101 protein-coding genes, 1 tRNA gene and 4 pseudogenes (1 of these 106 running past the window's edge) are annotated in these 115343 nt (G+C 43.0%); 52 read left to right on the plus strand and 54 right to left on the minus strand.

Going from position 1 to position 115343, the window contains the following annotated elements:
* Positions 1 to 88 precede the first annotated feature (88 nt).
* The gene (locus BJP37_RS35880) at positions 89 to 313 is read right to left on the minus strand and encodes a hypothetical protein (protein WP_143727506.1); all 225 of its coding nucleotides are present in this window, start codon (positions 311 to 313) and stop codon (positions 89 to 91) included.
* Between the two features lie 317 nt (positions 314 to 630).
* On the opposite strand from BJP37_RS35880, the gene BJP37_RS07660 reads away from it, so the two are divergent.
* Entirely contained in the window at positions 631 to 1989 is a 1359-nt protein-coding gene (locus BJP37_RS07660; RefSeq protein WP_075897733.1) for an aromatic ring-hydroxylating dioxygenase subunit alpha, read from the plus strand.
* Between the two features lie 90 nt (positions 1990 to 2079).
* On the opposite strand, the gene BJP37_RS07665 is transcribed toward BJP37_RS07660, so the two are convergent.
* From BJP37_RS07665 to BJP37_RS42285, 4 genes are all read right to left on the minus strand, one after another.
* A complete protein-coding gene (locus BJP37_RS07665) occupies positions 2080 to 2364 on the minus strand; it encodes a hypothetical protein (RefSeq protein ID WP_075897735.1) in 285 nt (94 codons plus the stop codon).
* Positions 2365 to 2540: 176 nt separating this feature from the next.
* A complete protein-coding gene (locus BJP37_RS07670) occupies positions 2541 to 3986 on the minus strand; it encodes an FAD-dependent oxidoreductase (protein ID WP_075897737.1) in 1446 nt (481 codons plus the stop codon).
* A gap of 148 nt (positions 3987 to 4134) precedes the next feature.
* Positions 4135 to 4413, minus strand: a complete 279-nt coding sequence (locus BJP37_RS42280; protein WP_229415235.1) for a glutathione S-transferase C-terminal domain-containing protein — start codon at positions 4411 to 4413, stop codon at positions 4135 to 4137.
* A 168-nt stretch (positions 4414 to 4581) separates the two neighbouring features.
* On the minus strand, positions 4582 to 4752 hold the full coding sequence (locus BJP37_RS42285) for a glutathione S-transferase family protein (protein ID WP_229415236.1): 171 nt from the start codon (positions 4750 to 4752) through the stop codon (positions 4582 to 4584).
* 94 nt (positions 4753 to 4846) lie between these two features.
* On the opposite strand from BJP37_RS42285, the gene BJP37_RS07680 reads away from it, so the two are divergent.
* The 3 genes from BJP37_RS07680 to BJP37_RS07690 all read left to right on the plus strand — a co-directional run bounded on the left by BJP37_RS07680 (position 4847) and on the right by BJP37_RS07690 (position 7390).
* On the plus strand, positions 4847 to 6004 hold the full coding sequence (locus tag BJP37_RS07680) for an XdhC family protein (RefSeq protein WP_075897739.1): 1158 nt from the start codon (positions 4847 to 4849) through the stop codon (positions 6002 to 6004).
* A 40-nt stretch (positions 6005 to 6044) separates the two neighbouring features.
* Positions 6045 to 6698: a nucleotidyltransferase family protein gene (locus BJP37_RS07685; protein ID WP_075905863.1), complete on the plus strand. Its 654-nt coding sequence runs from the start codon at positions 6045 to 6047 to the stop codon at positions 6696 to 6698.
* 185 nt (positions 6699 to 6883) lie between these two features.
* A complete protein-coding gene (locus BJP37_RS07690; protein WP_075897741.1) occupies positions 6884 to 7390 on the plus strand; it encodes a hypothetical protein in 507 nt (168 codons plus the stop codon).
* A 97-nt stretch (positions 7391 to 7487) separates the two neighbouring features.
* Here the strand turns inward: BJP37_RS07690 and BJP37_RS07695 are convergent, their stop codons facing one another.
* From BJP37_RS07695 to BJP37_RS07705, 3 genes are all read right to left on the minus strand, one after another.
* On the minus strand, positions 7488 to 7856 hold the full coding sequence (locus tag BJP37_RS07695; RefSeq protein WP_070391866.1) for a translation initiation factor: 369 nt from the start codon (positions 7854 to 7856) through the stop codon (positions 7488 to 7490).
* A gap of 143 nt (positions 7857 to 7999) precedes the next feature.
* Positions 8000 to 9745 (minus strand): esterase/lipase family protein, encoded by a 1746-nt coding sequence (locus tag BJP37_RS07700; protein ID WP_075897743.1) that lies wholly within the window; start codon positions 9743 to 9745, stop codon positions 8000 to 8002.
* A gap of 563 nt (positions 9746 to 10308) precedes the next feature.
* The gene (locus BJP37_RS07705; protein WP_214607747.1) at positions 10309 to 10485 is read right to left on the minus strand and encodes a hypothetical protein; all 177 of its coding nucleotides are present in this window, start codon (positions 10483 to 10485) and stop codon (positions 10309 to 10311) included.
* A 120-nt stretch (positions 10486 to 10605) separates the two neighbouring features.
* Here BJP37_RS07705 and BJP37_RS07710 point away from each other — a divergent pair.
* The 3 genes and pseudogenes from BJP37_RS07710 to BJP37_RS07720 form a co-directional block, all read left to right on the plus strand.
* Positions 10606 to 10734: pseudogene (locus BJP37_RS07710) on the plus strand (element excision factor XisH family protein); the annotation flags it as partial.
* Positions 10735 to 10794: 60 nt separating this feature from the next.
* Positions 10795 to 11136, plus strand: coding sequence for a XisI protein (locus BJP37_RS07715; protein WP_075897749.1), 342 nt, complete (start codon positions 10795 to 10797; stop codon positions 11134 to 11136).
* Between the two features lie 459 nt (positions 11137 to 11595).
* On the plus strand, positions 11596 to 13008 hold the full coding sequence (locus tag BJP37_RS07720; protein ID WP_075897751.1) for a reverse transcriptase family protein: 1413 nt from the start codon (positions 11596 to 11598) through the stop codon (positions 13006 to 13008).
* Positions 13009 to 13477: 469 nt separating this feature from the next.
* Here BJP37_RS07720 and BJP37_RS07730 read toward each other — a convergent pair whose 3' ends face one another.
* From BJP37_RS07730 to BJP37_RS07740, 3 genes are all read right to left on the minus strand, one after another.
* Entirely contained in the window at positions 13478 to 14194 is a 717-nt protein-coding gene (locus tag BJP37_RS07730) for a hypothetical protein (RefSeq protein WP_075897755.1), read from the minus strand.
* A gap of 405 nt (positions 14195 to 14599) precedes the next feature.
* Entirely contained in the window at positions 14600 to 15280 is a 681-nt protein-coding gene (locus tag BJP37_RS07735) for an actin-binding WH2 domain-containing protein (RefSeq protein ID WP_075897757.1), read from the minus strand.
* A gap of 328 nt (positions 15281 to 15608) precedes the next feature.
* Positions 15609 to 16472: a methyltransferase domain-containing protein gene (locus tag BJP37_RS07740; RefSeq protein ID WP_075897759.1), complete on the minus strand. Its 864-nt coding sequence runs from the start codon at positions 16470 to 16472 to the stop codon at positions 15609 to 15611.
* Positions 16473 to 16652: 180 nt separating this feature from the next.
* Here BJP37_RS07740 and BJP37_RS07745 point away from each other — a divergent pair, with 180 nt between their 5' ends.
* Both BJP37_RS07745 and BJP37_RS07750 read left to right on the plus strand, forming a co-directional pair.
* Positions 16653 to 17990 carry a TrkH family potassium uptake protein gene (locus BJP37_RS07745; protein WP_075897760.1) on the plus strand — a complete coding sequence of 446 codons (1338 nt, stop codon included), beginning with the start codon at positions 16653 to 16655 and terminating at the stop codon, positions 17988 to 17990.
* A gap of 116 nt (positions 17991 to 18106) precedes the next feature.
* Complete coding sequence (locus tag BJP37_RS07750; RefSeq protein WP_075897762.1) at positions 18107 to 18802, plus strand: potassium channel family protein; 696 nt, start codon at positions 18107 to 18109, stop codon at positions 18800 to 18802.
* Here the strand turns inward: BJP37_RS07750 and BJP37_RS07755 are convergent.
* Complete coding sequence (locus BJP37_RS07755) at positions 18799 to 20190, minus strand: tetratricopeptide repeat protein (RefSeq protein ID WP_075897764.1); 1392 nt, start codon at positions 20188 to 20190, stop codon at positions 18799 to 18801. The genes BJP37_RS07750 and BJP37_RS07755 overlap by 4 nt on opposite strands.
* Before the next feature lie 99 nt (positions 20191 to 20289).
* Between BJP37_RS07755 and BJP37_RS07760 the strand changes: the two genes are divergently transcribed.
* On the plus strand, positions 20290 to 21642 hold the full coding sequence (locus BJP37_RS07760) for a TldD/PmbA family protein (protein ID WP_075897766.1): 1353 nt from the start codon (positions 20290 to 20292) through the stop codon (positions 21640 to 21642).
* Positions 21643 to 21769: 127 nt separating this feature from the next.
* On the opposite strand, the gene BJP37_RS07765 is transcribed toward BJP37_RS07760, so the two are convergent.
* A complete protein-coding gene (locus tag BJP37_RS07765; RefSeq protein WP_075897768.1) occupies positions 21770 to 23767 on the minus strand; it encodes an ATP-binding protein in 1998 nt (665 codons plus the stop codon).
* Positions 23768 to 23772: 5 nt separating this feature from the next.
* Positions 23773 to 24711: a phosphate/phosphite/phosphonate ABC transporter substrate-binding protein gene (locus tag BJP37_RS07770; RefSeq protein ID WP_075897770.1), complete on the minus strand. Its 939-nt coding sequence runs from the start codon at positions 24709 to 24711 to the stop codon at positions 23773 to 23775.
* A gap of 1437 nt (positions 24712 to 26148) precedes the next feature.
* Here BJP37_RS07770 and BJP37_RS07775 point away from each other — a divergent pair.
* Positions 26149 to 27909, plus strand: a complete 1761-nt coding sequence (locus tag BJP37_RS07775) for a choice-of-anchor I family protein (RefSeq protein WP_075905865.1) — start codon at positions 26149 to 26151, stop codon at positions 27907 to 27909.
* Between the two features lie 497 nt (positions 27910 to 28406).
* On the opposite strand, the gene BJP37_RS07780 is transcribed toward BJP37_RS07775, so the two are convergent.
* Both BJP37_RS07780 and BJP37_RS07785 read right to left on the minus strand, forming a co-directional pair.
* Complete coding sequence (locus tag BJP37_RS07780; RefSeq protein ID WP_075897772.1) at positions 28407 to 29855, minus strand: hypothetical protein; 1449 nt, start codon at positions 29853 to 29855, stop codon at positions 28407 to 28409.
* A gap of 247 nt (positions 29856 to 30102) precedes the next feature.
* On the minus strand, positions 30103 to 30543 hold the full coding sequence (locus tag BJP37_RS07785) for a secondary thiamine-phosphate synthase enzyme YjbQ (RefSeq protein WP_075897774.1): 441 nt from the start codon (positions 30541 to 30543) through the stop codon (positions 30103 to 30105).
* A 61-nt stretch (positions 30544 to 30604) separates the two neighbouring features.
* On the opposite strand from BJP37_RS07785, the gene BJP37_RS07790 reads away from it, so the two are divergent.
* On the plus strand, positions 30605 to 30847 hold the full coding sequence (locus BJP37_RS07790; protein WP_071103904.1) for a DUF8620 family protein: 243 nt from the start codon (positions 30605 to 30607) through the stop codon (positions 30845 to 30847).
* Between the two features lie 103 nt (positions 30848 to 30950).
* Here BJP37_RS07790 and BJP37_RS35885 read toward each other — a convergent pair whose 3' ends face one another.
* Complete coding sequence (locus tag BJP37_RS35885; protein WP_143727507.1) at positions 30951 to 31139, minus strand: hypothetical protein; 189 nt, start codon at positions 31137 to 31139, stop codon at positions 30951 to 30953.
* 53 nt (positions 31140 to 31192) lie between these two features.
* Between BJP37_RS35885 and BJP37_RS07795 the strand changes: the two genes are divergently transcribed.
* Positions 31193 to 32026 carry a cyclase family protein gene (locus BJP37_RS07795; RefSeq protein ID WP_075897776.1) on the plus strand — a complete coding sequence of 278 codons (834 nt, stop codon included), beginning with the start codon at positions 31193 to 31195 and terminating at the stop codon, positions 32024 to 32026.
* Positions 32027 to 32122: 96 nt separating this feature from the next.
* On the opposite strand, the gene BJP37_RS43380 is transcribed toward BJP37_RS07795, so the two are convergent.
* A complete protein-coding gene (locus tag BJP37_RS43380) occupies positions 32123 to 32257 on the minus strand; it encodes a hypothetical protein (protein WP_269086968.1) in 135 nt (44 codons plus the stop codon).
* 150 nt (positions 32258 to 32407) lie between these two features.
* Here BJP37_RS43380 and BJP37_RS07800 point away from each other — a divergent pair, with 150 nt between their 5' ends.
* Both BJP37_RS07800 and BJP37_RS07805 read left to right on the plus strand, forming a co-directional pair.
* Positions 32408 to 33478, plus strand: coding sequence for a ParA family protein (locus tag BJP37_RS07800; RefSeq protein WP_075897778.1), 1071 nt, complete (start codon positions 32408 to 32410; stop codon positions 33476 to 33478).
* 432 nt (positions 33479 to 33910) lie between these two features.
* Positions 33911 to 34303, plus strand: a complete 393-nt coding sequence (locus BJP37_RS07805) for a hypothetical protein (RefSeq protein ID WP_075897780.1) — start codon at positions 33911 to 33913, stop codon at positions 34301 to 34303.
* 211 nt (positions 34304 to 34514) lie between these two features.
* Here BJP37_RS07805 and BJP37_RS07810 read toward each other — a convergent pair whose 3' ends face one another.
* From BJP37_RS07810 to BJP37_RS07825, 4 genes are all read right to left on the minus strand, one after another.
* Entirely contained in the window at positions 34515 to 38285 is a 3771-nt protein-coding gene (locus BJP37_RS07810; protein WP_075897782.1) for a hydantoinase B/oxoprolinase family protein, read from the minus strand.
* A 367-nt stretch (positions 38286 to 38652) separates the two neighbouring features.
* A complete protein-coding gene (locus tag BJP37_RS07815) occupies positions 38653 to 38973 on the minus strand; it encodes a hypothetical protein (RefSeq protein WP_075897784.1) in 321 nt (106 codons plus the stop codon).
* A gap of 77 nt (positions 38974 to 39050) precedes the next feature.
* Positions 39051 to 39473, minus strand: coding sequence for a helix-turn-helix domain-containing protein (locus tag BJP37_RS07820; protein WP_075897786.1), 423 nt, complete (start codon positions 39471 to 39473; stop codon positions 39051 to 39053).
* A complete protein-coding gene (locus BJP37_RS07825; RefSeq protein ID WP_075897788.1) occupies positions 39463 to 39861 on the minus strand; it encodes a type II toxin-antitoxin system HigB family toxin in 399 nt (132 codons plus the stop codon). The genes BJP37_RS07820 and BJP37_RS07825 overlap by 11 nt, the downstream gene beginning before the upstream one ends.
* Positions 39862 to 40402: 541 nt before the next feature.
* Between BJP37_RS07825 and BJP37_RS07830 the strand changes: the two are divergent.
* From BJP37_RS07830 to BJP37_RS07850, 6 genes and pseudogenes are all read left to right on the plus strand, one after another.
* Positions 40403 to 40573, plus strand: a pseudogene (locus tag BJP37_RS07830) (DUF433 domain-containing protein); the annotation flags it as partial.
* 100 nt (positions 40574 to 40673) lie between these two features.
* Positions 40674 to 41111, plus strand: coding sequence for a hypothetical protein (locus tag BJP37_RS35890; protein WP_143727508.1), 438 nt, complete (start codon positions 40674 to 40676; stop codon positions 41109 to 41111).
* A complete protein-coding gene (locus tag BJP37_RS42290; protein WP_229415237.1) occupies positions 41029 to 41886 on the plus strand; it encodes a transposase in 858 nt (285 codons plus the stop codon). Before BJP37_RS35890 ends, BJP37_RS42290 begins: the two co-directional genes overlap by 83 nt.
* An 18-nt stretch (positions 41887 to 41904) precedes the next feature.
* Positions 41905 to 42075, plus strand: a pseudogene (locus BJP37_RS07840) (DUF433 domain-containing protein); the annotation flags it as partial.
* Positions 42076 to 42514: 439 nt separating this feature from the next.
* Positions 42515 to 43312: an alpha/beta hydrolase gene (locus BJP37_RS07845; protein ID WP_075897791.1), complete on the plus strand. Its 798-nt coding sequence runs from the start codon at positions 42515 to 42517 to the stop codon at positions 43310 to 43312.
* A gap of 320 nt (positions 43313 to 43632) precedes the next feature.
* Positions 43633 to 45183, plus strand: a complete 1551-nt coding sequence (locus tag BJP37_RS07850; RefSeq protein ID WP_075897793.1) for a transporter substrate-binding domain-containing protein — start codon at positions 43633 to 43635, stop codon at positions 45181 to 45183.
* A 25-nt stretch (positions 45184 to 45208) separates the two neighbouring features.
* Here BJP37_RS07850 and BJP37_RS07855 read toward each other — a convergent pair whose 3' ends face one another.
* From BJP37_RS07855 to BJP37_RS38760, 3 genes are all read right to left on the minus strand, one after another.
* The gene (locus tag BJP37_RS07855; protein WP_081431106.1) at positions 45209 to 46075 is read right to left on the minus strand and encodes an SAM-dependent methyltransferase; all 867 of its coding nucleotides are present in this window, start codon (positions 46073 to 46075) and stop codon (positions 45209 to 45211) included.
* A 29-nt stretch (positions 46076 to 46104) separates the two neighbouring features.
* Positions 46105 to 46812 carry a pentapeptide repeat-containing protein gene (locus BJP37_RS43385; RefSeq protein ID WP_158069480.1) on the minus strand — a complete coding sequence of 236 codons (708 nt, stop codon included), beginning with the start codon at positions 46810 to 46812 and terminating at the stop codon, positions 46105 to 46107.
* A 169-nt stretch (positions 46813 to 46981) separates the two neighbouring features.
* Positions 46982 to 47125 (minus strand): hypothetical protein, encoded by a 144-nt coding sequence (locus BJP37_RS38760; RefSeq protein WP_158069481.1) that lies wholly within the window; start codon positions 47123 to 47125, stop codon positions 46982 to 46984.
* Between the two features lie 51 nt (positions 47126 to 47176).
* On the opposite strand from BJP37_RS38760, the gene BJP37_RS07865 reads away from it, so the two are divergent.
* From BJP37_RS07865 to BJP37_RS07875, 3 genes are all read left to right on the plus strand, one after another.
* A complete protein-coding gene (locus BJP37_RS07865; protein ID WP_075897797.1) occupies positions 47177 to 47776 on the plus strand; it encodes a thermonuclease family protein in 600 nt (199 codons plus the stop codon).
* Positions 47777 to 48363: 587 nt separating this feature from the next.
* A complete protein-coding gene (gene msrA, locus BJP37_RS07870) occupies positions 48364 to 49011 on the plus strand; it encodes a peptide-methionine (S)-S-oxide reductase MsrA (protein WP_075897799.1) in 648 nt (215 codons plus the stop codon).
* A gap of 163 nt (positions 49012 to 49174) precedes the next feature.
* Positions 49175 to 50851, plus strand: coding sequence for a tetratricopeptide repeat protein (locus tag BJP37_RS07875; RefSeq protein ID WP_143727509.1), 1677 nt, complete (start codon positions 49175 to 49177; stop codon positions 50849 to 50851).
* A 32-nt stretch (positions 50852 to 50883) separates the two neighbouring features.
* On the opposite strand, the gene BJP37_RS07880 is transcribed toward BJP37_RS07875, so the two are convergent.
* A complete protein-coding gene (locus tag BJP37_RS07880; RefSeq protein ID WP_075897801.1) occupies positions 50884 to 51375 on the minus strand; it encodes an acyl-CoA thioesterase in 492 nt (163 codons plus the stop codon).
* A 51-nt stretch (positions 51376 to 51426) separates the two neighbouring features.
* Between BJP37_RS07880 and BJP37_RS44530 the strand changes: the two genes are divergently transcribed.
* The 3 genes from BJP37_RS44530 to BJP37_RS07900 all read left to right on the plus strand — a co-directional run bounded on the left by BJP37_RS44530 (position 51427) and on the right by BJP37_RS07900 (position 53376).
* The gene (locus tag BJP37_RS44530) at positions 51427 to 51603 is read left to right on the plus strand and encodes a ferredoxin-thioredoxin reductase variable chain (RefSeq protein WP_143727964.1); all 177 of its coding nucleotides are present in this window, start codon (positions 51427 to 51429) and stop codon (positions 51601 to 51603) included.
* Between the two features lie 390 nt (positions 51604 to 51993).
* The gene (locus BJP37_RS07890; RefSeq protein WP_075897803.1) at positions 51994 to 52446 is read left to right on the plus strand and encodes a hypothetical protein; all 453 of its coding nucleotides are present in this window, start codon (positions 51994 to 51996) and stop codon (positions 52444 to 52446) included.
* Between the two features lie 462 nt (positions 52447 to 52908).
* Positions 52909 to 53376 (plus strand): FxLYD domain-containing protein, encoded by a 468-nt coding sequence (locus tag BJP37_RS07900; protein ID WP_143727510.1) that lies wholly within the window; start codon positions 52909 to 52911, stop codon positions 53374 to 53376.
* 322 nt (positions 53377 to 53698) lie between these two features.
* Here the strand turns inward: BJP37_RS07900 and BJP37_RS07905 are convergent, their stop codons facing one another.
* Positions 53699 to 55021 carry an FG-GAP-like repeat-containing protein gene (locus BJP37_RS07905; protein ID WP_075897807.1) on the minus strand — a complete coding sequence of 441 codons (1323 nt, stop codon included), beginning with the start codon at positions 55019 to 55021 and terminating at the stop codon, positions 53699 to 53701.
* Between the two features lie 1309 nt (positions 55022 to 56330).
* Positions 56331 to 57671 (minus strand): FG-GAP repeat domain-containing protein, encoded by a 1341-nt coding sequence (locus BJP37_RS07910; protein ID WP_075897809.1) that lies wholly within the window; start codon positions 57669 to 57671, stop codon positions 56331 to 56333.
* Between the two features lie 832 nt (positions 57672 to 58503).
* Between BJP37_RS07910 and BJP37_RS35905 the strand changes: the two genes are divergently transcribed.
* Positions 58504 to 58773 (plus strand): hypothetical protein, encoded by a 270-nt coding sequence (locus tag BJP37_RS35905; RefSeq protein WP_143727511.1) that lies wholly within the window; start codon positions 58504 to 58506, stop codon positions 58771 to 58773.
* Positions 58774 to 59000: 227 nt separating this feature from the next.
* On the opposite strand, the gene BJP37_RS07915 is transcribed toward BJP37_RS35905, so the two are convergent.
* Together BJP37_RS07915 and lysS are read right to left on the minus strand one after the other, a co-directional pair.
* On the minus strand, positions 59001 to 60635 hold the full coding sequence (locus tag BJP37_RS07915; RefSeq protein ID WP_075897811.1) for an alpha-D-glucose phosphate-specific phosphoglucomutase: 1635 nt from the start codon (positions 60633 to 60635) through the stop codon (positions 59001 to 59003).
* A gap of 333 nt (positions 60636 to 60968) precedes the next feature.
* Positions 60969 to 62687: a lysine--tRNA ligase gene (gene lysS, locus BJP37_RS07920; protein WP_198953980.1), complete on the minus strand. Its 1719-nt coding sequence runs from the start codon at positions 62685 to 62687 to the stop codon at positions 60969 to 60971.
* 516 nt (positions 62688 to 63203) lie between these two features.
* Between lysS and BJP37_RS07925 the strand changes: the two genes are divergently transcribed.
* The 8 genes from BJP37_RS07925 to atpD all read left to right on the plus strand — a co-directional run bounded on the left by BJP37_RS07925 (position 63204) and on the right by atpD (position 70356).
* Positions 63204 to 64526, plus strand: coding sequence for a four-carbon acid sugar kinase family protein (locus BJP37_RS07925; RefSeq protein ID WP_075897813.1), 1323 nt, complete (start codon positions 63204 to 63206; stop codon positions 64524 to 64526).
* A 190-nt stretch (positions 64527 to 64716) separates the two neighbouring features.
* On the plus strand, positions 64717 to 65511 hold the full coding sequence (minC, locus tag BJP37_RS07930; RefSeq protein WP_070396550.1) for a septum site-determining protein MinC: 795 nt from the start codon (positions 64717 to 64719) through the stop codon (positions 65509 to 65511).
* Positions 65508 to 66302, plus strand: coding sequence for a septum site-determining protein MinD (gene minD, locus BJP37_RS07935; protein WP_075897815.1), 795 nt, complete (start codon positions 65508 to 65510; stop codon positions 66300 to 66302). The genes minC and minD overlap by 4 nt, the downstream gene beginning before the upstream one ends.
* Before the next feature lie 75 nt (positions 66303 to 66377).
* Entirely contained in the window at positions 66378 to 66710 is a 333-nt protein-coding gene (gene minE / locus BJP37_RS07940; RefSeq protein ID WP_075897817.1) for a cell division topological specificity factor MinE, read from the plus strand.
* A 69-nt stretch (positions 66711 to 66779) separates the two neighbouring features.
* Entirely contained in the window at positions 66780 to 67385 is a 606-nt protein-coding gene (locus BJP37_RS07945) for an IS607 family transposase (RefSeq protein WP_075897819.1), read from the plus strand.
* Positions 67345 to 68022, plus strand: a complete 678-nt coding sequence (locus tag BJP37_RS42305) for a hypothetical protein (protein WP_229415239.1) — start codon at positions 67345 to 67347, stop codon at positions 68020 to 68022. Before BJP37_RS07945 ends, BJP37_RS42305 begins: the two co-directional genes overlap by 41 nt.
* Positions 67988 to 68638 carry an RNA-guided endonuclease InsQ/TnpB family protein gene (locus BJP37_RS40855; RefSeq protein ID WP_229415240.1) on the plus strand — a complete coding sequence of 217 codons (651 nt, stop codon included), beginning with the start codon at positions 67988 to 67990 and terminating at the stop codon, positions 68636 to 68638. Before BJP37_RS42305 ends, BJP37_RS40855 begins: the two co-directional genes overlap by 35 nt.
* 269 nt (positions 68639 to 68907) lie before the next feature.
* Positions 68908 to 70356, plus strand: coding sequence for a F0F1 ATP synthase subunit beta (gene atpD, locus BJP37_RS07955; RefSeq protein WP_075897821.1), 1449 nt, complete (start codon positions 68908 to 68910; stop codon positions 70354 to 70356).
* On the opposite strand, the gene BJP37_RS43390 is transcribed toward atpD, so the two are convergent.
* Positions 70345 to 70476 carry a hypothetical protein gene (locus BJP37_RS43390; RefSeq protein WP_269086969.1) on the minus strand — a complete coding sequence of 44 codons (132 nt, stop codon included), beginning with the start codon at positions 70474 to 70476 and terminating at the stop codon, positions 70345 to 70347. The two genes, atpD and BJP37_RS43390, sit on opposite strands and share 12 nt — an antisense overlap.
* Before the next feature lie 274 nt (positions 70477 to 70750).
* Here BJP37_RS43390 and atpC point away from each other — a divergent pair, with 274 nt between their 5' ends.
* Positions 70751 to 71161 carry an ATP synthase F1 subunit epsilon gene (gene atpC, locus BJP37_RS07960; protein ID WP_075897823.1) on the plus strand — a complete coding sequence of 137 codons (411 nt, stop codon included), beginning with the start codon at positions 70751 to 70753 and terminating at the stop codon, positions 71159 to 71161.
* 269 nt (positions 71162 to 71430) lie between these two features.
* On the opposite strand, the gene BJP37_RS07965 is transcribed toward atpC, so the two are convergent.
* Complete coding sequence (locus BJP37_RS07965; RefSeq protein ID WP_075897825.1) at positions 71431 to 71730, minus strand: 30S ribosomal protein PSRP-3; 300 nt, start codon at positions 71728 to 71730, stop codon at positions 71431 to 71433.
* Positions 71731 to 71904: 174 nt separating this feature from the next.
* On the opposite strand from BJP37_RS07965, the gene BJP37_RS07970 reads away from it, so the two are divergent.
* On the plus strand, positions 71905 to 72723 hold the full coding sequence (locus tag BJP37_RS07970) for a TIGR01548 family HAD-type hydrolase (protein ID WP_075897827.1): 819 nt from the start codon (positions 71905 to 71907) through the stop codon (positions 72721 to 72723).
* Positions 72724 to 72897: 174 nt separating this feature from the next.
* Here BJP37_RS07970 and BJP37_RS07980 read toward each other — a convergent pair whose 3' ends face one another.
* The 3 genes from BJP37_RS07980 to BJP37_RS07990 form a co-directional block, all read right to left on the minus strand.
* Positions 72898 to 73725, minus strand: coding sequence for a carbohydrate ABC transporter permease (locus BJP37_RS07980; RefSeq protein WP_075897831.1), 828 nt, complete (start codon positions 73723 to 73725; stop codon positions 72898 to 72900).
* A gap of 14 nt (positions 73726 to 73739) precedes the next feature.
* Complete coding sequence (locus tag BJP37_RS07985; RefSeq protein ID WP_438941526.1) at positions 73740 to 74579, minus strand: carbohydrate ABC transporter permease; 840 nt, start codon at positions 74577 to 74579, stop codon at positions 73740 to 73742.
* A 120-nt stretch (positions 74580 to 74699) separates the two neighbouring features.
* A complete protein-coding gene (locus BJP37_RS07990) occupies positions 74700 to 75956 on the minus strand; it encodes an ABC transporter substrate-binding protein (protein WP_075897832.1) in 1257 nt (418 codons plus the stop codon).
* Positions 75957 to 77248: 1292 nt separating this feature from the next.
* On the opposite strand from BJP37_RS07990, the gene BJP37_RS07995 reads away from it, so the two are divergent.
* Positions 77249 to 78691 carry an MFS transporter gene (locus BJP37_RS07995; protein ID WP_075897834.1) on the plus strand — a complete coding sequence of 481 codons (1443 nt, stop codon included), beginning with the start codon at positions 77249 to 77251 and terminating at the stop codon, positions 78689 to 78691.
* Positions 78692 to 78844: 153 nt separating this feature from the next.
* On the opposite strand, the gene BJP37_RS08000 is transcribed toward BJP37_RS07995, so the two are convergent.
* Both BJP37_RS08000 and ruvB read right to left on the minus strand, forming a co-directional pair.
* Positions 78845 to 79666 (minus strand): tetratricopeptide repeat protein, encoded by an 822-nt coding sequence (locus BJP37_RS08000; protein ID WP_075897836.1) that lies wholly within the window; start codon positions 79664 to 79666, stop codon positions 78845 to 78847.
* A 78-nt stretch (positions 79667 to 79744) separates the two neighbouring features.
* Positions 79745 to 80836 (minus strand): Holliday junction branch migration DNA helicase RuvB, encoded by a 1092-nt coding sequence (gene ruvB, locus BJP37_RS08005; RefSeq protein ID WP_075897838.1) that lies wholly within the window; start codon positions 80834 to 80836, stop codon positions 79745 to 79747.
* Positions 80837 to 80877: 41 nt separating this feature from the next.
* Between ruvB and hisF the strand changes: the two genes are divergently transcribed.
* From hisF to BJP37_RS08020, 3 genes are all read left to right on the plus strand, one after another.
* Positions 80878 to 81648 carry an imidazole glycerol phosphate synthase subunit HisF gene (gene hisF / locus BJP37_RS08010; RefSeq protein WP_075897840.1) on the plus strand — a complete coding sequence of 257 codons (771 nt, stop codon included), beginning with the start codon at positions 80878 to 80880 and terminating at the stop codon, positions 81646 to 81648.
* Between the two features lie 126 nt (positions 81649 to 81774).
* Entirely contained in the window at positions 81775 to 81987 is a 213-nt protein-coding gene (locus BJP37_RS08015; protein ID WP_075897842.1) for a hypothetical protein, read from the plus strand.
* Between the two features lie 76 nt (positions 81988 to 82063).
* A tRNA-Ala gene (locus BJP37_RS08020) sits at positions 82064 to 82136 on the plus strand.
* A 246-nt stretch (positions 82137 to 82382) separates the two neighbouring features.
* Here the strand turns inward: BJP37_RS08020 and BJP37_RS08025 are convergent.
* Both BJP37_RS08025 and BJP37_RS08030 read right to left on the minus strand, forming a co-directional pair.
* Positions 82383 to 82577: a hypothetical protein gene (locus tag BJP37_RS08025; protein WP_075897844.1), complete on the minus strand. Its 195-nt coding sequence runs from the start codon at positions 82575 to 82577 to the stop codon at positions 82383 to 82385.
* 351 nt (positions 82578 to 82928) lie between these two features.
* Positions 82929 to 83729, minus strand: coding sequence for an MOSC domain-containing protein (locus BJP37_RS08030; protein WP_075897846.1), 801 nt, complete (start codon positions 83727 to 83729; stop codon positions 82929 to 82931).
* A gap of 668 nt (positions 83730 to 84397) precedes the next feature.
* Here BJP37_RS08030 and BJP37_RS35910 point away from each other — a divergent pair.
* On the plus strand, positions 84398 to 84931 hold the full coding sequence (locus tag BJP37_RS35910) for a pentapeptide repeat-containing protein (RefSeq protein ID WP_158069482.1): 534 nt from the start codon (positions 84398 to 84400) through the stop codon (positions 84929 to 84931).
* A 78-nt stretch (positions 84932 to 85009) separates the two neighbouring features.
* Positions 85010 to 85330, plus strand: a pseudogene (locus BJP37_RS44535) (pentapeptide repeat-containing protein); the annotation flags it as partial.
* A gap of 308 nt (positions 85331 to 85638) precedes the next feature.
* Here the strand turns inward: BJP37_RS44535 and BJP37_RS08040 are convergent.
* From BJP37_RS08040 to BJP37_RS08065, 6 genes are all read right to left on the minus strand, one after another.
* On the minus strand, positions 85639 to 86028 hold the full coding sequence (locus BJP37_RS08040) for a hypothetical protein (RefSeq protein WP_075897848.1): 390 nt from the start codon (positions 86026 to 86028) through the stop codon (positions 85639 to 85641).
* A 31-nt stretch (positions 86029 to 86059) separates the two neighbouring features.
* A complete protein-coding gene (locus BJP37_RS08045; RefSeq protein ID WP_143727513.1) occupies positions 86060 to 86722 on the minus strand; it encodes a hypothetical protein in 663 nt (220 codons plus the stop codon).
* 530 nt (positions 86723 to 87252) lie between these two features.
* Positions 87253 to 91350 carry a two-partner secretion domain-containing protein gene (locus tag BJP37_RS08050; RefSeq protein ID WP_075897852.1) on the minus strand — a complete coding sequence of 1366 codons (4098 nt, stop codon included), beginning with the start codon at positions 91348 to 91350 and terminating at the stop codon, positions 87253 to 87255.
* 580 nt (positions 91351 to 91930) lie between these two features.
* Positions 91931 to 92131: a hypothetical protein gene (locus BJP37_RS08055; RefSeq protein WP_143727514.1), complete on the minus strand. Its 201-nt coding sequence runs from the start codon at positions 92129 to 92131 to the stop codon at positions 91931 to 91933.
* Positions 92132 to 93761: 1630 nt separating this feature from the next.
* Complete coding sequence (locus tag BJP37_RS38765) at positions 93762 to 93923, minus strand: hypothetical protein (RefSeq protein WP_158069483.1); 162 nt, start codon at positions 93921 to 93923, stop codon at positions 93762 to 93764.
* Between the two features lie 328 nt (positions 93924 to 94251).
* Entirely contained in the window at positions 94252 to 98523 is a 4272-nt protein-coding gene (locus BJP37_RS08065; protein WP_075897858.1) for a tetratricopeptide repeat protein, read from the minus strand.
* Positions 98524 to 98831: 308 nt separating this feature from the next.
* On the opposite strand from BJP37_RS08065, the gene BJP37_RS08070 reads away from it, so the two are divergent.
* Positions 98832 to 99284 carry a MerR family transcriptional regulator gene (locus tag BJP37_RS08070; RefSeq protein WP_075897860.1) on the plus strand — a complete coding sequence of 151 codons (453 nt, stop codon included), beginning with the start codon at positions 98832 to 98834 and terminating at the stop codon, positions 99282 to 99284.
* 149 nt (positions 99285 to 99433) lie between these two features.
* On the plus strand, positions 99434 to 100324 hold the full coding sequence (locus BJP37_RS08075) for an Rpn family recombination-promoting nuclease/putative transposase (protein WP_075897862.1): 891 nt from the start codon (positions 99434 to 99436) through the stop codon (positions 100322 to 100324).
* Between the two features lie 132 nt (positions 100325 to 100456).
* Here the strand turns inward: BJP37_RS08075 and BJP37_RS08080 are convergent, their stop codons facing one another.
* Positions 100457 to 100672, minus strand: coding sequence for a hypothetical protein (locus BJP37_RS08080; protein WP_143727515.1), 216 nt, complete (start codon positions 100670 to 100672; stop codon positions 100457 to 100459).
* Positions 100673 to 101004: 332 nt separating this feature from the next.
* Here BJP37_RS08080 and BJP37_RS08085 point away from each other — a divergent pair, with 332 nt between their 5' ends.
* Positions 101005 to 102501, plus strand: a complete 1497-nt coding sequence (locus tag BJP37_RS08085; RefSeq protein WP_075897866.1) for an FAD-dependent oxidoreductase — start codon at positions 101005 to 101007, stop codon at positions 102499 to 102501.
* 81 nt (positions 102502 to 102582) lie between these two features.
* Here BJP37_RS08085 and larE read toward each other — a convergent pair whose 3' ends face one another.
* Positions 102583 to 103413 carry an ATP-dependent sacrificial sulfur transferase LarE gene (larE, locus tag BJP37_RS08090; protein ID WP_075897868.1) on the minus strand — a complete coding sequence of 277 codons (831 nt, stop codon included), beginning with the start codon at positions 103411 to 103413 and terminating at the stop codon, positions 102583 to 102585.
* A gap of 240 nt (positions 103414 to 103653) precedes the next feature.
* Positions 103654 to 104427, minus strand: a complete 774-nt coding sequence (locus BJP37_RS08095; RefSeq protein WP_075897870.1) for an ABC transporter permease — start codon at positions 104425 to 104427, stop codon at positions 103654 to 103656.
* Positions 104428 to 104875: 448 nt separating this feature from the next.
* Between BJP37_RS08095 and BJP37_RS38770 the strand changes: the two genes are divergently transcribed.
* The gene (locus tag BJP37_RS38770; protein ID WP_158069484.1) at positions 104876 to 105052 is read left to right on the plus strand and encodes a hypothetical protein; all 177 of its coding nucleotides are present in this window, start codon (positions 104876 to 104878) and stop codon (positions 105050 to 105052) included.
* Here the strand turns inward: BJP37_RS38770 and BJP37_RS08100 are convergent.
* Positions 105027 to 105797, minus strand: coding sequence for a CPBP family intramembrane glutamic endopeptidase (locus BJP37_RS08100; protein ID WP_075897872.1), 771 nt, complete (start codon positions 105795 to 105797; stop codon positions 105027 to 105029). The two genes, BJP37_RS38770 and BJP37_RS08100, sit on opposite strands and share 26 nt — an antisense overlap.
* Before the next feature lie 105 nt (positions 105798 to 105902).
* The gene (gene clpS, locus BJP37_RS08105; RefSeq protein ID WP_070391454.1) at positions 105903 to 106184 is read right to left on the minus strand and encodes an ATP-dependent Clp protease adapter ClpS; all 282 of its coding nucleotides are present in this window, start codon (positions 106182 to 106184) and stop codon (positions 105903 to 105905) included.
* A 124-nt stretch (positions 106185 to 106308) separates the two neighbouring features.
* On the opposite strand from clpS, the gene BJP37_RS08110 reads away from it, so the two are divergent.
* Both BJP37_RS08110 and BJP37_RS08115 read left to right on the plus strand, forming a co-directional pair.
* Entirely contained in the window at positions 106309 to 107211 is a 903-nt protein-coding gene (locus BJP37_RS08110; RefSeq protein ID WP_081431108.1) for an alpha/beta fold hydrolase, read from the plus strand.
* Between the two features lie 768 nt (positions 107212 to 107979).
* Entirely contained in the window at positions 107980 to 108909 is a 930-nt protein-coding gene (locus BJP37_RS08115; RefSeq protein WP_075897874.1) for an NF038130 family PEP-CTERM protein, read from the plus strand.
* Between the two features lie 249 nt (positions 108910 to 109158).
* Here BJP37_RS08115 and BJP37_RS08120 read toward each other — a convergent pair whose 3' ends face one another.
* Together BJP37_RS08120 and BJP37_RS43395 are read right to left on the minus strand one after the other, a co-directional pair.
* A complete protein-coding gene (locus BJP37_RS08120) occupies positions 109159 to 110469 on the minus strand; it encodes a dihydrolipoamide acetyltransferase family protein (RefSeq protein ID WP_075897876.1) in 1311 nt (436 codons plus the stop codon).
* A 285-nt stretch (positions 110470 to 110754) separates the two neighbouring features.
* Positions 110755 to 110880 carry a hypothetical protein gene (locus BJP37_RS43395; RefSeq protein ID WP_269086970.1) on the minus strand — a complete coding sequence of 42 codons (126 nt, stop codon included), beginning with the start codon at positions 110878 to 110880 and terminating at the stop codon, positions 110755 to 110757.
* Between the two features lie 332 nt (positions 110881 to 111212).
* Between BJP37_RS43395 and BJP37_RS08125 the strand changes: the two genes are divergently transcribed.
* Positions 111213 to 111956, plus strand: a complete 744-nt coding sequence (locus BJP37_RS08125; RefSeq protein ID WP_075897878.1) for a PEP-CTERM sorting domain-containing protein — start codon at positions 111213 to 111215, stop codon at positions 111954 to 111956.
* A gap of 385 nt (positions 111957 to 112341) precedes the next feature.
* A complete protein-coding gene (locus BJP37_RS08130) occupies positions 112342 to 112824 on the plus strand; it encodes a hypothetical protein (RefSeq protein WP_075897880.1) in 483 nt (160 codons plus the stop codon).
* A gap of 149 nt (positions 112825 to 112973) precedes the next feature.
* Here the strand turns inward: BJP37_RS08130 and BJP37_RS08135 are convergent, their stop codons facing one another.
* A complete protein-coding gene (locus BJP37_RS08135; RefSeq protein ID WP_075897882.1) occupies positions 112974 to 113423 on the minus strand; it encodes a YlqD family protein in 450 nt (149 codons plus the stop codon).
* Between the two features lie 146 nt (positions 113424 to 113569).
* Positions 113570 to 115343 carry the 3' portion of an AMP-dependent synthetase/ligase gene (locus BJP37_RS08140; protein ID WP_075897884.1) on the minus strand. 206 nt of this gene lie beyond the right edge of the window, so only the last 1774 of its 1980 coding nucleotides appear in the window; the start codon falls outside the window, past its right edge; its stop codon occupies positions 113570 to 113572.

Genomic DNA, 115343 nt, shown 5'->3' on the forward strand with positions numbered 1-115343 from the left:
CTAATCACCTGGGTAGACAAGATACAAACAAAATTTAAATTGTAACGCTATCGCGTTATTAATTTATTGGTCGCGATTCATATCACCGCTAAATCTTGCGATTATAGCGGTGATATGAATCGCGACATTTTAGATAGAAAGAAAGGGGTTGATGAAAAATGCGATGGGCGAGCATTGAGCCCCTACGCGATTGGCCGTAGGCCACGGTAAGCGATCGCATCAGGGAGTTGACTTGGTGATAGCTCTCGCTATCCCATCCTGTAGGTGCGAGTATAGCGATCGCATAAGCGCGGAAGCTGAGGCCTTTGGCCACGCTTTGCGAACGCGTGACTCGCGTAGCGTGGCCAAAGGCCAATCGCTTTCTTTCTTAACTTAGAGGAGGTTAACTCAGAGTAGAGGGAGATACAGCCCCGATAGAATCAAGAGAGGGATTGCTAACTTCACCGATGATACCCGCGCAGCTGATTTGATTACCCAGGAATGCGTGATTGTCTAAAAATAGGGTGGGCAATATCTAGCAAGCCTTAGTACTAGGATTGACATAAAGGTTTAGTATTGCTGGCCTCAGTGCTAACAAAGCTCCAGATTCGCCATCTAAGATGGTCAGTTGTTTCATAGAGGAAGTTATCTATGAGAGTTGATACCAAAACACCAGAAGCAGTACAAAAAACTGCCACTGCTCCTATAGCTGAAACACAGCAAGAGTTCAACTGGCAGCAGAGCTGGTATCCTGTCACCTTTGTCCAAGACCTGCCCACAGACCGTCCTTACAGCTTCTCCCTGTATGACGAGCCTTTGGTATTGTTCAGAAACCAAGATGGTAAGCTAGCCTGTTTAACAAACCGCTGCCCTCACCGCGCCGCTAAACTCTCGGACGGACAAATCATTGATGGTAAAATCGAGTGCTTATATCACGGCTGGCAATTTGGTCAAGATGGTCAATGTTTGCACATTCCCCAGTTACCAGAAGATGCCAAGATTCCAGCCAAAGCCTGTGTGCAATCCTTTACGGTTGTGGAACGGCAAGGTATTGTCTGGGTATGGATGGGGAAACCTGAAGCTGCTGATCTCGAGGGCATCCCAACTGTAGCGGATTTGGAAAATCCTACAGTTGCCAGCTCAGACTATATGATAGACCTCCCCTACGACCAAACCTATTTTATAGAAAATGCCCTCGATCCCTCTCACCTCTTCATCAGCCACGAGGGCACCCTCAGTAGTCGAAAATACGCTCAACCCTTAGAAATGGAAGTCCTGGAAAGTTCTACTTTTGGGATTCGAGGCAGGTACCGAAAAACCAGGCAAAAGAATAGCCCATGGGTAAACCTTGATTTCGTTGCTCCCAATTTAGTGACCTACAAAAGCTCAAGTGGGGAAAAATCAGTTCGTATCGGTGGAGCAGCACTTTATTCCCTTCCTCTAGGTAAAGGCAAATGCCGTATTATTATTAGGAATTATAATAATTATTCTACCTGGAAACTGAAGCTACAGCCTCGTTGGATGGAACACTGGTACCGAGACAAATTCTTAGAAGAAGATTTACCACTTGTGGTGGGACAGCAGGCAGAAGTGGAACGGTTGGGAACAAGCCTAAACTCTCTGTATTTGCCACTCAAAACATCAGATCTGTTGTTGATTGAGTATCGCAAGTGGCTCGATAAGTTCGGAACATCTTTACCTTTTTATCAAGGCTATTCTACCAGGAAGCTACCCCAGAAAAAACTGGAAGATAATCAGCAACCACCTCCCCTAGACCGATTAAGGCGACATACTCAAATCTGTGGTTCCTGCAATCGAGCCTATCAGGTAACCAACCGGTTAAAAACGACTTTTGTGGCAGTAGCGATCGCATTGGCGGCTTTGGCAATAGTGACGGATGGTTCTGGCACTGAACTAGTTGCTATTTTAGGGTCTGGCTCAGCCATTGTTATTGCAACAGTTGCCCATCAAGTTAAAACCCATTTCGAGCGTTCTTACACTCGTCATTAACCCTAATTTGACCTCAAGGTCATGTAAGCATTCAGGCATCAGCTAAAGGCCTACGGTCACGCTACTTGAGGTGCCGTCAGCTTATTTTATTCAAAAGCTGTTCGGTGTAGCTTGCGCTATGGCCATAAACTGTTGCCGTAGCGTGGCCACAGGCTTTTGGCTGATAGCTGATAGCACCTCAAGTAGCCTGTGCCACGCTACGGGAAAAGCTTTTGAATAAGCGATGCAGCGCCGACCTGCGGGGGTTTCCCCCGGAGACAAAACCTTAGATAGGGTCGCCTTTATAGTTAGCAGGTTATGCAGATGCATGGTTAAATATTTTTTAATAGCGATGCAGCGCTGCCAAAGGGGGTTTCCCCCACTCGCGCTTTGCATCAAGACAAGGCGACCCTATCTTACGGTAAATTCAAACCACTCGCGCTTTGCATCAAGACAGGTATGAGAGCTATGAAGCTTATACAGTCTACTTTTTAGCTATCATGTCGCCCCCCCAGCTCCAATTTACTTCTTTTTGATTAACTGCCGTTTGCACCAATTCAGAAAAAATTATTCTAATTCATAAGTTTCAACAGTAAAGTCAATATTGCCAATCCTCCCAATATGGATAACACTTGAGTAGTCCTGTTACTTTTAGCAAGAATCTCCGAGTAAGATAATTCATGATTTTGAATCATTATGAAGGAATGGGTATTAAATAAAAAAGGAAATAAACGATTCAATAATAAGCGCATAAAAAAGTTAATACTCCATATTTTTTTCCGTAAAGGGTCTTGATTATATTGCCAAGGATAACTAATTTGTCCTAAACGAATTAAGGCTTTAATATCGGATTGGCGTAGGTTTTGATAGCGATAAAGTGCTTCAGAAAGATTATCTTTAGTTTCGGCTAATATTTCCTGGAAAACATAGATATCTTCTAAAGCAGAATTAACGCCTTGTCCAATGTCAGGAGGAAAACAATGAACTGCATCTCCTAATAAAATTACGGCTGTTCCTTGACTCTCTTCAGGGTTTCTCCAGATTTGATACAATCCTGAACAATATTGAGGAATCGGAAATTTACCCCCCTCACTGGATGTGAATCTGGCTATTTCTTCAGGGTCAATAATTTTTTCCAGGGGAATCTGAGGAAATGCTTGTTTCAGGAATTGTTCAACGTCTACTGGGGTTTCTAGTTGCCAGATTTGATGATCAGGGTAGGTAATAATATTTGCAGTTCTGGGTTGATTCGGATTTTTCAAGGGTAATAAACCCAGATTAATTGCTTTTTTACGCTCTTTAAAAGTAGACCGAATGGCATAAGCCATTGTAGATTGTGCTACATCTCCTTCTTGTTCTGATAGAGGAAATTGAGGAGGTAAGGTGAGAACTTTATATTTTAAACCGGAACTAGGAGAAGAAAACTTTTGCATTTCAAAGGAATTTGATTGACCTTTTTCCCATTCATGCAGAGTTTGACGCACAATAGAATTTAAACCATCACAACCCACTAACAGAGTAGGAGTCAGTGTCAATGGTTTATTGTCCCTAGATTGGGTAATAATTTCTAAATGCTCTAAATGTTGTTTAATCTCTATACATTCAGTTTTAAATAAAACCTTAATTTCATCTTGCCAATGGTGTTGAATTTCTTGGTAAAGTAACTCTATAAAAGATGCTCTGGGCAGCCAGTAGGCAGTTTTGCGTTTAGAATCAGCAATGGGTAGTTTCGTTGTTTTCCGTGTGCCGTCTTTTTGAATGAGAGTAAAGTAAAAGTCAGTACTAGGGACACTCACATTAGCTAGTTTGGGAGTTAGTTTTAATAAATCGGTTAATTTTTGCCCCCTGCCATCAATTTGATAACTAAAGGATTTATCCGGTTCGTAATAGTCGGCTGAGGGTCTTTTTTCAATAACCGTAATATTTTTCCAGCCTCTTTGGGCTAACATTAAAGCTGCCCCTAATCCTGCAGGCCCCCCTCCGATAATCACAACATTTTTTTTGTAGTAGTGATTCATTTTAATCTCAATTAACGCTGACGATGGCTTGTAATTAAAAACCCAATCCTGAAATTATTCACTACTCATCTGTGAATGCTCCTGCATTTGCTGATCAGAAGCCTCTAAATTTCAGTTTTTTATTGTCCGTTTGTCTGGTGTTTCATACTTAATTTAACGGCATAGGAACAGTTGACTTGACCGACTCACGCTCGTGTAATTTATCGAACCAATTTCCTATGTTAGGATATTGCAAAACCCAATCTTCATTTAAGCGAAGGCTGTAGTAACCCAAGGAACATAACGCTGCTACATCTGCTGCTGTCCATGTGTCATTGCTTAATAAATATTGAGATTGGGCTAATTGTTCCTCAAAAATTGGTAAAAGGCGATTAATTGACGTTTCTATTTTTGCCCGGTAGGGAGTCGGGGCGAGATTATTGGTCAAATTTAGTATCCATAAGTTGATGATATTATCACCTAAGTTATCTGCTAATTCTTCCCATTTACGACACTCAAGCCGTTCTCGAATATGACTTGGGGAAAAACGAGGTTGTGGATAAGTTTCGTCTAAATACTCTGCAATTAATGTAGAATCCCAAATAACTGTACCATCTTATTCTACAAACACCGGTACTTTACCAATGGGAGAAACTTTAATAAATTCCGAAGGTTTATTCTTAAGATTAACTTCTTTGAGTTCGCAGTCTATTTTTTTTTCAGCTAACAAGATCCGAATTTTCCTATAAAAGTTTGATTGCTGGTGATAATACAATATTCTCGCCATAAAATATCTCCACAAAAGCCACAAAATTTTTTACTTTACATCATTGAACCCAAATTGTTAAGCTTGGCTATAACAGGAGTGTCTAGCAGCCAAGATGAAAGAGCTAAATTCTATTCTAGCAGCATTCGGAGATAGTCAACACAACGATCAACAAGTATTTCTTGCTACTGTTGTCAATTCTCAAGGCTCTACCTATCGCCAACCTGGTGCGCGGATGCTGATCACATCAACTGGTAAAATGGTAGGAACCATTAGCGGTGGTTGTTTGGAAAATGATGTATTTGAGCATACTCGCGTCTCAATGCCAGACGGAAAACCCATAGTCGTAACTTATGATACCACTGCTGATGAAGACATTATCTGGGGATTTGGCCTGGGTTGTAACGGTGTGGTAAACGTCTTGATTGAGCCTCTAAATCAAGATAATCCCCTTAATCCCTTAGCTTTTATTAATCAATGTTTCCAAAACCAGCAACCAGGTATTATTGCCACTGTTATTGCTGTAGAAGGTAAGGTTAATGTTCAGGTTGGGGCGCGTTTAATCCTGCAATCAAATAATACTGTCAATACTGATATTAAAGACGAATATTTGACTGCTGCTTTGCTCAAAGATGCTCAAGCTGCTCTGGAAAATCAACATTCAAGTTTCCATCAATACCAATTAGCAGTCGGTAAAGTAGATATTTTTATCGAGTTTATTAAACCCCCGCCACACCTAATAATTTTTGGTGCAGGTCGTGATAGTCTACCTGTAGCAGAGTTTGCTAAAGCCTTAGGTTGGCGAGTCACTATTGTTGATTGTCGAGGGAGTGAGGTAACTCAAGAGCGTTTTGTCATGGCTGATCAGGTGATTCTCACCCGCAGGGACATTCTAAACAAGCAAATATCTATTGATGATGACACTATTGCTGTGGTCATGACTCATAACTACCTCGATGATTTAGAAATTTTGAAAGTGCTAATCCCTGCTGAGATCAGCTATTTGGGTTGTTTGGGCTCCAAGCAACGCACTGCCAGGTTACTGCAAGATTTACGTGCAGCAGGAGTAGCATGTACACCCATACAGCTAGAAAAGTTATATACTCCTGTTGGTATTGATATTGGTGCAGATTCACCAGAAGCGATCGCATTATCCATCATTGCTGAGATTCAAGCCGTGTTAGCAAACCGTGGTGGTGGCTTTTTAAAACACCGCATGGAACCAATTCACGAACGAACTCAAGTCAAGGAAATCCCAATTGATAAACTATAAAATTTGTGGAAGTTTGACTCTTGATTCTTTGAATTATGAAATGAAAATAACCCATTCACAGCTAAAACCAACTGAATCAAATATTGCTATTATTATCCTAGCAGCAGGTGCATCAACCCGCATGGGTAAACCTAAACAACTCTTACCCTATCAGGGATGCAGCTTACTTCGCCATACCATAGAGAAGGCAATGGCTTCAGTCTGCAAGCCTGTAGTGGTGGTTTTAGGAGCAAATGCCCAACAGATATATTCTGAAGTTAACCAACCTTCTGTAACGGTAGTTGAAAACCCAGATTGGAATTTGGGAATGGGTTCCTCAATTCGTAGCGGAATTCTATCCCTTGCAACTTGTTCTGAAACCATAGACGCAGCAGTAATTACTGTTTGTGACCAGCCGTTTATTTCTCCTGAAATTATTAATCATCTAGTTGCAGCCTATCATGCTACGGGAAAACCCATCGTTGCTTGCCAATATGCAGATACATTAGGTGTACCTGTTTTGTTTAAACATAGATTTTTCTCTGAACTAGCAACCTTAGATGAGACCGTGGGTGCAAAAAAAATAATTAACAAATACTACAACGAAGTATTTAGTATTTCTTTTCCATTAGGTGTAATTGACATTGATACACCAAGAGATTACCAGAAGTTAGAGAAAAACCAAGAGGGGCAAGAGCTCCGGAGTTTTATTTGACAAAAAAACAAGACCTCCTAGGTTTACATCTCAAATACAAACCCTATAGTAGAGTGCGTTAATAACGCACCTTACTGGTATAGTTATGGCGTAAGTCCTGTTAGTTACAAGCCCGATCCCCTTGTGGATGAGGCTGTTGACTGTTCAATATAAAAAGAGTATAAAACTCATAGCTAAAGGCAAAAATGGAGCAAATACACTCAGAAATTGACGCAATTCGCCAGAGCATTGCCGCACTACGTGCTGAACGTGATACCCTAACCCGCCAGGAAATCATCCTAGAAGACCAGTCCCCAGAAGCGATCGCTCAAGCCTACCGTCGTCAAGCCAGTGAAAACGCCCAACGATCGGTAGAGATACTAGGAATCGATAATGCGATCGCAGCCTTAGAAGCCCAGTTGCAACAAAAACAGCAGCAGTTACAGCCAGCACTTACTATCAGTCAACCCCTAACCCTAGAAGACCAAATAGAACAAGCCACACAACAAGCTTATGACCACGCTGAACGGATTAATGAACTGGCAGCGGAACTAGCAGAAGAACTCAAAGCCCTAAAAGCGATCGCTCATGACCTGAGTCCCATTTATTGGAAGTTGTATCATCGACCCTTTGTTACTGGATTCAGAAGTACCTCAGTTCCCTATCTTCGTTCCGATCACGATGTTTTAAGGATTACCAAACTAGTCATTTAAATCTAGTCATTAAAATTAGTAATTCAAACGGATAACCTAAGATTATTTTATCCGTTTATCCCTGTTTAAACATCCAGGTTTATTTTATCTTTTACCATTAACCACCGCTAACTTTCGCTTTGTATCCCAGTTTAATCATAATTTGCACTAGTTTATCAGTATGATTACCTTGAATTTCAATAGTATTATCTTTAACTGTACCACCACTACCACATTGGCCTTTGAGCTGTTTAAGTAACTTGGTTAAGGTTTCTGGTGATGATTGAAATCCACTAATTACTGTAACGGTTTTTCCTTTACGTCCTTTCCGTGATGCCTGTACCCGCAAATCTTGCTGATTTGGCGGAAGTTCCTGAATCCCTCGTTCAACTGCAGCGTCATTGCTAGTGCCAAATTCCTGGTAGGCAATTCGATTGCCAGAGGTTTTGGAGTCAGAAGCATTACGTTTTGATTTTGATGAAGCCATTGGTTTAATCTAGTATTAATCTATTTAAAAGTCCGGTTAATCACTTACCAAATAGTGGCTCGATTTTTGGGTCAGGGTAATGGGTAATCGGTAATCATCAACTACCAATTACCCATTACCCATTACTAATGACCCATTACCCATTATCCTATCCCGGAAAGGAACGGTTCTGGATGTCCCTGTTCAGGAATACAATCGATTTCGATCTGGAATGTCCCTTCAAATCCAGTGTCTTGCACTTTAAATTCCCAGGCACCATCCACTTCTTTCATCTTATCAGCGGGATTGGCGGTAAAATCTGGCTGAGCAAATTTTTCATCGGTATGGAGGTAGAGTTCTATGGGTGTCTTGGCAATCAGAACCCGGATATAGTATTGTTTGCGGAATATGACATTGTCAGAGAAACCAAGACCTAACAAATCCCGTTCACCGACGTAAAAGTCCAGCCGTAAGACCATGTCTTTCTCTTGTGCTGGGATGCTCTCATCCTCTAGAATTGATATGGTATTCAGGTAGCCTTCCCAGATCAGATTTTTGCCATCTGCCCAAGGAAATGCTGGGTTTTCGTCGGTCAAATCCTCTTTAATAAACGGACCATAGCAGTTTTCCGCAGCCTCACTCTGGTGGAACAGTTCAAAATCCACCAGACGGGGTTTAATGGATACTCCCAGAAAGAACTCACTTTTGCCAAACCAATCCTTACCCCGAGTGATTTGGCCGTTGACAAAACGTAAACGCGATCGCACATTCCCAAACAAAAAGCGCGTTGCTACTTCAAATGCTTCCCGGGAAGTAATCACGGAGTCGAAACCACCGTGGGATTTGTGGATAAAGGTACGGGGTGCCCCAGGAATTTGGGCAGAGAATTGCTTAACTAAGCCATCACTACGGTTATAGTTAGAACCAAACTCATATCTCGGGGAGAAAACGCGGTTGAGAAAGGAGGCTTGTCGAAAATTGTAAGACTTATAGTTGGTGCCAACAATAGTTAAAAGTCGTTCTAAGGGAAAGTGTTTCTCAAAATTTTGGAACGAATAGGGGTTGTTGAGCTTACTTTGATTTTTGAGATTAAAGCGCTCTAATTCTTCTTGAGCACCTAGTTCTCCCCCAAACCCCAGCCAATCTTCTAAAATTTGGAAGGTAATGCCTTGGTGAGGAGTGCCCAAAGTGATAATTTTATTGATGTAGTCTTCAGCCTTAAGACCAAGGCTGGGATAGGTGACTTGAACTGCTTCACGAGCGATTAATCCACCCATAGAATGGGCGATGATGTTAACCTTAGGTTTAACACCTGCTTGATTTGCGGTTAGTTCACGAATTAAGTAGATCAGACGCACCAATGCATTACCATAGGTGTCAAATTTACGCTCTTTTAGATCATAGTAGCGAAATACCCAAATGGAGCGCCAAGGATCTTTGATAGACTCCAAAAAGTATTCTGACATCTCTGGGTTTATGACTACTTTATCCCCTGAAAAATATCTTTTTTGTTCAGTTTTGTCTGGATAGTTTAGAGTATAGGTTTCTTCTTTTAGGCGCTTAAATTTCTCGAAAATACCATTATCCTTTAACCACTGGAGTGATGATGGCAGGGGTTTGCCATCCTGGAGCATTTTCTGCAAAGAGTTTAGTTTCCGAGGCAGGGCTGGTTCATCTTCAATCTCCCGACTACTAAAGGTCACGACGTTAGTGGCATCCTGGTATTGCCAGTCTGACTTGAGAAAACTCAGGATTAATCCTTCATAAATCTCATTTGTTCCCTTTTTGTGTTCATAGACGGTGCCTTGGTTAAAGCCCTGATAGGTTAAGCGCTGTTCCTCTTGAATATTGAGACCGCCAAACCCACGAATTAGGATAATTGGTAAAGGAGTACGGGTAGGTACAGACATTGTCATCTCCTATGACATCTGAAATGTTAATTCATCGATCTTAGCTGCTGATTTATCTATAGACCATCAGTGTTTTTCGTCAATTAAAAATTAATAATTTAAAATCACCTCAGTTCGACATAACCAACTATCCTCCGATTCAGGAGCTTCCAGTCAGGAGCTTCGAGTCAGACTAATTAATTTTTAAGTAAGTTTGAGGATAAATTGGTTTATGTATCCACTGCTTAGCCTTTCAATCAACAGGTAGGACAAAGTCAATTATTTACTGATGGACATTAAAATAGAGTAAAAAAAATATCATAAACTACTTGTGATAATAGTTGTGATTACATTAGCATCGGTCAAGAATAAATTTTTACACTAGTTGTTCTAGCTATGAAACAACTGAAAAAAATCTTGATTGTGCTCTGTATACTTTGCCTGTCTGTGTTTTATGGTGATTATGCCTATGCCCACGCTCGCCATCCCAGGTTGTCAAGACGCATATAGCGCTACCCGCAAGGCAAGAGGAATCCCCCCTAACCACCCTTAGTAAGCAGGGCGGGCATGCATGCTAAAGTTGACTACAAAAACTTAGGTGCGCTTTCCGCATTAAGAATTAAATTCGCCACGAGTGGCACCTGATGTTGTTTGCGGCAGGCCATGGCTGGGTCAGGGTCGTAATTAGAGGTGAAACGCACCCGATAAATAAGTTTACTGCCATTGGCTTTGGCAGATTTTCGGTCAATGAACCAACCCAAAACCACTCGCGCTTTACATCAAGAGAATGAATACTATCCAATTTAAATGCGCAACAGCTAATAACAATGCCGTAGATGATAGAATTAAATAAATGAAAATAAGGATGAAAAACATCCAAAATGGCAAAAGACGTTTTCCATCAACAGGTTAAAAATGCTTTGATCAAAGACGGATGGAATATCACTCACGATCCTCTCACGATTCGGATTGGCGAGGCAGTCAAATTACAAATTGATTTAGCGACAGAAATCGAGACGTTACCAAGTCAAGTTGATGATTTATGATCCGAAATTGGAGGAGATTAAGCAATGGATAAAATAGAGCAATATCGGCAATTTATAAAGCATATTTTAACTGAACACTCCCAAATAGCAACCCCTACTGATAGGGATACGGTCAAAGCCGAGCTAATATTTGATAGGGAACACGACCATTATCAATTGGCTTATGTGGGTTGGCAAGGAGATAAGCGGGTATTTGGTCCTGTGATGCACTTTGATATTATTGATGGCAAAATCTGGATTCAATATAATGGGACTGAAGACTCGGTTGCTGAGAGGTTGGTGGAAATGGGTGTGCCCACTTCTGATATCGTTTTAGGTTTTCATTCCGCTTTTAAGCGCCAATTTACCCGTTATGCAGTTGGTTAAAACTTTGATACCCTATATACCGGTTTGCGACTTTATTACGTGCAAGGGCTGCTCCTGGTTGACTGACAAAAGTTTACAGACAGCGACTGAAAATCTGGCAACATTAGTCAAAACTGACTCTGCTGTGATGTATACAAAGGGCTGGCCCTTACTGCTTTGTTTACCAGCTTGGAACAGTCTTGTCCAGCCAGCTAAAATTGGAAATACGAAGTTTACACTCAGCCATAACTGCCTGTACCGGTGCCACCAAAGGGAATTTCCCCCATCAGCGACTTCATCAAGACAATGGTAAAAAATGTATAGCGGTTTCTAGCCTAATGAGGTACACAGGATTTTTTATCTCTTGCCTCTTGCCTCTTGCCTCTTTTTTGTTCCGGTGATCCGCTGTTCCCTATTCCCTGGGCATAGCGCTATAACAAACAACCTTTAACCAACCTTAAAAACTAAAAAATAGTTCCCATGTCAGACCAACCCCGTACCCGTCAGGAACTCTACGATCGCATCCGCGAAATAGGTAAAGAAGAATTCGTCCTCGAAGAAATGATTCGCTACGGATTTTGGCCAGCAGAAGGTGAGATGCCAGAAGATCCAGCGGATGAAATTCGACGGCGGGGAGAACTCCAGCGAGAACTAGCCCAACTGCGCCAAGAAAGTCAGAAACTACAAAATGAACAAGCAGTCCGTAAGCGGTTGTTAAAAGAACGGTTAGCCCAGTCTAGGCTTAAGCGTCAGGAAACCAAAGAAAGACGGGAACAACAACGGCTCGAACGTGCCCAAGCGTGGGCTATACGCCAGCAAAAGGAAATACTCTATCTCGGTGAGCAAGTATCCCCAGGTCTAAACCATACCGAAAGCGATCGCATACGATTACAAACCTATAAATTACCCCTGCTTAGCACAGCCCAAGACATTGCTCAAGCCATGGGGATTGCCCTAGGACAGCTACGCTTTCTCGCATTTAATCGCAAAACCGCCACCATATCTCACTACATTCGTTTCAAGATTCCCAAAAAAACCGGTGGAGAGCGATTAATTTCCGCACCCAAACCAAAACTAAAACAAGCACAACACTGGATTCTCAGCAACATACTAGAAAAACTAGAACTAGACAATGCCGCTCACGGCTTTCGACGCGATCGCTCCATAGTAACCAACGCCCAGCCTCATGTTGGTGCTGATGTCATTATCAACATTGACCTAAAAAATTTCTTCCCATCCATTTCCTACCCACGAGTCAAAGGACTTTTCCGGTCATTCGGTTATTCAGAAGCAGCAGCAACAGTATTTGGATTACTATGTACAGAAGCCGACATTGAAGAAGTCGAACTAGATAGCAAAACCTACTACGTAGCCACAAGCGATCGCCACCTCCCCCAAGGGTCCCCCGCTTCACCAGCCATTACCAACATATTGTGCCGTCGTTTAGACCACCGACTAACCACAGTAGCCACAGACTTAGGCTTTATTTACACCCGCTATGCCGATGACCTTACCTTCTCCGCCTCTGGTGAGAGCCTCCGCTTTATCGGTAAACTCCTAAAACGCACCAGCTCCGTAGTAGCTCACGAAGGGTTTACTATAAATCAACAAAAGACCCGAATCCTACGCAAATCCCAACAGCAAGAAGTAACAGGAATTGTAGTCAACCACCATCTCAATATTTCCAGAAAACAATTAAAACGCTTCCGTGCTACCCTCTATCAAATCGAAAAAGACGGTCCAGACAGCAAACACTGGGGAAACTCCAGTAATGTAATCGCAGCCATTCAAGGCTACGCCAACTTCATCGCCATGGTAAATCCCGAAAAAGCAGCCCCGTTTCAAGCACAAATCCAACGCATCAAAGACAAATGGTTATCTAATCAGCATTAGGTCTCAGCTTACTTATTTTTGAATTAAGAATTAAGAATTAAGAATTAAGAATTAAGAATTAAGAATTGGGAATTAAGAATTAAGAATTGGGAATTAAGAATTAAGAATTAAGAATTAAGAATTGGGAATTGGGAATTGGGAATTGGGAATTAAGAATTAAGAATTAAGAATTAAGAATTAAGAATTGGGAATTTAGAATTATGCCTTCTACATTCTACATTCTACATTCTACATTCTACATTCTACATTCTACATTCTACATTCTACCTTCTACCTTCTACATTCTACATTCTACATTCTACATTCTACCTTCTACCTTCTACCTTCTACCTTCTACATTCTACCTTCTACATTCTACATTCTACATTCTACATTCTACATTCTTAATTCTGCATTCTGCATTCTTCATTCTGCATTCTTCATTCTTCATTCTGACAGACAACCTTAAACCCAAAAAACCTTAAAATAACTACCGCTTACCTCGTAAATTTATCACCTCCTTATGTACACTCATACCAATCTGAAGAGACTGATTAAGTAAGCGACCATATTCACCAGTTTCGTCACTCAGCTCAAAAGCCATCAAAGTAGCCAAATTATCATCAAGATTGCTTAAAACTACCTGACGGCTGTCAATTAAATTATTATGACTTCTGATTAAATTTTCCACTTGTAAAGCATTCACTAAACTTTGTTTAGTAATAGCTAGAGATTCAATAACTTTTCTCCGGCTTTCAGAGTGCTTGAACTCAGTAATTGAGCCCTCAATTGCCTCTATTCGTTCAGCTAAATCAATCGCTTTAATCACACCATTATAGTTATCAACCTGATCCATTAACCTAACCAAAGACTTAATTCGCTTTCCTTGTTTATAAAGATATACATTACCAATCACTATCCCTGAAACAAACAATCCCACCAGTATAGTAAATAGCCCAGTTATCCCAGCCTGGTCTTCAGGCAAATTGCCTGAATTTTTCATAAAAATCAGGATTGGAGGCAAAAATAAAATTAAACTCAGACCCAATATAAATATCTCAGTTAACAGAATCGATAACATATTCTTAGGCTTCTTAAATATAAACCCCCGACAAAAATCAATAGCCACCAGCTTAGCAAAATTCAGATCTACCAGGTTTCTGATATCCTCTGACGTAATCTCTAAATTACCTAAATTTGATGACATATCATCTCGCTCCTGTTAACCATTTTATGATATCTTGTACCAATCCCAATCATCCACCAATAGTTAAAACCACACTGCGAATAAATCAAGTATTATTAACAGCATCTCACCCAAACAATCCCATCCGTTATCGATATACAGCGTTTTTAATAACTATGAGGTGCGCTTTCCGCATCTAATTATTAAATTCGCCACGAGTCGCACCTGAGATACACATAATTTTTCCCTGTTCCCTATTCCCTATTCCCTATTCCCTATTCCCTGCTCCCTATTCCCTGCTCCCTGCTCCCTAAAAGCCATAAATTTGTACCTGACCGACTTGAAAACTGCTGTAATAAATAGCGCTGCGCGCAGCGCTATACCTGCCACAAGTGTGGCTTCAAAATAGCAAATCAATAGTAAGCCTTAACCCCAACCCAGCATTCTACCAATTAACTGCAACACATGCATATAAAAATTACTCTCTAGCTCGCGAAATAGGGCAAAAGGTTCCCCAGGAGCTCCGAAGAATGGTCTGAGGGTCCATCCCAATTGGCTACCAACAAATCCATAGAGCACTAACCAAGCTTTAAGAATCCTAGTGCGATATTTGTTTTCTTCAGCTTCTTGCTCAGTGATCAATCCCATGCATTGGTAAAACACATTGACACCAATTAACCCAGTGATGCCAAATATTACTATATTTAAGAGCTGAAAAAATGTATAATCATCAATCGAGAGACGGAAAAAGAGAGTGATAGGAGCAAAGCCAAATAGCATCACACTAATCACAGATGTCGCCGCCAAAAGCAAAGCTAGGTACTGCCCAAAACTACGTTTAGAGCCTGAGCTAATCTCAAAAAAATATAAAGTCGGTAAACAAATCAACAGCGTTAAAAGGTATAGCGCCGGTAATTTGATAGCTGAAGAGATAATCTGGAGGGGGCCACTAAACGAGCCGATAATTGCACCATAAATCCCAAAAAATGCCGAGCTAGCAATCAATAAAGAGATAATCTTGATATCAATCCTAATCCCTTGGTCAACCTCCTTCAGGAATCTTTGGCGATCGCGCAAAAACTCCATAAGCACAGTAAAGTGGTTCATGACCTACTCCTAATTAAAATTTAAAGCTACAAGATACAGCCACCTAACACGTTCAGCCACCTAGGATAAAATCTAGTAATATAGCACTAATTTTTACTAGCATTAGTGCTTACCACAATAATCGATGGATTTACCATTGCCCATGCCAAATTGCCATTGGCAACTAACTCACTGTTATATATATAATTACTTCACGGGATTTGACCTCCTTTCCGTAAAATAAACTGCTAATTAACATGGGATGACCCCATAGGAATCATCAGATTTGGGTCATATACAACTGATTTTGATAACTCAAGGTATCAGCAAATGATTTCCGTTACAATCCTCACTTGCTGCCATACAACAACCCATAACGAATCAACCCCCGGCGATACCCTCGACTCATTAACCCCATCGACAGTGCCGCTTGCACAATTTTCCAATTACTTTTAAGCAACCCTAAAATCGCTTTCGGCTCAAAAGCAGAATCAATCACAATATCCCAAAACGGTTCAACCGCATCTGACCAATCCGCCGTCCGAAGAGTTTGGAAATTCAAATTGCCAGCAATTTCCTCATACTCCTGCAAAGAAATCACATAAGGCAAACAATAAACCCGATAAATCTCAGCCAAATGCTGCTGTTCATCTGTTGTCAATTGTCCCGTCGCCAAGGTGATCGGACGATGACACCAAGTTGCCATTAAAAACTTTCCCCCAGGTTTGAGCACCCGATAACATTCCTGAAGAAACTGTTGCTTATCCGGCATATGTTCTCCACTCTCCATCGACCAGACAAAATCAAAGGTTTCATCAGCAAAAGGCATATCCAAAGCATTAGCAACCTGAAACTGAACCCGTGTCGCCAACCCAGCCTCTTGTGCTCGTTGAGTTCCTCGTGATGCTTGAACTGGACTTAAGGTAATGCCAGTAACATTTGCTTCAAACTGTTGCGCTAAATAAAGTGAACTGCCACCAATACCACAACCGACATCCAGGATAGTACTAGCTTGCTCCACTTGAGACCAACAGAGCAATTCATCAATCAAGTCAATTTGTGCCTGATATCGGTTTTTCTTCTCAGTACCCGCCCAGCCATAATAGCCATGGTGCATATGTTCACCCCAAACTGCTTCCCACAAGCCAGAAGAGGCATCATAAAATTCCTGAATCTGTTTTTCAAGACTCAATTTTTCAAGACTTAATGTCATATCATGTCCAGTAGCATCGTTCCGTATCACCAACTATAGCGGTTCTCACTTCCATAAACCATACCCAATTGAATGGGGGCACACCGTGATCCGCTACTAAGGAAAAAGGGTCTTGACAGATGGTAAATCACAAATGAACAATGACAAAGACAAAGGACAAAGACAAATAACAAATGAGACATGACTATTCCCCGAACCATTTGCCTTGGATTCCTTTCCGTAATTGCCATCGGAACTCTTTTGCTAATGATGCCATTTGCTGCTAGCGATGGCACATGGACTCACCCGATGGTGGCACTATTCACCTCAACTTCTGCTGTCTGTGTTACTGGTCTAGTGGTTGTCGATACTGGCTCCTATTTTTCCTTTTGGGGACAGTTGATTGTGCTTGGCCTCTTTCAAATTGGCGGTTTGGGCTATATGACCACCACCACATTTCTCATTTTACTACTAGGGCGCAAGTTCAAATTGAAGCAGAAAATCGCCATTCAACAAGCTTTAGATCGACAAGGTTTACAAGACAGTGCAGCATTAATTCGTTCCATCATTGCCACAGCAATAATTTTTGAAATTACAGGCATTTTTCTACTTTTACTAGTGTTTGTTCCCGATTATGGATTATACCAGGGACTCTGGTTAGCCATTTTTCATAGCATCAGTGCTTGGAATAATGCTGGATTTAGTCTGTTTCCAGACAGTTTAACAAGTTATCAGTCATCTCTTCTCCTCAATCTAGTGATCACAACTCTAATTATCTGCGGTGGCATTGGTCAACAGGTAATTTTTGAGTTTTATCTTTGGTTGCGCGATCGCATTCTACGACGACGTCAGTCTCTGGAATTTTCCCTGAATTTTAAAGTAGTCACTAGCACCACTCTCTTTTTGTTAATAGTGGGAGCAATCGCATTTTTATTGATCGAATTTAATAATTATAACACTCTAGGCTCTTCAACATTATTATCAGACAAATTTCTCCAAGCTTGGTTTCAGTCAGTGACCACCAGAACCGCAGGTTTTAACACCATTGATCTTGGTAAAATGACCACAGCCGGGTTATTTATTACCATTGCAATGATGTTTTTTGGAGCCAGTCCAGGGGGAACAGGTGGTGGAATTAAGACTACAACAGTAAGAATTTTAGTTAGTTCTACCAAAGCAATTTTACAAGGCAAAGAAGAGGTTTATCTATATAAGCGTCAGGTACCAACTGAACTAATTTTAAAAGCCATTGGAGTCTTAGTAGGATCATTCGCTACAGTAATTCTATCAACACTTTTAATTTCCCTAGCTGAGCCAACCCTTGATTTTATTGAGATTTTATTTGAAGTTGTCTCAGCCTTTGCTACTGTCGGTCTTTCCACAGGGATTACCCCAGACGTTTCTACCTGGGCAAAGCTAGTTTTAATTGGAACAATGTACATTGGCCGGGTTGGAGTTTTGTTGCTCATGGCATCCCTACTAGGAGAACCCCGTCCCAGTTCAGTTCACTATCCAGAAGAAAACTTACTTGTAGGATAATCCAATGGAAAAGGTATGCTGGCTTGGTAATGGCAAATTGCCAATGGCAATTAACACTTAAAAATTAACAAGTAACAAGTAAAAAAATACTATAGCAGTTATCAAAGGAGGCCGAAGTGAATCTATCATTTTTAACATTTTTGCGTAACCTACCCAAAGAAAATAAACAGTTTGCCGTTATTGGACTAGGGCGTTTTGGTCGAGCTGTCTGTTCCACACTATACCAACTTGGCTATGAGGTTCTGGGTACTGATATTGATGAAAAACTAGTTTGCCAAGTGTTAACCGAAAAAATAGCTTCCCATGCTGTGCAGCTCGATTCAAAAGAACCCTTAGCATTGAAAGAAGCCGGGATTTTAGAATTTGACACAGTAATTATTGCCATCGGTAACTATTTACAAGAAAGCATTATCACCACCCTCAACTTAAAAGAAGCAGGAGTTCCTTACGTCATTGCTAAAGCTTCCTCAGAAGTTCATGGCAAGCTGTTAAAACGGGTAGGAGCCGATCATGTAGTTTTTCCTGAGAATGACGCAGGTTGTGCTTTAGCACGCTCCCTCACCAAACCATCCATTTTGGAATGGTTTGACCTAGACTCTAAGCACAGTATTGTCGAGGTCAGAGTGCCAGAAAAATTTGATGGCAAAACCATTATGGAACTGGAATTGCGCAAGCGCTATGGCTTGACTGTCCTGGCTATTAAGGGAGATGCTGAATTTGAGATTAACCCTGACCCTAATCAACCTCTGTACAAAGATATGCTTATGGTTATCATTGGCTCCAACCCTGATATTGACCGCTTACCCATTTAAAGCTTAGGAATCCCTCTGTCTGGTTCAGACTTTTCCGGTTCCATCTGTTCAGTTTCAGTGGACTCTACCTTAGGAGTTTCTTGGGATTCTACCTCCAGAATTTCAGGAGACTTCATGTGTGGAATTTCAGGAGAGTCTACCTCAGGAGTTTCTTGAGTATCAACCAACTTGTCTTGTGCTTCTAGCTGCTTGATGTACTCATCAACCTCTGTCACCTTCTCCTCATTACCAGCAAAGGCGAATAACTCTCTAGCTTTGACCAAAGAAGAGAGAGCTTCCTCTCGCTGTTGAGACTTTTCTAAAACTACACCCAAGTTGTAATGACCTTCTGCTAATGCCGGAGACAGGCTAAGAGCTTGCTGATATTCAGCCATGGCGTCCTCATACTGTTCTTGCTGTTGTAGAGCAACACCAAGGTTGTAGTGGGTCAAGGCGTGGTAAGGATCCAGTTGCACAGCTAATTTGAGTGTGGTAACTGCTTCGGCGTAGTCACCATTGGCTGTCAGTGCTGCCCCTAGCTGTCGGTAAGCATCCACATTTTCCGGTTCCAGTTCCGTCACCAAGCGAAACCGAGTAATCGCTTCCGCCAACTCCCCTTTCTCAAACAAAATTACCGCTAATTGATACTGAGCCGGAGCCAAGTTCGGGTCAACCTTAACTGCTTCCCTAAAAGATTCCTCTGCCGCTGACTTTTCCCCTTGCTCCACCAGTAATAGTCCCAACTGGTAGTGTGCTTTCTCCAATTTAGGTTGAGTGCGAACTGCTTGTCTGAGTGCAGTAGTTGCTGGTCCAATCTGCTCTTGCTCGACTAAAATCAGTCCCATGTTATAGTAAGCTTTACCATAATCTGGGTCTAGGCGAATGGTGGCTTGGTAGTGTTCGATCGCCTGTTCTTGATTACCCTGAGATTCCAGAGCTAAGCCTAAATTATAATAAATATCGGCTGATTCAGGATTGAAAGACAACGCCTGTCGATAAGCAGCGATCGCACTATCGGGTGCCCCTTCCTTGTAAAAAGCAATGCCTAAGTTGTAATAAGCTTGTGACAAGGTTGGGTCAAGGGCAATAGCAATTTGGTATTGTTCCAATGCCAGCTGGTTCTTACCCTGCTGCAAATACGTATTCGCCAACAAATAACGTCCCATGGCCATATAGGGGTCAAACTCAAGGGCTTTACGAAAAGCGCGCTCTGCCCCAGGAAAGTCCCGACGTCCGTACAGTTTCACCCCAACTTGAAAGTATGAAGCCGCATCCAGGTTATTGGAGTATGGACCTTCCATCAACTGCTTGGTTCCTTTATACTCAGGAATCTCTTTACCTTCAGCTTGACCAAAACTTGTCAAACCAAAGCTGATGATAGTGGCAGCTAGCAGCGGTATCGTTCTCATTCACCCTTTTCCTATATGCTGAGACATTTTTGGTATACTACAGGATAATATTTTTTTACTAGAATAATTAGCTGCTTATCAAGCCCATCCCCACAGGAAATGACCCTAGCTGCTGCTCCGATATGCGATCGCAAAGATCAAGCCCTATCCTTAGTCGATTCAGTCATTGCCCAATCCCAAGCAGAAGGGGTATTCGTCAGTCTCAGCCTTGGTGACGAATTTCTGAGCCGCTTCTCGGAAAATCAGATTACCCAGAATATCAGCCGCCAACGCTGCCAACTTACCATTACCAGTTATTTCGGTAAGCGTTGTGCCTCTGCTACCACAACAGAACTAGACCCAGAGGCAATAGCCCAAACTATCCAACGTTCAGAACAACTGGCTCGCATTGCCCCAGAAGATCCTGAATGGGTACCCCTACTCGAATCCCAGGATTATGAGCAACGCACCCCAGCCTTCGATCAAGCCACCGCTACCCTTTCCCCCTTGGCACGGGGAGAAATGGTCAAGGGAGTATGTACCTTAACTGCTAAGGCAGGAGTCGAAGGGTCTGGTAAGCTTAGTACTCAAGCTTTTTTACGAGTTGTGGGGAACTCCCAAGGGTTACGAGCCTTAGACCAAGGTACAGAGGCAGACTGTAGCGTGACAGCCCGTATAGACGATGGTTCAAGTTGGAGTCATAGCACCGCCTTTGCCATAGAGCAGTTACCGATTTTAGAGAAGTCATCGATAACAGGTCTAATTGAACGAGCCTTAGCCTCACGTCACCCCCGTCAGGTCAATCCAGGCACCTACCCAGTCATCTTTGATGGTGCTGCCTTTGCGGAATTGCTGTCTTGGGTAATCTGGAATATGGATGCTCGGGCAGCGGATGAAGGACGTTCCTTTATGTCCCATAGTGATCAAACCGGTAAGCCTACTGGTAACCGCTTGGGTCATCCAATGTTTAGCCCTATCGTCCAGGTACAACGCGACCCTGCTCATCCCCTACTCCAATTAGGCACTTGCTTTCGGGATGGGTTGAGTAATCGCTACACCGAGGTGATTAAGGATGGTATTCCCCAAATCCTTTACTATAGCCGCTATTGGGCAGCTCAGAAAGGTAAAGATCCAACCGGACTATTGTTTCCCATTGTCATGTCCGGTTCTAGCCAAAGTCTAGCTGACCTGATTGCCCAGACAGAGCGAGGTATTTTGGTAAATCGTGCTTGGTATGTGCGCTATGTCAATCCCAAAACCCTAGAAGTCACAGGGATGACTCGTGATGGCACATTCTGGATTGAAGACGGTCAGATTGCCTACCCGATTAAAAACCTGCGCTTTAACCAAAGCCTGCCCCAAATGTTGAAAGAAGTCGATGCCCTAAGCAAAGTACAGCGCTACGGTAATATCGTAGTTCCAGGAGTTCGGGTCAAGGCATTTAACTTTGATAGTATCACTGACAGCATTTGAGGCAAATCATGAATGATGAAATATGAAGAATTAAAGAAGAAAGCTGTCATGTGAAATGTGAAAGCTCACATGTGAAAACTTTACCTTTTACCTTTTGCCTTCACTTAACCCATTACCCATTACCCATTTAGCCCTTAGGTGTTTCTGCTTTGGGGTCATTTACTACAGCAGGACAACGAATGGTAAAGGTAGAGCCAACACCAATCTGGCTTGTCACGCTAATTTGACAACCCATCATCTCGCAGAAGCGTTGGCTGATGGAAAGACCTAAACCCGTTCCACCATACTTTTTGGTGGTTGAATTATCTGCCTGGGTAAATGGTTGAAATACTTTGTTAAGCTGTTCTGGAGTCATACCAATGCCAGTATCAGTTACTGAGAAGATCAACCAATCATCAGATTCGAGATTCGCTAAGGTATTGGGGGAGGTAGGAATATCGATGGTGGGGTAGGAAGGACTTGAGGATCTCGAATAAGGTTGGGATAACTCCAAGATGAGTTCGTTCTTGCCATTCCTATGGTTACTTCCTTCACGCTTAATGCTAAAAGTAATCGTGCCTGTCTCAGTGAATTTTGCAGCATTACTTAGCAAGTTTAACAGAACCTGCTTGAGCTTAGTCCGGTCAGCCACCATTGTCCCGAGAGAGTCAGCACTGCTGATCTTTAGACTATTGTTCTTTTTCTGCATCAGTGGCTTAGCAAGGCTTTCCAATTCCACTATCAGGGTGGTAACATCAAAGCTTTCTAAGTACAGGTTCATCTTGCCCGCTTCAATCTTTGAAATGTCTAGAACATCACTGATCAGTGTGAGCAGGTGCGTACCAGAGTTCCAAATCTCCTTTAAGTCAGAGACGAACTCGTCATAGCCTAACTCCTCGGCATCTTCCCACAGCAACTGACTTAAGCCCAGAATACCGTTAAGAGGTGTCCTTAGCTCATGGCTCATACTAGCCATAAACGCACTCTTGGCATGGTTGGCTTCTTCAGCCGCTTCTTTTGCCTGTTGCAATTCAATCTGAGCCAACTTGTTCTCCGTAATATCCCGGACAATGGTCAGCACTTCGTTATCTCCACTGACCACAATCCTTGCTTCAAAATGGCGGCGTTGGCCATTAATAAACCTCTCATGTTCAAAGATTTGGATCTCCCCAGTTTCCAAAGCTTGCTTAACATTGCGGATATAAAGTTGAGCTATATCTGGTGGTAATACATCATACACCGTTTTACCCAAGACTTGATCAAAAGACCCAAAAGAGTTCTGATTCCTTGCCACTTTATAATCTAGAAATATACCATCGTTGCTAAAGTGCAACATTAAATCTGGGATAGCATTAAGTAAGGCTCGATTTTTCTCTTCACTTTGGCGCAGAGCTTCAGCTCGCTGTTCCAAACTTGCAACGAGTTTTTGCAGCCGGGAAGTCATGCTGTTGAAGGAATCTGCCAACTCCGCTAGCTCATCCTTGGTGTGAACAGTAATCGTCTGGTTCAAGTTCCCAGCCGCCAGACGCTTGGTTGCAGCAGTCATCTGTTGCAATGGTTCAGTGATTGACCGACTCAGCAGCAGTGCCAACAGGGTACCAGCAGCCGCTGCAGTTACTGCCACCACTAGACCTTGATTGCGTACCGCAGCACTTTTATTATTCAGGGGAGCTGTAGACAGTCCGACACTAATCGCTCCCACTGTCTGATTCCCTAGAATCACTGCCTTACCAGCAAAAAGTTGGTTATTTTCCCACCTAACAACTGTATCTTTACTCCTTAGCAGCTCCTGGCCAACAGAGTTACTCTCGAGACTATACACCTGACCGTCTACCGGATTGGCTTCGGCTACAATACGTCCATCTTTTTGGTAGATGAAACCCTCCTCCACTAACCCCTGCTCCCCCAGCTGCTCCATGACCTGCTCCAAAGAATCAGCATCTGCAAGGTAGAGCGCATCAGCAGTCACTAAAATCAGAGTCTTAAGCAATAGTTCAGCCTGTTGCTTGAGTTCTTTACGAAAGGTTTGTTGCTCACGGTGCAGAGATAGCATGGTGACACTAGCCACTGCCACAATGACCAAGCTAGTCATGGTCATTGTCAGTTTAGTGGCTAATGGCCATTGTCTCCAGCTAAATCTGCCCATGGAATTTACCGATTCTCAACAATGTTGTATAATTGTTGCATCCTGTCCAACCCCTGTAGAGTTGGGAATTCATCAAACTTAGCAGTCTTCTGGAACTTAGTCAGCACTTCTTTGCCCTTGGGGTCCTCATCCATGGTAGTCAGGATACTTTTGAGCTGAGCCAGCAATTCAGGATCCATATTGGCTGGAACCATCACGACTTGCCGAGGCACTTTTTCCGTCTCAGCCAGGATAGTCATGGCGTCCCGGACATCCTCCGGGACTTGCTTGAAAGTCTGGTTATCCACTGCACCAGCGTCTGCCTTTGAGCTAATCACCCATTGGATAGTATTTTCATCATCATCACTGAAGATATACCCCACCTCATTAGCTGCCACTACATCACTGGCTGATCCCTTTTCATTAGGCTTCAAACCTGCTTCAATCAGATAAGCCATAGGTAACATATAGCCAGAGGTCGATTGTCTATCATCAAACGCGACCTTCTTACCCTTGAGGTCAGCTAGGGATTTAATCCCTCGGTCTTTCATAGTAAAGATAATCGTGTGGTACTCAGCATCACCCCGTTTCCAACGGCGCAAAATTGGTTGAGCACCAGACTCTTGATTAATCCTCATCGCTGGGTAGAGACTATCGAAGTATAGGTGTACCTCCCCTTCTTTGAGCCAGTTGATCATGGTCGGAAAATCGGAGGCAATTTTTACTTCGCCAGTGTTAATATCGAACTGACTCAAGTTCTCAGCCAGGTAATTTGCCAGGGGCTGGAAGCGGCGGATCTTTTTGGCTGGATTTTTTGAAATATCACCTAAGACAATAACCTTAGTGTCTTCAGAAATTGTCGATGGCTCTAAGCTAGGGTTTGATTGTTCTGGTTGTTGACTACAGCTCACTAAGGAAGTGAGCAGACCAACGAGCATAACTTTTCCTAACAGCTTGGTTAACATAGTGTCCTACTCTCAATTACAGTTAGAACCGATGTCTTCACAGGTAGATACTAGGGTTAGCCATGTCAGTATGGCTACCTTAGCCAACTTAGCAAAGTTTTCAGTGAATCTACCTAAGAATAGCGATTTACTGCAGGACACTCTACCTAAACACAAAAGCCCATAGGTAAATTCACTGATTCGGTTATCCCCTTGAACTGTAGATGCCTTAGTAATTCCTTGGGTTAGGTGAAGATCAATACAGGGAACTTTATGCCAGAACACCCTAGTGCAGTTGGGCTAGAGCGAGTTGCATGCTTTGAGGGAATGACAGACTCGCCTGATGGACAAAGGGAAAAGGTATTCGTCTTACCCCAAGCCCTTTTCCTTGTCCTCGTAGGTTTTGCCTCCGAAAAATCATCTCTTTGAGAGTACCTTAGTTTCACCAGTTTCACCTCCCCATAGACACCCTCTGCTAAAGCAGACCTTGCATAGCTCGAAGCTCCGGTTTCTTGAGAAGTCATAGATTACCCTCCCGGTTAGACAATGACTCTTGAGCATCGGAGTAGATGCAAAGCGTGTGCTAGAACCTAGGAGCTATGTTATATGGTATCACTTGATCTCGTCACATAACATGATCTACTTACTAGCCTTTTTTTGCATATCTTAATAGTTATGGGCTCTTAATGTACACCTTATACTAGACTATATCGAATGACATAATTTTAGATTATTAATATCTTTTAAGTAATTTAATTTGTTTTATTCAGTGATTGTTTGTGCATTTTTTCCTGTATATACACAATTTTATATTAATTTAAAATTTATTCGTTGTAGGATTAAGTTTAAAATTAATAATGCGACTTGGTAGTATAACTCGATCGATACTCTAAATTTGCAGGAAAAAGCTTAAGTACCGTAAATACTATTGATAATGGGGGCGTTTCACACTCTGTTCTAGCTTACTAATAGTTAATCTAATAATTTTTAAAAAAACTCTTTTTTTAAAAATTATTAGATTAACTATCAAACTAGAGCAAAAAAACTAGTAATTATGATGACTAGTCAGAGTTATAACTAATTTTTTATATAAAAACTTAATCATATATCCAAAACTATGCTATGATTTTTTAATCATATTCTGCAAATTACCGCCAAAGTGGCGTGAAACAAAGTTGGATTAGGTTTTAAATTAAAGTGATCCCATCAGGCTTTGGTGATTCCTTATTTAAAGATTGACTAAAGACTTTGTGAAGTTTCAGTAAAGATTTTGTGAAGTTTCAGTGAAGACTACTAGAACTACACGAAATTTCACTGATATAAAAAATTGCTCATATAAATTGCATCGTAAATTGCATCAGAGGCATTTAATTTACAGTATCTAAGTATTACCTCTACCTAGACGGAGCAAGGAACACCATGGTAAAAGATCAGAGTCCATCTATTTCTCATAGAAAAATGCCTAAAATCATACAAGCAACCATTAACTCAACATTGCTGTTGGGTATACTAACATCACCTGCCGCCGCCTTCTCCCTAAACATCAAACCGATTTCTACCTTTTCCACGGGAATCTTCGATGATGGGGCGGCGGAGATATCGACTTTCGATCCACTCAGCCAAAGGTTATTCGTTACCAATGCTAGTAGCAATCAAGTCGATGTCCTGGATTTTGTCGGAGGCAACCTCTCGTTATCCACCACCATCCCCCTGGCATCGTTTGGGGCAACACCAACCAGTATTGCCTCTAGCAATGGCTTACTAGCGGTTTCCGTAGCCAATGAAGTGCAAACTGATCCAGGAACAGTGGCTTTCTTTGACACCAACGGTAACTTCAAAACATCGGTAACAGTTGGTGCCTTGCCTGACGCGGTAACCTTTACCCCAAATGGCAGAAAGTTACTGGTTGCCAATGAAGGAGAGCCAGCCTTTTCAGAAACTTTAGGTCAGATCGTTAATCCAAAGGGGTCGGTTAGTATTATCGACCTTCTTGACCCGAAGCATCCTACTGTCAGAACTGCAGACTTTAGTTCCTTCTCAAAACAGGAGCTGGAAAGTCAGGGAGTACAGCTGTTTGTCGATGCATTCGAAGAAGTTGAGGCTTCATCCCAGGAGGAATTCGGCATTGAGGATTTATTCGAGTCCCCGATTACCCCTGATCGGGATCTCGAACCGGAAAACATCACTGTCTCAGAAGATGGTAAAACTGCCTGGGTAGCACTCCAGGAAAACAATGCCATTGGTGTTCTCAACCTAGAAACTAATGAGTTCACCAACGTTGTGGGTCTCGGTGTCAAAGATCACAGTGAGCCTAATAATGGTTTAGATACTAGCGATAGAGACGATGCTATCAATATTGAAAACAGGCCAGTGTTTGGGTTATTCCAGCCAGACCAACTTGATGTCTATACCGTTGACGGCATAACTTACTTAGTGACTGCTAACGAAGGCGATTTCCTCCGCATTGAGGGTGACTTAGACGGTCAAGAAGAAACGTTTTTCCAGGAAGATGATCGGATAGATGACTTAGTGTTAGACCCAACTGCCTTCCCTGATGCGATCGCTCTACAAGAAGATGATGTTCTTGGACGTTTGCAAGTGTCAACGATTAATGGTGACCCTGATGGAGACGGTGACTTTGACGAACTGTTTGCCTTTGGAGGACGCTCGTTCTCAATTTGGAAGGTAATAGAGGATGACTTAGAGCTAGTTTTTGACAGTGGCGATGCTTTTGAACAAATAACTGCTGATCTATTTCCGGATTTCTTCAACGCTGAGGCTGAGGAAAACAACTTTGATACCCGCAGCGACAATAGAGGTCCGGAACCCCAGGGGATAAAACTGGTTGAGTTATTCGGTCGCACCTTTGCCTTCATCAGTTTTGAGCAGATTGGTGGCTTCATAGTCTATGACGTTACCGATCCTGAAAATCCCTTCTTTGTGAATTACATCAACAACCGTGACTTCCTAGGGGATCCTGAGGCTGGTACAGCAGGGGATCTTGGTTCTGAAGGATTGCTTTTCATATCAGCAGAGGATAGTCCCAACGACACACCGATGCTAGTTGTTAATAATGAGGTCAGTGGCACAACTACTGTCTACTCAATCGAACAAGTACCAGAACCAAGTTCTATATTGGGTCTGTTACACGTTATTGCTTTAGGGTGTATGGCTTGGAAGCGAAAGCTTTCAACAACATGTAAAGAAACTAGCCTTTAAAGGCAAGGAAGACTGGGGGAATCATATCTCCTCCAGTTTAATCACTTGGTATGCAGGTAAATCGTTAATTGTTAATTGTTAATTATTAATCGTTAATTGTCTATGTAATTATTTAGGTGTAGGGCTTGACAAACTCTGTAACTTGTGAATTTGGCAGCAAAAACCAGCAAATTTGGATCGTTTAATACAGTTTGAGTCATTCTGCTGGCAAAATGCTCAAAAGAGCTTCTAAATCCACCCCAAAACCTGAATAATTACATTTTCAATTTTAAATTTTTAATACACATCACACCCTTTCATCTAATAAATTTAACCTAAATTTCATCTAAGTTTAATCGAAATTTCATCTAATTTTTATCTAAGTTTTATATCATCAATGTAGTCAAACTGTTTTAATTGGTATTATTCCATCATCCCATCACTCCATCACTCCCAAAAAGTCCAAACGAATTTTCCATTGAGGGGGCAAAAAGTCATGAATTGAGTTATGAATTGGGTCAAGGCCAAGGAATCTGGGGATTAGCCGCCAACTCGCTAGCCACTGCTGCTGCGCCGTATTGATTCAGATGACTCGGATCAGCAAAATACTGATTTTGGTTTAGCCACTGCCTCCCCATATCGATAAAGATAAATCCTTGATCAGTTTGTTTGAGCATCCACTGCTGCAATTTCTGTTCACGACTCAGACGCACTGGATCTAAATAGTCTTTGGTAAGGGGTAAGTTAACCACCACTAAAGGAATCTTTTGTTGCCTCAAAAAGCTTTTAATAGCATTGACAGCAGTAGTCTGTTTACCGGCAAAACTGAAGGGCTGATAATCGGCATCATATCTCCCTGACACTCGTGGATGGCTCCGATAGTAAATTTTGGGGTTAAAGGTTCCATTCATAGGGAGAAAACCATTAGCATTGATGGCAAAAGTACTATAGCCAGTGTTGGCGGTAGTTGACTGTTTGGAAACCAGTTGCAGGTTGCAGGTTGCAGGGTCTAGGTTGCAGGGTCTAGGTTGCCGATTTGAAGTTAAGGTCGCTGTTGCCCAAAGTCTAGTTTCCGGTGCCCATTTTTGATAAAGTTTAGTAGTAACACTGGAAATGGTAGACTCAGGAATAGCTTGGCAAGTATTCACTGATTCCTTTTGACTTTTAGGAAGTGTGGGGCGATCGCCTGCCAGCAAACGTTTATATCCCTCAGAGGCGACAAGGGATTGATAGGTGCGGTCTACTCGTCCACTATTGAAGGCACGCACCCCATCAGCCCAGATAACTAACCGTGGCAATTGTTCTGGAGTCAGGAGCTGACGGAGTTGGAAGTCAACAAATTGAGCTGTGGCACCATTGACCCCAAAATTGAAAACCTTTAGCTCTCCTTTGCTTAACATGCCTAAGGATTTTTGGAGTTGCTGAGGATCAAGCCCTTGCAATGCCCGGGAACTACCTACAATTAGAATGTCAGGGCTACCAACAGCAGCTATATAGGATAGATAAAGCCGCAACTGCTGATCAAATATTTCGTTATCAAAACTAGAGAAGGGCAAGGATGAAGTGGTTGCTACTGCTTCAAGGTAAGCTAACTCTAGGTTCTTGATATATTCAGCAATTTTTTTTTGAGCAAAAATCCGTTTAGGACTGTCTGCTGGGATAGTTTGCAAATCCTCAATGGCTTGAATCCACTCATTGATCACAAAATCCCAATCTTCTGTTGATCGAGCCAATTGTGCCATAGCAGTTGCTCTTCGTTCTTTTTTCATACCCTTGGTAATCGGATCAATAGAAGAGCAGGCTGGGGGAGAACCCTGAGCGACTACTTGATTCCCAGGGGATACTGCTACTGAGGGGAGTAGTGTGTTTGCTGCATGGTAGAGTGGCGTAGTCTTCCAAAAGCCAGCGGCAAGTAGAAGTGATGCTATGGTAGCGCTACTGTAGAGTCTAAACCAGAATTTCGGCATAGTTGTGATGGGGTACGCTCAACTTACTTCAATCAGTTCAAAGTCGAACTATGTTGACACTCTACCCTTCTTAGAAGGAAGAGGATTCTTAGTGAGAGCGAGTCCAATATTATCTATCTTAGCACAACTTTGATACCAATGTATTAACGGAGTTTGCTCAGCTCCTTCTATCTATAATTATCTATAATTAGGATAAGGGTGTTTAGTGAAACCGTTCTGCTTCAGCCAATTCCTAGTAAGCTAGTTTTTAGGTTTCACCACATAGTTGAATTAAAACAGTTCTGTCTCTAGGACCATCTAATTCAAGGAATAAAACAGATTGCCAGGTGCCCAAAGCCAATTTGCCATCAATAATAGGAATATATTCGCTGTTGTTTAGCATCATTGCCATTAGGTGAGAGTGGGCATTGATCGGCTCATCAGGAGGTACAATCCTTAAGTGCAGGTCATTATGGAGATATTTACCATCTTTAGGGGCTAGCTTGTCTAGATGGACTTTAATATCTTCGAGTAATCGTTCTTCGTATTCATTAATGGCTAACGCAGTAGTTGTATGTCTGGAAAAAACTAAAGCATGACCGTTTTTAAGCCCAGTAACCTCTAGTAATTTGCTGATGTAATCGGTGATATTGTAGATAGCGATAGATTCGTGGGTTTTAAGTTCGATTATTTCACTCTTGACCAGCATGACTGCACACCAATAAACTAATAACGTTGACAATTAAACTAAAATACCAGAAATTTTGAAGATGAAAGAGCAATTGCTCCGTTGGCTTAACCAAATTTTAATGCTCGATGTTTTTCTAGTCTTATTGAGCTTTTTTTGGTTTGCGATCGCATTGGTTGGTCGTTCGGTTGGTATTCCCTTGGGACTGGAACTATGGTACAGCCTTTGGGAACCAGTATTTACTCCCGCCATTGGCGTGCTGATGGCTGGAGCAATTGTGAGTGGACTAATTAACCAGATTTCTAAGCGTTTGACGTCGAATTGAGTAAATAAGTGCGTAACTGTGTAAATGCGTAAGTGCTTAAAAATCACCAATAACTATATAAATATGGATAGAAGATGGACACTGATTGGTAAGCATTCAGCCGTCAGCCGTCAGCCGTCAGCCGTTGGCCATAGGCCACGCTACGGGAACAGCTTATTTTATTCAAAAGCACTTCAAGTAGCGTGCGCGTAGCCCATAAGCTGAAAGCTGACAGCTGATAGCTGATAGCTGATAGCTGACGGCTGATAGCTGAATACTTACACTGATTCATCCTTAATCCTTGATGCTTCATGGTTTATCCTTAATCCTTGATACTTCATTCGATAATTTTTCTAGGGAAGAGCCATGTTGCTTAAAGCTTTGTTGGTCTTAACCATGATTGTCATAGTCGGTTTGGCGAACCCAAGCACTGCCCAAGCCGCTGACTACCCCAGTCTTTGGGATAAATTAGCAGAACTAAAGTCCCATGAGTTTGTGGATTTAACCCATACCTTTCATCCCCAGATTCCCCACTGGCCAGGCTTTGATCCTGAAACACGCACCACAACCTACTACTACGATGAAATGGTTGGCACCAAGGGGTCTGGATTTTGGGCACAGCGCTATAATATTCCAGGTCAATGGGGTACCCACGTTGATCCGCCAGCTCATTTCGTCAGGGGCAAACGGTTTCAGGATGAAATCCCGGTCACTGAAATGGTGCTACCTCTTGTGGTAATTGATGTCAGCGACAAGGTCAGTCACAACCCCGACTATCAAATTACCCTGGAAGATGTACAAGCTTGGGAACAGAAATACGGTTTAGTGCCAGAAGGGGCATTTGTAGCAATGCGTACGGATTGGTCTAAGGCTTGGCCTAGTATGACCAAAATGCGAAATGCTGATGCTAATGGTATTGCCCATTATCCTGGCTGGAGCGCTGAAGTACTCAAATATCTTTACGAAGAACGCTACATTACTGCTTCCGGTCATGAAACAACTGATACTGACCCTGGAATTGCCACTAGCCAAGGGGACTATTCCCTAGAAAATTATATTCTCAGCCAAGACAAGTATCAGATCGAGTTGCTGACTAACTTGGATCAGGTTCCGGAATATGGTGCGATCGCAATAGTAACGTTTCCTAAACCCCTGAAAGGTTCTGGTTTTCCAGCAAGGGTGTTCGCAATTATTCCCTAGTAAGGCAAGAGGCAAGAGGCAAGAGGCAAGAGGCAAGAAATTATATAGGAATTTTTGGTGGCGTAGGGTGCGTTAGGGGCGGGCTTGCCCTCATGTTCAACCTCGTAGCCACTGTTGGGACAGCCCGCCCCGTAACGCACCACCCAAGGGCTCGCACTGATTTTCCGCCTCGTAGCCAGCGTTGGGACAGCCTGCCCGGAAATGAAACGGGCAAGATGCCCGTTCCACCAAGATGCCAATTCCACCCACCGAGTCAAACAGTAAAAATGAGATGCACCCGTCACCCCACACCCAGTAAGGCTAATAATGCTGTTTGTCACCCCCTCAGCAATAATGGTAAAATTTAATTATTCACTAAGAAAAAATTAAAGTGAGTAAATCATGACTAAAAAAGTTATTTCAATTTTCAATAACAAAGGGGGTGTTGGAAAAACAAATATTATATGGAATTTGGGAATAGCACTTGCCGACAAAGCTAAAAAAGTTTTATTTATTGATTTTGATCCTCAGTGTAATCTTTCTATTGCAGTTATTGGGTATGAGGAATTTGAAAAATGTCTTGAAAATGATGAGAGTTTTCCTTTTGGAAAAACCATTAGAAGCTATATACAACCTTATATTCAATCACTTGAAAATCCTAAAGTTTTTTTAAAAAGACCCAAATATAAAAACTTATATTGTGAAAATATACATATTATTCCTGGTGATTTTTGGTTGAACACATTTGCTGATTATTTAAACGTTGGTAGTGATGTCAATGGTGGTAATGGAATTCATAGATTTCTTGTTATTGAAAGTTTAATAAAAAAAATAGAAGAAGAAAAAAATGTTAATTATGATTATGTACTGATCGATTTAGCTCCTTCATTTAATACACTAGTTAGATTAGCATTGTATTGCTCAGATTATTTTTTAGTCCCTTGCACAGCTGATTTATTTTCAGCTTATTGTGTAGGGTTAATTGGTGAAGTACTACCATCATTTATTGATGATTGGATTCAAGGTAAACGTAAATATTTGAAATCAAACCAATATGACAAACTTGTTTCTAATAAAGGAAAACCAAAATTTGGAGGATGGATTTTTAATGGGTTTGATACAAGGGTTAAAAAAGGAGCAATTGATAAAATTGCAGCTGACAAAGCTCAATTTAATAAAGTTATAGATTCAGTAGAAAATAATCTTTTACCAAAATTAAAGAGTGATATTGATGATTACAAATGTGTTCCAAGTTTTGTACCTATAGAACCTGTTGCAGAAATAGAAGATTTAAATACAATCGCACCAGATAGTATAGTACAAAATACTCCTATACAATATTTATCCCAAGAAAAACCAACGAGAGAGATACAAGCTGGTTCATGGTCACAAGGTCAAAAAAATTTAATGTCAAGAATGAGTGATCAATATAATTCTTTAGCAGAGTATATAATCAAAAATTTTGAATGTTAATCAGAAGCTGGGATTATCTGCTAATACTTATTTTTTTTCTCTTGCGTACTTGTTATGCTAAATAAACACTTTGGCAAAGGGAGCTAAGGCCGTGGGCTACGCTTCCCGGACAAAGCTGGGACTTCGGAGCAGAACCGGTGGGTGGAATGGGCATCTTGCCCGTTACAATCGGACGGACTGTCCCAATACTGGCTACCGAGAAAATCAGGGGGAGCCCGTCCCTAAAGCACCCTAGGGAACTGTAGCAGCAATAAATCACAAATCAATCGAATTGGTATATAGGGCTTAGCGCTATATATATTTAGGAACCTTTGGCAGATTGACTGTCTTGATTGAGCGCGGTCAAATAATTCTAATGGAAGAGGTTATCTGCCGAGAGACAGATCTAACCTAAGAGCAGTAGCTCGATTGCTCAATTTAGAGGACACAAAGATGAAAGGAATTTTCGGTGCTCTACTACCAGGACTAATCACAACCGGTTTTGTAGGCGCAACACTACTACCCGCTGCACCAGCAGCTGCGGGTGATTTATTAAGAGATATCGGTATTGGTGCTGCTGCTGGTGCCGTCATTGGAGAATTAACTGACAACGGCTCACTGATAGGTAATAGTGCCAATGGCGCTGCCGCTGGTGCTGCTGTCAATGCTACTAAGCGAGATAGAACTAGAGCTCGGCGTAACAGTGCTGGGAGTCTAGTTCAAGATGTAGGGTTTGGTGCTGCTGCTAGTGTTGTCACTGGCGTGATCATTGATAATGGCTCGGTGGTAGATAATGCGGTCAAAGGTGCTGCTACTGGTCTAACCATTAACCTCCTAGACCGTTGAGATTTCCAAGTAGCCCATACCTTGGGATTGTTTCATCCTCGGTAACCGATGTTTATTGGTAATCTACCGACTTAGCTCTGAACCTAAGTAGGTAGATTAGCTTTGTTTAGGATAAATGCTGCAGGATTAAGATCAGCATTTATCCTCTTGGCTTAGCCCAAATGCGATCGCGAAGCGGTTCCAAAGGAACATCGCATTCGCCTCCTACCGATTAGGATTGACTATCACCACTATCCAAACCAAATCCCCCACCCCCAGGGGTCTCAATCACAAACACATCACCTGCATTCATTTCCACTACCCCAGTACTACCCAACTCTTCAACAGTTCCATCCTTCCGTTCCACATAATTTTTTCCCAAAGCACCCGCTTCACCACCATTTAACCCAAAAGGCTTGACCACTCGACGTCCAGATAGAATTCCTGCGGTCATAGGTTCTAGGAAACGAATCTGGCGAATTACGCCATTACCCCCACAATGAACGCCCTTACCCCCACTATCAGGGCGAATCCCAAACCTTTCCAAAAGTACTGGAAATCGCCATTCCAAAACTTCTGGGTCAGTTAAGCGAGAATTGGTCATGTGAGTATGTACCGCATCTGTGCCATCAAAATCAATCCCTGCCCCAGAGCCTCCACAAATGGTTTCATAGTATTGATAGCGCTCATTGCCAAAGGTAAAATTATTCATAGTACTCTGAGATGCCGCCATCACTCCTAAAGCACCATAGAGCGCATCGGTTATTGCTTGGGATGTTTCCACATTTCCTGCTACCACTGCTGCTGGATAACGGGGATTGAGCATAGAACCTTCCGGAATAATCACCTCCAAAGGCTTCAGACAACCGGCATTGAGGGGAATATCATCATCGACTAGGGTGCGGAAGACGTATAGCACTGCTGCTTTGCATACCGCTGACGGTGCATTAAAATTACTGTCTAACTGACCCGAGGTACCGGTAAAATCAATCTTGGCACTACGGTTGTTCCGGTCAATAGTAATCGTGACCTGAATCTTAGCACCCCCATCTAACTCATAGCTGAAACTGCCATCTGTGAGCACATCAATCACCCGGCGCACTGACTCCTCAGCATTATCTTGGACATAACCCATATAGGCTTGCACTGTCTCTAATCCATAGTGGGCTACCATCTGCTGTAACTCTTGTACACCCTTCTCATTGGCAGCAATCTGTGCTTGTAAATCAGCTATATTCTGAGTCAGATTCCGGACTGGGTATTTACCCCCTAACAGGAGTTGGGTTATTTCATTGTCTCGGAATTTACCATTCTCAACCAGCAGGAAATTGTCAATTAATACCCCTTCTTCCTTGACGCTGGTACTATTAGGAGGCATGGAACCGGGAGTGATACCACCGATGTCAGCATGGTGTCCTCGGGAAGCGACAAAGAATAAAGGGGAGAGGGGAGAAGGTTCCTTTAGCCCTAGGGAAGAGTTGAGGAAAACTGGAGTAACAAGGGTGACATCTGGGAGATGAGTGCCACCGTTATAGGGATTGTTGAGAATATAGACATCCCCAGGTTTAAGACTATCACCATGGGCATCAATCAAGCTGCGAACACTTTCACTCATTGACCCCAAATGCACTGGAATATGAGGCGCATTGGCTACCAATTGCCCTTGTTGGTCAAAAATCGCACAGGAAAAGTCTAGCCGTTCCTTGATATTGACTGAATAACTGGTATTTTGGAGAGTTGTCCCCATTTGCTCTGCTATGGAACGGAATAGATTGTTAAAGATTTCCAGCATGACCGGGTCAGGATGGGGTGAAGCTTGGACGGTATTTGGTTGGAGCTGATCGATAGTGCTATCACTCAACATTTCCAGGTTGTCTTGCTGGTCTCCCAAACCAGATTTAACTAAAATCAAATGATTCCGTTCACTCACCTCTGCTTTCCAACCAGGCTCAATCACATTGGTTCCGGTTGCCTCAATAATTAATGCCGGACCAAACACCGAATCCCCTGGCTGCCAATCCTCTCGCCTAAACACAGGGGTATCCCACCAGCGATTAGCAGTATACATTTGCACTGTGGCAACGGGAGCACACATTTCCCCTGTCTGACGAGACCGTATCGGTTCTGTTGGGATAGCCATCCGCTTTACTAACTCTACCGAAACCGCTTCGACCATCAACGTTTTCCCTGGCACGATAAATCCATAGCGCTGTCGATGCAATCCCTCAAACTCTTCCGTGATCTGATCAATCCCACCAAACCCAACAACCAAGGCTGAATCGGTGCCCTCATAGCGCAAATGGACTCGCCGAATGACTTCAACCTCGTTACTATTCCGATCCTGGGCATGGTTGTGGTTCAACTCTTCTATGCCCTGAGCCACCAACTTGGCTAAAATTCCCTCTAACTCCAACCCCTCTACTAACTCAGCCTCAACTGACTGTTCTTTCAATACCCTGATATCGGCTAAACCCATTCCATAAGCGGACAATACTCCAGCAAAGGGATGAATGAACACTCGCTTAATGCCTAAGGCTTCGGCAATTAAACACCCATGCTGGCCACCAGCACCGCCAAAGCAACATAGGGTATACTCGGAAACGTCATAGCCCCGTTGTAGAGAAATCTGTTTAATGGCATTGGCCATCTTCTCGACTGCGATCGCTAAAAATCCTGCTGCTACTTCCTCTGGTTTGCGGTTATCCCCAATTTCCTCTACCAATCCTTCAAACCTCTGCCTTACCACCTCAGCATCCAACGGCAAGTTACCATCCGCTCCAAACACCTTGGGAAAAAACCCTGGCTGCAACTTCCCTACCATCACATTGCAATCGGTCACTGTCAACGGACCCCCCTTACCGTAGGAAGCAGGACCTGGATTTGCCCCAGCCGACTCTGGTCCTACCCGATAACGGGCACCATCAAACTGGACAATGGAGCCACCACCGGCAGCTACTGTATTAATTGCCATCATTGGTGTGCGCAGCCGCACCCCAGCAATCTCAGTTTCAAAGGTACGCTCGTATTCCCCGTTATAATGGGCTACATCTGTAGAGGTGCCACCCATATCAAAGGTAATGATCGTCTCAAAACCAGCAATTCGACTAGTCTGTACTGCTCCAACAATACCGCCAGCAGGTCCTGATAAAATACTATCCTTCCCTTGAAACTGTTGCGCGTCCGCCAGTCCTCCGTTTGACTGCATGAACATCAATAGTCCAGAAGTTTTTCTCCGTAAGCCTTCAGACCGGGTAGGTTGAAGGTTATTTTCCAAACCTTCATTGGTCAACCCGCCAAGCTGCAACTGTTGTTCTACCTGATCTACGTAGCGACGCAGAATCGGTGATAAATAAGCATCAACCACTGTGGTATCCCCCCGACTGACTAATTTCATCAAAGGGGTGACTTGATGAGATACTGATATTTGGGTAAAACCAATCTCTAATGCTATGGTCGCTATCTGCTGTTCATGAGTGGGATAGCGATAGCCGTGCATCAAGACAATGGCGCAGCTACGAATACCGTCATCATAAGCAGCTTGCAAGGATTGGCGGGTGCCAGCCAGATTGATGGGGATTAGCTCTTCACCCTGGGCGCTGTACCGTTCTTCTATCTCAATCACCCGTTCATAGAGCATTTCAGGGAGCACAATTTCACGGGCAAAGATATTCGGGCGATTTTGATAACCAATGCGCAAGGCATCTTGGAAGCCCTTAGTAATTACTAGGACAGTGCGATCGCCTTTCCGTTCCAACAACGCATTGGTGGCTACTGTCGTTCCCATCTTGATCGCTTCCATGGCATCACTGGGTATCGGCTTACCAACAGGGATGTCTAAAATCTCTCTAATTCCCTGTACTCCAGCATCTTGGTACCGTTCAGGATTTTCCGACAGCAGCTTATGAATGACCAACTGCCCATCCGGGCGTTTGGCCACAATGTCCGTAAAGGTACCACCTCGATCAATCCAGAATTGCCAGCGTCCAGTGGAAGTAGTAGTCATATTTGCCCGATTTTTCCTAAAACATTAAACAGATGGGGAAGATGGCGGAGAATTTCCCAATAGTTTTGATTGTCGCTCTCGCCTAGTAGGGTGCGTTAGGGGTGGGCTAACCCTGATTTTCCGCCTCTGAGTGCCTGGTTGAAATAGCCCACCCCGTAACGCACCACTTTTTTAATTAATTTCAATAATATACAGTTTAAATGCACAACAGCTTAGAGGTTGTCTGAGAAGTCTAATTTGCTACATCCAAGCCCCCTAAATCCCCCAATTTTGGGGGACTTTCAGAAGCAAATTGACTCTTGTTCCCCCCAAAGTTGGGGGGCTAGGGGGGCAAAATGCAGTATCAAAAAACTTTTCAGATATCCTCTTATAACGGATAAAATGCCATAGGTGAAATCAACAAACGTTTAGACAGCTTTTGGATTTGTCCAATTGTCAATTCTTGTTGACCACTAACAAGTAAATTACATGTTGCTTCGGAACCAAAAATATCTATTATTTCTTGAGAGTGAAGATAATGATCCTTCAGAATTACTCGCAATAAATCGGTTCCATAAATGTCAGGTATTAACTGACCACTATTGTTGCGCTTGTGTTGGAAAACCCTTTTCAGTCCCTCTTTGGCAAGATAACCAAAAAACATAAATCCTAGGCGTTTGCCAGCTTCAATCAATAACTCATCCCACATGATTTTTATCTCCTGTATAGGGAATAGATAGTGACCAGGATAAGAACTGCAATTCCTTCTCCTGGTTATACTTAAATTTATCTGGGAAAGAAGGCAGAAGGGGAACATTTGAAATAATCTGCCAGTTTCTGGATATGTTCCACGGTTAGATTTCTTTTGCTACTTAATATCATTGAAACAATTGATTTCGTCTTAAAAATGCTAACTAGGTCTTGCTGACGCAATCCATGTTCCTTGATGAGTAACTTGAGTAAGTCAATCCCGTGAATATCTGGAATTAATGATTTATTCCTCTGATAGTCGTGCAATAGTACAGTCAAAGTAGCAAGGTAACTATCTTGATCTTCAGTTAACTCTTTACATGCCTCTAAATCTAGAAGCAAGTTAATGATATTTTTGGCAGCCTCTTCCTCCGCCTCTGACCTAATGGGAAGAAGTGGGTGTGCTTTTACCAAATCAAGATAGCTTTTTGGAATGGTTTCATAGGTCTTATCTATCATAATCCGCGTTCGCAATAATATTGCGAACAACTATATGCTTGTATTTGAAGTTGATACGAGCTTTAAGGGTGTAACGACCGCATCCAATCGTAAATAAAGCGTTACTTTCTTTACCTTCAAGATAGGGAAAAGATTGACGCATTTGCTCAAAGCTAGACCACTGTCCTGTTTCTACAAGCTTGAACCAAGCAGCGATGTATTCTGTTGAGTCTGGGTGGTTGTGCAAAAACTCAGCGATGTTGCAAATAATTGTAGTATTCATGTCAATATCTCCACTTAAGGATTGAGAGATCCTTGCAGGGAGCATTAAGACACTCATAACATTACAAGCAAGGGCATCACCAGTTGTCGCAGACCACTCGTAATGCCCAATATACAGAGATTCCATGAATTACACCTATTCAAAGAAATCTTTGTATTCTTGAACATTACGAGTAGTCTCAATGCAGTCCTGTTCATAGATACCTCTCTAGAACTAAATTGAGCTCGTCGTTATTCAAGATCCATAAGATCTTAGTTTTCTACTATTAAGTTAGCAAATTGCGAACTGGTTGTCAACCACCCCTTTAAATCCTTGCCCGACTCAAGCAATATCGAGGGTAAGGGACGCGCTACGATAAGCCAGCCTGGGAACTTTCGCGCTCAGCAATTGATCTGGCTGCTGCCGTAATCTGGTTTAATTGATCACACGCCCTAGGAGTAGGATGCTCACTGCTAGCAGAACACCTAGGAAAATCTCTTGCCTCTGTTAGAATAAAGATTCTATTGTAAAATTTTTATCCTACTATTGATAGTAGAACTTTTGCGATAGATAGTGATCTGTTATGGTTTGGTGCGAATGGGCTGACTATTCCCTCTAGCTTGATTACATCTCCTTTGAAAACGCGATGTTCCCAAGGAACCGCTTCGCGAACGCCATCAAATTTATTATGCAATTAGAAGACTATTTTAACTTTCTGGCTCCTGATGACATCCGAATTAAAGGTCATCGAATTGGGATTGAAACGGTGTTGTACGAGTATCTATTTAAAGAGCGTACTGCTGAAGAAATTGCCAAAATTTACTCAACTCTCAGCTTAGAAGAGGTCTATGCCACAATCCCTGACTGACTGACAAAAGGCGGTCACTGTTTTGTCAAACTGTTTGTCAGATGGATGCTTGAGGGATTAAAAAAATCTGAGTGGGAGCCAGCGTTCTAAGATGCGCGATGCCACTCAAAACCATAAGAACGCTGTGAAAAAAAACTCCCGCCTCTACAATGCCCTGAATACCTGGCTCGGTCAAGCCAGTCCCTGGGCACACAAAGCTCACCTAACGGTCTGTATATGGATGGTGGTGGCCTTGATCCATAGTGGTGAAGTTAATCTGACCCGCTGGATATCCTATCTGCCCTGCCGAGGAAAGTATGCTCACAGTAAGCACAGACGGGTTCGTCGATGGCTCAATAACCCTCGTATCAATATACATCGACTGTATAAACCATTGATCCAAGCCGCCTTGGCGGACTGGCAACAGGAGTGTCTTTACTTGAGCTTGGATACGTCATTGTTCTGGGATGAGTATTGCCAGCTCCCTTGTGGCAGTGGTTTATCGGGGTCGTGCCTTGCCGGTGGCTTGGCGAGTGCTTCATCACAGTAGTGCGATGGTCTCATTCAAGGACTACCGAGACGTGTTGGATCAGGCAGCTCGGTGCCTACCCAAAGACGTAAAAATTGTCTTATTGGCTGATCGAGGGTTTGTCCATAAGGATTTAATTCAAGCCCTGACTCAGCAATGGCATTGGCATTATCGTATCCGTTTGAAAAAGGATGCTTGGATTTGGCGCACTGGCAAAGGTTGGTGTCAACTTAAACAGTTTCACTTCAAACGGGGCGAAGCACTGTGTTTTCACAACGTGGGATTGCATAAAGACCAATGGTATGGCTCGGTCCACATAGCCTTTGGGCGCAACAACATCAATGGTGAGTTTTGGGCCATCGTCAGTGATGAACCGACCACCTTACAAACATTCTATGAATACGGATTAAGATTCGATATTGAAGAGGCTTTTTTGGACGACCAGTCTAACGGCTGGAACATCCAGAAGTCTGAGATTCGCTGTGTATGTGCCCTTTCGAGACTTTGGTTCATCTTGGCATTGGCTACACTCTATGTTACGGCACAAGGCACATTGGTTGTGGAAACGGGGAAACGACGGTGGGTTGACACCCATTGGTTTCGTGGCAACAGCTATTTCCGCATCGGCTGGGATTGGGTCAAAACTGCTCTGTTAAACGGATGGCGACTGATTCGTCACGTCAGTTTCACCTCCAACCGTGATCCTGACCCTGTTATGGCATCGCGCAAACAACACGAGAAACGAATTTATAGGCTAGAGTTCAAAGTACTAACGTACCAATATGTTCCGGAATAACTTTTGTCAGTCAATCAGGCCACAATCCTATATTATCTACAGAACAAAGACACAGTAAGTCAATACATTGCTGACTGGCTAGAGTGGGGACATCAACAGCGTAAAGCTCAAGCCTTGAATCCTCATCCGGCGGTGGCTCGACTCCGAAAAATCAAAGCAGAAAGACAAGCCCAGTTGAAAGCCAATTGAAGAGTTAATTATAGCAAAATGCTATTATGATCAGGAATATCAAGACCAAAATTATGTCATTCAGCGGTCAGCGGTCAGTGGTCAGTAGTCAGGGGTCAGCTTATTTTCTTCAAAAGCAAATAAAGTAGCGTGCGTATAGTTCATAAACTGATGACTGATAGCTGATGACTGATAGCTGAGAGCTGATAGCTTACCAAATTATTCACTTACCGATGACTTGAATTAATGAATTCTTCTGAGTAGAAGTCTCAACAATACATTGCTCTTCGTATGTAAAGCGTTGTTCATAACTATCAGGTATACAGGATTTTTTACCTCTTACCTGCTCCCTGCTCCCTGCTCCCTGCTCCCTAAAACCCAATAATTTCTACCTTACCCAATTTAAAACTGCTGTATTATAATCCTCCTCATCAAGCCTAAGACTGAGAAGACTAGACTCGTGAAAGCAAAAGCCAAACCCAAGAAACTACTAGGTTTTTTATATACTTGCTTATTCCTTGGTTTAGGGATACTCCCCACAGTAGTCACACCAAAGCCAGCCAAGAGTGCAGAATACATTTACTTTAACTATGGTCCGTTAAAATTGTCCCTTTCCCGGGAATCCATCGAGATTTTCGCCAATGAGGGCAGAATTACTAAGGAATTTGAGTTCTACGCCCAAATGCTGAACCCAGAAGCCTTGGAACAGTTGCGGATGCTACTCCAAAAGCGCATTAAAATCAGTCCTGTGGCCATCTCCCGCTTAGGTAAATCCCCCATGGGAGAAGCCTTTCTGGAAGGTTTGGGAAAGATGATCAAAACGCACCCTGGTCGCAATGGTTTACATAGTCTTCGGGGGGCGCTGGTTTTGGCAGCAGCTGACTCGGAAGGTCTAACTCTAATGAATATAGTGCGCCAGTTTCCCACTGAGGGGATGTTGATTGATACTGACTATATCTTCGATGTCCGAAAAGAGCTAGCTACGCTATTTCGATATCGAGATGCAGCGGTGAATGCGATCGCAAACCAAGCCACCCGAGAAGCCGCTGCCGAGAATACCATTGATGTCTCCCAGTTAACAGACTTACAACAACCAGGTACTTATCAATTCACAGACCAAGTCATCACCCTTTCCGGTCGCCGCCGTCAATCCCCTCTAGGGTTATCCGGAGAAACCAAGTTTGAGGTTGCTTTGTACTTACCCAAAGGCAATCCAAAACCAGCCCCCTTAGTAGTCATGTCCCATGGCTTTGCTTGAGATCGCAACCATTTCACCTATTTAGCTTCAACCGCGAGAAGCCTCACAACGAACATGCGTAGCATAAGTGTGAGATGAATCGCGGACAGAGTTTTTTTACCAAGCAGGGAACTCAAAATCGTTTATATCGTCTATAATGAAAGTAGTAGGGTAAATCAAATTAAGAGCTAACCGCCACCTACGTGCCTAAAATAGAACTCATTATATTGTTCCGGTGCGGAGGGGCATCCCGTATCGTTAATAAAGCTTACCGAGTATCCGAACCGTTGGGTGGAGTTGGTAAGAAGCCCACACTATAATCTTTGATTCAGTGTGGGAGTATGTCACATATTCGATATGTGCTCGATGAGCTCGAAGACCTCTCTAAATCTGACCCTAATTTTGCTAATCACCTGAATCTGGAACAGGTAGGTGTGATTGGTCATTCCTTCGGGGGTTACACAGCTTTAGCCGTAGCAGGTGCAGAAATTAATGATTTAAGACTGCGCCAAGTGTTTCCTGATCAAGACCCAACCTTCAATCTATCTGTACTGCTCCAATGCCGTGCCAATCGCTTACCCCCGTTTAACTATAACTTGCAGGATCCACGGGTCAAAGCTGTAATCGCTGTTAATCCTATTACCAGCACAGCCCTTGGTCCAGCTAGCTTGGCTAAAATTCAAGTGCCAGTCATGATTATGGCAGGTAGCCACGACATCGTAGCACCCACTGTCCCAGAACAGATTCACCCCTTCATCTGGCTCAATACCCCAGAAAAATATCTGGCAATGATTGTTGATGGCAACCACTTTTCCACTAGTGGTGCATCGGGCGACGATTTTGCCCTGTTTCCTAGAGAATTACTTGGTTCCAATCCTCAGGTCGGACTTTCTTACCTAAAAGCCTTAAGCTTAGCTTTTGTTAATACTCATATTCGGGATTTGCAAAACTATCGACCTTACCTTAGTGTTAGCTATGCCAAATTCCTCTCTGAGAATTCCCTAGATCTACATTTAGTCAAATCTTTAACGCCAGAACAACTAGAGGAATCTTTTCGCAGTCAACCTCCCCAAAGTATCATACCACAACTTGCCATTGAGCCAATACCGAAGCGTTCAGAAACGGTTTTAGACCAAATTAAACGAACTGGCACCATAAAAGTTGGTATTAGAAAAGATGCTGCTCCTTTTGGCTACATTGATACCAAAGGAGAGTGGAAAGGGTATTGCTTTGAGCTACTCAATTCCTTAAAAGATAAGGTTGCCCAACAACTCAATAAACCCATAGAACTAAAAGTTATTGGCATTCAATCAACATTGGAAAATCGCTTTGCTATTGTCCGAGATGAAACTGTACATTTGGAGTGTGGCCCTAATACGATTAGGAGTGAGATTGAAGGGATAAAATTCTCAACACCATTTTTTATTACTGGCACACACTTGTTAGTGGATTCTCAACAACCAAGAGTCTTCAATCGTTACCAAAGCCTTGACAGTTTAAAAATTGGAGTACTTCCTAGTAGCCTCACAGAAAGATTTATTGACCAAACCTATCCTAATGCTCAAAAAATAGTTTTTCCTGGAGACATAGGTAGGTCTCAAGGAGTCAAAGCATTAGTCAATAGTGATATTGATGCCTTTGCCAGCGATGGCATTTTATTAATTGGAGAAGTCACCAGACAAGGACTATCCTCATCCCAGTACACCTTATCTCCAGCTCAGCCACTGACCTGTGATTTCTATGGCATGATTCTCCCTAAGCATGATCCGCAATGGCAACGTATTGTCAACTCCTTTATTGAAGGGGAAAAAGCTAAAGAAATTTGGGGGGGATGGTTTACAAATTTGTTTCCCTATATCTTATTAAATCTAGAGTATTGTATTGATAAGTAAAATGTAATTTAGTCTAGGAGAGCCATCATTCTTTTTTAGCGGTCACCATAAAGGAACGTCGCATTCCAGGTACTGAACGGGGTGCGATTTGGACTGAGTAACGTCCATAATTTGCTCTTATTTCTCCAGGTTGGATCACTGACGCATTCCACCCATAATAAGCCAATAATTCTTCTGGTTCGTCTGTGCCAAAACGCCAATTTTTACTAATTAATCCCTTATGAGTTTTAGAGCCTATCTGCCACGACTTTACACTTATTAAATCTGCACCCAAATAACTCCCTTTAACACTGATATCAGAAATTGTTTGCAGTAATGTATCTATCTCTGTTTTATCCATATACATCAATAAACCTTCCATCAACCAAACTGTCGGCTTATTAGATTTATATCCATGATTTTTTAATAAATGCACCCAAGGTTTTTGCAAATCTGTGGCGATGGAATAGCGATGACATTTAGAGGTAATATCCTTAAGAATTGCTTCTTTGCGAGACATGATTTCTGGTAAATCAATCTCGTATACACATAGTTCAGGTGGTAAGGGTAGACGATATGCTCTAGTATCGTACCCCACCCCTAAAATTACAATTTGACGTACCTCTGGTATTACAGATATCAGAAAATCATCGAAAAATTTAGTTCGCACTGCCACAAACTGGATGCGAAGGGTATTTGATTTCGGGTCTTTACCGTCTTGTTTTTCCCAATAATCCATCAAAGACTGTATTTCCTTAGACCCAACTAACTGAGCAGCAAAAGGATCGTCAAAAAGTCGGTCTGCCCTTTTCGATTCAATAGCACGTTTGGCCGCCATTACTACTGCGGTACGACAGACATCATTTTTGATTTCTGGTATTTTTTCGGCTTTTGCTGCCAGTTCGTTTTCCATAATTTACAATTTACTGCTTGATCATGAAATTAAGGACAACCTTGCTGAGATACTGTACCATCAGGCATCGTGGCATTACACAAATTAGCGCCAGTCAAATTAGCCCCAGTTAAATTAGCCCCTGTTAAGTTAGCCTTGGTCAAATTAGCCTCGGTCAAATTAGCCCCACTTAGATTAGCATTTTGTAAGTCAGCATAGCTTAATTTGGTTCTATACAAATAGGTATTACTTAAATCAGAGCTAGCCAGGCTCGCACCGGTTAAATCCCCCAAACTTAATGTGGCTCCTTTTAAATTAGCCTCATATAAGATTACCACAGGAGCAAAAATCTTATCTAATTTAGCATTTTCTAATGTAGCCGATGTTAAGTCAGCATCAAATAAACGAGCAGCTACTAAATTAGCATTTGTCAGGATGGCTCGTTCTAAATTAGCGAGAGTTAAATCTGCTCCCTGAAGATTAGCATTGGTCAGATCCGAACTGACTTCTTCGGTCGCCCGTCGTTGGTAAGATTGAAGTTTAGGGTTAAGTAGAATACTATTTAGATAAGCCCCTGATAAATTAGCCCCTCTTAAATTAATACTTCTCCAATTACAGTTACTAAAATTACCAAAGCTCAAATCACGACCACTTAAATCATCGCCTAGATCGCAATTAGAAAAAGTGTTGGATTGGGCTTGAGCTGGCAACCCTAGACAACTGAGACATAAGAGAGAAGAAACTAGAGTTGAAGACACTAGAGTTATCGTTTTAAGCACCATAATCATATTGAGTAATTAGGATTGAATCTTGAGACCATGAATTAATACCGAGTCAAATCTATCGCCATCCCTGTTGGAGTTGTGAGAGTAGTCAGTTGGAGCAACGGATGGTTAACGGATATAACCAATGGAAGTATCGAAAAATCTAGAAGTCTCGCAAGATGGCGAAGAGGTTATCCAGAGTAACACGGATTTCTCTGAGGTTTGACTTCGGATTGATATTATAGTATACATTAATTTCGATGTGAGAGTAGGATTGATCGGAGCGTCGAACTAGGGAATAGGGCACAACTAGAGTTTTTTAGTTAAACTGTTGTACACTCGTCAACAGTAATTGACCATGAACCCAACTCGCCAACTAATCCAAAACATTTTCAAATCGATAGTAGCCTCTGTCCTAATCCTGAGTCTCTTTGGATGTGCCGCCCTTCTAGACCAGTTAGGAATCGGGAATTACACTGTCAAACGGGTATCTGATGGGGATACCATTCTCGTAGCTGACAGGTTTGGCAAAGATGTCAAAGTTCGGTTTGCCTGTATCGACGCTCCAGAAATTGCCCATTCCAACAAAGAGAAGCAAAGCCGCAAATTGGTAGACAAAAGTCAATTCAAATGGGGAAATAAAGCCAAGGAGCGACTTCAGGAACTGGTAAAACAAAGCGATAATCAGGTAGTTTTGACCGTAACTGATACTGACCGCTATGGGCGCAGCGTCAGTGAAGTACGCTTAACCGATGGCACCTTTGTCCAGGAAGTTCTAGTTAAAGAAGGACTAGCACAGGTATATCGCCCCTATCTGAAAGATTGCCCCAGTGCGGAAATGGTCGATAGTGCTGAAGCCAATGCCAAACGATATCGGCGAGGGTTGTGGCGAGACCCTAAGTTTGTTCCAGCTTGGGAATATCGTAGTTTAGCAAAAACTAAATCCTCCTCCTCCTGAGTCGGAGAGTGTTTAGCTGATCCGCGAGAAGCCCCGCACTTTACCCGATAGGGTAAGTGTCGGGATGATAGCGGGGTAAGGGTCGGAACGGAGCTTACCAATGTGATATACTAGGAATGGTAGGGAATATAAATTAAGAGCTAACCGCCACCTACCAGCTAAAAATAGAAATTGTTTTTATTGTTCCGGCGCGGAGGGGCATCCCGTGTCGTTAATAAAGCTTACCGAGCAACCGAGGCGATGGCTGGTGTTGGTAAGAAGCCCGCGTTGTCCCGTTAGGGCAACGTCGGGAGTATGTCACTCCTGTGAGTCTTTAGTCTTTAGTAGCTAGCCAATAGCCAGTAAACAGTCTATTGGTAGTTACCACTAATGAATGAGTAATTTCCTCTTATAGGGTTTGTAAATCACATGTAAACCTAAGAGGTATTTTTTTATTGTCCAATAAAACTCCGGATCTCTTTCCCCTCTTGCCTTTTGCCTCTTCGATGCATGGCTTTTCCTGCAATTGGTGTTTTTACAACCCATATACAAACGGTATAAATGTTGCAAAATGTTAAGTAAGTGATCAAAACTAAGATTCAAAACTGATGGTACTCTTCGGATTTAAGAAAAAGCTGACCGTGCCTACTGCTGAGGAAGCCTTACCCGGACGCTCAGAACTGATGCCAGTACCCGAGCGTCACTACGTCAATGGCAATCCTCTCAAACCCCCTTATCCTGATGGATTGGAAATGGCGATGTTTGGCATGGGATGTTTTTGGGGAGCAGAACGCCGATTCTGGCAACAGGAGGGAGTGTTCACTACCGCAGTAGGTTACGCTGCTGGAATTACCCCTAACCCTACGTATCAAGAGGTATGTACAGGTATGACCGGGCACAATGAAGTGGTGCTGGTGGTATTTGACCCAAAAGTAATCAGTTACGAAGCACTCTTGAAAGTCTTCTGGGAAAGCCACAATCCCACCCAAGGCATGCGCCAAGGCAATGATACTGGTACTCAGTACCGTTCAGGAATTTATACCTATTCCGAAGACCAAAAGAAGCTAGCCGAAGCCTCACAAAACGCTTTTCAGCAAGCCCTGAAGGTCGCCGGTTATGGTAATATTACCACAGAGATTCTAGATGCTCCTGAGTTTTATTACGCAGAGGGCTATCACCAGCAGTACCTCGCTAAAAATCCTAATGGGTATTGTGGTTTAGGTGGGACAAATGTGAATTGCCCTGCAATTTCATAAGTCATCACTTCTGTAGTAAACACTCATCAGTCATTAGTCATTTGTAAGTACCAAGAGAATTTGGGACTTACAAATGACTAATGACTAAATTTGCAAATTCACTTTTCTGAGCCTAACTGATTCAAGAAGGATGGGCATTGGGGACTGTATGAGGAACAACAAAATGAAACATAAGCTTAAAACTTTTAGTATAAGTTTTATAGTCGGTCTAGGATTAATTATTATTCCTACTTTACTATCCCCTTTCCTATTGAATCCTTCAGTTTCAGCATCATCTGCCCAGGAAAAAATTGAACGAGTAGAACTAAGAGATAATCTTGGGAATTATCATTACCCTATTTCTACTACCTCAGACTTAGCTCAAACGTATTTTGATCAAGGTTTAATTCTTGCCTACGCTTTTAATCATGCTGAAGCTGCTCGTGCTTTTAAAGAAGCAAGTAGGCTAGATCCTAATTGTGCCATGTGCTACTGGGGATTAGCTTATGTTCAAGGACCAAATATCAATGCACCAATGGCAGATGAACAAGTATCAGAGGCTTGGCAAGCAATTCAACAAGCGATCGCACTAAGTAACAAGGCATCTCCAAAGGAACAGGCTTATATTAAGGCTTTAGCACAGCGTTATTCGGAACAACCAATGGCAGATCGTTCCTCCCTTGATCTAGCTTATGCTCAGGCAATGAAGCAGGTTGTTCAAGATTATCCTGATGATTTAGATGTAGCAACTCTATACGCAGAATCCCTAATGGATACCATGCCTTGGGACTATTGGCAAGATAATGGGGAACTCAAACCAGAAGCAAAGCCAATTTTAGCAACATTAGAATCAGTTTTAGAAAGAAATCCTAAGCATCCGGGAGCTACTCACCTCTATATCCATGCCACTGAGAAAGAACAACCCAAATTAGCTATTACAGCTGCTGATAATCTCCGCAATCTCGTTCCCGCTTCAGGACATTTAGTCCATATGCCCTCTCACATCTATATTCGAGTCGGACGTTACCAAGATGCTGTTATTGCTAATCAAAAAGCAGTTATGGCGGATCGTAACTATCTGGCATCCCCCCATCCCCAAAGTATTTATACTATTGGTTATATTCCTCACAACTACCATTTCCTCTGGTTTGCAGCGGTAATGAGTGGACAAAGTGAAATAGCAATGGAAGCAGCACAACAAACAGCAGCAGTTGATTCAAGTCTGATTGGTAATCCAAGTTTATCTGGTATAATACAACATTTTTATGTTGTTCCACTTTATACGGAAGTGCGCTTTGGAAAATGGGATAAAATTCTAGAGACACCTGCACCAAAAACTGATTTGAAATATGCTACGGGTGTTTGGCATTATTCTAGAGGTATGGCTTTCACCTCTCAAGGTAAGAAAGAAGAAGCTAATCAAGAATTAGCTAAATTACAAGGTTTAGTTGCTGATCCTGATTTAGAAAAACTTAAAATATCGAGTTTGAATTCTACTCCTAGTGTTCTTAAAATTGCCCTTGAAGTCTTAACTGGTTCAATTGCTACTCTTGAGCAAGATTACACAACAGCAACTAGTCACTTAAAAAATGCGGTTACCCTAGAAGATAAGCTGGTTTATAATGAACCACCAGATTGGTATTCTCCTACCCGTTATTTGCTAGGCACAATCCTGCTCCAAGGCAATCAGCCAGAGCAAGCAGAACAAGCGTTTCGTGATGATTTAGATATTTATCCCGAAAATGGTTGGTCATTACATGGTTTAGCAAAAAGTTTGCAAGCACAAGGAAAAACAGCAGAAGCAGAAACGATACAACAGCAATTTCAACAAGCGTGGCAATATGCTGATATTGCTTTATAAAATAACCGTAAAATAACCTCAGTTTGATTGGCTCAACTAGAAAGCTTCTCCAACAAATCCTTTAGCACTGGTGGTAATTTGCGCATAATCTTACCCTGGTCTCGGTCAACGGGTACTAGAATCACACGACCGGTTAGGTAAAGTTCTTTCCCATCATGGGATTGAATTTGATAATCCCACTTAATACGGACACCTTTCATTTCAGCGATGGCTGTCTTGACAACTGCAGCTGTGCCCATTGGCATTGCCCGGTGATAGCGTAAAGAAAGTTCTACTACCGGTAAATCGCATCCTAACTTGACGAGATCACTATAATCCATACCCATCGAGCATAAGTACTCTACCCTCGCTTCTTCCATCCAGCGAAGGTAGGTACCATGCCAGACTATACCACCATAGTCAGTGTGGTGGGGATGCACTCGCACTGGATAGTCAAACCATTTTTTTGTGGTGGCGGTTAGCTCATGGCTTGGCATGGTACTGTCCAGCTGTCCTTGAGCTGAGGTTTGGGGTGTTTCTGACATGGATCAATTTAATCGTTACTGGTATTTCACTAACTTTATAACCATAGCCAGATCAAAGTAGGCGATCGCGTCCGTGTCAAAGAGTCAATCAGTGTTTACCATCATCCTACTGATTGTAATCAGACCCTATCCTTATATCATGTCGGGATAATTACCCTTAAGAAAAATCTCCCTATCTCCCTATCTCCCAATCTCCCCATCTCCCCACACTTCCCACCCTCTCCTTAATTATGGGTATTCAACCTGACATGATATTAACCCTGTGTTGGGAGGGTTAGGAGTAACCTGGTCAGGATTTGCTAACCAAGCTGATCACCTGCTGAAAGCGATCGCACTCGGTCCCATTCAGGGTATCTGCTCATTGGTCGCCATGGTTTCTTCTGATGCTACGAGTAGGGTGCGTTACTTACGCATCCTAGGTTTTAGGCACTTTTACCGCTTTTTATGCCAGGTCTGACCAGAGCTTTTTTTTTAGTTTTGTAAAGATTAGACAATCCACTGCGTAAAACTTGGATGGGCTTCAGAAATGTAAGTAGAGGTTGAATTCGAGTCAGCCAATGACCGAAACACCTCAGTATTAACATTACAAACTTCAAGGTTCAAACCAGGAGACTGATCATGTTTCGTAGTAAAGTAGCGATCTCGTCTGTAGTTCTATCTTTGGGTGTAATCAGCCTCGGTATTCCTCAAGGCAAAGCCTTAGCAGATGATAACGGGCCTAGTGGCACCAATCTGAGGTTGCGACGAGTAGCTCCTGTGACAACTCAGGTAACTACCGGTGCAAAAACCCTATTTGCTGTAGTCACCAATAACGGAGTGCTGAATCGCGGATTCGGTGCCATCACAGCCAACAAAGTTTTGACAGGTCGGTACGAAGTCTTCTTCAAGGGGGATGTCCGTAAGTGTGCCTACACTGCTACTTTAGGTACTACAGCTTTTGGTACCGAACCATCTGGTGAAGTTACTGTAGCCACACGCTTTGGCACCACCAATGGGGTTTGGGTTGCTACTAACGATTCTACTGGAAAAGCCGTAGACCGTAACTTCCACCTTGCTGTACATTGCCCGTAAGCTGCTTAGAAGCTATCCAAAAATTTTTCTTGGGGAGTTGTGGAGCCTACTTTAGACCACAAGCCATTAGTCTAAAGGATTACTGAAGTGATTTACCAGTAATTTTCCCACTCTCACCCAACCATTAGATTAGTTTTTGGATAGCCTTTGAGTAGTTTTCATATAATATCACTCTATTATCTCTTTTTTGCCCCACTGTGTCAACCGTGGGGCTACACAAACCCAGCCAGCCTCAGGAACTAGAGTTCATGTAGGGTGGGCAATGCACCAGACAGATAATGAAGCTTGTAAACCGCGTTGGTAGGCACTGCCCACCCTACGATTAATCACTGGATTTAGGATCCGTATCAACCTAGCTGAACTAGTAATCACCCTCAAGCACCAAGGTTCCCGACTTGGAGAACTTGGGCTGAGGGCTCCCACCCTGACCATTTATCGTGTAATCAGTTTGAGAAGGTGACCATGATGGTGAAATTTTGGTCTTTGTCCCTTGCTTTAGAAGCCGCCTCAATGCTGCTAATTGTTCCCAAGGCGTTTAGCCTCCCACTGACGCTTGCCTCTGGCTTCTCCCCTGTACCCAGCACAGAGATTGAGCTACCAGTTTGCTACATGCAAAGCGATAATGGCACCCTTGTAGATCTTAGTAGTCTATGTGGCATCTCAGACTCGAAAGTAGTTATTAGCGAAGTGAGTTTCCAAAATGACCGTCTTATCGGTCGTGTAGTCAACAAAACCGACAAAACTGTCTACTCGACCCGAGTAAACTATGAAATTCTCGATGATGACGGCAGTGTAATTGGCACCAGCTCCATGTATACCAATCCCCCTAACCTCAGTGCTGGAGAAAGTGCTACTTTCGAGACGGAAATGTGGGGTGGTCGGGAATTAAAAACCACATCCGTTGACTGGGATCGTAAACCGACTCCATGATTTAGATATCAATTCACGCTTTTGAGGCACAAATTGCTGATCAACTGAACCTAAGTATGTGGTCTTTAGCTGAATCCTTACCACTGAATACCACATAATAATAATATCATCAAGAAATTTAAAATTGAAAGTTTTCAATTAATAACTAAAAATTAACTAAAAATGAACTAACAATTAACGATTTACCTGACCACGAATTGATTAACAGTCGGAGATCTTAGACTCAGATTAGAGTGAATGAAAACCCACCCCTTCTGCTTACGCTCAAGGGGTGGGTTTTCATTCACTCTAATTAAAAAATTAAAGCTACCTGCTGACTATCCTAAACGTAGAAGGAGAAGTCCATATCTGAAACCGAAGGAGTGATAGGTAAGATATTCTCCTCACTCACTGAGTTATTCTCGATAATCCACAGGCCATTTTGTCCTTGAGAATTACGGAAGAAGAAATCATCAATACCATCTCGGTTAGCGTCATAGGCACCACGGAATTCCCAAGGACCGTCTGCTGGTCGGGCATCGATCAGCACTGGCTCCTGGTAAACAGTACCATCGAGCTTCCAGTAGGCAAACTCTTGGGTATCCATATTTTCCCAGATAGCATCTGCGTCACCATCGCCATCCATGTCTCCAGCCGCAACTAATTGCCAGGGATCATTAGGTGATATAATCATATTCTGATTATTGCTATCCTTAATAAAGGTAGCATTCTGAAACCCGGTTTCATTTATCTCCCAAACAGCAATTTCTCCGCTGGATGTGTTGTACCAGAAAATTTCTTCTGCACCACCACCGTTAACATCTCCCGTGCCACGGATTTCCCAGCTGAGGTCTGATCCTGGTTGACCTGCTGGTGCCTGAGTAATTATTGCATCCTGGAACTCGGAGCGTTCCATGTTCCAAACTGCAACACCGCCAGTCAGCGTATCACGCCACAGAGGATTCCTGATACCATCCCCTAAATCTATAACACCACGGGCTTCAAATCCAGCGTTCTCTGGTACCAACACGTCCTGACCACTTTGATCCGTAATGAATGCTGTGGTCTCGACGCTAGTGCCCTGGCCATTTAGAGTCCACAAAGCAACTTGTCCATTGACAGGATTATGCCAGAACAGATCCACACTGGGGATTCGGGTAATTTCAATGACATCAAGTCGCCCTCGCTCAAAATTATCATTCTCATTATTGGTATCTGCCAGTACCGAGATTTCTATTTGATCCCCTGGCTCAAGGTCTATATCCTTAAAAATGGCATTTGGATTAGCCTCAGCACTTAAAGTGCCACTTGAATTGCCACCGCTGAGAGGGACATAATTCCTTGGCTCAGCTGTTGGCTCAGGTCTATTAGCAAGTAAGTTTAGATTATAAACATAGGTACCAACTACCTGTCCATTGACACTAAATGTCAGTGGAGAGTCCCCATCTTCTTCGTCAAAGTAGGCAATACGAATATCATACTTACCAGCCGGTCCATCCTGTGCTGTCCATGTAAATGTCAGCACACCGGGAACTGGAACCGGGTTATCAAAGTCTATGATCTCGACGGCTGCACCGCCTGAAGCAACTTGATCAATATTGTTGAAACTGGTTATCCCGTAGTTTACTCGCGTTACGCGAGGACCTTCTGCTTCAATCAGAACCATAAGATAGTTTTTTCCCAAAAGTTATCTGTGTTTACACTGGTTGGCTTTTCTTTTCAGTCCTGATGCACCAAAAAATTTTTAATTACTCCATCCCAATTCAGTCCCAACTCACTAATTGACGGGATGTGTAACTTACAACACTGGCATTACTCAAGGTGCCTGCTATGAAATGGCACAAGAGTCTGTAAACTTTGTCTGTGTCTGTGAACTTTTGGGGAAAATTTAATCATGCTTATCGATGTATCTAGGGTACAATACCTTACTAGATACCTATTTCTAGATACATCGATAAGGGTAAAACACCCCTTTTAATAGTTCAAAGATGCTTTGCTCAAAAATATCCAGTTTCACTGGATATTTTTTTTGAAGCCTTTTCTATAGTTTGACTGGCTAACGATCCCCTGATAAAATTCCACCCCTAAGAGATGACCTAGTCAAAAAAGTAGTTTGGTTCCAGGCTTCATGTTTTTTTTGGTGTTTTGACTGAGAAAAATCCTACCACTATTATAAATGCCATAAAAATCCGGAAATGTCACTATAAAATTAGCGATTTTCATCAAAATTTCATTAATTTTTATGAAATTTTTACTGACTTGGTACTGAGTAAAAAAAACAATTATTATATATAGCGTTTCTAGGACTCATGAGGTACAGTATTCTTTGACGTTGATTCCCTTTTAGGTGCGCTTTCCGCATCTAATTATTAAATTCGCCACGGGTCGCACCTCTTAATGCAGCGCATCGCTATTCCCTCTTATCTCTTATCTCTTCCCTGTTCCCTGTTCCCAGATCCGCTGTTCCCTGTTCCCTAAAATCTAGAAATTGTGTACCTTACAAGTCCTAGAATTGCTATAATATCAAGTTAACTAATAATTATGAATGAGTAATTTTCTCCTGCCTCAGGGTAGTTAGTGGGTAAGCTATCACCTATCGCCTATCAGCTAATGCGCTACAGATAGTCCTACTAGAGGTGCTTTTGAATAAAACAGGTAAGCAAAAGTTTAATCTTTTTTGCATCACAGCGTCGAAATCTGTGTCACCACTAGAAGCCTGTGCCACAAAGCACCTCAAATAGCGTGGCCATAGGCTAAGGACTTTTATCCAGACTTTCAATTCTCATCATTAATCTATCAATATTAAATTATCTCTTTTGCCCATTGCCCACGCTACGGGAACGGCGCACGCTATCGAGACTCGGGAATATTAGATTCAGATTTAAGTGAACAATCAACCCACCCCTTGAGCGTAAGCAGAAGGGGTGGGTTTGCCTTGACTGTAATTACAACAGTAAAGCTAGCTGCTTACTATCTTAAACGTAGAAGGAGAAGTTAGTATCTTCGACCGGAGTGATCCCGACAATATTATCATCACTCACTGAGTTATTCTCGATCATCCAGATGCCATTGTCTCCAGTCATGGAATTACGGAAGAAGAAATCATCAATACCATCGTTGTTAGCGTCATAGGTACCACGGAATTCCCAAGCACCGTTTGCTGGTCGGGAATCGATCTCCACTGCGTTTTGGAAAACAGTACCATCGAGCTTCCAGTAGGCAAACTGTCGAGTATTCATATTTTCCCAGATAGCATCTGCGTTACCATCGCCATCCATGTCTCCAGCCGCAACTAACTGCCAGTCATTGTCAGGTGATATGGTCAACCTGTCACCATTGCTATCCGTAATAAACGTAGCATTCTGAAACCCGGTTTGATCTATCTCCCAAACAGCAATTTCTCCAGTAGATGTGTTGTACCAGAAAATTTCTTCTGCACCACCGTTAACATCTCCGGTGCCACGGATTTCCCAGTCGAGGTTTGATCCTGGGCCATCTGCTGGTGGGTCAATAGTTATTGCCTCCTGCAACTCGGAGCCTTCCATCTTCCAAATGGCAACACCGCCGGTTTCGGTATTACGCCACAGAGGACTCCTGTTACCATCGCCTAAATCCACAACACCACGGGCTTCAAATCCAGTGTTCTCTGGTACCAACACGTCCTGACCATTTTGATCGGTAATGAAGGCTGCGGTCTCGACGCTAGTGCCTTCCTCATTTAGAGTCCACGCAGCAACTTGTCCACTGACAGGATTATGCCAGAACAGATCCAAACTGGGGATAATCTCTTCAGCTGGGGTAATTTCAGCTGGGGTAATTTCAATGGCATCAAGTCGCCCTAGCTCGAAATTAGCATCATTATTAAGGCTATCTGCCACTACCGAGATTTCTATTTCAGCCCCTGGAGCAAGGTCTACGCCCTTAAAAATGGCATTTGGATTATCCTCAGCACTTAGAGGGCGAGGGCCACGTGGATTGCCACCGCTCAAAGGGACATAATTCTGAGGAAAAGCTGTAATCCCAGGTAAGTTTAGATTATAAACATATGTACCAACTTCCTGTCCGTTGACACTAAATGTCAGTTCAGATTCCCCATCCTCTTCGTCAAAGTAGGCAATACTAATATCGTACTTACCAGCCGCTCCATCCTCTGCTGTCCATTGAAATCTAAGTATACCGGGTTCTTCAAGGGGGTTATTAAAGCTTGATATCTGGACGGCTCGACCCCCTGAAGCAACGGTATCAATACCGTTTGCACTGGTTGTCTCGTAGTTTATTCGCGTTACGCGATCGCTTTCTGCTTCAATCAGAACCATAAGATGGTTTTCTCCCAAAAGTTATCTGTGTTTACAGTGGTTGGCTTTTATTTTCCGTCGTAATGCACCAAAAAATTTTTAATTATTCCATCCCAACTCAGTAAATCACGGAATGTGTAACTAAACTGGCATTACTCAATGTCCCTAGGATGAGATGAGATAAGAGTCTGTGCACTTTATCTGTGAACTTTTGGGGCAAATTTTATCATACTTATCGATGTATCTAGACTACAGTACCTTTCTAGATACATGTTTCTAGATATATGGATAAGGGGAAAACACCCTCTTTAATAGTTCAAAGATGCCCTGCTCAAATTTATCCAGTTTCACTAGATAAATTTTTTGAAGCCTTTTCTAGAGTTTGAGTGCCTCACGATTCCCTGAGCAAAATCCACCCCTAACAGATGACCTAGTCAAAAAAGTAGTTTGGTTCCAGGCTTCCTATTTTTTTTGGCGTTTTGACTGAAAAAAAACCTACCATTAGTATAAATTGCATAAAAATCCGTAAATGTCACTATCAAAATAGGGATTTTCATGGAAATTTTATAAAAATTTATTAAAAATTTACTGAGTTGATCCTGAGCAAAAACTAATTATTATATAACATCAGTAAGCTAAGAATTATGAATGAGTAATTTTACCCTCCCTCAGAACAGTTAGGGGTTATACCAAATCTGGGTTAAAAAATAATCTTTTTCATTCAGTCCCTCTTTCATTCAGTCATTGAGGTGTGGAAGCAAGCTTTTGCCCCAATCAATTTACTGTGTGGCAAAAAGGGTTAACAGCAGGTGATTTGAGATTAGTAATAAAATTAACTAATTGACAATAAATAATGTTGAAATGTAGCCAGCTATCTCTTTACTTGAGGAAATATCCAAAAACTATAGCAAAGGGAACAGGGAACAGGGAACAGGGAACAGGGAGTAGCAATGCAGAGGTGCGACCCGTGGCGAATTATTTAATTCGCCTACGGAAAGCGCACCATTACGGTCTTGGGGGTTTCCCCCATGAGCGACTGCATCAATACGGGAGTAGGGAATATCGCATCAAAATTATCTCAATTAATTTAGGATTGCTATATCTGTTGAGATCAGCTACATGAAACAATGATGAAAATTTTTAGAGGAATAAAAATATGTGGCTATTGAAATCTAGGCTATCCACTATGACCGAGACAGTTATTCATTGGTTACGGATAATAGGTAATAGGTAACTGGTCGGGGTTGTACCTATTACTAATTACCTATTACCTATTACCCGTGTTGCTTTGTTTAACTGGGTTTGAGGATTTCCCTTCAAACTTTAAAGGCAAACGTTACCATCAAAACCTTAGGTAATTACAGTGGGAACCTCCCGTTCTGTAAACTTCCGAATCTGGGCAATCTCATGGGCAAGGGAAATCAGTGGTTCCAATGCTTGTTGAGTATCCACGTCATGCTTAGTGGAATCTGGCTCATAGCTCTCTAAATAGAGGCGTAGAGTTGCCCCTTTTGTGCCAGTACCAGATAGGCGGAATATAATCCGAGAGCCATCAGTAAAGCCAATCCGAATCCCCTGCTTTTGGCTGATGCTCCCATCTACTGGGTCTGTGTAACTAAAGTCATCACCATACTCTACCTGGTAAGAACCAAATTGCTGTCCTTTCAGGTCTGGCACACTTGAACGCAAACGCTCCATCAGTTCCTGAGCTCGTCCCCCATCTACCTCTTCATAGTCATGGCGGGAATAGAAATTACGACCATAGGTTTGCCAGTGGCTACGGACAATCTGCTCCACTGATTCACCCCGCACTGCCAGGATATTGAGCCAGAATAGCACTGCCCAAAGTCCATCTTTTTCCCGTACATGGTTAGAACCAGTGCCAAAACTTTCTTCACCGCACAAAGTGGCTTTACCTGCATCCAATAAATTGCCAAAAAACTTCCAACCTGTTGGGGTCTCATAGCAATCAATACCCAACTGAGCCGCCACTCGGTCTACAGCAGCACTGGTGGGCATGGAACGGGCTACCCCTGCTAAACCTTGACTATAACCAGGTACCAGATGGGCATTGGCGGTTAACACAGCTATGCTATCACTGGGAGTAACGAAGAACGAGTTTCCCAGGATCATATTGCGATCGCCATCTCCATCAGAAGCAGCCCCAAAATCCGGGGCATTATCACCATAGAGAATATCCACCAAGTCCTTAGCATAGACTAAATTGGGGTCAGGATGACCACCGCCAAAATCTTCTAACGGTATACCATTAAGTACTGTACCTTCTGGTGCCCCTAGGCGTTGTTCAAAAATAGCATGGGCATAGGGACCAGTTACCGCATGTAATGAATCCATACACATCCGGAATTTTCCAGAGGTTAGTAGCTGGTGAATGCGGTCAAAGTCAAATAGGGACTCCATCAATTGAGTATAAGGCTCAACTGGGTCAATCACTTCAACGCTCAAGGTTCCCAGAGTAAATGCACCTGGTCGGTCTAGATTCACATCCGCAGCGTCTAGGATTTTGTAACTATCGATGACTTTACTCCGAGCATAGATAGCTTCCGTCACCTTTTCCGGTGCTGGTCCACCATTACTGGTGTTATACTTGACACCGAAGTCACCCTTTGGACCCCCAGGATTGTGGCTAGCCGAGAGGATAATGCCACCTAATGCCTTATGCTTGCGAATAACACAAGACGCTGCTGGGGTAGACAGAATACCACCACAACCGACTAACAACCGACCTAACCCATTGGCGGCTGCCATTTTGAGAATAGTCTGAATTGCTTGCCGATTGTAGTAGCGACCATCACCCCCTACAACTAGGGTTTGACCTTCACAGCCTTCTAGGGAGTCAAAGATAGACTGGATAAAGTTTTCTAGGTAATGGGGCTCCTGAAAAACGGTGACCGACTTACGGAGTCCGGAAGTACCGGGCTTTTGGTCTGTAAAGGGCTTAGTAGAGACAGTGCGTATGTTCATTACAAGCTAGCTACAGGTTTTACTGCTAATTCTTTATTGTTAACTGTTACCTGTTCATTGTTAATGAAAAATTCAAAAGTCTTTGATAAATGACTCGTGAATTTAGTGATCCCTGGTCTAGCAAAGCACGAACGCACTATCAATCCTTACCTACGCACATTTTTGTTTATTTGTCAATGCTTTACTTTAATCTATCTAACCTACAAGCGATTAGCTTTGCACAGGGTTAGCTAATCGCTGATTAAGAACTAAATTTTCATCTGACCGCTAAACTTATAATCCAACAGCAAGTCACTAGGTTATAGCTAATGAGCCTTGGGCTGAATCCTGACACTAAATTTCTCGGTCGAAGCCATATTTTTCGCGGATATGGGTATTAAAATACTGACCGATAGAAGGATTATCTTTCAAACCATTGTAGATCTCCTCTGGTACATCCCGATACTTGTAGATACTACCATTATTAAATTCAAGCCGAAGAATTTTTTTGTCTACATCGTAGTCGAAGGATTTAATCACAGCACTGGTACTTTTCAGCAATGGGAAAGCAATCACATCCCGAATACTCGGTGAATTAGTCAGTAGCATCACTAAACGGTCAATACCAATACCTAAACCACCAGTGGGAGGCATACCATACTCCAGGGCAGCCAGAAAGTCTTCATCAACATCTTGAGCTTCCAAATCTCCTGCTGCTTTCTTGGCTGCTTGTGCTTCTAGTCGTTGCCGTTGATCTATAGGATCAGTTAACTCAGAATAACTGTTTGCTGTTTCTCTTCCCACTATAAACAATTCAAACCGTTCCACTAAACCTGATTTTGAGCGATGGGGTTTAGTAAGGGGAGAGATTTCCACAGGATAATCCAGAACAAAAGTCGGTTGGATTAAGGTTTCTTCTACCTTCTGCTCAAAGGCTTCATTGAGCAATTTGCCAATAGAATAGCAATCATTTGGAACCTCCACACCAGCATCTTTGGCTGCTGCTTTTGCCTGCTCAATGTTGGTAAACTGATCAAAATCTAAACCAGTTTGGTCTTTGACTAACTCGTGCATCGTTACTTTACGCCAAGGGGGAGTTAGATCAATTACTTCACCTTGGTAGTTAATGGTTAGTGTACCTAACACTTCCTTAGCAGCATTACTGATTAGATTTTCCGTCAACACCATCATCTGATTATAATCGGCATAAGCCTGATAGATTTCAATCATGGTGAATTCCGGATTGTGACGAGTCGAAATTCCTTCATTGCGGAAGACACGCCCCAACTCATACACCTTTTCAAAACCACCAACAATTAGTCGCTTTAGATGCAGCTCCGTAGCAATACGCAGATACAAGTCCATTTGTAAAGTGTTGTGGTAGGTTATAAAAGGACGCGCATCTGCACCACCAGCCTCACTCTGAAGTACCGGAGTTTCAATTTCAATAAAATCCTGTTGGTTTAAATAGTGCCGAATAGAAGCAGTAATTTTGGCACGACGACGAAAGGTTTCCCGGACATCAGGATTAACAATTAGGTCAACATAACGTTGACGATAGCGCTTTTCTGTATCCGTCAAACCATGCCATTTATCTGGTAAAGGTAACAGAGATTTAGTCAGGATATCATACTCCTTGACATAGATCGAAAGTTCCCCTTTTTCCGTGCGCTTTACGGTTCCCTTTGCTCCAATAATATCTCCAGTATCCGTGAGTTTTTTGAGAATATTGAAAGCATTGGGAAGGTCTGCCATTTTAGCAGTGATTCTCTTTTTATCCAGGTACAGCTGAATTGTACCAGTCTCATCCTGAATGTTGAAGAAAGCTAATTTACCAAAGACACGACGAGCTATAATCCGACCAGCAACAGCCACTTCCACATCTACTTCTTCGCCATTGCCTAGGTCAGCATAGTTTTGCTGCAATTCGGCAGCCTGAGCTGTAGATTCCCAATTATAGGCATAGGGAATTAATCCTTCTGCTTTGAGTTGTTCAACTTTTTCAAGCCGTGTGGTGCGAATTTCTTCTAGAGTTGAAGTGCTTTGTGGTTCTGGACGAGATTGGTCTGACATAATTTCTAGTGACAATATAGTGGACAAATAGTTTATAAACTGTCAATTATTGCTGCTTAGTGAACCCTTATTATATAGCAATTATATAAATTAAACGTTAACATCCTCGTTAAACTAGGTAATGGATAAGATCAGGGAAGTCTAACTAGTTATTAAGAATCAGTTACCACTGGTCTATACTTATAATTATAGCTGATTTTGTTGACCTGATCAACTATAAATTTATGGATAGTTTTTTTAATAATTAGCAAGATGTATTAATAGACAATATAAAGTTTATTATAAATAAATTTACAGCCTTAAAAATAGTTAATAAATAAAATTATTAATTTGTTGTTATTTTGTTTTTTTTGTGAATGGCATTGTGCTATTATATTTTATATAAATATCCCGATTAATTTAGCTTTATGTCCTAATCATTAGAAGCATTGCTATCAGAATCAGCAATTACCTATTCCCGATTACCCATTCCCGATTACCATCGTAAATAACTGATTTCAATGACAGGCTTAGGAAATGAGCAAAAAACCAAAAATTATTGTCCTCGATGATGACCCGACTGGCTCCCAGACTGTTCACAGCTGCTTGTTGCTGATGCACTGGGATGTGGATACATTGCGGCTGGGACTAAGGGATGACTCCCCAATCTTTTTTATTCTTACTAATACCAGAGCTCTTAACCCAGAGCAAGCAGCAACTGTGACTCGGGAAGTTTGCCATAACCTGAAAATGGCCATAGATGCTGAAGGAATTACAGATTTTATGGTAGTCAGTCGCTCTGACTCCACCTTGCGGGGGCATTATCCTGTCGAAACTGATGTAATCGCCCAGGAAGTCGGACCATTTGATGCCCATTTCTTAGTCCCTGCATTCTTTGAGGGCGGACGAGTCACTATCGATAGTGTGCATTACCTAATCATTGATGGTAATAGAACACCAGTGCATGAAACGGAGTTTGCCCGTGACTCGGTATTTGGATATCGCCATAGTTATTTACCCGATTATGTCGAAGAAAAGACCAAAGGTCAGATCAAGGCTGATGCGGTCGAGCGGTTTTTACTAGCAGATATTCGTAACGGTAGCTTGGAGGGCCTTCTCAAACTTTCCAATAACCAGTGTGGCGTTGTGGATGGGGAAACCCAAGGGGATTTAGATCAATTTGCGGCAGATGTCTTAAAGGCTGCTGGCCAAGGGAAACGCTTTCTGTTTCGCTCTGCTGCTAGTATTTTAACCTCCCTTGCTAGTCTTGGCCCCCAACCCGTGGCCGCTATGGATATGGCTCAGTATGTCCGAGAGGGGAAACCAGGAGTTGTGATTGTGGGTTCCCACGTTAAAAAGACTACCCAACAGCTGGAGCAGCTATTGGGAGGATCTGGGATTGGCGGGATTGAGGTAAATGTAGCTAATTTACTAGATGAATCCGAACAGCAACGGGCAAAACTTTTGGCAAGTATTCTCGAGCGGGTTCAAGAAATTCACAGTGCTGGTAAAACACCGGTGGTTTATACCTCTCGTCAGGAATTGGTTTTTGAAGATGTGCAGAAACGGCTGGCGTTTGGAACAGTAGTTTCAGGCTTATTGATGGATATCGTGAGGGGATTACCTAAAGATATTGGGTTTTTAATCAGTAAAGGGGGTATTACCTCTAATGATGTCTTAAGTACTGGTCTGGCTTTGAGGTCAGCACGACTACTGGGTCAGATCCTCCCTGGATGCTCAATGGTACTAACCTCTGCTGACCATCCCCAGTTTCCTAATTTACCTGTAGTGCTATTTCCTGGCAATGTGGGAGATGTGAATGGCTTGGTCACGGTTTACCGTCGATTGAGTGGAGAGTAATAATGCTTGACAGGATATCGAGTGTGGGTCTGGGGTGACAGAGCAATAGCACTATTTAAGTATCTTGCCCTTTTGCCCTACACCACCATTAGCTAAAATTCTCAACAGTTATCCAGCAGAACTTGCTGAAGAAGGTATGATCACGGAAGAATCTATCTTCGGTGCGTTAACTAATCTAGCTCCTTGTTGCATGACTTCTGATTCTGCCCAACCATCACCAGTTTCAACGGTTTCCGACGACCGCAACTCGGTAGTTAACTGCCAAGGGCAAGTTCGCTTAAAAAGTGAGGGGAAACGGCTGTTGTTGATCTTGCCACCAGCCACTAAAAACCCTAGTACTGCCAATTGGTCGGACCTATGGGAACAATTCAAGCATCGCCTCAATGGTGGAGAGCGCTTTTGGCAGCCTGAATCCAGTGTGGATCTGATGGCTGGGGATCAATTGCTGGATGGGATGAAGCTACAAGCGATCGCTGATGCCCTTGGGGCAGTCCAGTTAAGGCTAAAGCGAGTTTACACCACCCGCCGACAAACCGCTGTGGCTGCTGCAGCTGCTGGGTACTCAGTAGAACAAGAAACTCCTAAGTACTCTTTGAATCAAAAGATTGATCAACCTACTGAATTACTCGCAGAACCTCTGTACTTACAAATGACCGTGCGTTCTGGTATAGAGATCCGTCACCCTGGCACTATTGTTATAATAGGAGACTTGAACCCTGGTGGTGCATTGATCGCAGCTGGGGATATATTTGTTTGGGGGCATCTACGAGGCATTGCCCACGCCGGTGCGAATGGTAATCGAAAATGTCGGATTATGGCATTAAAAATGGAACCCACCCAGTTGCGGATTGCTGATGCTGTAGCTAGGGCACCGGAGACACCGCCACTTCAGTACTATCCTGAAGTAGCTTACGTGACTTCCCTTGGAATTCGTATTGCTAGAGCTGCTGATGTTGCTAAAACCCACTTGTCGTTGAATTCATGAGTCGAATTATTGTTGTCACCTCTGGCAAAGGAGGGGTGGGTAAAACTACCATTACCGCCAATCTAGGTTTAGCCCTAGCTCGTCTGGGTCGTCGAGTTGCCTTAGTGGATGCAGATTTTGGTTTGAGAAACTTAGACCTGCTGTTGGGACTAGAAAATCGCGTAGTCTACACGGCTATTGAAGTATTAACAGGTCAGTGCCGCTTAGACCAGGCTTTGGTCAAAGACAAACGGCAAGAAGGGCTAGTCCTGTTACCTGCAGCCCAAAGTCGTAACAAAGAAGCCGTTAACCCCAACCAAATGAAAAAGTTGTTGGGGGTGTTAGCCAAGAATTACGAGTACATCTTGGTGGACTGTCCAGCAGGAATCGAAAGCGGGTTTAAAAATGCGGTTACGGCAGCTACTGAAGCCCTAATCGTTGCTACACCAGAGATTACCTCAGTGCGGGATGCTGACCGAGTGATTGGCTTACTGGAAGCGGAAGGAATCAAGCAGACCCGCTTAATTGTCAACCGCCTAAAAGCCACAATGGTAAAAGCGGATCAGATGATGTCAGTTCAAGATGTCCAAGAAATTCTTGCTATTCCGCTAATTGGTGTGATCCCCGATGACGAACGGGTGATTGTCTCCAGTAATCAGGGTGAACCCTTAATCTTATCAGAAAAGAAAACCCTGCCTGGAATTGCCATTGAAAACATTGCTGCACGCTTAGAAGGTGCAAATATTTCCTTCCTCGACCTGATGGCAGAACACGACAACCTAATCAACCGCTTACGCCGCCTGTTCAGATAAGGTTTTAAATTGTGAATTGCCAAAGAGCCTCTTCCCTCTCTCCCTGTGTGATTATTCACTACTCCAAAAAGCCCCATGATTATCGAAATTCTAGAACAACTTTTTTCCTGGAGGAGTGCTCAAAGCAGCCGTGAGGAGGCTAAGCGCCGCCTCCAACTGGTAATTGCCCACGACCGCTCTGACCTGAGTCCTAAAATGGTGGAGTCGATGCGGCAAGACATCCTGGAGGTGGTCTCTCGCTATGTTGAGATTGATCCCGATGGGTCAGAGTTTTCCTTAGAAAGCAACCAACGGGCAACAGCACTAATTGCTAATTTACCCATCCGACGAGTTAAGGAAAAACTACTAGAGGAAGAATCCAAACGCTTCACTCAAGACGAAGAAGAAGAGTTGAGTCCTGATCAATAAAACTCCTGACAAAGCGTAACATTAATCGACATCTTGCCTTAGACTTAAAGAGTAGCTCTTTGGAGAACGATGTCAGTCAACTATGTTCCACCAAGAGTCGCTGCTCAAAGACTTGGAGTTTCAACGAGAACTCTCGAAAGATGGCTCGAAGCCGGGAAAATCAAAGGGATCAAGACGCCGGGAGGTCAAAGAAGATACGACTTGGATTCAGTTGTCTCTATTCCACCAGCCAAACCAAAAAGAGACATCATCTTATATGCCAGAGTTTCAAGCCGCTCTCAAAAGAGTGACCTTGAACAACAAGTACGCTTTCTTAAGTCTCGTTACCCCGGTTGTGAAGTCATCTTTGACATCGGGTCAGGACTCAACTTCAAAAGAAAAGGACTACAATCCTTACTGGACAGAGTTCTCAGCAACACTTGCGAGCTTATTGTCGTTGCCCACAAAGATCGGCTTTGCCGCTTTGGGTTCGATCTTATCTCATGGCTGTGCGGCAAATTTGAGACAAAGATACTGGTTCTCGACGAAACGCACCTCAGCCCAGAACAGGAAATGGTCGAAGATATCCTTGCAATCGTCCACGTCTTTAGTTGCCGACTCTATGGACTCAGGAAGTACAAAAAACGAATCCTTGATGACAGCGAGTTACCGAGTTTATCCAGTAAAGGAACTTGAGAAGATCTGGAAGAAGTGGGTTGCCGCCTCTCGAAAGGTCTACAACATATCTATTGATTATCTAAACAGAGAACAAGGCTATGTTAAGACTACCAAGAAGGGAGGGAAGCACGGATTTAGGACTTTTTTAAAAAGTTCTGGATTAATTCCTCAATGGTGCATTGATCTAGGTATATCAAAACTTTTAGACAATGCGTCAATGGAAGCTTACACCGCCTGGAAGGAGACGAAAAAACAGCCACAGTACATTGGTATTGGGAAAAAAAGAAAACTTAACCCTGACAGGGGAAGAAAACTAGCCAGGTTTAGGAGTATTCGCGATCAAACCGCTACTCTAAAGTTCGATCCTACAGCCTATAAAAATGGCCACTGGATGGTTTCGTCTACAAAACATCTACCATTACCAGAATTCAAGGGACACAACTATTGTGTACTGACTAAGGGATCTACTGAATTGACCTTCAACAAAGGTAGGTGGTTTGCTCACTTCCCTGTGCCTCTAAGGACTGAACCAACAATAACCGAGAAAATTATTGCCTTAGATCCGGGCGTCCGCACTTTCGTAACAGGATTTGATGGTTCGGATTTTTTAGAGTTCGGAAATGGTGATTTTAGCAAGTACGCCCACGCTTTGTAGTCATCTCGACCAAATAAAGTCAAAGCATGACAAAGTCAAAGGGAGGAAATTCAAGAGGCTACGTTACAAGCTCAGGAAAGCCATGGAACGCCAACGGACTAGAATAAAAAACCTGCGTTCTGAGATTCATAAACAAGTAGCGTCTTATCTAGCCAGAAACTACGACATTATTGTTCTGCCTACTTTTGAGACTTCTCAGATGGTAGCTAAAAAGAGGAGGAAGTTAAGGAGTAAAACTGCTCGCGCGATGATGAGTTGGGCATTCTACCAATTCTCGCAGACTTTAGGGCATTTGTGTAACCGGTACGGTTCCAAACTCGTAAGAATAACTGAGGAATACACCTCAAAGACCTGCACAAAATGCGGACACATCCATAGGAAACTTGGAGGATCCAAGAATTTTAAATGTCCCAAATGTGGGTATGAAATCCATAGAGATTTCAATGGAGCCGTGGGGATTTTCCTCAAGGCGATGTGGGATACCACCTTTACCGATCACGTCGGTGATGTTGTACTAGATGTCTTAAATGTCGAAGATGTCGCGGTTAAAAGTATCAGTAAGTCTCTAGTAGCTCAAGGAGTGACAAGCTACCTGCAAATTAGGTCAGTTGACTAGGCGAACGGGTGTGTGGTGTCTGTTTTAAATTGAGCCTATTACTTGAGTTAATTATCGGATCACCTCTGAAGGTGATCATGAACCAAGGGATGCTCGCCTGGTTACCCCGTCAGGGATGGGAGCTAAAGTCGTGTTTATATTTAATTTGGGATCAACTTCTGATTCTGATACGGTTGAACCCTAACAGTGGTAATCTGGAGAGTGGCATTACTAAATGTTAAGACTGTTTTCCAAAATCTGTAACAATAGCTTGACTAAATAAGCGCAATATGGTAGGCACCGCAGAACAAACAAACACGGGCGCTATTGCCCAAATTATCGGTCCGGTTGTTGACGTAGAGTTTCCCAGCGGCAAAATGCCGCAGATTTACAATGCCTTGAGAATTGAAGGCAAAAATGAAGCTGGACAAGATGTTGCTGTGACCTGCGAAGTGCAGCAGCTTCTCGGGGATAACCAAGTGCGCTCTGTTGCCATGAGTGGTACAGACGGTCTGGTGCGGGGTATGGAAGTTATTGATACTGGTGCCCCCATTAGTGTACCTGTCGGCAAGGCTACCTTAGGACGGATTTTCAATGTCTTGGGTGAACCAGTAGATAACAGAGGACCGGCAGAATCTGAGGATCGCTTCCCAATTCACCGGCCTGCTCCCAAGTTAACTGAGCTGGAAACCAAGCCCTCAGTATTCGAGACCGGTATTAAAGTAATCGACCTGCTGACTCCCTATCGACGTGGTGGTAAGATTGGTCTTTTTGGCGGCGCTGGAGTCGGCAAAACCGTGATCATGATGGAGTTGATCAACAACATCGCCACGAAACACGGTGGAGTATCAGTATTTGGCGGTGTGGGAGAGCGTACCCGTGAAGGGAACGACCTCTACAACGAAATGATGGAATCCAACGTGATCAACGCGGATAATTTAAGCGAGTCGAAAATTGCCCTAGTTTATGGTCAGATGAACGAACCCCCCGGTGCGAGGATGCGGGTCGGTCTGTCAGCTTTGACCATGGCTGAGTACTTCCGGGATGTAAACAAGCAGGACGTGTTGCTGTTTATCGATAACATCTTCAGGTTTGTACAAGCAGGTTCGGAAGTGTCTGCTCTTTTGGGAAGAATGCCTTCTGCTGTAGGATATCAACCTACTCTGGCAACAGACGTAGGTGCTCTGCAAGAACGGATTACCTCCACTAACGAGGGTTCAATTACTTCCATTCAGGCAGTATATGTACCAGCTGACGACTTGACCGACCCAGCGCCAGCAACTACATTTGCTCACTTAGATGGTACAACAGTGTTGTCCCGTGGCCTAGCATCTAAGGGAATTTACCCGGCTGTGGACCCCCTCGATTCTAATTCAACTATGCTGCAACCGAGCATTGTGGGAGAAGACCACTACGGAACAGCTCGTTCTGTGCAGGCAACTCTACAGCGTTACAAGGAACTCCAAGACATTATCGCGATTTTGGGCTTGGATGAATTGTCCGAGGATGACAGACTAACGGTGGCTCGCGCCCGCAAGATTGAGCGCTTCTTGTCTCAGCCGTTTTTTGTAGCTGAGGTCTTCACTGGTTCTCCTGGTCAGTATGTTAGCTTGGATGATACTATCAAAGGCTTCCAAATGATTCTGAAGGGCGAATTGGATGACCTTCCCGAGCAAGCCTTCTACATGGTGGGCAGTATTGATCAAGCGATCGCTAAAGCTGAAAAACTAAAGAGTTAAGTCAGGTTTGATGCTAATAAGGTTATCAAGGTTGTTCGCGTAGCGTGGCCTTTTGGCCAAGGTGATCAAGGTTGAAGGTTGAAGGTTGAAGGTTGAAGGTTGAAGGTTGAAGGTGATCAAGGTTGAACGCGATGGACGAAGTCCCGCTTTCAGCGATCGCGTGGCCGAAAGGCCAAGGTTTGGTATTTAAACAGCAACCTAGTAACCAGTAACCACTAACCAGTAACCACTAACCAGTAACCACTAACCAGTAACCACTAACCACTAACCTTCAACCTATTAACCTGTTAACCTGTAACCTTGGCCAAAAGGCCACGCTACGCGAACAACCTGTAACCTGTAACTTTCAACCTGCTAAACTGCCAAAGTCCAACAAAAACAATTCATTCTGCTGATGGCTTTAACTGTTCGTATTATTGCTCCCGACAAAACCGTCTGGGATGACCAAGCACAGGAAATAATTTTACCCAGCACTACCGGTCAGCTTGGGATATTGAGTGATCATGCTCCTCTGTTATCAGCGCTGGATACTGGTGTGATGCGAATTCGTTCAGACAAAGAGTGGATACCAATTGCTCTTATGGGTGGATTTGTGGAAGTTGAAGATAATGAAGTGACGATTCTTGTCAATGGTGCTGAGTCCAAAGATGAAATTGACAAGGATGCTGCAGGTCTTGAGTTCAACGAAGCAAAAGCTCGTCTAGAAGAACTTCAAAGCGAGGAGAATACCCAAGAAAAAATCCAAGCAACTCAAGCCTATAAGAAAGCCCGTGCTCGCTTTCAAGCTGCTGGTGGCATGGTGTAGTAACACATGGTGTAGTAACACATGGGTAAATTATAACCCCGTAAACGAAGTAAGCAAGGGATTTAAACCCTATAAGCTCCGCGCTCTCCAAACCCCCCCCGAAACAGGGGGGTAGGGGAGCGTCTGGAGTTGGTCAAGGTCAGTCTGTTACTTGGATTAAGGTAATTCGATTAAGGAAGTTGTTAAACTAAGGAATCATCTCAACTATGGTCAGATGAGTGGTCAATTCCCAATTCCCCTCAATCATTAGATTAATCAGCAAGGCTGGATTAAGCACTACCAGTAAAAACGACTTCCGGGAACTTAGCCTGAGCCTCAGACATAGGTCTACGCCTACCTTCCTCTTGCCAGTAGTTAATAACTTCAGTGGCTTTGTTGAGGATTTCAATGCGATCAGCTTCAGTAATCCAGTGTTTGGCTTCCATCTCATCCTTGAGCTGTTCCCAGGCATCGTTCCGGGGCCAGAAAAAGTAACAAGTTAATGGGCTGGTGCCTTTGCCGACAATTTGATCAACTGCCAGGGCTACATTCTCATCTAGCCAGAGAACTTTTAATAGAAATTTTGACAATCAGGCCTCCCTCAGATATCCCAGGTTATCTTTAACTATAATCTATTGTACAATTGATGATTTTAGCGCAAGAAGACTGTTCTTGATCAAGATTCAGGGATAGGTTTGTAGTTAAATAGTTGGTAGTATTGGTGCTGATCAGCAATATTGGCTCAACTAGCCCAAGCGTGCATGATGCCTAGTTCAGAAACATTTATTCCTAACTTTAATGCCATAGTGGTGTTCGACATTGACGGCGTGGTGCGTGACGTTAGTGGTTCTTACCGTAGAGCGATCGCAGATACGGTAGACCATTACACTGGTGGTGCCTATCGACCCACGATGGTAGAGATTGACCAACTCAAATCAGAAGGGCTATGGAATAACGACTGGGAGGCATCGCGAGAATTAATTTATCGGTACTTTGAGGCTCAAGGAAAAACGAGATCCCATTTTTCTCTCGACTATGAAGCCCTTGTTGATTTTTTCAATTCTCGCTATCGAGGAACAGATCCCAACCATTGGACTGGGTACATTTGTGACGAACCGTTATTGTTACAACCCAGTTATTTAGAGAGTTTGACCACAGCAGGGATTCCTTGGGGTTTTTTCAGTGGCGCAACACGACAGGAAGCGAACTATGCCCTAGAAGGACGACTCGGTCTCGAACGGCCTGTCCTAATTGCGATGGAGGATGCCCCTGGTAAGCCTGACCCTACAGGACTGTTTGCCGTAGTTCTACAGCTAGAACAGGAGCATCAAGTTAAGGTGGAATTGCCAGTTATCTACGTTGGTGACACAGTTGCTGACATGTACACTGTTGAAAAAGCTAGAGACTCTCATCCAGAACGAGTTTGGGTTGGGGTAGGGATTTTACCCCCTCATGTGCAGGAGATACCAGAACACGGGGAGGCTTATGGAGAGAGGCTAAAAGCTGCTGGTGCAACAGCGGTTTTTAATAATGTTGAGCAGCTGACTCCTGAACAGATTAAGGAAATACTACATCAGGGTTAATGCTTGAAGCTTCAAAGTCCTTGACCTTCAAGCTCAATAGTCAATATTTAAACAATTCAGAGGTTCACGAAAAAAAGAAGGACAAGGTCAAGAGCTTCCCTGTCTTGACCTTGGAATTTGTGTATAAGTTATCTGTGTGTGTAGTGAGACTTGACCCTTTACCCTTTCACCATCTCATCCTTTAGAACCAGTAAATGTTACCCCAGAGATAAAGTAACGATTGAAGAAGGCGTAAATCCCCAAAGCCGGTATAGTAAAGACCATTGAGGCTGCCATAATGTAGTTCCAATAACTAATGTATTGCCCCTTAAAGGTATTTAAACCTAAGGGAAGGGTAAACATTCCTGGGTCAGAAGTAATCATTAGGGGCATTAAGAAATTATTCCAAGACCCCATAAAAATAAAGATAGCTTGTGCTGCCAAAGCTGGCTTGGCTAAAGGTAGGACAACCTGCCAAAACGTTTCCCAGCGACTTAATCCATCCAAGGCAGCAGCCTCTTCAAGTTCCTTAGGAAAATTGATAAAGAACTGCCGCATCATGAAAATAAAGGTGGCATTCACTGCACTCGGTATAATCAATCCTTGGTAGGTATTGAGCCATCCCAAAGACTTTAAGATTAAATAACCAGGAATTAGGGTGACTTGTCCAGGAATCATCAAAACTGCTAAGATTATTCCCAACAATAATGAATTACCTGGAAATTTAACTCTGGCTAAGGCATAACCTGCCATTGAGTTAAATATAATATTCAATCCTGTTACAAAAACGCCAACTAAGACACTGTTTAAAAACCAGCGCCCAAACAAAGGGGACTCAATAAAAATATTGCGGTAGTTATCGAAGGTAAAATCATGGGGGATAAAATTCAAACCGCCAGCGATAATTTCCTCAAGGGGTTTAAAGGAGGCTGATAAAGCCCAAGCAAAAGGCAAAAACGTAATAATGGCATAGAGGATAAGAATGCTATAAAATATCCCTCTGATCCAACGAAAATTATTCACTCTTATTTGATCTCCTAATTCGCTTTTTCTTCTCTAAAGAAGCCGCGTTGAATCAGTGTTGTCACTAGAATTACACCAGCTAACATTAATGCTAGTGCAGCGGCATAACCCATATCCAGACTTCTAAACGCATACTGGTAGATAAGAAGCACAACCGTCAGGGTTGAGTTGTTTGGACCACCGGTCCCACCGGAGAAGATGTAAGACTGGTCGAATAACTGAAAAGTACCGATGACACCCATAACCATAACGAAAAATGTAACTGGTTTGAGTAAAGGAACGGTAATATTTATGAACTGATCGAACTCATTGGCACCATCAAGTCTTGCCGCCTCATAAACGGATCTAGGTATATCTTGTAGCGCAGCCAGGTAAATCACCATGAAAAACGGTGCTGTAGACCAAATATTCATAATCATAATGGATTTGAGAGCCACGCTTGGGTCTCCTAGCCAGTTATAGGTTGGTAAACCAAAGAAGTCTAGTAATCCATTAAGTAGACCATTAGAATTATAAATCCAGATAAATATTAAGGTTAAAACTGCTGAAGAAGTGACAGTCGGGAGAAAGAAAATAATCCTAAACCATTTTTTCCCTTTAATTTCTTTATTTAGGACTAGAGCTAAAACCAGAGCCAGGATTGTTTGACAAGGAACAACAATAATGACATACTCAATTGTATTTTTTAGGGCAATCCAAACTCGCTCATCGTCAAAGGTACGAAGGAAATTTTTGAACTCAACAAATCGATAACTCAGCCCTCCTAAAATTTCCACCTTATGGAAGGAAAGGAAGATTGCATAGATAATTGGTGCAATCAAAAATGTTCCTAAAACTAGAATAGTAGGAGCCATGAAGAGGTAGCCAGATATAGCTTCCCTAACTTTGGCTTTCTGCCAAAATCCCTTCAATTTGACATCCCTCGATTTGACGTTTTGGTCAACTTCAAGTTGAGCTTTAGCTAGTGACATTTGTTAGTAGTTACTTGCTTGAATTTCTTTGTTAGCAGTTTGTTGTGCTTTTTTCATGGCTGACTTCAAGGATTGCTCACCAAGTAAAGCACTAAGAAACTGATTGTCGAAATGGGTCATAAATGTTGGCAATTGTTCATCCCCTTGCCAAATCGTGGCGTACTCAGCACCAGCGATAAAGGGGGTGTACAGAGGATTCTGTTCATAGCCAAGTTCTGATATGACCGATTTCCGAGCCGGGATTGCCAGTCCTCCCTTTGCCCAAGCTTTCATCCCTTCCTTGCCAGTCAAATAGGAAATCAGTTCCCAGGCAGCCTCTTTATTTTTGGCTTGCTTGTTCATGACATAAGCAACGGTATAAACCATGGTTCCTTTATGGTTACCGATGCTGGGAACTTCCGCAGTGGCAAAGTCAATCTTGGGAAATGTCTGTTGTAGGTAAGGAATCGCAAAGCTACCTTCAATAACCATTGCTGCCTTCCCTTGGCCAAACATTTCGCTTCCAGAACTGGCTCCAACATCTGAGGCTAGGGCAGCAGAAGGGTTTTGTCGATACATATCCATCAAAGGTGTTAGACCTGATAGGCTTTGGCGAGTCGCGAAGACAGCCTTGCCCTTCTGGTCAACTAACTCACCGCCAAAGGCTTTGATCATAAAGTAGTGACGAGATAGTTGTGGCGTGATGCCCAACCCATATAGGTCAACCCTGCCATTGTGAGTTGTATCCCTGGTCAATTTTTTGGCATAGTCCTCTAACTCTTCCCAGGTTTGGGGAGGGTGAGTTATACTAAGTTGATCGAAATATTTTCTATTGTAGAAAAGGGCAAGGGTTGTAAAATCCTTAGGTAATCCGTAGGTTTTGCCATCGGATTGGAAGGCTTCGGATAGATGGGGAGCAAAGTCATCTAAATCTAGGTCCTCAGTGATGTAATCATCAAGAGGTTCCAAGACTCCATGAGTCATGAGTAAGGGAGCATCTAGGGCATCTACATAGAAGACATCAGGAGCAGCATCACCAATCAACCGAGTCTTAATGACATCCATATATTGGTCAGTGATCACTTCAAACTTGACTTTTATGCCAGGATGTGATGCTTCAAACTCCCTCAGTACCTGCTCAAGGAGCTGTTTTTCCTCCGGGCTGCTCTGCCAGCCGCTGAGGGTCACAGTAGAAATGTTACTGGCGATACTGCGGCTACAGCCAGTTAGGAACACAATTAGAGATACTAAAATTAGACATCTCGAAAGGATTTGCTTCATGATAAGTAAGGACGGCAAGGGCACCTCCTCAGACGGGAAAACTTATTTCCCGTCTGAGGAGGTGGCTATGTACCTAGAAATAATTAGTAAATACAGATGAAGATATGGTGATTGAGATAACTCGACATCCAAGATGGCTTTCTACAGCTTATTTCTTAAGGTCTCCAATATGGCTTTCTACAGCTTATTTCTTAAGGTGTCCTTATTTCTTAAGGTGTAAAGCTGTTACTAGCCATATTTATGGGGGTAAAGCTAGCTGTTAGTAGCCAACTTTATTATTGCTTATCTTTATTATACCACCACTTATCTTTAGCTTTAATTATGATTATCCATGATCCTCATCCTGGCTACAGTCTTGACTAACTGAACTACGTAAGCCTGAGATCAAGACTATGAAAGCGATCCCGCCTTTTTTTTTTTCGCTAGCCAGGTCGTGGTACCTCTTGGCTCGATCCGTCAGATGAAAGATTTCAGTGAATATACTTAATTGTATTTTTGTTGCAATATTTTACTTTTTTTGAGATATTAGACTTAAGGTACCTGTTGCCCCAGGGATAAAAAAGGCAACAGCTGTACTTAGGTCAGTATTGGTATGTAGATATTGATATGTAGATATCGGTATGTAGATATCGGTTCTGGCTACATCGGGATTCCTAAACAAGGGAATAAGGCATTGGCCATGATTTTTCCTCATGATCCATGTCTATCCCCCTTGCTCCCCCGTTAATTGAATAGCGTAGCCTCCGCTGCTATACCCCGTCATGACCATAGCTCTCCCCATAGGGCATAGCCCTTAGGAAGTAACCCTTAGGGATTATTGAAAAGTACTACTTTTCGTATTTCTAAGGGGTTGGGTGAAGGCTAGAGAATAAGTGTTATTGAAAAGTAGCCCTTCTCGAAAAGTAAGGGTTAACGGAGTGTATAGCAGATGTCGCAGAAGCTAGACCTTCCCGGACTCTACCAGGAGTAAGGAAGGCTATGGTAGGTCTTCTGCGAGAGTAAGCAAGTCTTACTTCCCTAGTGATGTAAATGCCATAGACTCCTCTTGTAAAACCCCTTTTAGCCGAAGGAGGTTTTACAAGAGGGTATAGGGGGGATTTAAGAGCAAGCCAAGAGGGTTACGCTATGGGCACGCTACGCCCATCAAGAAGGGGGATGCTATGGGGAGGATATGGCATAGGAGTTTCTACCTGCCTGCCGATCCAGTACAGGTGCTACCTGAACCCATACGATTTACTCGTCTCCATCAAATTCGCCATTTAAGTCCTCTCTATCTAGCTACCTGAACCGCTATGCTCAGACTCATATCCGATGTCGCCCCAGAAGCTCCGTCTTTGCCGCGATTGCCAGAGTTGCTAAAGCCCCTAAACAAGGAAGCACGACCGCCGCTTAGCCCTACTGAAAAAATTCCCAAGGGAGAGATTCGCTCTAGCCTGAGGGCTGCAACCCTTGACGGCGTGTTTTCCACCTTCTTTTCCTGTATCACAGCTGAGGTTTTCCTCACTAACTTCTTGCTGCAACTGGGGGCTAGCAACTTTGAAATTGGTATTCTTTCAGGGATACCTCTACTGGCGAATTTTCTACAGCCTATTGGTGCTTATTTATCTGACCGATCCTACAGTCGCCACTGGTTTATCATCAAAACCTTCATTCCTTCGCGACTACTATGGTTATTTGTCCTAGTAGGCATTGGGATGTTCTGCACTGGTCTGGCTCCAGCTCATCATCTAGTGTTGTGTACACTGGCGATTAACCTGATCACTCACATTTTTGGAGCTTTGGGTAGTCCCTCTTGGTCTAGCTGGATGGCGGTGTTAGTTCCTGTTCGCCTGCGAGGGCGCTATTTTGGACTGCGCAATAGCTTTACTAATTTAACCAACCTACTTTGTGTTCCCCTACTGGGATACATTGTTTCTAACTGGCAAGGTGGGCAAATTCAAGGCTATGGCGTAATTTTGATTTTGGCTATCCTAGCTGGAATACTAAGTCTAGTCTTTCAGTTCTTCATGGTAGATATCACTCCTCAGATACCCTCAAAGAAGACTGCGAAGACTGATGAGAATACTGATGAAACCTTAGAGTCTGAGGAGCCGACGCCCTCTGATTATGCTGCCCTATTGAAAGACTCAAACTTCCTAATCTTTGTACTCTACTTTGGATTGTGGATGTTTGCCTTCACCCTCAGCGCTCCCTTTTTCAATGTTTATCTGCTTGACAATTTGGGCTTAGATGTGGGTTGGGTAACTCTATATACTAGTCTGATGGCTGGGGCAAGTTTATTGACGCTGATCTACTGGGGTAAGTTGTCTGACCTGATCGGAAATCGTCCAGTACTAGTGATGGTTGGGATTCTCCTATCCGTGATTCCTTTACTTTGGCTTGGGATCGGCAGCGCAACAACTCTCGCTCTTTGGGTTTGGCTACCGCTTTTATTCTTCGGGACAGGTTCAGCTGCAGCAGCCATTGACCTGTGTGCCAATAACATCCAAATCGAGATATCACCAGCCCACAAACCCTCCACCTATTTTGCAGCAGCTGCAGCATCAGCCGGATTAGGGGGTGCTATAGGTAGTATGTTTGGTGGCTTTTTAGCCGAGTTGCCTCACTTCGGTGGTTTGCCAACATTATTTGCCCTATCAGCAGTGGTGCGATTGGCTACCCTTTTACCTTTGGCATTTGTCCGGGAGCCACGGGGTCGGAACCTCAAACAACTGCTGCTTCGTAACCGTGCTTGAAAAGCAATAGTTTAGTCAAGAGTTATCAGTGTAGGGTGCGTTATTAACGCACCCTAAAAGTATAGTTAAGACTTAAAGTTATTGCGTAAGTCCTCAAGTAATGACTCTTGAGAAAAGCTAAGGTTGATCAGGTTAATTTCACTTAAGTTAATTTCACTTAAGGTTGAAGAAATTTGCTAAAGCCTCAACCATCATTGGTGGCCAACGGCGGACATGCTCTACCCAGTCTAAGTCCTGGTATCGCTTGTCGAGACCAACGGCTGCCACCCAATTACTCTCAGCTTCCCCCCGTTTTCCGTCAGCCCACAACACAGCTGTTAAAGCAGCTCGGAGATCGGCAAATTGGGGGTATTTTCGGATGGTATTGCGCATGATGCGCGTGGCTTCTTTGGTTTCACCAATTTGATAGAGCGCCAGAGCATAGTTAGCATAGGCAAAGGCAAACTTGGGCGCTAACTCGATGGATTTTTGGTAATTTGCGATCGCTTCTGTCCATTGGCCTAATCCTGCCTTCGCATTCCCCAAGTTGTTGTAAGCCATGGCATCATTGGGATCAAGTTTGAGCAATCTCTCATAGTCAGCTATGGCATCTTCCCATCGCCCTTGTCCTTCGTAGGCGGCACCGCGATTTAGATAAGGGTCAGTGGCTTCTGGTGCTAACTCAATGGCGTGAGTAAAGTCTGCGATCGCATCGTCTAATTTATATTGGCTGACTCTAAGGTTACCCCGATTACTCCAACCCACGGGATTATCTGGCAACAGCTCAATTAGCTGAGTCCAGTAATTTTCAGCAGTTGGGAATTTCCCCTGATTCGTAGCAGCAAATGCCTTTTTCCTTAATTGGTTAATTTGTTTGATCTGAGCCTTAGTCAATTCTGGGAATTGGGTTTGCGCCATTGCTGGGGGTGTGATTATCGTAGCAGCCGATACAACGACAAGCAGTAAAATCAGTAAAATCGTAATCAAGCGTTTCATATATTATTTCAACTCAGAGGCGCAATCTTGATATTCCTTGCTACTGACTATTAACTACTAATTACTAACTACTAACAACTACTCATAGCCCAAATGTTTCCGAGCCGCTGATGTGGCGACACGACCCCGAGGTGTGCGGTGCAGGAAACCAATTTGTAACAAATAGGGTTCATAAACCTCTTCAATGGTTTGAGCATCTTCTCCAGTAGAGGCTGCCACTGCTTCTAAACCAACTGGTCCGCCATTGAACTGTTCAATCATTACCTTTAGCACTAGTCGGTCTGTCCAATCTAACCCCATCGGGTCTACATTAAAGATTTCCATGGCTTGAGCTGCTACATCCTGGTTAATTTGATCAATGGCTTTGACTTGAGCATAGTCTCGCACTCGCCTCAGGAGTCGGTTAGCAATTCGAGGTGTGCCACGAGACCGACGGGCAATTTCCTCAGCACCATCTTCCGTTACTATGGCCTTGAGTAATTGAGCTGTCCTCGTTACAATTAAACTCAATTCATCGATCTCATAGAAGTGTAAGCGTTGGATCATACCAAAGCGATCGCGTAGGGGTGAGGTTAAGGAACCTACTCGTGTGGTTGCCCCCACTAAGGTAAAGTGTGGCAGAGGAATACTGCGGGTTTTGGCACTCTGACCCTTACCAATAGTGATATCCAATCGATAGTCTTCCATGGCTGGATATAGTAATTCCTCTGTCATGCGCGATAAACGATGGATTTCGTCTATAAATAAGATATCCCCAGGCTTGAGATTAACCAGAAGCCCCACAATATCTCGTGGACGCTCTAAGGCAGGTGCAGCAGTAATTTTACAATTCACCTCCATCTCAGTTGCCAAAATTAGCGACATGGTTGTTTTCCCTAATCCTGGTGGTCCATACAACAGCAGGTGATCCATGGCCTCATTTCTGGCTTTGGCCGCTTGAATGCCAATTTCCAAAACTCCTTTGAGTTCTTTTTGTCCGATGTAGTCGGCTAAGCGGTGTGGTCTAATACTCTCTTCTTGATGACTAACTTCCTCAGCGGTGGCTGTTGCTAGTAGTAGCTCCCCATCGTTTTGCCTCTGACGGGAATTAGCGCGACCTTTTCGTTTCTTGCTAGATTTGGGTTCTCTATCTGGGTTTTGGTACTGTTGTCTAAAAGACGTTATGGCCATGGGTCATACTTTATCCTTCATACTTCATACTTAGTTTACTGATGCTGGCTAAGAGAATCTTACCGTGCCTGGATGTAAAAGCTGGGCGAGTTGTTAAAGGGGTCAACTTTGTTAATCTTAAGGACGCTGGTGATCCAGTGGAATTAGCACAAGTTTACAATGATGCTGGTGCAGATGAGCTGGTGTTTTTGGATATAACTGCTACCCATGAAGACCGAGACATTATTATTGATGTAGTCTACCGTACAGCCGAACAAGTATTTATTCCCTTGACGGTGGGGGGTGGCATCCAGTCTTTAGAAAATATTAAATTATTATTAAGAGCAGGAGCCGATAAAGTTAGTATTAATTCGGCTGCTGTACGCAATCCCGACTTTATTAATCAAGCCAGCGACCGCTTTGGTGATCAGTGCATCGTAGTGGCTATTGATGCTCGTCGTCGGGAAGATCCCGATAACCCCGGTTGGAATGTTTACGTGCGAGGAGGACGTGAGAACACTGGTATTGATGCGATCGCATGGGCAAAAGAGGTGGCACAACGGGGAGCTGGGGAACTTTTGGTTACTAGTATGGATGCGGATGGAACCCAGGCTGGATATGACTTAGAGCTAACCCGCACTATGGCTGAAGAGGTAGAAATTCCAGTGATTGCCTCCGGTGGTGCTGGCAACTGCGATCATATTTATCAGGCTCTGACTGAGGGCAAAGCCGAAGCTGCGTTGCTAGCTTCCCTATTGCATTACGGGCAACTGAGTGTATCTGAAATTAAAACCTATTTGAACCAGCATCAAGTTCCGGTGCGATTACCATAGTAAACTAATTGATTATTCTTCCGAAATATTTAAGTTTTGTTGTGTAGTATTAAGTAGTTTAATGGTTTGCAGTGATTTTTATAGCTGCTAAACTAAATATGGATGCAATATTAATTTTTGTAAAAAATGCTGGTGATAATTCTAATATTTGATGTGGCCTTGGTGGCTTGGTCACTGCACCTGATGCAGGAAGCCTTTGACACCCAAGAGTTCTCTCTGATGCTGGCTGGTACCTTAGTAGCCATGTCAGCAGCAGCTATGTTAGTGGTTTATTTTCTGATGAACAGCTGTATGGGGTATCTTACCCAAATGGCTCAGTCTCCCAGCGTATTCTACTGATTGAGATAATTTCATTCTCAAACCACTTGACTTAGCTAAGCTATCAAGGTATACTAGGTAATGGACTATAAAACTCGGGGTTATAGCTCAGTTGGTAGAGCACCTCAATGGCATTGAGGGGGTCAGCGGTTCGAATCCGCTTAGCTCCATATTGATTAAATATTAATTAAAGGCTGAAGTCTTTTAGCCTGAGGGGTTGCCGTAGGGTTGCTTGGCTATTAGTCTTCAGTAATATAGCCCTACGCGCAAGGGCAAGAGGCAAGAGGCAAGAGGCAAAAGTTGACTGAGGCAAAAGTTGACTACAAAAGCGTTTCAGCTTGTATCAATGTCCTAACTTTAATGGGTAGTGCTATAAGGTTAGAATTTTTTGACGCTTGACGGTTGAGGGGAAACTATTAAAACAAGCCTTCGGAGTGGCGAGGGGGGAAAACCCGTGAGACTTGATGGTGAGATGTTGAGATTAAAACCTCTTTATCGAAGACGAATTCGCTGTAATCGGCGAGGTCATCTAGACCAATCAAATTTAGGATGATCTCAGCCACTAGCCAGGTGCTGACTTTCAGAAATACATTGTTCCACTGATGATTCATTGCTCTGAGGTTTAAACATTTGGTAGGTAGAGGTTTTGTCTGGCTTCTGTTTGTTCAGATGTACCTAAATCTCTACTTCAATTCCAGAGCGACGAATCCGCAAAAAAGTCAAAAAGTTTTATTTAATAAAATTTCCCATATTGATTGGTGTTGAAAGTTCACGGTTTAGGGTTGACAGTTGATATCACTTTAGGTTAATCACTTTGCTGATTAGCGATCGCGTTTTGTGATTTGAACCGAATTTGGGATTATAGCGCTGCATTGGTTTGATCATAATGTTTGCATCAATTCTTATGAGTTACCTGTGCCCGGTTTCCTGTTCTTGACTTGTGCAAAAAGCCTAGTCAACCTTCACGCTCCCTTAAGGATTTCGATGGGATCCCCTTGGTGCAACACTTTACCGGTTTCTGAAACAGGCACATTTGTATTCACACTTAATTTGTAGAAATGATTGAAACGAGCGCTGGTTGTCCAGGATGGTAGAGTTTCCTTGCGCTTCGCCATAAAAGTTTTTTGGAAATTAGCAGTAGCTTCTCCTGTCTGAGGGTCTCGTGCTAAAACAATACAACGTTGACAGGGATTAATTCCTTCTATCAAAGCTTCCCCTACTTTAAACTGAATAGATTGCCCTGATTCGGAAAACAATTGGTCTTCCCAGAAAGCGGGAACTCCTCCAATTTCTAGATTGGCTCGAACCCGACTTCGTATGTCTTCAGGACTTATTTCAGGGAACCAAGAAGCAATGGTTTCAATCGTAGCGCTACTAATAATAGTAGGACCACGAGCATTGGTATCGTCTGGGAAACCAGTGCTGGTGTTCTGCACTACTTTAACTGGAAAATCGAAGTAATCCTTTAACCAAGCTTCGAGAGCAGTTCGCCCGTGATCAATATGAAAGGTAATGTTTTGGTTTGTGCCCTGAATCTGTAGCGATAGCAATTGGGATTGGATATCGAAGACCGACCGCAGCAAGTGGACTTTGGCATTGCGCTTACCATTGACAAATTTACCTTGCTGATCGAATAGGGCAAATTCCCGGTCATGCTTTAGGGCACCACTTTTGAGAAGAGTGGCGGTTTGGAGTTCAATCCGATCAAGGGATTTAATCGGGTAGATATAGATAGCTTTAAGGTAAGGTATTGCAATTTTCATAACGAGTGAGCGACATTGCTTATCCTTTTAAGGCAATAGGCAATAGGCAATAGGCAAGAGGGTTTTAAGGGAATCTGCCTCAAAGAAGACTTTACCTCATCAGTGCAATCAAGGCTATATAATAGATCACAAATTACAGAGAAATAATGATATAGCAATAATAATCAAGACTCCATCAGCTTTATTATTGTTGTAAATTTCTCTATCAAGTAAAGCATTTTTTTATAAACTTGGTAGGTGTCACAGGGCAAATTAATTTCAAATTAGTTAACAAGTTAATTAATTTCTAAAAATACCGGGGAGATCAAGGAAATCGATCGCTAATCCCAGCAAGCGATCGCTAATGTTGATTTTGTTACTTAGCTTAAACAAACGTAATAAACTTTCAGGTGTAGCAGAAGAAATGAGTTAAGCGATCGCTAAGTTATAATGACAGCTAATTTATGGTAGTAAGCCAAATATAGAGGGTTTGCCCCGAGTTGGCAATCATGAAGCTGAATCAAATTCTTAATCAAATCAAAGTCTCTCTAACCCCTTCGTCAACTAAAAATCATTACCAAAAGGTTGAATAAATAGCCTATAAACTTTACCAAAATCGCCTACTCGTAAAAGGGGAAGGGGATGCGGAGCAAGACTGGGATAAAGCTGAGCAAATTGTTAAAAATCCTTTGAAGTTAGCCTTGTTCAAGTGCCATCAACCTTTCATCAGCATAGAAAAAAAGTTTTTAGAGCCTGTTTTGGATTATCTGAATAGATTAGCATTGCTAGAAATTTTAGGACTAGTTGGTAATCTATCTCTACTTGTTGGTGTGATTGTCTTTATTGCTGGTGAACAGGATAGACGAAATGCTGACGTTTATCAGGCATGGCAAGTAGTTACAGCAGCCCACGACCAAGCTGGGAGTGGCGGTAGAAAAGAAGCTCTGGAATTCCTAAACTCAGAACCAAGGCGTATTCCTTGGTTTTGGTTGACCTGGCGGAGACAGAGCTTAGATAGTTTACAAGCTCCAAATGCTTATTTGAGGGGAGTGCAACTCTCTTATGCAAGGCTAGTTAACGCTAATTTACAGGAAGCTAATTTATTTACAGCTAATTTACAGAAAGCTATTTTATCTAGAGCTAATTTGCAGAAAGCTATTTTAGATGAAGCTAATTTACAGCAAGCTTATTTAATTAAGGCTAAGTTACAGCAAGCTAGTTGATCTGAAGCTAAGTTACAGAAAGCTAATTTAGGGAATGCTAAGTTACAATAAGCTTATTTATTTAAGGCTAAGTTACAGCAAGCTAAGTTAAATATAGCTAAGTTACAGCAAGCTGATTTAGAGCAAGCTAATTTAGAAAATGCTAGTTTAGTTGGAGCTAAATTACAGAATGCTCATTTAGCTGGAGCTAATTTAAAGAACGCTAATTTAAAGAACGCTAATTTAGCTGGAGCTAATTTAGCTGGAGCTGATTTAGCTGGAGCTGATTTAAAAAACGCGATTTATTCAAATGAAATAAGATCGAAATCCTGTAAATTTGAAGATATATATTATCCTTGTCGCACCATATTCCCTGAAGGCTTTGACCCTAAAGCTGCTGGCATGAAGTTAATCAAATAAGTTAAATATATACCTAAACGATAATTATTAAAATTTAACACTACAGGTTGAGGGTTTGAGCGGGAGATACCTTGAAGTCAATCACTTGCTTGCAAAAACTATAAAGATTCTGAAGCTTACTGACAGGATACGAAGCAATTTTAATTATACTATCACTGTCCACCAGACCAGTCTACTTTGTCTAATACTCATTGAGATGTCTAATACTCATTGAGATAATGGGGAATTATTCAGGCGATCGCTACCCTATCCTAATTCCCCGCTAAGGTATACTATGGTCATGATAGTGTTGCAACAATCCTAAGCTATTACTCTACTTCGTGCCACCCTTCGATAACCGCCATCAGAATATTCACTAGCGGATGGTCTATTGCTTCCTTGAAGGCTTCTATTCCTCCAGCTTTCAGGGCATTGATTACCTTTGCTTTTAGTGTTGGGTTAATCTCAATTTGGTCAACAACTTTACCTACAACTATCATCTTATCTTTCATTGTTGTAGTGGAGTTAGTCTGGGAGAGTTGGTTTAGAAGTTGTTGGATTTCTGCTGCTGCTTCAGCAGTTAAAGAATAGTCAGGTGCGAGATTATAAAGAACATTACTAGCTAAGTATCCTCTAATTTGAGTGTTATAAACACTATCACTAATATTGATATGACCACTACCAATATTGAAACGGGATGTATTGTTATCTCCAGGCATAATAAAATTTTCTCCTTGATCAAGGAAACGCTTATTTTTTAGAGTAAAGCCTATCAATAGTGTTTCTATTTACACACTGATTGGGTTTTTCGTTTTCGTTTAGGGGCACCCAGATCGATGCAGTCAGGTTAGCAGCTCTGTTGTCTTGATATTTTTGATAATGTTGATCCTCAAGGTTAAAAGAAGCAATGTACTTCAAGTCAGGTTTTTCTGTATTCTGTGTCCATCCATAAATCTCCAACTCGTAGTTGCCAACTTGTAAATCAAATTCTTTTCCTCCTAATTCAGGACTCCAATCGAACCGAACAATTTTATTTACTGAAGAACGTGCGTGTACTGGAATCGGTTGAGCTAGATTTTCATCTTGAAAATTTCCTCCACTGTCGATTTTAACGAAAGTAGTCCATGCCATGTCATAAAAATTGTCATTATCTTTTCTTCCAACAACTAAACGAATCCGTTGAATGGTTCCTCCTTGAGGACTCCAATTATAGAAAGTTATGGGAAGATTGAAGCCTAATCCTACAATCTTTTTATTAGCAGGTGTAACAAGGTATGTAGGAAAAAATATAATGTTTCTTCCCAAAGACAGCTTAAGATTAGCTTTCCTAAAATTTGATGTATAAGCTACAGCTATAGATACAAGTAAACTAAATAAAGCAATGAGGATGGTAATAGGATCGTCTGACTGCACGTTTGTTCTGGTGCTTTTATTTATTTGTGGTGGAGGTGACGACGAAGGTTGTTGAGCTATTAGCTCAGTAATTTCATAGTTTTTATGAGTCCGAAACTGCATAGTTATTAGTATCTATTACCAATAATAGATAACTAAGGTGGCATGATAACATTATATCATATCCAGTTGAATAATCATTATATACTTTGCCTATTAATGGGGACTATGTAATTAGTAATTAGTAGTTTAAAATTAGGGATTCTTTCGTAAGAGATTAACCGGAATGGATATTACTCAAATATATAGCAAGTCTTATACCCATGAGGTGCAAATCTCTGGGTTTTAGGGAGCAGGGAGCAGGGAGCAGGGAGCAGGGAGCAGGGAGCAGGGAGCAGTCAAAAATCAAGAAGCAAGAGGCAAGAGGCAAGATGTAAAAAATAATGTGTACCTCATAGCTATGAGAAACGCTCGCTATAGTTAGTTTTTGTACACTGAAGTTACCCTCCCCACACTTTTCCCCCTACTCCCTACTCCCTACTCCCTACTCCCTACTCCCTAAAACATCGATAATTAAAACTACTATTCCAACTACTATAGTTACCTTGGGCAGGATAAGGGACTAATTCCACAATGCCCTGCTCATTGATTATCCATCCTTGGGCTTCAATGATAGGTGATTTCTTCTTCGTTATTGGTTGTGCCTGATCTGGCCTGTTATACCCTAATTTCCTTTTTCTCCAACTCCGGCTTCTTCTCCTATTGCTTATTGTCCTATTGCTTAATTGTGTAGTCCCTTGATCAACCATTAGCCGCAAATCCGGTACTACGACTTGACCCCGCAATACCCCAGCTGGGTTAGCGGGGATTCCTCCTTTTCCGGTAACTAAAAAACTATTGACGCTGTTTGCTGCACAATCGGTGATGATTTGATTGCTGGTATCCACTACATCTACAGGTAGCTTGTCTAAGGCTTGGGCGGGGTTAACCTCTGGAGTATTGAGAGTAACACTGCCATCAATACCAAGTTGGGATGAAGCAGTAATCTTACTACTGCGATCGCTAAAAATTCCAATGGCCGAAATCGTGATATTTCCCCCACGGCCCAAAATGGCATTGGCACTGATTTTACTACCCTTTGATGTCACTAAAAAGTCAGTGGTGATAGTGATATTGCCACCAGTAGCAGTATCCCTGGCATTAGTCGTTATCTCACTGTTGTTGCGTAAGAAAATTAGTTTGGCATTAGAGAGGGTAATATTCCCTTGGTCTCCAGCAGAGGTTTTAGCATTGAGGAAACCATTGTCGAGTTGGATGGTATCAGCAGAGATGTCCAAGGTTCCAGCAACACCGGTACCTGTACTGCTGACCGTTACCAAGGCGCGTCCGCTAGCGCTAAATGTCTTGGTATTCAGGTTAAGGGAACCCGCTTTCCCTGTTTGGGTTGCCCGAGATGCGATCGCACTAGCTGCTCCATCTGGGTCAACGCTGTTTCGTCCAACTCTCGCTAATCGCTCGTTGTAGGTAGGGTCAATACCAGAAAGAGTGATGTTCTCAGAAGCATTGATAGTAATATTACCGGCATCACCACCCTTGAAGCTAGAAGTAAAAATCTGAGCGCCATTGGTTAATGCCAGAGTGTCCACATCTAAGCTAATTTCACCAGCTGAAGCATCAGTCTGACTTTTAGCGGTGATCACTGCCCCATTATCCAGACTGAGAGTCGGAGTTTGAATGAAAATTTCACCACCAATCCCAGTTGCGTTGGATTCGGTATTGGCAGAGATAGCGCTAGAGAAGCCAAGGGTGGGACTGAAGCCAGACAGAGTAACCCTTTCTGTAGCATAAATCTCAACATTACCGGCATTACCTTGACCAGAAGTAGAAGCCCGTAATTCTGCTCCATCCTCTACCGTCAAGCGCTCAGTTTCTATGCTCAAATTACCCCCATTTCCCGTAGCCCTTTGGTTCACCCCTAGGATTAAGTTGCTGCGAAACTGACCATCAGGTGATGTCCCAATCACCTCTATTTCTTTAGCCTGTATCGATATAAACCCCCCATCACCCTGACCAGCAGTAGAGGTGTTGATACTTGCTCCCTCTCGTACTCTCAGACGTTCTGTATCAATGAAGATAGTTCCTCCGTCCCCTGTAGCTCTGGGTAGGACATCAGTAAACAAGCCACTAAAGGATGAGTTATTGTTTGAGGTCTCAACTAATAACTCAACCTCCCCGATTCCCACCACATCTACCTCTTGAGCCCGAATTGTCACAGTACCCCCATCCCCATCACCCAAGGTTCCAGAGCCTACCTGTGACCCATCCCGTATGATCAGACGCTGGGTATCAATAGTCAAATCTCCCCCATTGCCGGTCGCATCTGGAATCACACCAGTGGACAAAACGCTTTGGGATACATCAACGGTATCCGTCACTGTGATAGTTACATCTCCAGCATTTCCTGTCCGTGCCGCAACTGCTAATATGTCTGCATCATTCGTGGAAAAGTTACGACTGGTAACTGTGATATCCCCACCGCCCCTGACACCGTAAGTCCTAACCAAGCTCTCGTCCAAAACAATATTCTCTGTTGCTTGTAAGCTTATACTTCCTCCCTCACCACCAATGGAAATGGTTTGGAGATCGTTTGTCCTAATGGTGCCATTGGTCGCATTCAGGGAGATGGAGCCACTATCAGCAATCTGGGCTGATTCATTAAATTCCGTAAATGTACTAAATGGTGCTTCAACACCAGTTAGAATAATGTTATATTCACCGATATCAAAACCACTTCTATCTTCCCAACCTACCAGAGGCGACTCACTGCCAAGCTCATCTGCTTCATCAATACTGGTAAAATCCCCCGTATCGTCTCCATCGGGAAATATGTCTCCTGCCTCACTGACTGGTTCTACACCAAAACCACTAATGGCCAGATAGTAAATTCCTGGCTCCGTTGGGGTGAGGGGAGTTCCTGCTGGTAAGAATGATTGAGCACAACCGCCACAGTCGGTGTCATCATCATTGCCATAAATTCCGATACCCTCTTCATCAAACAAGAATAACTGGGTGTCTAACTCAGTCCCCTCAGTGGTACGAGCCGAAAAAGTCCCCCCTCCAGTCAGAAAGATTTGGTACAGGTCTACATCTGTTTCTTCGCTAATCGCGCCAGATATGAATATGAACTCAAAGGGCACTGCCGGAGAATCACTAATAACTGTAGCTGTCTCAAGCAATTCTCCGGTATCTCCAACCGGGGGAATTGATGTATCAATGTTACCAACGGTGATATTCGCACCGGTAATCGCTATGTTCCTTCCATGGGTGCGGATGGTGTCAAAAAAGGTATCTTCCATCCGAAAGTCCCCTACCCCATCCCGATCTGCATCAGCAGTAAACACCATTAGTTCACTCCCTGGTGTTAAGTTTAGGGAGTTATCCTCTAAGTCGTTTATTACAATATCATTGCTTGCTTGTAGAACAAAATTATTAGTTTCTGACAAATCTTCTATTAGGGTCTCGTAGATAGTCGTAGCTGCGAGATTATCAAGCTGACTTAATGGAGTAGTTAGAATAGCATCCGCTGTGTCGGAATTATTTATAATGTCAGGATTAATTTCATCTATGGCATCTTCTTGAGAGCCATTAGCAATGATGATATCTGTGGAATCAAGTAATAAGGTTCCAGCAATTCCATTCATGGCGCTAGTATCAACATTTCCCCGAAAAATTAGGTATTCTTGCCCTGATATTTCTACATAGCCACCGTTACCAGAAATTTCCCCACCACGAGCCCTGATGTTGCCGTAAAATCCAGTTATCTCATTCCCTGAAATGATTACTCTACCGCCATTGCCTTGTGCGATCGCATTAGCACGAATCTCAACATTAGGGCCAATGAAGGTACGGCTAGTTTCTTGGTTACCAATGATAACGCTCCCCCCACCGTTCGGGCCAGACACATTAATCTCGGTATTATCTAATAAGCTAATCAGGGAACCACTGACTTCTACTGTTCCTGCCTGTGCTGTCAAAGAACCAGTGCTAGTGATGGTATCTGCTGATAGGATGAGACGTTGCCCACTACCAACAGCTAAGTTTCCTTGATTCCTGATCTGAGCTTGATGTTGACGTAAAGCATTGGTAAAGAAAGCACCAGGTTGAATAGTCAGTAAGTTACTCGTTTCCGGCTCTGTGGCGCTAAATAGTCCTTGCTCCCCTAACCTAATCCCATCGGCTGTAGTAGCAATAAATGAGCCACGGATATCTAACCGAGCGTTGTTGCCAAAATTAATACCATTGGGATTAATTAAGTAGAGATTTGCTGTTCCCTCTACCCCCAGAGTCCCGAATATTTGTGAGATATTGCTGCCTGTTACACGAGTAATAATGTTAGCAATCCCATTCGGGTTAGCAAAGTAAACGTTTTGTCCTTCATTAACATTAAATTCCAGGAAACTATGGAACAGATTACTGCCTCGAATGGCACCACCTTCTATTAAGTCTCTCATCCCTTGGGGAGTGAACTTGGACTGTTCTACTCCTAAGGTTTGATCGGGGGTAATCTGGGCATAACCTGCCTGGTGATTAACTATCCAAGCGATGCTGGCTAATAAAACAATAGGGAGTTTTGAGTACCAAGATAACATCCTTGCTCCTGTACCTTAGAGGGCTAGACCAATGTCTGTCTTTGATGCACCAGCTTTGTGAAAAAATCATCCAGATACTTTGACTGTGATGGAATCACTGACAAATCTTTTTTTTCGTGATATTACTGATGCTTCGGCCTAATTCTGGCACAGTCTTCCCGTCTTGCCCTCGTGGAAATTACCCAGGATCGACTTGGAGAATCTAGGTTGATCAGCGGTAGTCGTAAATACTTTTAACTAAGCTATAGCGGGCAGCACTATAGAAGCCTGTATAGTTGTCATAATGTCTACGTTCTTTTTTAGTTTAGCATCCCAGTCAAGTCCTCGATGTCGTTAATTTTTAATTTGGTAATTTTTAAGTTTTCAATCAACTACGTTTATTTTTAATAATATACAAAAGCAGGGTAGGATGTATGTAACGCACCCTACGCAAATTTACAAATATGAGATGCACCCGGTGCTTTGTGGCACAGGCTTCAAGCCTGTGACGTAACGACTGATAGCACCTCAAGTAGCGTGCGCTTAGCGCATATGCTTACCTTCTAGGAATACATCGGAAAATGGAATTCAATGCTGAGAATTAAGCACTAGGAGTAAAGAATCCCACTGGCATAAAACCGCCAACTACTTCTTCAAGGTTGTCATCAGTTAGTTCCAGGTCGTCATCGTTTAGTTTAAGTTCCTGATCCCTTAGACTTCTAAAGCCAGCCTTGTCTGACACCAACTGGTCAACAGAGCCGTTGTTTTTTTTCAGTGAATTTTTGATTTGTTGGGTATTCATGGTCATCCTGAAGTTGAATTGATTGATTAACTCAATTATCTACTAGTTTAGCAGATATTCCCTGATTATTATTTTCCTAAATAGAAATTATTTTTCCGGAAGATTCGCTGAAATTATCCTATGATTTTCGCTTTAGGTGCCCTTGACCCGTAATTAAATTCGCCACGGGTCGCACCTCAACTTTACTTTAACTTTAAATTTTGTCCGAATACTTACAAGCAGCCCTGATGATTAAACTAACTTCCATGGCTAATTTGGATAATATCGGCTAATAACTCCATAATTACCCATTAATGATCCACCTTGAGCTTCAATGATCGGTAATTTCGGATAGTATTGTTCTGATATAAATCCAGATTTTTTCCTTATTTATGGTTGAGAAAACTCTGATTAATTGCTAATTAACTTGCCAATTAACTTCTTATAAAGACTGGCTCCTGACTATTGAATAAAGTTGGTTAGGTCAAACTCAGTTTCTTATCATAATTAATCATAATTATACTAAAAAGTAGGCTAGCCTTTATGTAAAGAGACTACCCTACAAAAGTTTTCTATTGCCGAGGTAATAATTAATTAAACTCTAGAAGGCAAAGTGTCTATGCCTAAGTCTAACTCGGGTGATTAATAGACCTTAGAGAAATACATGGAGCCATGGGATTCAATGCTGATGATTAAGCTGAAGGGACAAAGAATCTTATGCCACCAACTGCTTCTTCAAGGTTGTCATCGGTTAGTTCAAGGTCGCCATCTGTTAGTTTGTTTTCCTGATCCGTTAGACTTTCAAAGTCAGAGTTTTATGACACCAACTGGTCTGTTGAATCGTTGTTTTTTTTCAGTGAATTATTGGTTGCTTCGGTATTCATAGCCATCGTTAAATTCAATTAATTGCTTGACTTCAATATCTACTAGTTTAGCAGAGATTACCTGATGCGGATACAAGGATTCCAAAAATAATGTGGGGTAATAATTTGATATAATTATGGTAAAATAAAGATAAATAGTTTTCAATAAGACCTATATACTTACAAGGATGCCATCATTGTAAGTAGTCGGACAAAATTAAACTTAATTGTGAGGACGACAGACCAGGGAGCAGTAAGGGTTTTAGTATAAGTAATATTTATTAATACAGTGATCAAAATTTATGTTAATTATTTCATAACATTTTTACACAGCAAGTTCTTTAGAGCCCTAATTAACTGGAAAATCTCCTGGATAAAGTTACTGATGTCGAACTCAGGTGATAATCATAATTAATGATAATTCTAATACAAAGCAGGGTAGGCTGTATGTAAAGAGCCTACCCTGCCCCACTTTGCTATTGCAGACGTGATAATTAATTAAACGTAATCAGCCAGCCTAATGCTGTCAGCGGTTAGCTTAAAATAAACCTCATTTGGGAGAATTTAAGAGTTCAAGATTAATGAGAATTGAAAGTCTGGGGAACTGCCTCCCCTGTTCCCTTGCTGCATCGCTTATTCGCGCATCACCGATTGCACTACGCCCACGCTGCGCAAACAGTAGCCTCACAATTGGCCTAGGGTGGCCAACGGCTGACGGCACCTCAAGCAGCGTGGGCGTAGCGCATTAGCTGTTCGCGTAGCGTGGGCGTAGCCCATTAGCTTACCTTCTAGAAAGCGGGAGGATTAAAGTATCCACCCACTGCTTCTTCAAGCTTTTCATCGGTTAGTTCAAGGTCGTCATCGGTTAGTTTTATTTCCTGATCCGTTAGAGTTCTCAAGTCAGCGTTTTCTGACACCAACTGGTCTGTTGACCCGTTGTTTTTGTTCATTGAATTCTTGGTTTGTTCGGTATTCATAGCCATCGTTAAATTCAATTAATTGCTTGGCTTAACCATCTACTAGTTTAGCAGAGATTACCTGAACAAGTTTTTTCGTTTCTTGATGCAAAGCGCGAGTGGGGGGAACCCCCTTTGGCCGCGCTGCATCGCTAATAGAAATTAATTTTCCGTTTAGGTGCGCGCCTCCTAGGGCCTGTTTTCTTGCCTCGGAGATCCCCCGTTTCCCTTAAAAAAGGGGGACGAGCGAGTATGGCTCCCCCCTTTTTTAAGGGGGGCTGGGGGGGATCATAATCTTTGCGGAAAACTTTGAAAACATGCCCTAGGGATAAGCAAAGTAAAAACTTTCTGAACTATGATTCAACATAATCGAGCGCAACTTTGAAGCAATCTCATCCCGTAGGGGAGCAGCTTCGGCTTGAGTCAGCCAAGTAAATAGTTTCTCCACAGCTTGAGGAGACGGATCAATTTTGAGCGCCTCTTGGAGCAGACGAAATGCACCAGCAAGATTCCCAGTCTTTAGGGGAATTACCATATGATTTAGACAATAATTAAAGTAATGGTTACGAGCGTTGGCTGTAATTGCTGCACAATGCTCAGCAGGAAGATAGCTCTCGGAAATTTCAATCCCCAGGCGGATAGACGTTGCTTGAGCTCCAGATAATATCAGTTCACTGGTCATATTATTATCATGCTCACGGTAACGTGCCAAAATATCGCCTTCGTACCACCAATCATAAAAACTAGCAATACGCTTATAAAGTTCCCAATCAGGAGTATACGTGTTCCCCGGATCGTAACACCCCAGATGTTCATGAGTAGAGCGACGAATCACAACTCCACAAGGATTCAAGACATTGGAAGTGCCAATCTTCCACAGCCAATCTTGATGGATACCCGTATCTTTTCCATACACTTGTTGGGAGAAAATTATCTTTCCTTTCTCATTGATATTTTCATAACCCGTAAATGCTGCTCCCACAGAATCACTACATGTTTCTAGACTCTTCTTCAACCGGGAATAAAAACCTGGAAGAACATATTCATCTTCAGGAAGCACATGAATCCACTGACCGCGACTGAGGGCAATACCAAGATTAAAATTGCGTCGCGCACCGATATTTTCTGGATTGCGGTAGTAGCGAACTACTCCTCCCCCAATCGAATTCACCAAATCGTATAGAGGAGGTGTGCTGGCATTATCCATAACCAAAATTTCCATCTCCTCCTCGCCCTGCCATTGAGCCAACACACTCGCCAGACATTCCAGAAGATAGTCAGTACGGTTATATAAAGGAATAATTACTGTCCAAAAGGGTCGTTTTTCTTCACTTACCGATACCCTCGGAATCCCTGGAAACTGATATCCGCCAATAGTAACGTCTGGTTGTTCTACCTGCGGTGGTGTTAGTGTCTCAGGAGATACTGTAGAACCGTTGTTAGAACCGTTGTCAGAACCGTTGTCAGGATTTACTACTTTCCCATACCGGGGATTGACTAGCATTAGCCCTTGTCGATAAGCAGATGCTGCCTCGTTTAATTGCTTCTGAGTTTGGTAAATCCTGCCTAAGTTAAAGTAGACTTCCCCATAACTAGGATTGAGCTCCAGAACCTTCTGATAAGATGCGATCGCATGTTCAAACTCACCTTGGTCTTGAAGCACCACTCCCAAATTGTAATGAGCGCTTAGCAAATCTGACTGCATGGCGACCGCTTGCCGATAGTAAGCCACAGCATTAGTCAAATCTCCTGCCTTTTGCCGGGTAACCCCTAGCTCATGGTTCAACTGTGCGTAGTGTGCTTGTTTTTCTAGGGAAAGCTTCCCTTGAGCGTGGAGTGCATTGCCCAAATTCACATCAGCTTCAGTGCAGGTAGGCTGAATCTCCAAAGCTTGTTGATAAGATGCGATCGCATCGTCCCAATTACCTTGTTGTTGTAGAGCATACCCAAGGTTGTTGTAAACCGGTACTAAGTTCGGCTGTATTGTTAAAACTCGTTGGTAACACTCCACCGACTCAGACAACTGACCTTGACCTTGGCACAAATTACCTAAACTAAACCAACCCTTAACAGAATTCGGCTCCGCTTCCACAGTAGCTCTGAACAACTTCTCCGCACTTTCGTACTGACCTGTTTGCTGTGCCAGCACCCCTAAGCCATATAAAGCTTCCGGATGATTAGGGTGTTGTTCCAAAATCTTATAGTAAAGCTGTACAGCCTTGTTTAAGCGATTGGCTTGACGATGTTGAACAGCAAGTTGTAGTGCTTCAGAAACAGTTTCCATCGCAAATTGTCTTGGTTTATGAACTACATTTAATAGAAAATCTTCTAATGCTCTTACCGGTTTTAAGTCACCATATAACTTATGCTTATTTTCAGCAACTTTATCAGATATATATTGACGATATTGAGCATCTTGACCTAACCGTACCGCAATTTTTACATAATCCTCTTTACTTGCAGCAATTGTCTCTTCCAGACCCATCATTTTTAGAATTGCCATCGTATGCCGACCACGCATCAAATCTCCTGGCAATGTCACAATCGGAATATTCTGGGCAATAGATTCCAAACTAGAGTTACATCCAGACCAACCAATGCTATCCAAGAATACATCCGCTATCGCTGACGTTCCAGCAAACCTCCTGTTATTCAGGAACGGTAAAAATATGCAGTAGTCTGTATAATCGAGGCCAAATTTATTAAAAGCATCCCTTAAACGCTGTTCAAATATCTCAGTAACCTGATCACTTTTAACATATTTAATAAATACAAACTTACACCGACAATCTAACTCTTTAGCAATTCTAGGAAAAACATCATCATAGTCAGGTAAATACTTATATAACGATTGGCAGCACCAGAACATAATCTCATCATCATCTAAGCCTATGTCCTTTTTTGCGATCGCTTCCGGTGTAATTTCCAAAGGCGTGTAATGGATAGAGAGATTCGGTAATCTAACTAACCTCTCACTATAATGATCTTGAGCATTTTCTGCTTCCATTAAATCGCTACTCAAGTAATAGTCAATCGTCGGCATCCCACTAGTATCCGGATGTCCCCAAGATGTCATTTGAATCGGAGCCAGTCTTAAACAACCCAACTTAACTGTAGTTGGGGACATCCCGAATTCCGGAAAAATCAGGATGTGTAATTTATCTTCTGTAATTACCTCACACCATTCTTCGATAGTCAAAGAACCTTGAACAAATTTTACAAATGATTTTGCGGCTATTGCTGTTTCCTTATCCTGTTTTAACCCTGTGTGATAACCAAATAGTTCAAAATTAGATCTATCTATATTTTCTACCCAGCCCTTAATCGGTATTTTCCAATTAGAATGATCCCAAAAGAATTCTGAAATAACCCCAATCCGAACTTTTTCATGAGGTGCTAAATTTGGTAGAGGAATTTTCTGGCTCCACCGGGGATAGCACTGGGACATGATCTGGCAAATCATTTGTCCATAAATTTCCTGTAACTCTCGGTTATTTAACCCTTGATAGGCCAGATAAAAAGGCTGAAACGCTCCCACCGCATTAGCGGCACTTAGCAGTTCCCTTGGACTTAGATCTGTATCGCTCTGTGTATAGCTATCCGCTAATTTTTTAAGACTAGCTTGGTAATTATTTCGCGTTACCTTGATTTCATCAACACTTGAATAAATGATCGGAATCTGACACACGCACATGGCCAGTTTAGCTTCAGCCAAGTTAGGGTTAATACTTAATGCTTGCTGGTAAGACTGTAGGGCTTCTTCTAGCTTGCACTGTTCGTGGAGTGTATTTCCTAAATTGTTATAAACCTCAGCAAAATCAGGTTTCAGCCTAATCGCTTCCTGATAGGACTGTATCGCTTCCTCTAACTTGCCCTGTTTTTGGAGTATTGTTCCCAAATTGTTATGAGCGTCAGCATAGTTAGGTTTAAGCTTAATTGCTTCTTGGTAAGACTCTTTTGCAGCATCTAACTTGCCCTGTTTTTGGAATAGAGTCCCCAAATTGTTATGAGCCTGAAAACAATCTGCTTTAAGCTTAATCGCTTCCTGGTAGGACTCTCGTGCAGCATCTAACTTACCCTGTACCTGCAGTACATTTCCCAGATTACAATAAGCCTGAGCATAGTCAGGTTTAACCCTAATCGCTTCTTGGTAGGACTGTATCGCTTCCCCTAACTTACCCTGATTATGAAACAAATTTCCTAAATTGTTATGAGCCAGAGCATAGTCAGGTTTAACCCTAATCGCTTCTTGGTAAGACTGTACCGCTTTCTCTAACTCTCCTTGTGACCAGAAGATATTTCCCAAATTGTTATGAACTTCAGCAAAGTCAGGTTTTAGGGTTAAAGCTTGTTGGTACAACCCTACCGCTTCCTCTAGCTTATTTTTTTCCTCAAATATACTTCCCAGATTAGCAATGGCTATCACGTTATAGGGCTTCGATAAAAGCTTTTCCTCACCCTGATTATCCCCCTGAATCTGTATTACCTGTCTGTAGATAGATTCAGCTTCATCTAATTTACCTAACTGATGATTTTGAGCAGCTGTATTGATTAGAGATTCAAGGTTTGATTCTAACAATTGGTTGGTAGTCATATCGCGGTTTTCAGGACAGAGCTAGGTGGCTGTAACAGGACTTACGCATTTGCCCCCTAAATCCCCCAATTCTGGGGGACTTTGACATCATTCCCCCCCAGAATTGGGGGGATAGGGGGGCGAAATAAACTTCACCGCGTAAGTCCTGTGTAATACTAAATCCGGTTTGATTAGATATCAATCATGAAAAATTATTTCCCCCTAGTTGTCTGGTCAGTTTGGCAAAACTTTACATAACTTTACATTAAGGCGTCCAGGAATAAATTTTTGCTATACTAGTTTTATAGGAAGAGTTAGGGAATCCGAACATGAACCACTGCGTTGGTACTACCGAAGCCGCATCTCTATTAGGTATTTCTTCTCGACGATTGCGCCAACTCCTGGAGAAGGGTCGGGTCAGGGGTGCCTATAAAAGTGGTAAATTCTGGATTATTCCTCTTTTCAAGGACCTACCACAAATCACCAAAGGTACCCGTGGACCAAAGGGCAAATGGCGTACCAGTCGTCCTCCCGCTCTAGCCACCATCAATGTCAACCGTAATCGGATTGGCAGCAACAATGGGAAACCTGCCGAAGACCGTCAGCCAGTGATTTCGGTAAAACGAAGCGGCAACAATTTATACGGCAACCAGATCGAAATCCTTGGTCCATGTCGGATTGTTTATCAGCCCGAGCACCCACTGCGTTGTGGTGCTCGTCTATGGATCGAAACCTTCAGTGATGTTCATTTCATCGGTGGTAGTTTTCCCGCTAGTGTCTGATCCTAAGGGCATTGCTGATTCTGGCTATGGTTTTCCCAATTCTGGGGGTAACAAAATTTTCAAAGTCCCTCAGAATTCGAGGAGCAACGGGGGCTTTAATAAAACCAGATTATCGCGCATTTATTCCTTAATTCAGGAACGCCAAAACTATGAGATTTATCAGCCCAAAAATAGATTATGTCTTTAAAAAAGTTTTTGGTTCCAAAGAAAGTAAAACTATATTAATTAGTTTTCTTAATGCTATTATTTACAATGGCGAACCAATCATTCAATCTTTAACCATTATTAATCCCTATAATCCCGGTCAAGTGTTGACTTTAAAAGACACTTATTTGGATGTAAAAGCAGTGTTAGCGGATGGAGAAGTTGTCCTAATTGAAATGCAAGTCTCATCCATCACTGGTTTTAGCAAACGGGTACTTTATAATATGGTGAAAGGATATGTTAATCAGTTAAAAACAGCAGAGGATTATATTCGTCTTAAACCTGTTATAGCTGTCACAATTACGGATTTTATTTTGTTCGACGAAACTCAGCAAATTATTAATCAATTTGTGTTTCAAGAAAAAACAGAAAAGTTTGAATGTCTGGAAGAGGAATTGCAGTTAATATTTATAGAATTACCGAAATTCCAGAAAAAACTATCAGAATTAGATACTTTAGCCGATAAATGGATTTATTTCATCAAAGAAGCTTCTAGCCTCGATAATATTCCTCCTTCTTTAGGAGAAGTATCAGAGATAGAATCAGCGTTAAATCTTGCTAATCAAGCTGGTATGACGCCAGAAGAATTAGAAATTGCCGATCGCCGTGCTATGGCATTACAAGATGAAAGAGGAAAACTAACTTATGCTGAAGAAATAGGAAGAAAAAAAGAAGCGATCGCCTTAATAATGCGTCTAATGAAAAAGCGTTTCGGGGAAATTGATACAAAAACCATTAGCAAAATAGAAAAGTTAACAATTGAAGAGTTGGAAAATTTGGGAGAAGACTTCTTAGATTTCAATAACATAACGGATTTAGAAAATTGGCTTAACTAGCATTCAGCGATGCAGTCGCTCATGGGGGAAACCACGGCAGTCGCTCATGGGGGGAACCCCCAAGACCGCGCTGCCTTCCCAAGACCGCGCTGCATCCCGGATATAGCGTTCATAGGACTCATGAGGTACACATTATTTTTTACCTCTTCCCTCTTCCCTGCTCCCTGCTCCCGTCTTGATGCAAAGCGCGAGTGGGGGAAACCACGGCAAAGCGCGAGTGGTTTGTTCGCGTTCGCCTTTGGCGTGGCCTACGGCCAAGCGTCGCCAAAGGCGATAGTTACCGTAAGATAGTGGAGCCTTGTCTTGATGCAGTCGCTCATGGGGGAAACCCCCAAGACCGCGCTGCATCGCTATTAACAAATATTTAACCCTTTTCTGCATAACCTGCTAACTATTTTGGCTCCACAATAAACAGGTTTCGTCTCCGGGGGGAACCCCCAAGACCGCGCTGCCTCCCCAAGACCTTAATGGTGCGTTTTCCGTAGGTGAATTAAATTCGCCACGGGTCGCACCTCTGCATCGCTGCTCCCTGCTCCCTAAAAAGCAGAAATTTGTACCTCACAAGTCGTAGAATTCCTATAGTTGGTAAGGTAATATAATTATCCGAACAGCAGCAGCGAAGCTGATCGCAAAAACGATTAGCCCGAAGGGCTACGCTACGCGATCGCAAAAATATAATTATGATCGACACTTATGATATTGTTGTGGTTGGTGCTGGTCCAGTAGGATTAGCCACTGCCATTGGCTTACAGCAGCGTGGTATATCTAATTTTCTAGTCCTTGATCAAACTCGTGCCTTTCGTCGAGTTGGTCAGGTTATCGATCTTCTGCCTAATGGATTAAAAGCGCTTAACCACATAGCGCCTTCTGCTTACGAAGCCGTTAAAAAAACGGGTATGGAGTTTTTACAGAAAGCCCAAGCCAATCAAAATCCCGAAACAACCATCAGCAAACAAAAACTACCTAAGACTTCTCCTCAATGGGTTGTCAAAAATTTTAAGGGAGAGCAAATTCATTCTTTTCCTATTAGCTATGAGGATTGGTTCAAGGATTATGGAGAGGGTCGAGTCTCAATTTCTTGGTACGATTTACAGACCACTCTCAGAAACCAACTTCCCGTTGAACAGGTTAAAGCGAATCATCGTTGTATCAATGTTGTTGATGAAGGAAACACCGGATATGTTCGGCTAGATTTTGTTTCTGATGCAGCCATAGAAGCAAATCCCTATGCTCATTGGTCAAACAGACAGAACGATCAGGATACAGTCTCCTTCAATTCAGAGCATAGTGGCCAACAATTTCAAAAAAAATCAATCCGGGCTAGGCTAGTTGTTGCTGCAGATGGTATCAACTCTACCATTCGTCGGATTGTTTATAACGATAGTCCCTACAGTGGTTTAGCCAGACCTGACTATTCCGGATTTGCCGCCCTATTCTGTATGAAAATCACGGATATTCCCCCAGAGCTAAGCACAGAGCTTGAAAACAAATTTTTTCAGCAGGAACGGATTCTCACCATCACTAATGATCAAATCTCAGAGGATTCGGCTTCTATGGAATCCCCACGGATGCTCCTATTTCGCCGTCCCAATGCTCAGTTTGGGTATTTGATCCATCTTCCTTTAAACCAGGAAGAGTTGACAGAAAAATCTGGAAGTGCCTTGATTGCTTTAGCATTGCGAGAGTTGGAAAACGCTAATTTTCCCAAAGCTCTCACACAATTAGTGGCTTTATCTCCTCCTGTCAAAATCAAATCCCGTCCCTATTACATTCACCGTGTAGAAACTCTATCTCCCTGGAGTTCAGGTAGAGTTATCTTAGTGGGTGATGCCGCCCATGGGATGCCTCCTTTCATGGCTCAAGGGGCTAATCAAGGATTGGAAGATGCTCTGGTTGTAGCTACCATGATCGCTAATATTGTACAGAAAAATAATCTTGATAATATCCAAGCAATCGCCAATGCTTGCCTTAACTACGAATCTCTTCGTCGTCCATTAATGGAGAAGATTCAGCAAGCAACATTGAACCGAATTCCCTACAGTAACAAACAAGCATGGCATGACTACCAACAATTGGTATATTGTCGTAACTTTGACCAATTGCTAGAGCGATGTAACCATTTAGCAGTCAGCAGTCAGCAGTCAGCAGTCAGCAGTCAGACAAAGGCTGATAGCTGATAGCTGATAGCTGAACGCGCACGCGTGCGCGTAGCGCTAATCGCTGTTCGCTAATAACTGAATGCTTACAAAAAGCCAAACTTATAAAGCGTTCATACTAATCACATCCTGGCCCAAAACTTGATTTAATTTGCCACTGCGATATCCTTCTAAATCCAGGGTCACATAGACAAAACCCAAGTCTTGAAACTCTGCCACTAACGTCGGTAAATCTGTCGTTACCACAAATTCCTTAATCTCTTCCGGTAGTAACTCAATCCGTGCAGTATCTCCTTCTGAACGAACCCTCAAATTGGAGAAACCTAACTTCCGTAAATAGATCTCTGCTCGTCCTACCCGTTGTAACTTAGCCACTGTAATCATTTCCCCATAGGGAAAGCGAGAACTCAGACAAGGTTGGGCAGGTTTATCCCACCACGGCAGTCCTAATTGTTTCGAGAGTTGGCGCACTTCCGCCTTAGTTACCCCCACTTCCGCTAAAGGCGATCGCGCACCTCGTTCCTTTGCCGCCTGAATCCCTGGACGATAGTCCCTTAAATCATCCCCATTCACCCCATCGACTACATAAGGATAGCCTCGCTCCAGGGCTAGAGGTTTGAGAGTGTCGTGGAGTTCACTTTTGCAAAAATAACAGCGATTGACCGGGTTAGAGGTATAATTGGGATTATCCATCTCATGGGTTTGGACAACCTCATGGGTAATGCCAATAGTAGCGGCTTGGATGCGAGCGTCTTCTAATTCTTCTGGTAATAGTGAGGGGGATTCAGCAGTGACCGCTAAAGCGCGATCGCTTAAAACATCGTAAGCAATTTTAGCAACTAGCGTGCTATCGACTCCCCCAGAATAGGCAATCAAAGCCCGTTCCATCTCAGCAAATATAGTTTTTAATTGCTTGAGTTTCTGCTCTAGCATGGTTTTGATAAATAATTTTCCCTATTTGTAGCATTATCCCCATTTACTATCATGCCCCATTTATCATGATTAGACTTCGCGGTAGTTGTCTGGAAGAGGGAACAGGGAACAGGGAACAGGGAACAGGGAACAGGGAACAGGGAAAAAAAAATTATGCTTCTGACTTCTGACTTCTGACTTCTGACTTCTGACTTCTAACTTCTGACTTCTGACTTCTGACGCTAAGCGTAGCGCTATAAATCAAAACTCCCGTTGCCAGAAGATTAGGATAGCGATCGCTAACAGTAGCACGATGTACAGTAATCCATAAATTCCATTTAAAAACAGTTCTGGGAACGGGGGTAAGACACCATACACTGCATCATTCTTTAAATTGAGCCGTGATAAATCGGGGATCACCAAGTATAGGGTTTCAGTCATCCGCTCAATGCCAGGGTTTTCGCTCAACTTGCTTAACTCCACTAAATCACGGCTCAAGTGTCCCATCATATAAACCCCAAACGTAAGTAAGGTTGCTAGGAGTGAACTAGTAAAGACACCAAACATCAGCGCTACTGCTGTGATTAGAGACAGTTCTAGAAATTGGTAAACCACCGAAACCAGGATGCTAACCACAGGGTATTCAATACTAGAGACACGTAATCCCAGCAGATAAATGGCGGTCATAGCCACAACCAGCACAGCCAATACACCCGATAACCCTAAGTGTTTGCCAATGATAAATTCAGCGCGGCTTAGAGGCTTGGGAATTAACACTAAGACAGTACGCTTTTCGATTTCCTTGTTAATCAACCCGGTACCAACAAATACCGCCACGATTACACCCAGGATACCCATCGCCGCTAGACCCAAATCCAGAAAAATTTTGTCTTGTGTGGTTGCTGCTACCTCAGGTAACAGCCTGAGGGCTATGCCTAGGGTTAGGGCAAAAAAGCCGATCAGATATAAAACGCGATCGCGTATCACTTCCCGAAAACCATTAGCTGCGATCGCCCAAATTCTTGCCAAACTCACCCGCTATCTCCTATGCTCCGAATTCTTTTGCTTCCATCATAGGGGAGGTACACAAGGCAAGGGATTTTTGCTATACTAAAGGGAACAGGGAACAGGGAACAGGGAACAGGGAGTAGGGAAAAGGGAACAAAAATTATCACAATTCCTACACGGATTGGTATATAAGGTTAAGTAGTGAATAAGCGCGAAGATAAAACTATTCCGGACGAGGCATTTATGATTTTTGTACTTGATCACTGCGCTGTTGAAGGGATTTCAGGAGTTGCCAAATAGCGCCGAGAATTTGCTTAAGTGCGCTTGACCTATTAAGAATTAAATTCGCCACGGGTCGCACCTCTTACTATTTAGACTTTTAAACTATCATCAAGTTAGACTCTCAATAGCAATCATTAATAATTACTAATCACCAATTATAGCTTTTTTCATAATAATGAGGTACACATAATTTTTGCCCTGCTACCTCTTCTCTATTCCCTATTCCCTATTCCCTGTTCCCTGTTCCCTGTTCCCTGTTCCCTGTTCCCTATTCCCTGTTCCCTGCTCCCTGCTCCCTAAAACCAGAAACTCTGTACCTTACCAAATTGAAAACCGCTATATCACTAATCACTGTGATGATTGCGCTTGATCCACCAAGCAACTAAACCAATAAATAGCAATCCCATTATCCCAGCAGTAGGATCGCGATTAATGCCAGTAATCCAGGGAGCAACCTTGCCCGAATAGACTACTAATTGCCCAACATCAATAATATAATAACCCCAAACTAAGCCAGCATGGAGACCAATCGATAAACCTAGCCGTCCTTGAGTTGATCCCTTTGCCCAAATCAGGATTAACCCTAGCAGCAATAAACTGGGAAATCTCGGTAAGCCGCGAATCATCTCTGGAATTGGTTTAAGGAAATGCAGCAGCGCAAATGCGATCGCACCAATCCATTGTGATGTCCTAAAACTATAATCCCGTTGCAACTCATCAAGCAACCAACCCCGAAACACCAATTCTTCAGCAAAGCCTATGGCCAAAGCACTGATTAATCCCTCTACAATCAGCCGTGACCATGGCAGTGCAGGGGTTTGGAATGCTACCCAACCCAGCCACCCTTGTAATCCAAACAGACTAAGAGTCATTAACAGACCTAGACCTAGTCCTCTGATTAACTCAAGAGCGTTTTGGGCTGTTAGCCGCAAACCATATTTTTTTAACAGTCCTGGTTGGCGATAAACCTTCCTTCCCCAAACTCGGACTAAGTACAGAAATACCCCGAACATTAGCCCCATAGTCAGGATTGTCACTGAGTTTGGGTCGCTACCAATTAAGTATATTGGTGCTGCTATGGGTAACCAAAGCAACAGCAAAGCTAGTATAAACATCCCCAACCTGAATGGTGCTGGGTATAGGGATAATCTAGCCAGCCTAGGTGTAAAACGTTTTATAATTTCAAGATTTGGAAAGGGAAGAATTTCTCCTATTGCCCGTTATTCGTCAGGTTCAATTGTACTACTCAGACCCCGGTTCTTCAGGGTTTCGCAATAAAACTCAGCATGCTCTTGAGCACAGGTAATCACCAATGCCAGCCCCGATGTATGGGCTTCCATCATAATATTGACTGCTTGAGGTTGAGTCAGACTCGCCACAGTTTCCATCAAGGTTTTAACCACATACTCCATAGAGTTGAAGTCATCATTATGGAGCAATACGCGATAGCGAGGCGCGTGTTTACGAACTGTTGAACGCTTCTCAATGGTTTCGACTGACAAAGCTTGTCCCTCTCTATTTTAGATGTTTACACAAACTCTCCATTATATACTGCCATTATTATAACATTAGACATCTGGCAGGGAGAGGTATGATCAAAAAGTTAACATTACTTAATATTTTACCGTGACTACCCAGGTAATTGCTACCCCTTCTAATAATCCCATCCCTGGAACTTACTGGCAGTGGCGGGGGGAATCTATATATTATGTACAGGCTGGACAGAAGCCATCAGGATGCCCACCGTTACTGTTAATTCACGGATTTGGGGCATCTACAGACCACTGGCGCAAAAACATTGCTCAATTGAGTCAGGATTTTGAAGTTTGGGCGATTGACTTGTTGGGGTTTGGACGTTCTGCTAAACCAGATGGGGAGTACAGTGGCAATTTGTGGCGAGACCAGTTGCATGATTTTATTACAGAGGTGATTGGTCAACCAGTAGTCTTAGCTGGAAACTCCTTGGGGGGTTATGCAGCTTTGTGTGTCGCTGCACAGCGTCCTAGCTCCGCCGTAGGTTTAGCATTGCTCAATAGTGCTGGACCATTTAGTGATACTCAACCGGCCACTAAAGTCAATCCTGTTAAAAAAGTTCTCAATCAGGTAACCAAATCAATTTTTCTACAACCTTGGGCTAGTTTCCTGTTATTCCAATACCTGCGGCGACCGTCAATCATTCGCAAAACCCTCAAGAAGGTTTATATTGACCAGAGTGCGGTAACGGAACAGTTAGTAGACGAGATTTATCGCCCCTCTTGTGATCCTGGTGCTGCTCAGGTATTTGCCTCGGTGTTCAAGTCACCCCAAGGGGAAAAAGTCGATGTGTTGTTGGAACAGATGACTTGTCCATTATTAATGCTATGGGGAGAAGGGGATCCTTGGATCAAGAGCAGAGAACGAGGAGCAAAGTTTAGGGAATATTATCCTCAGTTAACGGAATATTATCTACAGGCAGGACACTGTCCCCATGATGAGATACCAGAACAGGTGAATAATCTGATCAGGTCTTGGGTGATCGCTAATCGCTAATCGGTAATCGCTACAAGAATGAAAATTTGCCCTACGCATTAAGGTGTTTGACATTGATACACCTTGAAAAAGGTGCGACCCGTGGGGAATTTAATAATTAGATGCGGGAAGGAAGTTACCGCATTAAGAGGGTCGCCTTTATGGGTTACTGGCTATAGGTAAAAGGGTTAAAACTTTTGTAATAAGGCGACCCTCTTCAAGGTTTATTCTCCGGAAAGCGCACCTAAGCTGTTGTAGTAAACTTTAGCATTCATGCCCGCCCCCCTTACGGGCGGGGGGTTAGGGGCGATTTCTCTTGCCTTGCCCGTAGCGCTATATTGCCCTATTCATGACTGAGGAACTGACGCAATCAGGATTATGTCAAAGATTAACATAACTTAAACCCCATCAAAAACGCGATCGCTAACATCCCACTCCGATACTAAAAAAAAGACACCAAGTGCTGCCAGCAACCCAAACAAACTCGAAGGCTAGCCACTGTTGACGATTTTCTCCAAATATCTGGCAGTATCTCCAAAAATATGTTAGACAATGATTAGTTTTCTAGTGTCATTGAAAACATTCTGGTTCCTTGAATTGAAGCCGAAAACCAAAGCAAACCATGATAGTGGTTGCGTTTTCTATTAAACACAGATTTATGCGCCTTGAGCGGAACAAAACCTATCTTGGCCTTGGGAGATACCCCCTGGCTGCTTAAGCAGCTTGCATTAGTGGGCTTTAATCTGCAAAGTAGATTTTGGTAGCTAAAAAGTATCGGGAGACATGTCAATGAAAAGCACAGTAATGAAAATGTGGCTCGGGGCCTCAATTATTGCCGGTATGAGTGCGATCGCCACTACCCCAGCTGTTGCTGGAAGCCTCACGGGAGCGACCCTGGAAGGTAGTGACTACCTCAAGTATGCATCTGACGGTACGAATACCTATGAAGCTCCAAATGCTATTTTGTCAACTATCTTGCAAGGTGACGCTAGTGACCCTGGTGGAAACGTAGAGCTATTTGCCAGCAGTGAAACTCTGAGCAACAGCGACTTTGCCACCTATACCGATGTCACAAGCCTAACCGGTGACATCGGTGGTAAGGACATCACCTTGAGCAGTCTGACATTAGCTGACTGGAACAGTGATCTTGATAGTGATGGCATAACCTTAGGTCAGGAGTGGGTCAGTGATGCCTTAACTGCACACGGTCTTGGATCTTATGCTAGCAGCAATTTCATAGTTAATGAATTCTATACACTATTTAGCGATAATGGAGGATTGCAACGATTTAGCGATCCCAATATTTCCTACGTCAACCAAAACGCAACAGGCCACATTAGCATTGGGCTAGCAGGTCACCTTGATGCTCGAGATGCGTTCGAAGATACGTTTGATCAGTTGGAACAGATGATGGCTCTTTTATCGCCTGGTTTTCAACTACCATTACCACCTAGTATAAGGGCTAGTGAAATTGTCAAGGTTGAATACAATGGGAAAACTGAATACCTTTACGGTTTCGTTCCCACACCATCTGGGCTAGTCAACCTAGAAGATGGTACATCTCACAATGCCACCTACCAAGTGGGCTTCCTTGGCGCTCCTCCAGAACCGTCTTCATCGGAACCACAAGATGTACCTGAATCCTCTACTGTGCTTGGTCTAATCGCTGTGGCTGGTTTGTTTACTGCTGGAGGGAAATTGCGAAAAGCTAACTGTTAAGGGAAATAGTGAACAATATTATTGAGAGGGGGGCACAACGGTGCGCCCCTCTGAGTGATCAAGCAGTTCATGTAGGGTGGGCAGTGCACCAGACAGATAATCAAGCTTGCAAAGGGCGTTGCTAGGCACTGCCCACCCTACTTAAAAAGTCAACTTAAATAGTCAACTTAAAGGGTGGGCAGTGCACCAGACAGATAATCAAGCTTGCAAAGGGCGTTGCTAGGCACTGCCCACCCTACGATTAATGGCTTAAAGAGTTAACGATTGCGGATCAGTTTCAATCAACTTCGCCAAGTCTTGCAAGAACGCTGCCGCATCAGTACCATAGATAATCCGGTGGTCACAGGTAATATTGACTTGCATCTGACGCTTTACACCCATCATGCCGTCAGGGGTAGCTACTACCGTAGGACGGGATGCACCAATGGCCAAAATAGAACCCTGTCCTGGGGGCAAAATCGCATCAAACCGGTCTACACCAAACATTCCTAAATTGGATAGGGTGAAAGTACCGGAATTATATTCCTCTGGCTGCAACTGCTTAGTTCTGGCACGGTCTACTAAATCTTTCCAAGTGCGAGACAGAGAATAAATATCCAGCTGCTCCGCATGGCGCAATACTGGGGTAATCAAGCCACCATCAGCCATTGCCACAGCCACAGCTACATTAATGGAACTGTGATACTGAATTCCCCGTTCGGTATAACTAGCATTAACCAAGGGATGCTTCTGCAAGGTAACCGCTACTGCCTTAGCCAGCAGCCCGGTCATGGTAACACCCTTAGGCTTAATTTTTTTGTATAACTTATCTAACTCATCGGTAGTGATGGTGTAACCAACCCTGAAGGTAGGCACTTGCAGGCTGACCATCATATTCCTCACCACTGCATTTTGCAGGGTATTGAACGGCACCACTTCTCCGAGGGGTACAGCTGCAGGAGGTGCTGGCAGAGGTGCTGGCAGAGGTGCTGGGGTGGGAGTGGGCATTACAGCCGCTGTCGGGGGTGCTGCTTGGGTGGTGGCTGCTGGTGTCGGAGGAGTGATAACTTTACCTGCTGCTGCTTCCACATCCTCAGCCACAATCCTGCCATGGGGACCACTTCCTCTCAAGGTATTGAGATCAACCTTTAATTCCTTCGCTAGTTTACGAGCTCGGGGAGAAGCAATAATTCTGCCATTACGGCGGCTGGGAGTATCAGCAACTGCAGCAAGAGCTGTCTGTACCGGTTCTGGGGTTGAAGCCGTTGCTTGCTGAGCTGTTGCTGTGTCAGTAGCTGGTGTAGATTGGGCAGCTTGTTGTTTAGCTGCTTCAATTTCCGCTTCCGTTTCCGCAATCAGAGCAATCGGGGCTCCCACCGGAGCAGAGTCACCAGCTGATACCGTGATTGTGGCAAGATAGCCTTCATAGAAGGACTCAACGTCCATATCAGCCTTATCCGACTCAACCACCACCACGGTTTCACCTTTTTCGACTTTGTCTCCCGGAGATTTTTCCCAGGAAACGATTTTGCCTTCGGTCATGGTTGAACTGAGGGCGGGCATGAAAACTTCGTGAATCATGGGGTGGTCTTCTAAATCAATTCTAGTGAGCTAGCAAAAACATGATGCCAGCTTGCATTGTAACTTGAATAAGCCCCAGAAAGCCATCGTACTGTGTAAAGAAACCATGAGCCAGAGGGCTTCGATGGTTTTCTACAATACGGATATCCTCTTTTTGCTCAGGATTAGGGATTAGGGGAGTGGGTAGCTACCCATCACTCTATACATGCTCATGGCTCTTAACTAAGCGATGCAGCGCCGACCTGCGGGGGTTTCCCCCATGAGCGACTGCATCAAGAAAAGCTCTTATCTAGCAAAGGGAACAGCGGATCTGGGAGTAGGGAGCGGTGCGACCCAAGGGCGATTTACTCGCCCATTGGAAAGCGCACCGAGGGAGTAGGGAGTAGGGAACTTTTGATCAAAAATTTCCACAATTCATTATAGGTACCCTATCCGTTGACTACTGACAGGGTTAGTCTAAGAGCTGGTTTAGTATAGCCTTAAATCTTATTGATTTTGGTTGGTGGATGAAGGTAACTTCACTGAATCTTTAATTAACCAAATAAAACCTTAAAGAAATGAATAAATTATTCCAAGACAGTTACCTTATACCTAACCTATAGGTTAATTAATCATAAAATAACTATAATCATCTATTTATTCCCTGAATAGTAGCTATTACAGGTTAATTAAAATCCTAAAAATAAGATATAAAAATAAATTTTAGCGCTAAAATTCAGTCAGTATTGAGGGGTATAAAAGCCATGAAAAAGTTATCAAAACTTACGCTCACAGCTGCCTTAGTTACTTTGGGCACAGTAGGGGCTAATCCCGCTCTAGCTGATACATACTTACTGGATTTTGAAAAGGATGATGCTGGTAAGGTTCTCAAGGCTGGAACTAAGACAAATATTGGTGAGCAATGGGCAAAATTCGGTGTGCATATAACCAGTAACAAAGGGTCTAATCATCCCTTAAGGTTATTCAACAGCAATTGCGGACCTGATTTTGGGATTACATGCAGCGGTGGAGACGCTGACTTAGCCACGGGACCTTCATTTGGTACGAAGCCACAGGGTAATGTTCTAATTATCAACGAGAACACAAATGAAGAACCTGACGACTGGGCTGGCGGTGGCATCATTTCCTTTGTTTTTGATCAAGCCGTTTCTGTTGATTACGTCACCCTTCTAGACATTGATGAGAATCCGAAGAATAAAAACGGATATCTGGAAGCGTTTCTGGAGGATGGCACAACAGAGAAACAATCACTAAAATTTGGCACAGACAACTCCCTATCCACTTACCGTTTCAGGGATATTCCCGAGTATTCAGTGACCAAGCTAGATATTAAACTACCAGGAAGTGGTGCGGTATCTGGCATCAAGTTTCGCAATTTTCCAGAGCCCCCTAAACCTTCTAAGAAAGTTCCCGAACCAACTGCGACATTGGGTCTGTTGATGTTGGGTGCTATGGGTGCCGGGTCAGTGTTCAAGCGCTATAAATAATGCCATCGTAAGCATTCAGCTATCAGCTATCAGCTTATGTGCTACGCACACGCTACGCGAACAGCTTTTGAATGAAAGAGGTAAGTATTCGTTTAATCTCAGTTCCCTGGCCTTTCGGCCTTGCTAATTGAGGTGCCCAAGGGAAAAATTCATAGTCTTTGGCTTTGAGTCCGTTGAACTCGTCAGCCGGATAGCTTGTTTTAAGCTGACCGCTGACGGCTGATAGCTGAACGCTTACGCCATCAGTAATTAAATGGGCTTGGATTGAGGGGATAATGTGTTTTGTTGAGTGTTAAGTATTGAGTGTTGAGTTTTAACCCTTGACGGTTGACTGTCAACAGCCGACAAGTTAGGTTGAATCCTATTGAATCAAACTTGGTATGAGATGCTTAACAAAAAACTTTCCTTGACCGTGCTTACAGGTATTATCCTAATCCTGAGTGCTTGCAATCTGATTAGCAAACCCCCTGCACCCAAACCAATTCAGTCTCCTGCTAATGTTCAGACTAAACGAGAAGACTACAAAGCCATTGACCTAGCCAATAAGGCAAAACCGGATCAACTGATTGGTGCCGATCCAAAAGCGATCGCATTATCTACCTTTGGTCAAAACCAATCAATGTTGATTGAAGGAAACTTCGATCAACAGGTCAAGGTAGATTATCCTAAACCTGATCAGGCGGTAGTCACCATCACTCAAACGGGTTTACCGGATGACTCTGTACGTGGCATCCGGTATCGTATTGAGTTATCCCCCAAAGAATCAGCCCAAACTGGCAAACAGTGGCAGGTTATGTGGGCTGGTCAACAGTTTACCTGTCGAGAGGGACGGGGTCATCAGGATTGGTCAACGGAATTTTGCCAGTAATGGCTGGATCAATGGCAAAGGGGTGAAAGACAATACAGAGATTTTTAAACACGGATAGACAGATAACCAACTATCTGTCTATCCGTGTCTATTGATCTGGTGTGATCTTTTCCTTAATCTGTAGCTATTAATTCAGCCTTGACATCGTGCTAAATATCACCGCGAATCTCTTGGATAACCCCATCCCGCAGCAGAATTTCTACGTTCATCTTTTTGACTAGGTTATCTCCCTCTTCCACCCTGAAGAAGCTTTCTAGCTGACCTTGACTAACTTCTTGGTCGAGTTCGAGGGTTTGGACTTGTTGTAGTTGCTGAAGTTGCTGGTTTTTCTGGTCTAGCAGTTCACTTTTCTTTTGATTGACCTGCATTTGAATGCTTTCAATTTGTTGCGATACCTGAGGACCAGGAGGATCCATGCTCTGCTTTTTAATCTCAGCGATCGCTTTTTGTCCCTGGATATCAATCTGTTGCAGTTGGCCGTCGATTTGGTTGATTTGATTTTGTAGTTGTTGCTGAACCTCTTCTTTCCATCGAGGGGTAACGATGGCTTTGATATTAATTGGCCGTTTCAATAGTAAGTTCTTGTTAGAGTCGTCCATATGCGTTCCACTATCTAAGTTTGAGGGATTGAGAGTTTGACTGGTTATATTACTCAATAATTCTTAAAAAGAAGATTGAGGTTCAGTCTCAAGGTTCGAGGCCTGCACCTCTAAACCTTCTAACGTTTTAACTTTATTGCCCTCGATTAAGCAAACATCGCGTCAATGATAGCGCGATAGCGTTCGGTGACTACAGGTCGTCGGATTTTAAAGGTTTGAGTCATCATGCCATTTTCCTGGGAAAACGGCTCTAGAATCAGCCTAAAGGTGCTAATACGGTCATCTGGCCGATAACCTGGGCGATTTTTGACTTCTCGGTTTAATTCAGTCCGGTATAAAGTCTGAACCTCTTTAAGATTTAAATCAACATCTGGAGCAAATACGTCAAGGGGAAGATTTTGACCCGCTGCCCACCCTTGTAAGGCATCTAAATTTGGTACTATTAAAGCACCCAATGCCTTTTGGTCTTGACCTAACAGGATAATCTGGTCAATGTAAGCACTACGCAAACAAGCATCTTCTATCGGTTGTGGCTCAATATTTTCCCCATTGGTGAGAACTATAGTATCTTTGGCTCTGCCAGTTAGGACTAAATCATTCTGGGGGGTAACCCAACCTAAATCCCCTGTATTAAACCACCGGTCTAGATCAATTGCCTTAGCAGTAGCTTCTGGTTTGTGATAATACTCCTGCATCACCTGTGGTCCTTTTACCATCACCAACCCTCGTTGACCTTGGGGTAAAGGCTGATGAGTCTTAGGGTCAACAATCCGGATTTGAGTGTCCGGTAAAGGTGGTCCAGCACTAAAACGCAGGTTACGATACGAACGCCTAGCATTAGTAACGGGAGAGGTTTCGGTTAACCCATAGCCTACTAGGACTTCGACACCAATAATCTCAAAGAAGTTATCCAAGTGCCGAGCTAAGGAACCCCCACCACTAACGACTTGCTTGATTTGTCCCCCAGTGGCTTCCCGGACTTTTTGATAAACTAGTTTATTAGCCAATTGATGAACCGGCCATAAATAGGAAGCTTGCACTGTGGCCAATAGTTTTTGGATAGGTGTTGGATTTAAATTATCTAAGGTCAACCCCTGAGCAAGCCGCCGTGCATCAATGTAGCGTTGACTGTACCCTAGCAGGTTTTGGACTAATTTCTGCTTACCTTCCGGTTGCTCACGAAACTGCTTTTGCACCCCCTCATAGATCGATTCCCACAGTCGCGGTACTCCGACCATAAAGTTAGGTTTGAAGGTTTTAAGGTCTTTTTTGACATGGCGCAGGTTGGTGTAAATCTGGGTGCAACCCTGAGATAATAGAAAATACTCCGCTGAGCGTTCGTAGGCGTGCCAGGTAGGCAGGATAGAAAGAACGCGATCGCCTTTTTCAATTTCTATTACTGTACCAAGGGTGTTGACCTGATGCAGGAGATTACCATGGCTCAGCATCACCCCTTTGGGTTTACCTGTGGTACCAGAGGTATATAGCAGAGTTGCCAAGGTTTCCCGGTTGTGGTTAGCTTTGGTAAGAGACCGAGATGCCCCGGCTTCCATGAGTTGAGTATAGTTAACAATTTGTCGGGATGATCCGGTCGATAGTGGTTGTTCTTCAGAAAGGAGAATCACTAATTTAATCGGTAGCCCATCCAAGCGATCGCCTAATTTTTCCAAAGTTTTGAGGTTTTCTAGCACTACAGCAGTGCTACCGCTATCTTCGAGAATATAAAGCAATTCCTGCCGTTCTGCTTGACCTGAGCGCACCACATTTACTGCTCCTGCAGTCATGATACCCTGATCGGCAACTAGCCATCGAGGAGAATTATCAGCAAATAACGCAATTCGGGTAGGAATACCCTTCTCATCCAGTGTTGGCTGGAAGCCTAGGGATTGTAATCCAGCCGCAAATTGCTCGATTTGCTCG

The organism is Moorena bouillonii PNG, from assembly GCF_001942495.1.
Taxonomy (GTDB): Bacteria; Cyanobacteriota; Cyanobacteriia; order Cyanobacteriales; family Coleofasciculaceae; genus Moorena; species Moorena bouillonii.

Excerpts from the sequence above, each read along its gene's own strand:
- BJP37_RS08115 (WP_075897874.1), top strand. The coding sequence starts at position 107,980 with ATGAAAAGCACAGTAATGAAAATGTGGCTCGGGGCCTCAATTATTGCC.
- BJP37_RS07890 (WP_075897803.1), top strand. The coding sequence starts at position 51,994 with ATGTTTCGTAGTAAAGTAGCGATCTCGTCTGTAGTTCTATCTTTGGGT.
- BJP37_RS07680 (WP_075897739.1), top strand. The coding sequence starts at position 4,847 with ATGAAAGAGCTAAATTCTATTCTAGCAGCATTCGGAGATAGTCAACAC.
- BJP37_RS07795 (WP_075897776.1), top strand. The coding sequence starts at position 31,193 with ATGTTGCTTAAAGCTTTGTTGGTCTTAACCATGATTGTCATAGTCGGT.
- BJP37_RS07925 (WP_075897813.1), top strand. The coding sequence starts at position 63,204 with ATGAGCAAAAAACCAAAAATTATTGTCCTCGATGATGACCCGACTGGC.
- BJP37_RS07685 (WP_075905863.1), top strand. The coding sequence starts at position 6,045 with ATGAAAATAACCCATTCACAGCTAAAACCAACTGAATCAAATATTGCT.
- BJP37_RS07695 (WP_070391866.1), bottom strand. The coding sequence starts at position 7,856 with ATGGCTTCATCAAAATCAAAACGTAATGCTTCTGACTCCAAAACCTCT.
- BJP37_RS07970 (WP_075897827.1), top strand. The coding sequence starts at position 71,905 with ATGCCTAGTTCAGAAACATTTATTCCTAACTTTAATGCCATAGTGGTG.
- BJP37_RS07700 (WP_075897743.1), bottom strand. The coding sequence starts at position 9,745 with ATGTCTGTACCTACCCGTACTCCTTTACCAATTATCCTAATTCGTGGG.
- BJP37_RS07785 (WP_075897774.1), bottom strand. The coding sequence starts at position 30,543 with ATGCTGGTCAAGAGTGAAATAATCGAACTTAAAACCCACGAATCTATC.
- BJP37_RS07730 (WP_075897755.1), bottom strand. The coding sequence starts at position 14,194 with ATGTCATCAAATTTAGGTAATTTAGAGATTACGTCAGAGGATATCAGA.
- BJP37_RS07780 (WP_075897772.1), bottom strand. The coding sequence starts at position 29,855 with ATGCCGAAATTCTGGTTTAGACTCTACAGTAGCGCTACCATAGCATCA.
- BJP37_RS07915 (WP_075897811.1), bottom strand. The coding sequence starts at position 60,635 with ATGAACATACGCACTGTCTCTACTAAGCCCTTTACAGACCAAAAGCCC.
- BJP37_RS08120 (WP_075897876.1), bottom strand. The coding sequence starts at position 110,469 with ATGATTCACGAAGTTTTCATGCCCGCCCTCAGTTCAACCATGACCGAA.
- BJP37_RS07805 (WP_075897780.1), top strand. The coding sequence starts at position 33,911 with ATGAAAGGAATTTTCGGTGCTCTACTACCAGGACTAATCACAACCGGT.
- BJP37_RS07745 (WP_075897760.1), top strand. The coding sequence starts at position 16,653 with ATGACTATTCCCCGAACCATTTGCCTTGGATTCCTTTCCGTAATTGCC.
- BJP37_RS08130 (WP_075897880.1), top strand. The coding sequence starts at position 112,342 with ATGCTTAACAAAAAACTTTCCTTGACCGTGCTTACAGGTATTATCCTA.
- BJP37_RS07855 (WP_081431106.1), bottom strand. The coding sequence starts at position 46,075 with ATGGAAAACGAACTGGCAGCAAAAGCCGAAAAAATACCAGAAATCAAA.
- BJP37_RS42305 (WP_229415239.1), top strand. The coding sequence starts at position 67,345 with ATGACAGCGAGTTACCGAGTTTATCCAGTAAAGGAACTTGAGAAGATC.
- BJP37_RS08080 (WP_143727515.1), bottom strand. The coding sequence starts at position 100,672 with ATGCAGCGCGGTCTTGGGGGTTTCCCCCATGAGCGACTGCATCAAGAC.
- minC (WP_070396550.1), top strand. The coding sequence starts at position 64,717 with ATGACTTCTGATTCTGCCCAACCATCACCAGTTTCAACGGTTTCCGAC.
- BJP37_RS07690 (WP_075897741.1), top strand. The coding sequence starts at position 6,884 with ATGGAGCAAATACACTCAGAAATTGACGCAATTCGCCAGAGCATTGCC.
- BJP37_RS08075 (WP_075897862.1), top strand. The coding sequence starts at position 99,434 with ATGAGATTTATCAGCCCAAAAATAGATTATGTCTTTAAAAAAGTTTTT.
- ruvB (WP_075897838.1), bottom strand. The coding sequence starts at position 80,836 with ATGGCCATAACGTCTTTTAGACAACAGTACCAAAACCCAGATAGAGAA.
- lysS (WP_198953980.1), bottom strand. The coding sequence starts at position 62,687 with ATGTCAGACCAATCTCGTCCAGAACCACAAAGCACTTCAACTCTAGAA.
- BJP37_RS08055 (WP_143727514.1), bottom strand. The coding sequence starts at position 92,131 with ATGAATACCCAACAAATCAAAAATTCACTGAAAAAAAACAACGGCTCT.
- BJP37_RS07775 (WP_075905865.1), top strand. The coding sequence starts at position 26,149 with ATGCCTAAAATCATACAAGCAACCATTAACTCAACATTGCTGTTGGGT.
- BJP37_RS07900 (WP_143727510.1), top strand. The coding sequence starts at position 52,909 with ATGATGGTGAAATTTTGGTCTTTGTCCCTTGCTTTAGAAGCCGCCTCA.
- atpD (WP_075897821.1), top strand. The coding sequence starts at position 68,908 with ATGGTAGGCACCGCAGAACAAACAAACACGGGCGCTATTGCCCAAATT.
- BJP37_RS08085 (WP_075897866.1), top strand. The coding sequence starts at position 101,005 with ATGATCGACACTTATGATATTGTTGTGGTTGGTGCTGGTCCAGTAGGA.
- BJP37_RS07755 (WP_075897764.1), bottom strand. The coding sequence starts at position 20,190 with ATGAGAACGATACCGCTGCTAGCTGCCACTATCATCAGCTTTGGTTTG.
- BJP37_RS07665 (WP_075897735.1), bottom strand. The coding sequence starts at position 2,364 with ATGCAAAGCGCGAGTGGGGGAAACCCCCTTTGGCAGCGCTGCATCGCT.
- BJP37_RS07815 (WP_075897784.1), bottom strand. The coding sequence starts at position 38,973 with ATGTGGGATGAGTTATTGATTGAAGCTGGCAAACGCCTAGGATTTATG.
- BJP37_RS07770 (WP_075897770.1), bottom strand. The coding sequence starts at position 24,711 with ATGTTAACCAAGCTGTTAGGAAAAGTTATGCTCGTTGGTCTGCTCACT.
- BJP37_RS07850 (WP_075897793.1), top strand. The coding sequence starts at position 43,633 with ATGTCACATATTCGATATGTGCTCGATGAGCTCGAAGACCTCTCTAAA.
- BJP37_RS07765 (WP_075897768.1), bottom strand. The coding sequence starts at position 23,767 with ATGGGCAGATTTAGCTGGAGACAATGGCCATTAGCCACTAAACTGACA.
- BJP37_RS08040 (WP_075897848.1), bottom strand. The coding sequence starts at position 86,028 with ATGCCTGGAGATAACAATACATCCCGTTTCAATATTGGTAGTGGTCAT.
- BJP37_RS38765 (WP_158069483.1), bottom strand. The coding sequence starts at position 93,923 with ATGAACAAAAACAACGGGTCAACAGACCAGTTGGTGTCAGAAAACGCT.
- BJP37_RS07875 (WP_143727509.1), top strand. The coding sequence starts at position 49,175 with ATGAAACATAAGCTTAAAACTTTTAGTATAAGTTTTATAGTCGGTCTA.
- BJP37_RS08000 (WP_075897836.1), bottom strand. The coding sequence starts at position 79,666 with ATGAAACGCTTGATTACGATTTTACTGATTTTACTGCTTGTCGTTGTA.
- BJP37_RS07825 (WP_075897788.1), bottom strand. The coding sequence starts at position 39,861 with ATGGAATCTCTGTATATTGGGCATTACGAGTGGTCTGCGACAACTGGT.
- BJP37_RS08065 (WP_075897858.1), bottom strand. The coding sequence starts at position 98,523 with ATGACTACCAACCAATTGTTAGAATCAAACCTTGAATCTCTAATCAAT.
- BJP37_RS42290 (WP_229415237.1), top strand. The coding sequence starts at position 41,029 with ATGAGTATTGCCAGCTCCCTTGTGGCAGTGGTTTATCGGGGTCGTGCC.
- BJP37_RS07800 (WP_075897778.1), top strand. The coding sequence starts at position 32,408 with ATGACTAAAAAAGTTATTTCAATTTTCAATAACAAAGGGGGTGTTGGA.
- BJP37_RS07760 (WP_075897766.1), top strand. The coding sequence starts at position 20,290 with ATGACCCTAGCTGCTGCTCCGATATGCGATCGCAAAGATCAAGCCCTA.
- BJP37_RS07720 (WP_075897751.1), top strand. The coding sequence starts at position 11,596 with ATGTCAGACCAACCCCGTACCCGTCAGGAACTCTACGATCGCATCCGC.
- BJP37_RS07905 (WP_075897807.1), bottom strand. The coding sequence starts at position 55,021 with ATGGTTCTGATTGAAGCAGAAGGTCCTCGCGTAACGCGAGTAAACTAC.
- BJP37_RS08135 (WP_075897882.1), bottom strand. The coding sequence starts at position 113,423 with ATGGACGACTCTAACAAGAACTTACTATTGAAACGGCCAATTAATATC.
- BJP37_RS07820 (WP_075897786.1), bottom strand. The coding sequence starts at position 39,473 with ATGATAGATAAGACCTATGAAACCATTCCAAAAAGCTATCTTGATTTG.
- BJP37_RS07910 (WP_075897809.1), bottom strand. The coding sequence starts at position 57,671 with ATGGTTCTGATTGAAGCAGAAAGCGATCGCGTAACGCGAATAAACTAC.
- BJP37_RS40855 (WP_229415240.1), top strand. The coding sequence starts at position 67,988 with ATGGTGATTTTAGCAAGTACGCCCACGCTTTGTAGTCATCTCGACCAA.
- BJP37_RS08100 (WP_075897872.1), bottom strand. The coding sequence starts at position 105,797 with ATGTTTATACTAGCTTTGCTGTTGCTTTGGTTACCCATAGCAGCACCA.
- BJP37_RS07735 (WP_075897757.1), bottom strand. The coding sequence starts at position 15,280 with ATGAACCACTTTACTGTGCTTATGGAGTTTTTGCGCGATCGCCAAAGA.
- BJP37_RS07810 (WP_075897782.1), bottom strand. The coding sequence starts at position 38,285 with ATGACTACTACTTCCACTGGACGCTGGCAATTCTGGATTGATCGAGGT.
- BJP37_RS07790 (WP_071103904.1), top strand. The coding sequence starts at position 30,605 with ATGAAAGAGCAATTGCTCCGTTGGCTTAACCAAATTTTAATGCTCGAT.
- BJP37_RS07660 (WP_075897733.1), top strand. The coding sequence starts at position 631 with ATGAGAGTTGATACCAAAACACCAGAAGCAGTACAAAAAACTGCCACT.
- BJP37_RS42285 (WP_229415236.1), bottom strand. The coding sequence starts at position 4,752 with ATGGCGAGAATATTGTATTATCACCAGCAATCAAACTTTTATAGGAAA.
- BJP37_RS08070 (WP_075897860.1), top strand. The coding sequence starts at position 98,832 with ATGAACCACTGCGTTGGTACTACCGAAGCCGCATCTCTATTAGGTATT.
- BJP37_RS08025 (WP_075897844.1), bottom strand. The coding sequence starts at position 82,577 with ATGAATCATCAGTGGAACAATGTATTTCTGAAAGTCAGCACCTGGCTA.
- BJP37_RS07985 (WP_438941526.1), bottom strand. The coding sequence starts at position 74,579 with ATGGCTCCTACTATTCTAGTTTTAGGAACATTTTTGATTGCACCAATT.
- BJP37_RS07740 (WP_075897759.1), bottom strand. The coding sequence starts at position 16,472 with ATGACATTAAGTCTTGAAAAATTGAGTCTTGAAAAACAGATTCAGGAA.
- msrA (WP_075897799.1), top strand. The coding sequence starts at position 48,364 with ATGGTACTCTTCGGATTTAAGAAAAAGCTGACCGTGCCTACTGCTGAG.
- atpC (WP_075897823.1), top strand. The coding sequence starts at position 70,751 with ATGGCTTTAACTGTTCGTATTATTGCTCCCGACAAAACCGTCTGGGAT.
- BJP37_RS35905 (WP_143727511.1), top strand. The coding sequence starts at position 58,504 with ATGTTGAAATGTAGCCAGCTATCTCTTTACTTGAGGAAATATCCAAAA.
- hisF (WP_075897840.1), top strand. The coding sequence starts at position 80,878 with ATGCTGGCTAAGAGAATCTTACCGTGCCTGGATGTAAAAGCTGGGCGA.
- BJP37_RS08125 (WP_075897878.1), top strand. The coding sequence starts at position 111,213 with ATGAAAAAGTTATCAAAACTTACGCTCACAGCTGCCTTAGTTACTTTG.
- BJP37_RS07995 (WP_075897834.1), top strand. The coding sequence starts at position 77,249 with ATGCTCAGACTCATATCCGATGTCGCCCCAGAAGCTCCGTCTTTGCCG.
- larE (WP_075897868.1), bottom strand. The coding sequence starts at position 103,413 with ATGCTAGAGCAGAAACTCAAGCAATTAAAAACTATATTTGCTGAGATG.
- BJP37_RS07865 (WP_075897797.1), top strand. The coding sequence starts at position 47,177 with ATGAACCCAACTCGCCAACTAATCCAAAACATTTTCAAATCGATAGTA.
- minD (WP_075897815.1), top strand. The coding sequence starts at position 65,508 with ATGAGTCGAATTATTGTTGTCACCTCTGGCAAAGGAGGGGTGGGTAAA.
- BJP37_RS35890 (WP_143727508.1), top strand. The coding sequence starts at position 40,674 with ATGCGCGATGCCACTCAAAACCATAAGAACGCTGTGAAAAAAAACTCC.
- BJP37_RS07715 (WP_075897749.1), top strand. The coding sequence starts at position 10,795 with ATGGATAAAATAGAGCAATATCGGCAATTTATAAAGCATATTTTAACT.
- BJP37_RS07670 (WP_075897737.1), bottom strand. The coding sequence starts at position 3,986 with ATGAATCACTACTACAAAAAAAATGTTGTGATTATCGGAGGGGGGCCT.
- BJP37_RS07990 (WP_075897832.1), bottom strand. The coding sequence starts at position 75,956 with ATGAAGCAAATCCTTTCGAGATGTCTAATTTTAGTATCTCTAATTGTG.
- BJP37_RS07945 (WP_075897819.1), top strand. The coding sequence starts at position 66,780 with ATGTCAGTCAACTATGTTCCACCAAGAGTCGCTGCTCAAAGACTTGGA.
- minE (WP_075897817.1), top strand. The coding sequence starts at position 66,378 with ATGATTATCGAAATTCTAGAACAACTTTTTTCCTGGAGGAGTGCTCAA.
- BJP37_RS07880 (WP_075897801.1), bottom strand. The coding sequence starts at position 51,375 with ATGTCAGAAACACCCCAAACCTCAGCTCAAGGACAGCTGGACAGTACC.
- BJP37_RS08050 (WP_075897852.1), bottom strand. The coding sequence starts at position 91,350 with ATGTTATCTTGGTACTCAAAACTCCCTATTGTTTTATTAGCCAGCATC.
- BJP37_RS08030 (WP_075897846.1), bottom strand. The coding sequence starts at position 83,729 with ATGAAAATTGCAATACCTTACCTTAAAGCTATCTATATCTACCCGATT.
- BJP37_RS35885 (WP_143727507.1), bottom strand. The coding sequence starts at position 31,139 with ATGAAGCATCAAGGATTAAGGATGAATCAGTGTAAGTATTCAGCTATC.
- BJP37_RS08015 (WP_075897842.1), top strand. The coding sequence starts at position 81,775 with ATGCTGGTGATAATTCTAATATTTGATGTGGCCTTGGTGGCTTGGTCA.